The organism is Mycobacterium barrassiae (assembly GCF_025822765.1).
Lineage (GTDB): Bacteria > Actinomycetota > Actinomycetes > Mycobacteriales > Mycobacteriaceae > Mycobacterium > Mycobacterium barrassiae.
Genome location: NZ_JACKUK010000023.1, coordinates 112,863 through 222,239, shown reverse-complemented (window position 1 = coordinate 222,239; position 109,377 = coordinate 112,863). Strand labels below are relative to the sequence as shown.

122 protein-coding genes (2 of these 122 running past the window's edge) are annotated in these 109,377 nt (G+C 66.4%); 63 read left to right on the top strand and 59 right to left on the bottom strand.

Annotated features, from left to right (window positions below):
* Positions 1-278, bottom strand: partial view of a TetR/AcrR family transcriptional regulator gene (locus H7J93_RS11425; protein ID WP_267306398.1) — the 5' portion only. It extends 340 nt beyond the left edge of the window; the window shows 278 of its 618 coding nt (coding positions 1-278); it begins with the start codon at positions 276-278; its stop codon lies beyond the left edge, outside the window.
* A gap of 57 nt (positions 279-335) precedes the next feature.
* Here H7J93_RS11425 and H7J93_RS11420 point away from each other — a divergent pair, with 57 nt between their 5' ends.
* Together H7J93_RS11420 and H7J93_RS11415 are read left to right on the top strand one after the other, a co-directional pair.
* On the top strand, positions 336-1,469 hold the full coding sequence (locus H7J93_RS11420; RefSeq protein WP_267306397.1) for a sulfotransferase family protein: 1,134 nt from the start codon (positions 336-338) through the stop codon (positions 1,467-1,469).
* Positions 1,459-2,520 (top strand): DUF7064 domain-containing protein, encoded by a 1,062-nt coding sequence (locus H7J93_RS11415; protein ID WP_267306396.1) that lies wholly within the window; start codon positions 1,459-1,461, stop codon positions 2,518-2,520. Before H7J93_RS11420 ends, H7J93_RS11415 begins: the two co-directional genes overlap by 11 nt.
* Here H7J93_RS11415 and H7J93_RS11410 read toward each other — a convergent pair.
* Positions 2,510-3,103, bottom strand: a complete 594-nt coding sequence (locus H7J93_RS11410) for a DUF3558 domain-containing protein (protein WP_267306395.1) — start codon at positions 3,101-3,103, stop codon at positions 2,510-2,512. The genes H7J93_RS11415 and H7J93_RS11410 overlap by 11 nt on opposite strands.
* 155 nt (positions 3,104-3,258) lie before the next feature.
* Between H7J93_RS11410 and pptH the strand changes: the two genes are divergently transcribed.
* From pptH to truB, 3 genes are read left to right on the top strand one after another with little or no spacing between them, the layout of a single operon-like run.
* Positions 3,259-4,209, top strand: a complete 951-nt coding sequence (gene pptH / locus H7J93_RS11405; RefSeq protein ID WP_267306394.1) for an ACP phosphodiesterase PptH — start codon at positions 3,259-3,261, stop codon at positions 4,207-4,209.
* Positions 4,206-4,886 (top strand): 4'-phosphopantetheinyl transferase PptT, encoded by a 681-nt coding sequence (gene pptT / locus H7J93_RS11400; protein ID WP_267306393.1) that lies wholly within the window; start codon positions 4,206-4,208, stop codon positions 4,884-4,886. The genes pptH and pptT overlap by 4 nt, the downstream gene beginning before the upstream one ends.
* A gap of 11 nt (positions 4,887-4,897) precedes the next feature.
* Positions 4,898-5,824 (top strand): tRNA pseudouridine(55) synthase TruB, encoded by a 927-nt coding sequence (gene truB / locus H7J93_RS11395; protein ID WP_267306973.1) that lies wholly within the window; start codon positions 4,898-4,900, stop codon positions 5,822-5,824.
* A gap of 1 nt (position 5,825) precedes the next feature.
* Here truB and mntR read toward each other — a convergent pair whose 3' ends face one another.
* Positions 5,826-6,497 (bottom strand): manganese-binding transcriptional regulator MntR, encoded by a 672-nt coding sequence (gene mntR / locus H7J93_RS11390; RefSeq protein WP_179968047.1) that lies wholly within the window; start codon positions 6,495-6,497, stop codon positions 5,826-5,828.
* Positions 6,498-6,609: 112 nt separating this feature from the next.
* Between mntR and H7J93_RS11385 the strand changes: the two genes are divergently transcribed.
* From H7J93_RS11385 to H7J93_RS11355, 7 genes are all read left to right on the top strand, one after another.
* The gene (locus H7J93_RS11385) at positions 6,610-7,584 is read left to right on the top strand and encodes a bifunctional riboflavin kinase/FAD synthetase (protein ID WP_267306392.1); all 975 of its coding nucleotides are present in this window, start codon (positions 6,610-6,612) and stop codon (positions 7,582-7,584) included.
* A 198-nt stretch (positions 7,585-7,782) separates the two neighbouring features.
* Positions 7,783-8,052, top strand: coding sequence for a 30S ribosomal protein S15 (rpsO, locus tag H7J93_RS11380; protein WP_267306391.1), 270 nt, complete (start codon positions 7,783-7,785; stop codon positions 8,050-8,052).
* Between the two features lie 64 nt (positions 8,053-8,116).
* Complete coding sequence (lppU, locus tag H7J93_RS11375) at positions 8,117-8,566, top strand: LppU family putative lipoprotein (RefSeq protein WP_267306972.1); 450 nt, start codon at positions 8,117-8,119, stop codon at positions 8,564-8,566.
* A 303-nt stretch (positions 8,567-8,869) separates the two neighbouring features.
* On the top strand, positions 8,870-11,134 hold the full coding sequence (locus H7J93_RS11370; RefSeq protein WP_267306390.1) for a polyribonucleotide nucleotidyltransferase: 2,265 nt from the start codon (positions 8,870-8,872) through the stop codon (positions 11,132-11,134).
* Positions 11,112-12,458: a M16 family metallopeptidase gene (locus H7J93_RS11365; protein WP_267306971.1), complete on the top strand. Its 1,347-nt coding sequence runs from the start codon at positions 11,112-11,114 to the stop codon at positions 12,456-12,458. Before H7J93_RS11370 ends, H7J93_RS11365 begins: the two co-directional genes overlap by 23 nt.
* 18 nt (positions 12,459-12,476) lie before the next feature.
* Positions 12,477-13,364: a class A beta-lactamase gene (bla, locus tag H7J93_RS11360; protein WP_267306389.1), complete on the top strand. Its 888-nt coding sequence runs from the start codon at positions 12,477-12,479 to the stop codon at positions 13,362-13,364.
* Positions 13,365-13,372: 8 nt separating this feature from the next.
* On the top strand, positions 13,373-13,762 hold the full coding sequence (locus H7J93_RS11355; protein ID WP_267306388.1) for a YchJ family protein: 390 nt from the start codon (positions 13,373-13,375) through the stop codon (positions 13,760-13,762).
* On the opposite strand, the gene ald is transcribed toward H7J93_RS11355, so the two are convergent.
* Positions 13,763-14,878 carry an alanine dehydrogenase gene (ald, locus tag H7J93_RS11350; protein ID WP_267306387.1) on the bottom strand — a complete coding sequence of 372 codons (1,116 nt, stop codon included), beginning with the start codon at positions 14,876-14,878 and terminating at the stop codon, positions 13,763-13,765. It lies immediately after the preceding gene.
* Between the two features lie 91 nt (positions 14,879-14,969).
* On the opposite strand from ald, the gene aldR reads away from it, so the two are divergent.
* The 7 genes from aldR (at position 14,970) to H7J93_RS11315 (ending at position 19,378) form a co-directional block, all read left to right on the top strand.
* Positions 14,970-15,485 carry an HTH-type transcriptional regulator AldR gene (gene aldR / locus H7J93_RS11345; protein ID WP_267306386.1) on the top strand — a complete coding sequence of 172 codons (516 nt, stop codon included), beginning with the start codon at positions 14,970-14,972 and terminating at the stop codon, positions 15,483-15,485.
* Between the two features lie 188 nt (positions 15,486-15,673).
* Positions 15,674-16,408 (top strand): 4-hydroxy-tetrahydrodipicolinate reductase, encoded by a 735-nt coding sequence (dapB, locus tag H7J93_RS11340; RefSeq protein ID WP_267306385.1) that lies wholly within the window; start codon positions 15,674-15,676, stop codon positions 16,406-16,408.
* Complete coding sequence (locus H7J93_RS11335; protein WP_267306384.1) at positions 16,408-16,872, top strand: tetratricopeptide repeat protein; 465 nt, start codon at positions 16,408-16,410, stop codon at positions 16,870-16,872. Before dapB ends, H7J93_RS11335 begins: the two co-directional genes overlap by 1 nt.
* Positions 16,873-16,893: 21 nt before the next feature.
* Positions 16,894-17,640 carry an alpha/beta fold hydrolase gene (locus H7J93_RS11330; protein ID WP_267306383.1) on the top strand — a complete coding sequence of 249 codons (747 nt, stop codon included), beginning with the start codon at positions 16,894-16,896 and terminating at the stop codon, positions 17,638-17,640.
* 2 nt (positions 17,641-17,642) lie between these two features.
* A complete protein-coding gene (locus tag H7J93_RS11325) occupies positions 17,643-18,095 on the top strand; it encodes a flavodoxin family protein (protein WP_267306382.1) in 453 nt (150 codons plus the stop codon).
* Positions 18,096-18,159: 64 nt separating this feature from the next.
* Positions 18,160-18,900 carry an alpha/beta fold hydrolase gene (locus tag H7J93_RS11320; protein ID WP_267306381.1) on the top strand — a complete coding sequence of 247 codons (741 nt, stop codon included), beginning with the start codon at positions 18,160-18,162 and terminating at the stop codon, positions 18,898-18,900.
* A gap of 16 nt (positions 18,901-18,916) precedes the next feature.
* A complete protein-coding gene (locus tag H7J93_RS11315; RefSeq protein WP_267306380.1) occupies positions 18,917-19,378 on the top strand; it encodes a hypothetical protein in 462 nt (153 codons plus the stop codon).
* A 46-nt stretch (positions 19,379-19,424) separates the two neighbouring features.
* Here H7J93_RS11315 and H7J93_RS11310 read toward each other — a convergent pair whose 3' ends face one another.
* Genes H7J93_RS11310 through H7J93_RS11300 form a run of 3 tightly spaced genes read right to left on the bottom strand, consistent with a single transcriptional unit; the run spans position 19,425 to position 22,453 of the window.
* Positions 19,425-20,687, bottom strand: a complete 1,263-nt coding sequence (locus tag H7J93_RS11310; RefSeq protein WP_267306379.1) for an HNH endonuclease signature motif containing protein — start codon at positions 20,685-20,687, stop codon at positions 19,425-19,427.
* 55 nt (positions 20,688-20,742) lie between these two features.
* Positions 20,743-21,663, bottom strand: a complete 921-nt coding sequence (locus H7J93_RS11305; protein ID WP_267306378.1) for an HpcH/HpaI aldolase/citrate lyase family protein — start codon at positions 21,661-21,663, stop codon at positions 20,743-20,745.
* A gap of 43 nt (positions 21,664-21,706) precedes the next feature.
* Positions 21,707-22,453 (bottom strand): dienelactone hydrolase family protein, encoded by a 747-nt coding sequence (locus H7J93_RS11300; RefSeq protein WP_267306377.1) that lies wholly within the window; start codon positions 22,451-22,453, stop codon positions 21,707-21,709.
* A 60-nt stretch (positions 22,454-22,513) separates the two neighbouring features.
* On the opposite strand from H7J93_RS11300, the gene H7J93_RS11295 reads away from it, so the two are divergent.
* From H7J93_RS11295 to H7J93_RS11285, 3 genes are read left to right on the top strand one after another with little or no spacing between them, the layout of a single operon-like run.
* The gene (locus tag H7J93_RS11295; RefSeq protein ID WP_267306970.1) at positions 22,514-23,308 is read left to right on the top strand and encodes a thymidylate synthase; all 795 of its coding nucleotides are present in this window, start codon (positions 22,514-22,516) and stop codon (positions 23,306-23,308) included.
* A gap of 7 nt (positions 23,309-23,315) precedes the next feature.
* Positions 23,316-23,801, top strand: a complete 486-nt coding sequence (locus H7J93_RS11290; protein ID WP_267306376.1) for a dihydrofolate reductase — start codon at positions 23,316-23,318, stop codon at positions 23,799-23,801.
* Positions 23,798-25,009: a winged helix-turn-helix domain-containing protein gene (locus H7J93_RS11285; protein ID WP_267306375.1), complete on the top strand. Its 1,212-nt coding sequence runs from the start codon at positions 23,798-23,800 to the stop codon at positions 25,007-25,009. The genes H7J93_RS11290 and H7J93_RS11285 overlap by 4 nt, the downstream gene beginning before the upstream one ends.
* Here H7J93_RS11285 and H7J93_RS11280 read toward each other — a convergent pair.
* Positions 25,002-25,589, bottom strand: coding sequence for a nucleoside deaminase (locus H7J93_RS11280; protein ID WP_267306374.1), 588 nt, complete (start codon positions 25,587-25,589; stop codon positions 25,002-25,004). The two genes, H7J93_RS11285 and H7J93_RS11280, sit on opposite strands and share 8 nt — an antisense overlap.
* A 64-nt stretch (positions 25,590-25,653) precedes the next feature.
* On the bottom strand, positions 25,654-25,956 hold the full coding sequence (locus tag H7J93_RS11275; protein WP_267306373.1) for a DUF4193 domain-containing protein: 303 nt from the start codon (positions 25,954-25,956) through the stop codon (positions 25,654-25,656).
* 129 nt (positions 25,957-26,085) lie between these two features.
* On the opposite strand from H7J93_RS11275, the gene thyX reads away from it, so the two are divergent.
* Genes thyX through H7J93_RS11260 form a run of 3 tightly spaced genes read left to right on the top strand, consistent with a single transcriptional unit; the run spans position 26,086 to position 29,447 of the window.
* Entirely contained in the window at positions 26,086-26,838 is a 753-nt protein-coding gene (gene thyX, locus H7J93_RS11270) for an FAD-dependent thymidylate synthase (protein WP_267306372.1), read from the top strand.
* Between the two features lie 24 nt (positions 26,839-26,862).
* Positions 26,863-27,765 carry a 4-hydroxy-tetrahydrodipicolinate synthase gene (gene dapA / locus H7J93_RS11265; RefSeq protein ID WP_267306371.1) on the top strand — a complete coding sequence of 301 codons (903 nt, stop codon included), beginning with the start codon at positions 26,863-26,865 and terminating at the stop codon, positions 27,763-27,765.
* On the top strand, positions 27,765-29,447 hold the full coding sequence (locus tag H7J93_RS11260) for a ribonuclease J (protein WP_267306370.1): 1,683 nt from the start codon (positions 27,765-27,767) through the stop codon (positions 29,445-29,447). The genes dapA and H7J93_RS11260 overlap by 1 nt, the downstream gene beginning before the upstream one ends.
* On the opposite strand, the gene H7J93_RS11255 is transcribed toward H7J93_RS11260, so the two are convergent.
* The 3 genes from H7J93_RS11255 to H7J93_RS11245 form a co-directional block, all read right to left on the bottom strand.
* A complete protein-coding gene (locus H7J93_RS11255; protein WP_267306369.1) occupies positions 29,444-30,256 on the bottom strand; it encodes a mycofactocin-coupled SDR family oxidoreductase in 813 nt (270 codons plus the stop codon). The two genes, H7J93_RS11260 and H7J93_RS11255, sit on opposite strands and share 4 nt — an antisense overlap.
* On the bottom strand, positions 30,256-30,570 hold the full coding sequence (locus H7J93_RS11250) for a putative quinol monooxygenase (protein WP_264074784.1): 315 nt from the start codon (positions 30,568-30,570) through the stop codon (positions 30,256-30,258). The genes H7J93_RS11255 and H7J93_RS11250 overlap by 1 nt, the downstream gene beginning before the upstream one ends.
* An 83-nt stretch (positions 30,571-30,653) precedes the next feature.
* Positions 30,654-31,103: a DUF2834 domain-containing protein gene (locus tag H7J93_RS11245; protein ID WP_267306368.1), complete on the bottom strand. Its 450-nt coding sequence runs from the start codon at positions 31,101-31,103 to the stop codon at positions 30,654-30,656.
* Between the two features lie 98 nt (positions 31,104-31,201).
* On the opposite strand from H7J93_RS11245, the gene H7J93_RS11240 reads away from it, so the two are divergent.
* Complete coding sequence (locus H7J93_RS11240; RefSeq protein WP_267306367.1) at positions 31,202-33,685, top strand: FtsK/SpoIIIE family DNA translocase; 2,484 nt, start codon at positions 31,202-31,204, stop codon at positions 33,683-33,685.
* A gap of 51 nt (positions 33,686-33,736) precedes the next feature.
* Here the strand turns inward: H7J93_RS11240 and H7J93_RS11235 are convergent, their stop codons facing one another.
* A complete protein-coding gene (locus H7J93_RS11235) occupies positions 33,737-34,246 on the bottom strand; it encodes an amino-acid N-acetyltransferase (RefSeq protein WP_267306366.1) in 510 nt (169 codons plus the stop codon).
* A 41-nt stretch (positions 34,247-34,287) separates the two neighbouring features.
* Between H7J93_RS11235 and pgsA the strand changes: the two genes are divergently transcribed.
* The 4 genes from pgsA (at position 34,288) to pspM (ending at position 37,097) form a co-directional block, all read left to right on the top strand.
* A complete protein-coding gene (gene pgsA, locus H7J93_RS11230) occupies positions 34,288-34,884 on the top strand; it encodes a CDP-diacylglycerol--glycerol-3-phosphate 3-phosphatidyltransferase (RefSeq protein WP_267306365.1) in 597 nt (198 codons plus the stop codon).
* Positions 34,885-35,010: 126 nt separating this feature from the next.
* Positions 35,011-35,343 (top strand): transcriptional regulator ClgR, encoded by a 333-nt coding sequence (gene clgR / locus H7J93_RS11225; protein WP_267306364.1) that lies wholly within the window; start codon positions 35,011-35,013, stop codon positions 35,341-35,343.
* 104 nt (positions 35,344-35,447) lie between these two features.
* Positions 35,448-36,260 (top strand): phage shock protein PspA, encoded by an 813-nt coding sequence (gene pspA / locus H7J93_RS11220; protein WP_267306363.1) that lies wholly within the window; start codon positions 35,448-35,450, stop codon positions 36,258-36,260.
* A gap of 18 nt (positions 36,261-36,278) precedes the next feature.
* Complete coding sequence (gene pspM / locus H7J93_RS11215; RefSeq protein ID WP_267306362.1) at positions 36,279-37,097, top strand: phage shock envelope stress response protein PspM; 819 nt, start codon at positions 36,279-36,281, stop codon at positions 37,095-37,097.
* Here pspM and H7J93_RS11210 read toward each other — a convergent pair.
* Genes H7J93_RS11210 through H7J93_RS11200 form a run of 3 tightly spaced genes read right to left on the bottom strand, consistent with a single transcriptional unit; the run spans position 37,094 to position 38,622 of the window.
* Positions 37,094-37,696 (bottom strand): alpha/beta hydrolase, encoded by a 603-nt coding sequence (locus tag H7J93_RS11210; protein WP_267306361.1) that lies wholly within the window; start codon positions 37,694-37,696, stop codon positions 37,094-37,096. The genes pspM and H7J93_RS11210 overlap by 4 nt on opposite strands.
* A 38-nt stretch (positions 37,697-37,734) precedes the next feature.
* Positions 37,735-38,151 (bottom strand): DUF5313 domain-containing protein, encoded by a 417-nt coding sequence (locus H7J93_RS11205; protein WP_267306360.1) that lies wholly within the window; start codon positions 38,149-38,151, stop codon positions 37,735-37,737.
* Positions 38,152-38,181: 30 nt separating this feature from the next.
* Positions 38,182-38,622, bottom strand: coding sequence for a limonene-1,2-epoxide hydrolase family protein (locus H7J93_RS11200; protein WP_267306359.1), 441 nt, complete (start codon positions 38,620-38,622; stop codon positions 38,182-38,184).
* Between the two features lie 41 nt (positions 38,623-38,663).
* Here H7J93_RS11200 and H7J93_RS11195 point away from each other — a divergent pair, with 41 nt between their 5' ends.
* Together H7J93_RS11195 and H7J93_RS11190 are read left to right on the top strand one after the other, a co-directional pair.
* On the top strand, positions 38,664-39,836 hold the full coding sequence (locus H7J93_RS11195) for a glycosyltransferase (RefSeq protein ID WP_267306358.1): 1,173 nt from the start codon (positions 38,664-38,666) through the stop codon (positions 39,834-39,836).
* A gap of 9 nt (positions 39,837-39,845) precedes the next feature.
* On the top strand, positions 39,846-40,040 hold the full coding sequence (locus tag H7J93_RS11190) for a DUF3046 domain-containing protein (RefSeq protein WP_267306357.1): 195 nt from the start codon (positions 39,846-39,848) through the stop codon (positions 40,038-40,040).
* A 12-nt stretch (positions 40,041-40,052) separates the two neighbouring features.
* Here the strand turns inward: H7J93_RS11190 and H7J93_RS11185 are convergent, their stop codons facing one another.
* The 16 genes from H7J93_RS11185 to hypA all read right to left on the bottom strand — a co-directional run bounded on the left by H7J93_RS11185 (position 40,053) and on the right by hypA (position 54,292).
* Positions 40,053-40,754 (bottom strand): DUF6390 family protein, encoded by a 702-nt coding sequence (locus H7J93_RS11185; RefSeq protein ID WP_267306356.1) that lies wholly within the window; start codon positions 40,752-40,754, stop codon positions 40,053-40,055.
* A complete protein-coding gene (gene hypE / locus H7J93_RS11180; RefSeq protein WP_276021798.1) occupies positions 40,755-41,834 on the bottom strand; it encodes a hydrogenase expression/formation protein HypE in 1,080 nt (359 codons plus the stop codon).
* Positions 41,827-42,927, bottom strand: coding sequence for a hydrogenase formation protein HypD (gene hypD / locus H7J93_RS11175; RefSeq protein ID WP_267306355.1), 1,101 nt, complete (start codon positions 42,925-42,927; stop codon positions 41,827-41,829). Before hypD ends, hypE begins: the two co-directional genes overlap by 8 nt.
* Positions 42,924-43,241 carry a HypC/HybG/HupF family hydrogenase formation chaperone gene (locus H7J93_RS11170; RefSeq protein ID WP_267306354.1) on the bottom strand — a complete coding sequence of 106 codons (318 nt, stop codon included), beginning with the start codon at positions 43,239-43,241 and terminating at the stop codon, positions 42,924-42,926. The genes hypD and H7J93_RS11170 overlap by 4 nt, the downstream gene beginning before the upstream one ends.
* 16 nt (positions 43,242-43,257) lie before the next feature.
* A complete protein-coding gene (hypF, locus tag H7J93_RS11165; protein ID WP_267306353.1) occupies positions 43,258-45,567 on the bottom strand; it encodes a carbamoyltransferase HypF in 2,310 nt (769 codons plus the stop codon).
* Positions 45,564-45,839 (bottom strand): HypC/HybG/HupF family hydrogenase formation chaperone, encoded by a 276-nt coding sequence (locus tag H7J93_RS11160; RefSeq protein ID WP_267306352.1) that lies wholly within the window; start codon positions 45,837-45,839, stop codon positions 45,564-45,566. Before H7J93_RS11160 ends, hypF begins: the two co-directional genes overlap by 4 nt.
* 3 nt (positions 45,840-45,842) lie before the next feature.
* Positions 45,843-46,331: a hydrogenase maturation protease gene (locus H7J93_RS11155; RefSeq protein WP_267306351.1), complete on the bottom strand. Its 489-nt coding sequence runs from the start codon at positions 46,329-46,331 to the stop codon at positions 45,843-45,845.
* 19 nt (positions 46,332-46,350) lie between these two features.
* Entirely contained in the window at positions 46,351-46,470 is a 120-nt protein-coding gene (locus H7J93_RS29425; RefSeq protein ID WP_372507850.1) for a DUF6893 family small protein, read from the bottom strand.
* Entirely contained in the window at positions 46,470-47,858 is a 1,389-nt protein-coding gene (locus H7J93_RS11150; protein ID WP_267306350.1) for a hypothetical protein, read from the bottom strand. The genes H7J93_RS29425 and H7J93_RS11150 overlap by 1 nt, the downstream gene beginning before the upstream one ends.
* On the bottom strand, positions 47,855-48,523 hold the full coding sequence (locus H7J93_RS11145; RefSeq protein ID WP_267306349.1) for a DUF6084 family protein: 669 nt from the start codon (positions 48,521-48,523) through the stop codon (positions 47,855-47,857). The genes H7J93_RS11150 and H7J93_RS11145 overlap by 4 nt, the downstream gene beginning before the upstream one ends.
* Positions 48,520-49,176 (bottom strand): DUF5947 family protein, encoded by a 657-nt coding sequence (locus H7J93_RS11140; RefSeq protein ID WP_267306348.1) that lies wholly within the window; start codon positions 49,174-49,176, stop codon positions 48,520-48,522. The genes H7J93_RS11145 and H7J93_RS11140 overlap by 4 nt, the downstream gene beginning before the upstream one ends.
* On the bottom strand, positions 49,176-50,156 hold the full coding sequence (locus tag H7J93_RS11135; protein WP_267306347.1) for a NifU family protein: 981 nt from the start codon (positions 50,154-50,156) through the stop codon (positions 49,176-49,178). The genes H7J93_RS11140 and H7J93_RS11135 overlap by 1 nt, the downstream gene beginning before the upstream one ends.
* Before the next feature lie 3 nt (positions 50,157-50,159).
* Entirely contained in the window at positions 50,160-51,956 is a 1,797-nt protein-coding gene (locus H7J93_RS11130; RefSeq protein ID WP_267306346.1) for a nickel-dependent hydrogenase large subunit, read from the bottom strand.
* 30 nt (positions 51,957-51,986) lie between these two features.
* A complete protein-coding gene (locus H7J93_RS11125; protein WP_267306345.1) occupies positions 51,987-53,042 on the bottom strand; it encodes an NADH-quinone oxidoreductase subunit B family protein in 1,056 nt (351 codons plus the stop codon).
* A gap of 114 nt (positions 53,043-53,156) precedes the next feature.
* On the bottom strand, positions 53,157-53,960 hold the full coding sequence (gene hypB, locus H7J93_RS11120) for a hydrogenase nickel incorporation protein HypB (RefSeq protein ID WP_267306344.1): 804 nt from the start codon (positions 53,958-53,960) through the stop codon (positions 53,157-53,159).
* 2 nt (positions 53,961-53,962) lie between these two features.
* Positions 53,963-54,292, bottom strand: a complete 330-nt coding sequence (gene hypA / locus H7J93_RS11115; RefSeq protein ID WP_264074060.1) for a hydrogenase maturation nickel metallochaperone HypA — start codon at positions 54,290-54,292, stop codon at positions 53,963-53,965.
* A gap of 239 nt (positions 54,293-54,531) precedes the next feature.
* Here hypA and recA point away from each other — a divergent pair, with 239 nt between their 5' ends.
* Genes recA through H7J93_RS11100 form a run of 3 tightly spaced genes read left to right on the top strand, consistent with a single transcriptional unit; the run spans position 54,532 to position 58,033 of the window.
* Positions 54,532-56,685 (top strand): intein-containing recombinase RecA, encoded by a 2,154-nt coding sequence (gene recA / locus H7J93_RS11110; RefSeq protein ID WP_267306343.1) that lies wholly within the window; start codon positions 54,532-54,534, stop codon positions 56,683-56,685.
* Positions 56,654-57,175 (top strand): recombination regulator RecX, encoded by a 522-nt coding sequence (gene recX, locus H7J93_RS11105; RefSeq protein WP_267306342.1) that lies wholly within the window; start codon positions 56,654-56,656, stop codon positions 57,173-57,175. The genes recA and recX overlap by 32 nt, the downstream gene beginning before the upstream one ends.
* Positions 57,176-57,208: 33 nt before the next feature.
* Positions 57,209-58,033 (top strand): TIGR03560 family F420-dependent LLM class oxidoreductase, encoded by an 825-nt coding sequence (locus H7J93_RS11100; RefSeq protein WP_267306341.1) that lies wholly within the window; start codon positions 57,209-57,211, stop codon positions 58,031-58,033.
* Here the strand turns inward: H7J93_RS11100 and H7J93_RS11095 are convergent.
* The 4 genes from H7J93_RS11095 to H7J93_RS11080 are packed head-to-tail and all read right to left on the bottom strand — an operon-like array spanning position 58,030 to position 61,242.
* A complete protein-coding gene (locus H7J93_RS11095; protein WP_267306340.1) occupies positions 58,030-58,920 on the bottom strand; it encodes an amino acid ABC transporter permease in 891 nt (296 codons plus the stop codon). The two genes, H7J93_RS11100 and H7J93_RS11095, sit on opposite strands and share 4 nt — an antisense overlap.
* A gap of 28 nt (positions 58,921-58,948) precedes the next feature.
* A complete protein-coding gene (locus tag H7J93_RS11090; protein WP_267306339.1) occupies positions 58,949-59,629 on the bottom strand; it encodes an amino acid ABC transporter permease in 681 nt (226 codons plus the stop codon).
* 54 nt (positions 59,630-59,683) lie between these two features.
* Positions 59,684-60,496, bottom strand: a complete 813-nt coding sequence (locus tag H7J93_RS11085) for a glutamate ABC transporter substrate-binding protein (RefSeq protein WP_267306338.1) — start codon at positions 60,494-60,496, stop codon at positions 59,684-59,686.
* A 17-nt stretch (positions 60,497-60,513) separates the two neighbouring features.
* Positions 60,514-61,242: an amino acid ABC transporter ATP-binding protein gene (locus tag H7J93_RS11080; protein WP_267306968.1), complete on the bottom strand. Its 729-nt coding sequence runs from the start codon at positions 61,240-61,242 to the stop codon at positions 60,514-60,516.
* Between the two features lie 158 nt (positions 61,243-61,400).
* On the opposite strand from H7J93_RS11080, the gene miaB reads away from it, so the two are divergent.
* Entirely contained in the window at positions 61,401-62,954 is a 1,554-nt protein-coding gene (gene miaB / locus H7J93_RS11075) for a tRNA (N6-isopentenyl adenosine(37)-C2)-methylthiotransferase MiaB (RefSeq protein WP_267306967.1), read from the top strand.
* The gene (locus tag H7J93_RS11070; RefSeq protein ID WP_267306337.1) at positions 62,942-63,538 is read left to right on the top strand and encodes an Rv2732c family membrane protein; all 597 of its coding nucleotides are present in this window, start codon (positions 62,942-62,944) and stop codon (positions 63,536-63,538) included. Before miaB ends, H7J93_RS11070 begins: the two co-directional genes overlap by 13 nt.
* 6 nt (positions 63,539-63,544) lie before the next feature.
* On the opposite strand, the gene H7J93_RS11065 is transcribed toward H7J93_RS11070, so the two are convergent.
* The gene (locus tag H7J93_RS11065; RefSeq protein WP_267306336.1) at positions 63,545-64,867 is read right to left on the bottom strand and encodes a DUF349 domain-containing protein; all 1,323 of its coding nucleotides are present in this window, start codon (positions 64,865-64,867) and stop codon (positions 63,545-63,547) included.
* Positions 64,868-65,029: 162 nt separating this feature from the next.
* Here H7J93_RS11065 and H7J93_RS11060 point away from each other — a divergent pair, with 162 nt between their 5' ends.
* Genes H7J93_RS11060 through hflX form a run of 5 tightly spaced genes read left to right on the top strand, consistent with a single transcriptional unit; the run spans position 65,030 to position 69,856 of the window.
* Positions 65,030-65,917 carry a DMT family transporter gene (locus H7J93_RS11060; protein ID WP_267306335.1) on the top strand — a complete coding sequence of 296 codons (888 nt, stop codon included), beginning with the start codon at positions 65,030-65,032 and terminating at the stop codon, positions 65,915-65,917.
* Between the two features lie 9 nt (positions 65,918-65,926).
* Entirely contained in the window at positions 65,927-66,613 is a 687-nt protein-coding gene (locus tag H7J93_RS11055; protein ID WP_267306334.1) for a class III extradiol ring-cleavage dioxygenase family protein, read from the top strand.
* Positions 66,610-67,518, top strand: a complete 909-nt coding sequence (gene miaA / locus H7J93_RS11050; protein ID WP_267306333.1) for a tRNA (adenosine(37)-N6)-dimethylallyltransferase MiaA — start codon at positions 66,610-66,612, stop codon at positions 67,516-67,518. Before H7J93_RS11055 ends, miaA begins: the two co-directional genes overlap by 4 nt.
* A 4-nt stretch (positions 67,519-67,522) precedes the next feature.
* Positions 67,523-68,395 carry a diaminopimelate epimerase gene (dapF, locus tag H7J93_RS11045; RefSeq protein ID WP_267306332.1) on the top strand — a complete coding sequence of 291 codons (873 nt, stop codon included), beginning with the start codon at positions 67,523-67,525 and terminating at the stop codon, positions 68,393-68,395.
* 45 nt (positions 68,396-68,440) lie between these two features.
* Complete coding sequence (gene hflX / locus H7J93_RS11040) at positions 68,441-69,856, top strand: GTPase HflX (protein WP_267306331.1); 1,416 nt, start codon at positions 68,441-68,443, stop codon at positions 69,854-69,856.
* A gap of 122 nt (positions 69,857-69,978) precedes the next feature.
* Here hflX and mbp1 read toward each other — a convergent pair whose 3' ends face one another.
* Positions 69,979-70,218, bottom strand: a complete 240-nt coding sequence (mbp1, locus tag H7J93_RS11035; RefSeq protein WP_267306330.1) for a microaggregate-binding protein 1 — start codon at positions 70,216-70,218, stop codon at positions 69,979-69,981.
* 94 nt (positions 70,219-70,312) lie between these two features.
* On the bottom strand, positions 70,313-72,607 hold the full coding sequence (locus H7J93_RS11030) for a molybdopterin guanine dinucleotide-containing S/N-oxide reductase (protein WP_267306329.1): 2,295 nt from the start codon (positions 72,605-72,607) through the stop codon (positions 70,313-70,315).
* Between the two features lie 199 nt (positions 72,608-72,806).
* Between H7J93_RS11030 and H7J93_RS11025 the strand changes: the two genes are divergently transcribed.
* Entirely contained in the window at positions 72,807-74,828 is a 2,022-nt protein-coding gene (locus H7J93_RS11025; RefSeq protein WP_267306328.1) for an LGFP repeat-containing protein, read from the top strand.
* Here the strand turns inward: H7J93_RS11025 and lexA are convergent.
* The gene (gene lexA / locus H7J93_RS11020) at positions 74,825-75,526 is read right to left on the bottom strand and encodes a transcriptional repressor LexA (RefSeq protein WP_267306327.1); all 702 of its coding nucleotides are present in this window, start codon (positions 75,524-75,526) and stop codon (positions 74,825-74,827) included. The genes H7J93_RS11025 and lexA overlap by 4 nt on opposite strands.
* 208 nt (positions 75,527-75,734) lie before the next feature.
* On the opposite strand from lexA, the gene H7J93_RS11015 reads away from it, so the two are divergent.
* Together H7J93_RS11015 and nrdR are read left to right on the top strand one after the other, a co-directional pair.
* Entirely contained in the window at positions 75,735-76,184 is a 450-nt protein-coding gene (locus H7J93_RS11015; RefSeq protein WP_267306326.1) for a LysM peptidoglycan-binding domain-containing protein, read from the top strand.
* A gap of 162 nt (positions 76,185-76,346) precedes the next feature.
* Positions 76,347-76,817 (top strand): transcriptional regulator NrdR, encoded by a 471-nt coding sequence (nrdR, locus tag H7J93_RS11010; RefSeq protein ID WP_267306325.1) that lies wholly within the window; start codon positions 76,347-76,349, stop codon positions 76,815-76,817.
* A 9-nt stretch (positions 76,818-76,826) separates the two neighbouring features.
* Here the strand turns inward: nrdR and H7J93_RS11005 are convergent, their stop codons facing one another.
* The 4 genes from H7J93_RS11005 to sthA form a co-directional block, all read right to left on the bottom strand.
* Positions 76,827-77,513, bottom strand: a complete 687-nt coding sequence (locus tag H7J93_RS11005; RefSeq protein ID WP_267306324.1) for a PhzF family phenazine biosynthesis protein — start codon at positions 77,511-77,513, stop codon at positions 76,827-76,829.
* A 40-nt stretch (positions 77,514-77,553) separates the two neighbouring features.
* Positions 77,554-78,576, bottom strand: coding sequence for an alpha/beta fold hydrolase (locus tag H7J93_RS11000; protein WP_267306323.1), 1,023 nt, complete (start codon positions 78,574-78,576; stop codon positions 77,554-77,556).
* A gap of 42 nt (positions 78,577-78,618) precedes the next feature.
* On the bottom strand, positions 78,619-79,587 hold the full coding sequence (locus H7J93_RS10995; protein WP_267306322.1) for a proteasome assembly chaperone family protein: 969 nt from the start codon (positions 79,585-79,587) through the stop codon (positions 78,619-78,621).
* 124 nt (positions 79,588-79,711) lie between these two features.
* Positions 79,712-81,118, bottom strand: a complete 1,407-nt coding sequence (gene sthA, locus H7J93_RS10990) for a Si-specific NAD(P)(+) transhydrogenase (RefSeq protein ID WP_267306966.1) — start codon at positions 81,116-81,118, stop codon at positions 79,712-79,714.
* A 149-nt stretch (positions 81,119-81,267) separates the two neighbouring features.
* Here sthA and H7J93_RS10985 point away from each other — a divergent pair, with 149 nt between their 5' ends.
* Both H7J93_RS10985 and H7J93_RS10980 read left to right on the top strand, forming a co-directional pair.
* Positions 81,268-81,948, top strand: a complete 681-nt coding sequence (locus tag H7J93_RS10985; protein WP_267306321.1) for a hypothetical protein — start codon at positions 81,268-81,270, stop codon at positions 81,946-81,948.
* A 98-nt stretch (positions 81,949-82,046) separates the two neighbouring features.
* Positions 82,047-83,084 carry a DUF4192 domain-containing protein gene (locus tag H7J93_RS10980; RefSeq protein WP_267306320.1) on the top strand — a complete coding sequence of 346 codons (1,038 nt, stop codon included), beginning with the start codon at positions 82,047-82,049 and terminating at the stop codon, positions 83,082-83,084.
* A gap of 11 nt (positions 83,085-83,095) precedes the next feature.
* Here H7J93_RS10980 and H7J93_RS10975 read toward each other — a convergent pair whose 3' ends face one another.
* The 3 genes from H7J93_RS10975 to H7J93_RS10965 all read right to left on the bottom strand — a co-directional run bounded on the left by H7J93_RS10975 (position 83,096) and on the right by H7J93_RS10965 (position 85,418).
* Positions 83,096-83,788 (bottom strand): iron-dependent transcriptional repressor DtxR, encoded by a 693-nt coding sequence (locus H7J93_RS10975; RefSeq protein ID WP_267306319.1) that lies wholly within the window; start codon positions 83,786-83,788, stop codon positions 83,096-83,098.
* 121 nt (positions 83,789-83,909) lie between these two features.
* The gene (sigB, locus tag H7J93_RS10970; RefSeq protein WP_267306318.1) at positions 83,910-84,869 is read right to left on the bottom strand and encodes a sigma-70 family RNA polymerase sigma factor SigB; all 960 of its coding nucleotides are present in this window, start codon (positions 84,867-84,869) and stop codon (positions 83,910-83,912) included.
* Positions 84,870-85,016: 147 nt separating this feature from the next.
* Positions 85,017-85,418 carry a DUF3099 domain-containing protein gene (locus H7J93_RS10965; protein ID WP_267306317.1) on the bottom strand — a complete coding sequence of 134 codons (402 nt, stop codon included), beginning with the start codon at positions 85,416-85,418 and terminating at the stop codon, positions 85,017-85,019.
* A gap of 67 nt (positions 85,419-85,485) precedes the next feature.
* Between H7J93_RS10965 and H7J93_RS10960 the strand changes: the two genes are divergently transcribed.
* Entirely contained in the window at positions 85,486-85,722 is a 237-nt protein-coding gene (locus H7J93_RS10960; protein ID WP_267306316.1) for a DUF3039 domain-containing protein, read from the top strand.
* Here the strand turns inward: H7J93_RS10960 and H7J93_RS10955 are convergent.
* Positions 85,712-86,749 carry a YihY/virulence factor BrkB family protein gene (locus H7J93_RS10955; RefSeq protein ID WP_267306315.1) on the bottom strand — a complete coding sequence of 346 codons (1,038 nt, stop codon included), beginning with the start codon at positions 86,747-86,749 and terminating at the stop codon, positions 85,712-85,714. The two genes, H7J93_RS10960 and H7J93_RS10955, sit on opposite strands and share 11 nt — an antisense overlap.
* Positions 86,750-86,812: 63 nt before the next feature.
* Positions 86,813-87,004, bottom strand: a complete 192-nt coding sequence (locus tag H7J93_RS10950; RefSeq protein ID WP_267306314.1) for a DUF7455 domain-containing protein — start codon at positions 87,002-87,004, stop codon at positions 86,813-86,815.
* Between the two features lie 131 nt (positions 87,005-87,135).
* Between H7J93_RS10950 and H7J93_RS10945 the strand changes: the two genes are divergently transcribed.
* Positions 87,136-87,495 carry a DUF952 domain-containing protein gene (locus tag H7J93_RS10945; RefSeq protein ID WP_267306313.1) on the top strand — a complete coding sequence of 120 codons (360 nt, stop codon included), beginning with the start codon at positions 87,136-87,138 and terminating at the stop codon, positions 87,493-87,495.
* On the opposite strand, the gene H7J93_RS10940 is transcribed toward H7J93_RS10945, so the two are convergent.
* A complete protein-coding gene (locus H7J93_RS10940; RefSeq protein ID WP_267306312.1) occupies positions 87,492-87,872 on the bottom strand; it encodes a RidA family protein in 381 nt (126 codons plus the stop codon). The two genes, H7J93_RS10945 and H7J93_RS10940, sit on opposite strands and share 4 nt — an antisense overlap.
* Positions 87,873-87,952: 80 nt before the next feature.
* Between H7J93_RS10940 and H7J93_RS10935 the strand changes: the two genes are divergently transcribed.
* Positions 87,953-88,735: a hypothetical protein gene (locus H7J93_RS10935; protein ID WP_267306311.1), complete on the top strand. Its 783-nt coding sequence runs from the start codon at positions 87,953-87,955 to the stop codon at positions 88,733-88,735.
* Here H7J93_RS10935 and H7J93_RS10930 read toward each other — a convergent pair.
* The gene (locus H7J93_RS10930) at positions 88,732-89,829 is read right to left on the bottom strand and encodes a methyltransferase (protein ID WP_267306310.1); all 1,098 of its coding nucleotides are present in this window, start codon (positions 89,827-89,829) and stop codon (positions 88,732-88,734) included. The two genes, H7J93_RS10935 and H7J93_RS10930, sit on opposite strands and share 4 nt — an antisense overlap.
* 120 nt (positions 89,830-89,949) lie before the next feature.
* Here H7J93_RS10930 and H7J93_RS10925 point away from each other — a divergent pair, with 120 nt between their 5' ends.
* Both H7J93_RS10925 and modA read left to right on the top strand, forming a co-directional pair.
* Complete coding sequence (locus tag H7J93_RS10925) at positions 89,950-90,351, top strand: TOBE domain-containing protein (protein ID WP_267306309.1); 402 nt, start codon at positions 89,950-89,952, stop codon at positions 90,349-90,351.
* Between the two features lie 2 nt (positions 90,352-90,353).
* Complete coding sequence (gene modA, locus H7J93_RS10920; protein ID WP_372507849.1) at positions 90,354-91,109, top strand: molybdate ABC transporter substrate-binding protein; 756 nt, start codon at positions 90,354-90,356, stop codon at positions 91,107-91,109.
* A 132-nt stretch (positions 91,110-91,241) separates the two neighbouring features.
* On the opposite strand, the gene H7J93_RS10915 is transcribed toward modA, so the two are convergent.
* Together H7J93_RS10915 and ppgK are read right to left on the bottom strand one after the other, a co-directional pair.
* Complete coding sequence (locus H7J93_RS10915; protein ID WP_267306308.1) at positions 91,242-92,765, bottom strand: RNA polymerase sigma factor; 1,524 nt, start codon at positions 92,763-92,765, stop codon at positions 91,242-91,244.
* 229 nt (positions 92,766-92,994) lie between these two features.
* On the bottom strand, positions 92,995-93,798 hold the full coding sequence (gene ppgK / locus H7J93_RS10910) for a polyphosphate--glucose phosphotransferase (RefSeq protein ID WP_267306307.1): 804 nt from the start codon (positions 93,796-93,798) through the stop codon (positions 92,995-92,997).
* Positions 93,799-93,912: 114 nt separating this feature from the next.
* Here ppgK and H7J93_RS10905 point away from each other — a divergent pair, with 114 nt between their 5' ends.
* Complete coding sequence (locus tag H7J93_RS10905) at positions 93,913-94,752, top strand: inositol monophosphatase family protein (RefSeq protein ID WP_267306306.1); 840 nt, start codon at positions 93,913-93,915, stop codon at positions 94,750-94,752.
* A 36-nt stretch (positions 94,753-94,788) separates the two neighbouring features.
* On the opposite strand, the gene cei is transcribed toward H7J93_RS10905, so the two are convergent.
* Positions 94,789-95,445, bottom strand: coding sequence for an envelope integrity protein Cei (cei, locus tag H7J93_RS10900; RefSeq protein WP_267306305.1), 657 nt, complete (start codon positions 95,443-95,445; stop codon positions 94,789-94,791).
* 165 nt (positions 95,446-95,610) lie between these two features.
* Between cei and H7J93_RS10895 the strand changes: the two genes are divergently transcribed.
* Positions 95,611-95,913 (top strand): DUF4193 domain-containing protein, encoded by a 303-nt coding sequence (locus H7J93_RS10895; RefSeq protein ID WP_024445904.1) that lies wholly within the window; start codon positions 95,611-95,613, stop codon positions 95,911-95,913.
* Positions 95,914-95,927: 14 nt separating this feature from the next.
* Here H7J93_RS10895 and H7J93_RS10890 read toward each other — a convergent pair whose 3' ends face one another.
* The gene (locus tag H7J93_RS10890) at positions 95,928-96,413 is read right to left on the bottom strand and encodes a DUF3093 domain-containing protein (RefSeq protein ID WP_267306304.1); all 486 of its coding nucleotides are present in this window, start codon (positions 96,411-96,413) and stop codon (positions 95,928-95,930) included.
* A 25-nt stretch (positions 96,414-96,438) separates the two neighbouring features.
* Here H7J93_RS10890 and dut point away from each other — a divergent pair, with 25 nt between their 5' ends.
* Together dut and H7J93_RS10880 are read left to right on the top strand one after the other, a co-directional pair.
* A complete protein-coding gene (dut, locus tag H7J93_RS10885; protein ID WP_267306303.1) occupies positions 96,439-96,903 on the top strand; it encodes a dUTP diphosphatase in 465 nt (154 codons plus the stop codon).
* Positions 96,903-97,664 (top strand): DUF3710 domain-containing protein, encoded by a 762-nt coding sequence (locus tag H7J93_RS10880; protein WP_267306302.1) that lies wholly within the window; start codon positions 96,903-96,905, stop codon positions 97,662-97,664. Before dut ends, H7J93_RS10880 begins: the two co-directional genes overlap by 1 nt.
* A 48-nt stretch (positions 97,665-97,712) precedes the next feature.
* On the opposite strand, the gene H7J93_RS10875 is transcribed toward H7J93_RS10880, so the two are convergent.
* A complete protein-coding gene (locus tag H7J93_RS10875) occupies positions 97,713-98,411 on the bottom strand; it encodes an alpha/beta hydrolase (RefSeq protein ID WP_267306301.1) in 699 nt (232 codons plus the stop codon).
* A 135-nt stretch (positions 98,412-98,546) separates the two neighbouring features.
* Between H7J93_RS10875 and H7J93_RS10870 the strand changes: the two genes are divergently transcribed.
* The 3 genes from H7J93_RS10870 to H7J93_RS10860 are packed head-to-tail and all read left to right on the top strand — an operon-like array spanning position 98,547 to position 101,105.
* Positions 98,547-98,918, top strand: a complete 372-nt coding sequence (locus H7J93_RS10870) for an OB-fold nucleic acid binding domain-containing protein (protein WP_083156291.1) — start codon at positions 98,547-98,549, stop codon at positions 98,916-98,918.
* Positions 98,915-99,637: a DUF3159 domain-containing protein gene (locus H7J93_RS10865; RefSeq protein WP_267306300.1), complete on the top strand. Its 723-nt coding sequence runs from the start codon at positions 98,915-98,917 to the stop codon at positions 99,635-99,637. Before H7J93_RS10870 ends, H7J93_RS10865 begins: the two co-directional genes overlap by 4 nt.
* On the top strand, positions 99,627-101,105 hold the full coding sequence (locus tag H7J93_RS10860; protein ID WP_267306299.1) for an MFS transporter: 1,479 nt from the start codon (positions 99,627-99,629) through the stop codon (positions 101,103-101,105). The genes H7J93_RS10865 and H7J93_RS10860 overlap by 11 nt, the downstream gene beginning before the upstream one ends.
* A gap of 3 nt (positions 101,106-101,108) precedes the next feature.
* Here the strand turns inward: H7J93_RS10860 and H7J93_RS10855 are convergent, their stop codons facing one another.
* Both H7J93_RS10855 and H7J93_RS10850 read right to left on the bottom strand, forming a co-directional pair.
* Complete coding sequence (locus H7J93_RS10855) at positions 101,109-101,774, bottom strand: potassium channel family protein (protein WP_267306298.1); 666 nt, start codon at positions 101,772-101,774, stop codon at positions 101,109-101,111.
* On the bottom strand, positions 101,771-102,445 hold the full coding sequence (locus tag H7J93_RS10850; protein WP_267306297.1) for a potassium channel family protein: 675 nt from the start codon (positions 102,443-102,445) through the stop codon (positions 101,771-101,773). Before H7J93_RS10850 ends, H7J93_RS10855 begins: the two co-directional genes overlap by 4 nt.
* Positions 102,446-102,520: 75 nt before the next feature.
* Between H7J93_RS10850 and H7J93_RS10845 the strand changes: the two genes are divergently transcribed.
* Both H7J93_RS10845 and H7J93_RS10840 read left to right on the top strand, forming a co-directional pair.
* Positions 102,521-104,518 (top strand): APC family permease, encoded by a 1,998-nt coding sequence (locus H7J93_RS10845; protein ID WP_267306296.1) that lies wholly within the window; start codon positions 102,521-102,523, stop codon positions 104,516-104,518.
* Positions 104,515-105,735 carry a class I SAM-dependent RNA methyltransferase gene (locus tag H7J93_RS10840; protein ID WP_267306295.1) on the top strand — a complete coding sequence of 407 codons (1,221 nt, stop codon included), beginning with the start codon at positions 104,515-104,517 and terminating at the stop codon, positions 105,733-105,735. Before H7J93_RS10845 ends, H7J93_RS10840 begins: the two co-directional genes overlap by 4 nt.
* Positions 105,736-105,811: 76 nt before the next feature.
* Here H7J93_RS10840 and H7J93_RS10835 read toward each other — a convergent pair whose 3' ends face one another.
* Positions 105,812-106,090, bottom strand: coding sequence for a DUF4242 domain-containing protein (locus H7J93_RS10835; RefSeq protein WP_267306294.1), 279 nt, complete (start codon positions 106,088-106,090; stop codon positions 105,812-105,814).
* A gap of 159 nt (positions 106,091-106,249) precedes the next feature.
* On the opposite strand from H7J93_RS10835, the gene H7J93_RS29255 reads away from it, so the two are divergent.
* On the top strand, positions 106,250-108,832 hold the full coding sequence (locus tag H7J93_RS29255; RefSeq protein WP_267306293.1) for a helix-turn-helix transcriptional regulator: 2,583 nt from the start codon (positions 106,250-106,252) through the stop codon (positions 108,830-108,832).
* Positions 108,833-108,925: 93 nt separating this feature from the next.
* A protein-coding gene (locus H7J93_RS10825; RefSeq protein ID WP_267306292.1) for an MSMEG_6728 family protein crosses the window boundary here: on the top strand, positions 108,926-109,377 show its 5' portion. The gene runs 31 nt beyond the window's last position; the window shows 452 of its 483 coding nt (coding positions 1-452); its start codon is at positions 108,926-108,928; the stop codon falls past the right edge of the window.

Below are 109,377 nucleotides of genomic sequence, written 5' to 3'. Positions count from 1 at the left end.
TCGACGTCCTCATAGGAGACCCCGGCCTCGGACTCGAGCCGCTGCATCACCGCGTCGTGCAGGTGCCGTTCGGTGGGGAAGTGGCGGTACACGGTCCGCTCACCGACACCCGCGCGCTCCGCCACCGCCTTGAACGTGAGGTCCCGCCAGTTCCAGGAGTCGAAGGCGTGCACCAATTCACTGCCCGCCGTGACGATGCGTTCTCGGGTCTGGGCGGCCTTCTGCTGACGGGCCCGGTTGTCGTAGGTCCGCCGATTCGCTATTGACGCCTCGCCCATAATGGCGACAGTATACTGTCATCAATTTGGGAGCTCTCGACGATCGGGAGGTGCGGCGTGGCATCACCGGCCGAGTTGATGGCCGCCGCCGTCGAGCGCACCGGCCTCGACGACTTCGGCGACGATTCGTTCCGCGAGGGCCTGGAGATCCTGGTGCGCGCCCTGCAGGACGAAGCGCGACTGAACGCCAGGGGCGAGGCGTTCGTCTACGACCGCCTGGGGCTGCATCTGTGCCAGCGACTGCAGGTCGAGGACTGGTACCGCAGGCACCCCGAGATCGACGACGAGCCCATCGACGCGCCGCTGTTCGGCCTCGGCCTACCCCGCACCGGATCGACCGCGCTGTCGTTCCTGCTGGCCCGGGATCCGCACGGCCGTTACCTGCGCAGCTGGGAGTCCACTCGGCCGTGCCCGCCGCCGTCGACGGTCCGCGGCGAGGATCCGAGGATCCCGCCCGATCAGCGACCCGTCACCGTCGGTACCCGCCATCACGTGCCCAACGACGTTCAGGGGCCGATGGAATGCCTCGACCTGATGGCGCTCGACTTCAAATCCCAGATGTTTCAGGCCTTCGCGCAGATCCCGTCCTACTCCGACTGGCTGCTCGAGCGCGCCGACTTCACCTCCACCTACCGCTACGAGCGACGCGTGCTCAAGCTTCTGCAGTGGGGGGAGCCGAGACGGCCGTGGCGGCTGAAGTCGCCGGCCCACGTGATCTCGCTCGACTACCTCGACCGGGTGTTTCCCGATGCGAGATTCGTGATGACGCACCGCGACCCGACCGACGTGATGCTGTCGGTCGTCGACGTGTACACCGACATCGTCGGAGGATTCACTGACGAGGTCGACCATCGGTACCTCGGTGAGCTCAACGTCAAGCAATGGTCGACGGGCATGGACCGCGTGCTGAAGTTCCGGGCCGCGGGCGCCGATGATCGCTTCTACGACATCCACTTTCGCGCGATGCAGAACGACCCGGTAGGCGAGGTACGCCGGATGTACGACTGGCTCGGTGAGCCCGTGACCGACGAGTTCGAGGACGGCATGCGCACCTGGTGGGCCGAGAACGCCGAGAACCGGGAACCGCATCCGAAGGCTGATCCTGAGGTGTTCGGCTTGGACCTCAACGCAATTCGCCCGCTGTTCGCCACCTACGTCGACACCTACTTGGGAGCCTCGCATGCCGATTGATCTGACCGGTGGCATCGACCCGCTGCGCGAATACATGTTCGCCGAGCGACCGGACGACCCGGAGATGCGGGATTCGGTGAGCTTCTGGGTCCTCGACGATCGCGGTGAGGTCGGGCTGCCGCGCATCGGAATCGAGGCCGTCGCCGCGAATTGGGAGGCGCACGGCGTGCAGGTCAATGTCGCCTTCGCCGACGGCCGGGTGTACCGGCTGCGTGACGAGGGCAAGAGTCTGCCGTCGGCGGGTCCGGACGGGAGGCCGACGGTGCTGGGTGCTGGCCCGCTGGTGTTCAGGTGTGTCGAACCGTTCGACGTGTGGTCGATGACGTTCGACGGGCAGGCCGTTGCGACGTCGTCGACCGATCTGATCGCGGGGCGCAAGGACGGGCCTCGGGTCGATCTGCGCTTCGAGGTCGAGGCGAAGATGGCGGTCCCGCCGTGGGTGCAGGGCGCGTTGCAGGCCGACGCTGACGCGCAGCTGAAGACATCGATCGTGGGCGACCTGATGGGAGGGCCGCGCTACGAGCAGCTGTTCCGTGCGACGGGCGCGGTTCACGTGGCGGGGGAACAACACGACTTCAGCGGCACCGGCCTGCGAATCCGCCGCCAGGGCGTGCGCAGGCTGGAGGGCTTCTGGGGACACTGCTGGCAGTCGGCGCTGTTCCCGGACGGTAGGGCGTTCGGCTACATCGCCTATCCGCCGCGGCCCGACGGCGAGCCGGCGTTCAACGAGGGGTACGTCTATCTCGGCGAGGGGAAGCTGATTCCGGCCCGGGTCGTGGCAGCGCCGTGGCTGCGGCGGCTGCAGGCTCGCGGCGGGGACGTCTCGGTCGTGCTCGAAACCGAAAGCGGCACAGTGCGAATCGAGGGCGAGACGGTGGTGTCGACACACGACATCACCGATCCCAGCGAGGTCCCCGCGGAGATGCTGGAGAAGATGGCCAACTGGACGTTTCCGGCGCTTCAGCAGGCCGGCGTGCGCTACCGGTGGGACGGTGAAGAGGCCATCGGCATGCTCGAACGGTCGAGCCCGATGGACAAGATCACTGGCTAGTGTCGCCGTCGCCCTGGAACTTGTAATAGGGGATCAGGTCGTGGGCGCGCTGCAGGTTGGTCTGCATGCAGTCGGGGGCGGGGTTGGAGTAGATCGGTGAGTAGAACAGCGTCTGCTGGATCATGCCGTAGCTGGTGTCGAACGCCATCGCGCAGGTGATCCACCACCGGTTGTTCCAGTCGGTCGGCTTCATCACCCACCACTGCGCAGCGCGGTGACCGTCGATGTCGAGCTGGACGGCGTCGGCGGGCAAGGACTCCTCGAACTTCTTCCACACGAACGGCTCGATGGTCAACTGATAGTTGCCGGCGTCGTACTTGCACCGCAGCCCCTCCTCGGGGGACGGCGGCGTGAAGGCGAGGCCGAGCGCCGCGACGGCGTCGAGCGGAATGTCGCGGCACGGGCTGAACGGGTCCGGGTCGACGGTCTCGACGACCGGGTACTTGATGCTGGTTGTGACGTTGGTCATCGGAATGTCGGCGGCCCGGACCTGCAGAGGGCCGTCGGAATTGGACTGGCTCATTACGACGACCGCCGCGACCAGCGCACACAACGCTGCGAGAATGCGCAGCTTGGCGACCATTCCACCCCTTAGTGTCGTGGCGGCGCGGCCGCCGTCATCGGGACCGACCCTGCCCGGGAGTGTAGCGGCCGGGGCGGACCGGCCGAAGCGGAAACGAGAACCTGTTCTAGTTGGAGTGCGAGAGGTTTCGCTACCCGCACGTAGGCTGGAGGGCTGTGACACGTGACGGCCGGCAGCCCACTCTCTGGGCCATCAGCGACCTGCACACCGGTCACACGGGCAACAAGCCCGTCACCGAGTCGCTCTACCCGTCCACCCCCGACGACTGGCTGATCGTCGCGGGCGACGTCGGCGAGCGCACCGACGAGATCCACTGGGCGCTGGACCTGCTGCGGAAGCGCTTCGCCAAGGTGATCTGGGTGCCAGGCAACCACGAGCTGTGGACCACCAACCGCGATCCGATGCAGATCTTCGGCAAGGCCCGCTACGACTACCTCGTCAACATGTGCGACGAGATGGGCATCATCACCCCCGAGCACCCGTTCCCGGTGTGGACCGAAGAGGGTGGTCCGGCGACCATCGTGCCGATGTTCCTGCTGTACGACTACACGTTCTTGCCGCAGGGGGCCGCGACCAAGGCAGAGGGATTGGCCATCGCCCGCGAGCGCAATGTCGTCGGAACCGACGAGTTCCTGCTGTCATCCGAGCCCTACGCCACGCGTGATGCGTGGTGCCGCGACCGGGTGGCCTCCACCCGCAAGCGGCTCGAGGACCTCGACTGGATGACGCCGACCGTCTTGGTGAACCACTTCCCACTGGTCCGCGAACCCTGCGACGCGATGTTCTATCCCGAGTTCTCGCTGTGGTGTGGCACCACGGCCACCGCCGACTGGCACACCCGCTACAACGCGGTGTGTTCGGTGTACGGGCATCTGCACATCCCACGCACCACCTGGTACGACGGGGTGCGCCATGAAGAGGTCTCCGTCGGGTATCCGCGGGAATGGCGCCGCCGCAAGCCCTATCGCTGGCTTCGTCAGGTGCTCCCGGACCCGAAGTATGCGCCCGGCTATCTCAACGAGTTCGGCGGACACTTCGAGATCACCCAGGAGATGCGCGACCACGCCCAGAAGGTGCAGGAGCGGATCAAGGCCAGGCAGCCATGACGGTCATGGCCACCCTGCTCTCTGGCGTACTGCCCGGCGATGCGCAGGCGCTCGCCGCCGCCGAGATGTACACCGACCCACCGGAACTGAAGCCGCTGCCCGAAGAAGAGCCGCTGATCGCCAAGTCGGTGGCCAAGCGGCGCAACGAATTCATCACCGTGCGCTATTGCGCGCGCGAAGCGCTGTCCGAACTCGGTGTCGGACCCGTGCCGATTCTCAAGGGGGAGAAGGGCGAACCGTGTTGGCCCGACGGCATCGTCGGCAGCCTCACCCACTGCGAGGGCTTCCGCGGAGCCGCGGTGGGCCGGCACGGCGAGGTTCGTTCGGTGGGTATCGACGCCGAGCCGCACGGCGTCCTGCCGAATGGCGTCCTCGACGCCGTCAGCCTGCCGGGGGAGCGCGCCGAACTGCGTGCGCTGCCCGACGGACTGCACTGGGATCGAATCCTGTTCTGCGCCAAGGAAGCCACCTACAAGGCGTGGTTTCCGCTGACGAAACGCTGGCTGGGATTCGAGGATGCACACATCACGTTCGACGTCGACGACAGCGGCACCTCGGGTCAGTTCGAGTCACGGATCCTGATCGATCCGGCCGCACTGTCGGGTCCGCCGGTGGAGACGTTGTCGGGCCGGTGGTCCGTGCGTGACGGGTTGGCGCTGACGGCGATCGTGCTGTGAGTTCCGGCGGGCTGGGCCCACGGCCGCAGGCCAGGGGAGAGCGAAGCGACCGGGGAACTAGCACAGCCGGACTTGTCGTGGTGGACAAGCCGGCGGGCATGACCAGTCATGACGTCGTCGGCCGCTGCAGGCGCATCTTCGGCACCCGAAAGGTCGGGCACGCAGGCACTCTCGACCCGATGGCGACCGGAGTCCTGGTCGTCGGCATCGACCGGGCCACCAAGATCCTCGGCATGCTGACCGCCACCGACAAGTCCTACGCCGCGACCATCAGGCTGGGCCAGACCACGTCGACCGAGGACGCCGAAGGCGAAATGCTGCAGACGGTTTCGGCCGCCCATGTGACCGAGGCGCAGATCCAGACGGCGGTGGCCGCGCTGCGCGGTGACATCGACCAGATCCCTTCGGCCGTCAGTGCCATCAAGGTCGGCGGTCAACGGGCCTACAAGCTGACGCGCGAAGGGCAGACCGTCGAACTCGAGTCGCGCAGGGTCCGCATCGACCGCTTCGATGTGCTCGACGTACGAAGCGACGGCGACCTGCTCGACGTCGATGTCGAGGTCGACTGCTCCAGCGGCACGTACATCCGCGCCCTGGCACGGGACGTCGGCGAGGCGCTGGGCGTCGGTGGACATCTCACTGCGCTGCGACGGACCCGTGTCGGGCGCTTCGGGCTCGACCAGGCCGTACTTCTCGATGAGCTGGCCGAACGGCCGCGCCTTTCCTACTCGCTCGACGAGGCGTGTCTGCTCACCTTCCCGCGCCGTGACCTCACTGCCGAGGAGGCCGAGCACACCCGGCACGGCAGGGCACTGGAGCCGGCCGGCATCGACGGGACCTACGCCGCGACGTCGCCCGACGGGAAGGTGATCGCATTGCTGCGCGACGAAGCGGCGCGCACGCGGTCTGTCGTCGTGTTGCGCCCTGCCACGTTGTGAGCTAGCTGACCACCCAGATCGCTTCTGCGGCAGGGCTTCCCAACTCCACTGTGGTGCCCTTTTCGTGTTCACCCGAACCGGCGGGCTTGACGGCGACGGATATCATGCCCGCGAAGTCACGCCGGGCCAGCACCATCAGCCGCGAGTCCAGGCTGATGCCGACGCTGTCGAAGTACCGCAACATCTCCGGATCGGCGTCCGAGATCCGGGCGACGACTCCGGTGTCGCCGTCGCGGCAGATCGACAGCTGCCGCGCATCGGGGGTCGGCACATGGCCGTCCGCGGCGGGAATCGGATCGCCGTGCGGGTCGCGGGTGGGATGGCCGAGCTTGGCGTCGATGCGATCGAGCATCGTGTCGGACACGGCGTGCTCGAGCACCTCGGCCTCGTCGTGCACCTCGTCCCAGCTGTAGCCGAGCTCGCGGACGAGGAAGGTCTCCATCAACCGGTGCCGGCGCACCATCGCCAGCGCGGCCGCGCGGCCGGCGGCAGTCAGCGTCACGGCGCCGTATTTCTCGTGATCGACGAGTCCCTGATCGGCCAGCTTGCGGATGGACTCCGACGCGGTGCTCGCGGACACCCCGATCCGCTCGGCCAGCATCTTCGTGCTGACCTTCTCGTGCGACCACTCCTGGGCCGTCCAGATGACTTTGAGGTAATCCTGGGCGACCATCGTCAGGTCGCGCGGGTTACCGTTCGGATTCACAGGTCAAATTCTAGGCAGTTGTCGCCTGATGTGGTGATCTAGCCGGACCGTCGTGGCGGCCGCGCCGTAGGCTTGCGCTGTGCAGCGCTGGCGGGGACAAGACGAGATCCCGACGGACTGGGGCCGATGTGTCGTCACCATCGGCGTGTTCGACGGTGTTCACCGAGGCCATCAGGAGCTGATCAACCACGCGGTGAAGGCGGGTCGGTCGCGCGGCGTGCCGACGGTGTTGATGACCTTCGATCCGCATCCGATGGAGGTCGTCTTCCCCGGCAGCCATCCCGCCCAGCTGACGACGCTGGCACGGCGTGCTGAGCTCGTCGAGGAAATGGGCATCGACGTGTTCCTGGTCATGCCGTTCACGTCGGATTTCATGAAGCTGACGCCCGAGCGCTACATCCACGAACTGCTGGTCGAGCGCCTGCATGTCGTCGAGGTGGTCGTCGGGGAGAACTTCACGTTCGGCAAGAAGGCCGCGGGCAACGTCAGCCTGCTGCGCAAGGCGGGCGAGCGGTTCGGCTTCGCGGTAGAGAGCATGACGCTGGTGTCCGAGCACCACCGCGACGAGACCGTCACGTTCTCGTCGACCTACATCCGCTCGTGCGTCGACGCCGGCGATGTCGTCGCCGCCAGCGAGGCCCTTGGGCGCCCCCATCGCGTCGAGGGTGTGGTGGTCCGCGGCGATGGACGCGGCAAGGTGCTGGGCTTTCCGACCGCCAACGTGGCGCCGCCGATGTATTCGGCCATCCCTGCCGACGGCGTCTACGCGGCGTGGTTCACCGTGCTCGGCCACGGACCGATCGCCGGGACCGTCGTCCCAGGTGAGCGCTATCAGGCGGCGGTGTCGGTCGGTACCAACCCGACGTTCTCGGGGCGGACCCGCACGGTGGAGGCGTTCGTGCTCGACACGTCGGCAGACCTGTACGGCCAGCATGTCGCCGTCGATTTCGTCGCGCGCATCCGCGGGCAGGAGAAGTTCGCCAAGGTCGAGGACCTGGTCACCGCGATGGGCGTCGACACCGAACGCGCCCGCGCCATCCTGGCCGCCCACTGAACTCTGCGCCGAGTGCCACGCTTGTTGACACGAAAGCCCAGGACCGGGTGCTAACAAGCGTGCAGTCGGCGGATTTCGCAGCTCAGGGGCGGCGCTGCTAGACTCTCGCCCGACCGAGCGCGTGCTGCAGTTCGCGGTGGCTGCGCTTCTTACGGGGACACAAACCCCTTGTTCGCGGACCGATAGATGGAGTAATTCGTGGCGCTCACTGCCGAACAGAAGAAGACCATTCTCAGCGAGTACGGCCTGCACGACACCGATACCGGCTCGCCGGAGGCCCAGGTCGCGCTGCTGACCAGGCGCATCTCTGATCTCACCGAGCATCTCAAGCAGCACAAGCACGACCACCACTCGCGGCGCGGGCTGCTGCTGCTCGTCGGCCGCAGGCGTCGCCTGCTGAAGTACGTCGCCCAGGTCGACGTGGAGCGCTACCGCTCCTTGATCGACCGGCTCGGCCTGCGTCGCTGACCCGACGCACGTGCGGAACCTCTCCGCGATCGCCGCAGCGGCGATCGCGGGCCTGCTGGCTTCGATGGGGGCTTTGACCGGCTGTTCGTCCGGCTCCGCTGCGAACCTGGCGGTGGGCGACTGCCTCAAGACGGGCGGCACCCCGGAACGGCCCGAAGTGACCAAGGTCGACTGCGGTAGCCGGGATTCCAACTTCAAGGTGGCTGCCACCGTCGAGGACAGCGACCTCTGCCCCGCGGATGTCGACTCCTACTACTCGATGCGCGGCGCCTTCTCCGATGCCACCACGACGATCTGCATGGACATCGACTGGGTGGTGGGCGACTGCATGAGCATCGACCCCACCAACGACAAGGATCCGGTGCGGGTGGACTGCGACGACGCCTCGGTGCCCAACCGCCAGCGCGTCACCGAGATCCTGGAGAACGTCGCCGACGTGGACCAGTGCGCCACGGGTGTGGGCTATCCCTACGACGAGCGCAACTTCACCGTCTGCGTCGAGGACGTCGCCTGAGGCACGCGGGAGGCCCCTGGGATTTCGGTGCCGTACCTGCTGCAATGTAGGATGGATGAGTTCGACTGCCGGTTTCGGCTCGAACGTCTGGGTGCGGTGATCGCAGATCCGCGAGCACCGTTCCCGCGTCTCACGACAGGACCCGCCTGATCGCGCGGTCTTCGGTAGTGGTTGCCGGGTAGGACACCCGACAGCTTCGATCGATGGCCGTGGCCAAATCGAGGCCGGTGGTTCACACGCTGTGACGACGCGAAACAGCTGAACAGTGGAAACTGTGAATCCAGAGAGGCCATACGGACACCTATGTCTGTAGTTGAACTTGAAGACGGCGTATACGAGACCACCGCCGTCATCGACAACGGGAGCTTCGGCACCCGCACCATCCGTTTCGAGACCGGTCGGTTGGCCAAGCAGGCCGCCGGCTCCGTCGTCGCCTATCTCGACGACGACACCATGCTGTTGTCGGCCACCACGGCCAGCAAGAGCCCGAAGGACCACTTCGACTTCTTCCCCCTGACGATCGACGTCGAGGAGCGGATGTACGCCGCCGGGCGTATCCCCGGCTCGTTCTTCCGCCGCGAGGGCCGGCCGTCGACGGACGCGATCCTGACCTGCCGCCTGATCGACCGGCCGCTGCGTCCGACCTTCGTGTCGGGTCTGCGCAACGAGGTCCAGGTCGTCGTGACCGTGTTGAGCCTTGACCCCAAGGACCTCTACGACGTGCTGGCCATCAACGGCGCCTCGGCGTCGACCCAGCTGTCGGGTCTGCCGTTCTCCGGCCCGGTCGGCGGTGTGCGTGTCGCACTGATTGACGGCCAGTGGGTCGCCTTCCCGACCGTCGAGCAGCTCGAAGGAGCCGTCTTCGACATGGTGGTCGCGGGCCGCAAGGTAGCCGACGACAGTGACGATATAGCGATCATGATGGTCGAGGCCGAGGCGACCGAGAACGTCGTCGCGCTGATCGACGGTGGCGCGGGCGCCCCGACCGAAACCGTGGTCGCCGAGGGCCTCGAGGCCGCGAAGCCGTTCATCGCCGCGCTGTGCGCCGCGCAGCAGGAGCTGGCCGACGCGGCGGCCAAGCCGACCGCCGATTTCCCGGTGTTCCCGGAGTACCAGGACGATGTGTTCGACTCTGTCGCCGCTGTGGCCACCGAGGAGCTGTCCAAGGCGCTGACCATCGCAGGCAAGGAAGAGCGCAACGATCGCACCGATGAGATCAAGGTCGAGGTGCTGGAGCGGCTGGCCGAGCAGTTCGAAGGCCGCGAGAAGGAGATCGGCGCGGCATTCCGGTCGCTGACCAAAAAGCTTGTACGTCAGCGGATTCTGACCGACCACTTCCGCATCGACGGCCGCGGGATCACCGATATCCGCGCGCTGAGCGCCGAGGTGGCCGTGGTCCCGCGGGCACACGGCAGTGCGCTGTTCGAGCGCGGCGAGACCCAGATCATGGGTATCACCACCCTCGACATGGTCAAGATGGCGCAGCAGATCGACTCGCTGGGACCCGAGACCTCCAAGCGCTACATGCACCACTACAACTTCCCGCCGTATTCGACCGGTGAGACCGGTCGCGTCGGTTCGCCCAAGCGCCGCGAGATCGGCCACGGCGCACTGGCCGAGCGGGCCCTGGTGCCCGTGCTGCCTAGCGTCGAGGAGTTCCCGTACGCGATCCGCCAGGTGTCTGAGGCGCTGGGCTCCAACGGCTCGACGTCGATGGGCTCGGTGTGTGCGTCGACGCTGTCGCTGCTGAATGCCGGTGTGCCGCTGAAGGCTCCGGTTGCGGGCATCGCGATGGGTCTGGTGTCCGACGATGTCGAAACCGAAGGTGGCGGCACCGAGCGGCGCTTCGTCACGCTCACCGACATCCTCGGCGCCGAGGATGCGTTCGGCGACATGGACTTCAAGTGCGCGGGCACCAAGGACTTCGTCACCGCGCTGCAGCTGGACACCAAGCTCGACGGCATCCCGTCGCAGGTGCTGGCGGCAGCGCTGGCGCAGGCCAAGGACGCGCGACTGACCATCCTCGAGGTGATGGCCGAGGCCATCGACACGCCCGACGAGATGAGCCCGTACGCACCGCGCATCACCACGATCAAGGTGCCGGTCGACAAGATCGGTGAGGTCATCGGGCCCAAGGGCAAGATGATCAACTCGATCACCGAGGAGACCGGCGCGCAGATCTCGATCGAGGACGACGGCACCGTGTTCGTCGGCGCCTCCAACGGTGAGGCGGCGCAGGCCGCGATCGACAAGATCAACGCGATCGCCAACCCGCAGCTGCCCAAGGTCGGTGAGCGGTTCCTCGGAACCATCGTCAAGACAACCGATTTCGGCGCCTTTGTGTCATTGCTGCCCGGCCGGGACGGCTTGGTGCACATCTCCAAGCTGGGCCGTGGCAAGCGGATCGCCAAGGTGGAGGATGTCGTCAAGGTCGGCGACAAGCTGCGCGTGGAGATCGCCGATATCGACAACCGCGGGAAGATCTCGCTGGTTCTCGTCGCCGAAGACGATGCCGCAGATGCCCCATCGGAGACTGCACCAGCAGATGCCGCAACGGCGACGAGTTAGGGCGTTGCGCCGCGGCACAAGCAACGCGGAGTCATCTACACGGTCCCAGGTGCGTCGCACCGTATTGCCCGGTGGCCTGCGCGTGGTCACCGAGTACATCCCGTCGGTGCATTCGGCATCGGTCGGGGTCTGGGTCGACGTCGGCTCCCGTGACGAGGGACCCAGCGTTGCCGGTGCGGCGCACTTCCTGGAACACCTGCTGTTCAAGTCCACCCCGACGCGCACCGCGGTCGACATCGCGCAAGCCGTCGACGCGGTCGGGGGTGAGCTGAACGCGTTCACCACGCGCGAGCACACGTGCTACTACGCGCATGTGCTCGACACCGACCTCGAGTTGGCCGTCGACCTGGTGGCCGACGTGGTGTTGCGAGGGCGTTGTGCCGCAGAGGATGTCGAGATCGAGCGCGATGTCGTGCTCGAGGAGATCGCCATGCGTGACGACGATCCCGAAGACACCCTCGGCGACGTCTTCCTGTCGGCGATGTTCGGTTCGCACCCGGTCGGTCGGCCGGTGATCGGCAGCGCAAAGTCGATCGCGGCGATGACGCGGACGCAACTGCATTCGTTTCACATGCGTCGCTACACGCCGGAGCGGATGGTCGTCGCAGTCGCCGGAAACGTCGAGCATGACGAGGTCGTGACGTTGGTGCGCGAGCACTTCGGCCCGCGGCTGGTTCGCGGCCGCAAGCCGGTGCCGCCGCGCAAGGGCACCGGGCGCGTCACGGGCCGGCCCACCTTGGAGTTGGTCAACAGGGACGCCGAGCAGACCCATCTTTCGCTGGGCGTCCGGACCCCGGGCAGGCACTGGGAGCACCGCTGGGCGCTTTCGGTGCTCAACACCGCGCTGGGCGGCGGCCTGAGTTCCCGTCTGTTCCAACAGATCCGGGAAACCCGTGGGCTGGCGTACTCGGTCTACTCGACCGTGGACACCTTCGCCGACGGCGGGGCGCTGTCGATCTACGCGGCGTGCCTGCCTGAGCGCTTCCCCGAAGTCGTGCGGGTCACCGCCGACGTGCTCGAGGAAGTCGCCCGCGACGGCATCACCGAGACGGAATACCGCATCGCGAAGGGCTCACTGCGCGGGGGACTGGTGCTCGGTCTCGAGGACTCCGGCTCCCGAATGAACCGGATCGGCCGCAGCGAGCTGAACTACGGTACGCATCGCAGCATCGAAGACACCCTCGCCAAGATCGAGGCGGTGACGCTCGATGAGGTCAACGCAGTCGCACGCAAACTGCTGTCCCGCCAGTACGGTGGCGCTGTGCTCGGCCCGCAAACTTCGAAAAGGATGTTGCCGCAGCCGCTTCGGGCGATGACACGCTGATCGCCTAGTGTGGAGTCAATGACTCCACTTTCTCGGCGACACGTCCTGCTCGGCGGCTTGACACTCGCAGCGGTGGCCGCATCCTCGCACACGATCGCGTTGGCCGACCCCTCGTCGTCGGTGGACGCGTCGATCCAAGACCTCGAGCAGCGGAACAACGCGGCCATCGGCGTCTTCGCGGCGAACCTGGTGTCCGGCAAAACGGTGGCGCATAGTGCCCAAGATCCGTTCGCGATGTGCTCGACGTTCAAGGCCTACGCGTCGGGGCGGGTGTTGCAGATGGCCCAGCACGGCGAGCTGTCGCTGGACGACACGATGTTCGTCGACCCGGCGGGCATCTTACCGAATTCGCCCGTCACGCAATCGCGTGCCGGCGGTGACATGACGCTGGCCGAACTGTGCCAGGCCGCATTGCAACAGAGTGACAATGCCGCCGCCAACCTGCTGTTGACCAGGATCGGCGGCCCACAGGCGATCACCGCCTTCGCGCGCAGTATCGGCGACGAACGTACGCGGCTCGACCGCTGGGAGACCGAGCTGAACACGGCGATTCCCGGCGATCTGCGTGATACCAGTACGCCGGAGGCGCTCGGTGGGGGCTTCCGCGCGCTACTGACCGGCGATGTGCTCGCACCACCTCAGCGTCGGTTGCTCGAGGACTGGATGCGCGCCAATCAGACGTCGAGCATGCGGGCCGGGCTTCCGCCGGGCTGGACCACCGCCGACAAGACCGGCAGCGGCGACTACGGCAGTACGAACGACGTCGGCATCGCGTACGGCCCTGAGGGCGAACAACTCCTGCTCGCGATCATGACGCGGACGAAGGCCGACGACCCGAAGGCGGAGAACATGCGTCCGCTCGTCGGCGAGCTGACTGCACTGGTCTTTCCGACCCTCATCGCTTAACGGTCACGATGCGCCCGACCGAGCTGTGCCCGTGTGGGTCGGAGGAACCGTTCGGACGCTGTTGTCTACCACTACATCTCGGCGAGCGCCTTGCCGAGACCGCCGAGCAGCTGATGCGCTCGCGCTACAGCGCGTATGCGGTCGGCGACCTCGACTACATCTGGCAGACGTGGCATCCGCGGACGCGGCCGGAGACGTTGACGCCCGACACCGCGTTGACCTGGACCGGGCTGGAGATCATCGACACCGTCGACGGGCAGCCCGGTGATGCGACGGGTGAGGTCGAATTCCGCGCGCACTACCGGGAAGACAGACGAAGCGGGACGCTACATGAGCGGTCCCGCTTCGCCTTTCGAGCCCGTCGGTGGTTGTACGTGGACGGGGAGTTGTACCGGTGATCAGGCCAGCAGCGTGGCCGGATCCGTGAAGGGCAGATCCAGATCGGCGGCGACCTGCTGGGAGAGCAGCGACCCCTGGTGCGTCGACAGGCCCTTGGCCAGCGCCGGATCTGACTCGCAGGCGGCCTGCCAGCCCTTGTCCGCGAGCTTCAGGACGTACGGCATCGTCGCGTTGGTCAGCGCGTAGGTCGACGTGCGCGGCACCGCGCCCGGCATGTTCGCGACGCAGTAGAACACCGTGTCGTGCACCGCGAAGGTCGGATCGTCGTGGGTGGTGGGCCGCGAGTCCTCGAAGCACCCGCCCTGATCGATCGCGATGTCGACGAGCACCGCACCCGTCTTCATATGTGCGACAGTCGAATTCTTCACCAGCTTCGGAGCCTTGGCGCCCGGCACCAGGACCGCGCCGATCACCAGGTCCGCCTCCTTGACGGCGTCCTCGAGGTCGAGCATCGACGAGTAGCGGGTCTCGATGGCTCCGCTGTTCTCGTTGTCGATCTTGCGCAGCGTGTTGATGTTGACGTCGAACACGGACACGTGGGCGCCCATGCCCTTCGCGATGCGGGCGGCGTTGTAGCCGGCCACGCCGCCGCCGACGACGACGACCTCAGCCGGTGCGACGCCGGGCACGCCGCCCATGAGCACGCCGCGACCGCCGTGGCTGCGCATCAGGTGATATGCGCCGACCTGGGCGGCGAGCCTGCCCGCGACCTCGCTCATGGGGGCGAGCAGCGGCAGGGAGCCGTCGGCCAACTGCACGGTCTCGTAGGCGATCGACGTGGTGCCCGACGCGAGCAGTGCGTCGGTGCACGGCTTTGACGCCGCAAGGTGCAGGTAGGTGAACAAGGTCTGGCCCTCGCGCAGGCGCGAGTACTCGGCCTCGATCGGCTCCTTGACCTTGAGCAGCAAGTCGGCCTCTTCCCAGACCTCGTCGACGCTGTTGATCATCTGCGCGCCAGCGCGCTTGAAATCGTTGTCGGAGATCGCAGACCCCTCGCCTGCGCCCACCTGGATGAGTACCTCATGGCCTCGGTGGACCAGCTCGGCGACGCCGGCCGGGGTGATGGCGACGCGGTACTCGTTGTTCTTGATCTCGGTCGGGATGCCGACGCGCATGACCGCTCCTATAGTCGAAGTGCTGTGTAAAGTGTGAAGAATGTTCGATGTATTGGCAATAACCCTGTTGATACTTCGTTAGTATCACTGCATGGCCGAAGAACTGTCGAAACCGGCGGCGCGTCAAACACGTCCGCCGAAGGATGTTCAGGCCATCGAACTCGACGACGTGGATCGGCGGATCCTGCTGACCCTGCACGGCGACGCGCGCATCTCCAACAGCGCTCTGGCCGACGTCGTGGGCATCGCCCCGTCGACGTGTCACGCCAGGCTGCGGCGGCTCCAGGACCTGGGCGTCATCCGCGGCTTCTACACCGATATCGACCCTGCGGCCATCGGTCTGACTCTGCAGGCGATGATCTCGGTGAGTCTGCAATCCAACGCGCGCGGCAAGATCCGCAACTTCATTCAGCACATCCGCAGCAAGCCACAGGTGATGGACGTCTACTTCCTGGCAGGCGCCGAGGACTTCATCCTGCACGTCGCCGCGCGCGACACCGAGGACCTGAGGTCGTTCGTGGTGGAGAACCTCAACGCCGACGCCGACGTGGCAGGTACGCAGACGTCGCTGATATTCGAACACCTGCGGGGCGCATCCCCGCTGTAGCCGTTGACCCTGCGTCTACGCCGCAATTGCTCGCGCTTTCGCGGCGTGGGCGCAGAGTGAACGTGGAGCAGCGGATCGAGACTGCTGCCAGCGCGCGATTTTTCGCAGAACCGTTGCTCTGACAGCAGTCTCAACGGGCAGCTGGGGAAGTCAACGGGCGGTCCAGCGTCACCAACTAGGGTTGCCCCATGCGAGTCGGAGTACTGGGGGCAAAGGGCAAGGTCGGCGCGACCATGGTGGCGGCCGTCGAGGACGCCGAAGACCTGACGTTCACCGTCGGCGTCGACGCCGGTGATCCGCTGAGCCAGCTGGTCGACTCCAGCACCGAGGTCGTCATCGACTTCACCCATCCCGACGTCGTGATGGACAACCTCAAGTTTCTGATCGACAACGGGATCCACGCGGTTGTCGGCACCACCGGGTTCACCGACCAGCGGCTGGACCAGGTCCGGCAGTGGGTGGCCGCCAAGCCGGACGTCGCGGTGCTCATCGCGCCGAACTTCGCGATCGGCGCTGTGCTGTCGATGCATTTCGCGCAGCAGGCCGCCCGGTTCTTCGAATCGGTCGAGGTCATTGAGCTGCATCACCCGCACAAGGCCGACGCGCCGTCGGGCACGGCCGCGCGTACGGCGCGTCTGATCGCGGAGGCGCGAAAAGGACTTCCGCCCAACCCCGACGCGACCAGCACAGGCATCGACGGTGCCCGCGGTGCCGACGTCGACGGCATCCCCGTGCACTCGGTGCGGTTGGCCGGCCTCGTCGCACACCAAGAGGTGCTCTTCGGAACGCAAGGCGAGACGCTGACGATCCGGCATGACAGCCTCGATCGCACCTCCTTCGTCCCCGGCGTTCTGCTCGCGGTACGCAAGGTGGCCGAGCATCCCGGGCTCACCGTGGGTATCGAGCCGCTGCTCGATCTCTGATGAGCGAGCGATCGCAGGCCCTGCGCATCCAGCTGCTGATCGGCTTCATGTGCGTGGCGCTGATCGTGTATTTCATCCTGCTCGGCCGAATTGCGATGGCGTTCATCACTTCTGGCGAACCCGCAGCGATCGGTCTGGGTCTGGCGTTGATGATCATGCCCCTGATCGGCATGTGGGTCATGGTCAGCACGCTGCGGGCCGGGCTGACGCACCAGCGGCTGGGCAGGATCGTCAAGGACGAGGGCATGGAACTCGACGTCAGCTCGCTGCCGCGGATGCCGTCCGGACGTATTCAGCGCGACGCCGCCGACGCGCTGTTCGCGACCGTGCTCGCCGAATTGGAAGCCGATCCGGACAACTGGCGACGGTGGTATCGGCTCGCTCGTGCCTATGACTACGCGGGTGACCGCAGCCGCGCGCGCGAGGCCATGAAGAAAGCGGTCGAGATGGAGGAGCGGACCTGACGCGGTGCAAGGATGTTCAGCATGACTGTGGTTTTGGTGCACGGGAATCCGGAGACCGAAGCGATTTGGGGTCCGCTCGTCCAAGCTCTCGGACGCGACGATGTGGTGCGGCTGTCCCCGCCCGGATTCGGTGCACCCCTGCCTGACGCCTTCCCGGCGACCTACCTCGTATACCGCGACTGGCTGGAAGGCGAGCTCGAGAACATCGACGGTCCGTTGGATCTTGTCGGGCACGACTGGGGCGGGCTGCATGTGGTCAACGCGATGATGCATCAACCCGAGTTGGTTCGAAGCTGGGCCAGCGACGTCGTCGGAATTTTCGACCCCGACTACGTCTGGCACGACTTGGCTCAGGTGTGGCAGACGCCAGGTGAGGGCGAGCAACTCGTCGAAACGATGTTCGGCGGCGCGGTCGAGGATCGCGTCGCCCAGTGGGCCCCCTTCCTCCCGACGGACATCGCAACGGCGATCGCTGCAGCCCAAGGCCCGGACATGGGCAGGGCGGTTCTGTCGCTCTACCGCTCGGCGGCACAGCCGGGAGAAATGGCCGAGGCCGGCGGAGGCTTGCAACGATGTGCTGCCCGGCCGGGTCTTTCACTGCTGGCCACCGCGGACACGTTCGTCGGTTCAGAGGAAATCCGGCGTCGCGCAGCCGAACGAGCCGGTGCCCGCACAGAGGTGTTGGACGGGTTAGGGCACTGGTGGATGGTCGAAGACCCGACTCGCGGCGCGGACGCACTCACCCGCTTCTGGGGAACACTCGACTAGTTATGGCCCGATTGTTGATCGTGCACCACACGCCGTCCCCGCACACGCAGGAGATGTTCGAAGCCGTCGTCAAAGGTGCCACCGATCCGGAGATCGAAGGTGTCGAGGTCGTGCGTCGGCCTGCGTTGTCCGTCTCACCCGTTGACGTGCTGGAGGCCGACGGCTATGTGCTCGGAAGCCCGGCCAACCTCGGCTACATGAGCGGCGCCCTCAAGCATGCGTTCGACGTCTGCTACTACCCGTGCCTGGACGCCACGCGGGGGCGGCCATTCGGCCTGTACCTGCACGGCAACGAGGGCACCGAGGGAGCGGAGAACGGCGTCACCGCCATCACGACCGGCCTGGGTTGGACGAAAGCCGCCGAATACGTTGTGGTGTCGGGCAAGCCGAGCAAGAGCGACCTGGAGGCCTGTTGGGAGCTCGGCGCCACGGTCGCGGCACAGCTGATGGGGTAGCCGAAGAGACTCCGGCGTGCACCGTCGCGAACTACTATTGCGGGTCGATACAAGGACGGAAGCGATGGTGGCGGCGACGAACTTCGCCTTGCTGCACGGGGGCGGCCAGGGCAGCTGGGTCTGGGACGACGTGACTGGCCTGCTGTCGGCATTCGAAGGTATCGACTGCATCCCGCTCGACGTGCCCGGCTGCGGCACGAAGCGTGGGCGCGACGCTTCCGCAATGGAATTCGACGACATCGCCCGTGAACTCGTCAGCGATATCGAGGCGACGGGCATGCGCGATGTCGTGCTGGTGGGACATTCGCAGGCAGGTATGCAGATGCCGCGCATGGTCGAATTCGCGCCGACGCTCTTCCGCAAACTCGTCTACGTATCGTGTTCGGCGCCGCCTGCCGGAACCAACTTGCTGGAACTGATCGGCGAATGCCTGCACGGCGAGCACGAGGACAAGGTCGGCTATCCGCTCGATCCGGCAACGACGAGCTTCGAAGAACGCTTCGCGGTCATGTTCTGCAATGACATGTCGGCGCCCGACAGGGAGGCATTCCTTGCGAAGCTGGGACACGACATGTGGCCGATGAGCTCCTACACCTATCGCGACTGGCGTTATGACCATCTGGGATCTGTTGCGTCGACGTATGTGCTTTGTGAGCGGGACAAAAGCCTGCCGCCAGCGTGGCAGGAACGTTTCGCTGAGATGCTGCAGGTAGACCAACTGGTGCGGATCGACGCCGGCCATCAGGTGATGAACACCCAACCGCAGACGCTCGTCGATGCGTTGATCGCCGAGACGCAGAGCTGACAAACGAAGGAGAGACATGCCGGGTATCGCCGAACTTGCCTTGGGTGCAGCGCCGATCGCCGGTGGAGCCTTGTTGGGTGCCGCCGCGGGCAGCTTCAAGGGGCCTGACGTCCGCGCGATGATCGCCAAGGACATGGATCTGCTCGAACGGATTCCCGACGATCAGCCCGAACTCAGGGCCCGCCTGAAGGCAAGCATCAACGAGCGCATCGCTGATCTGGTCGAGGGCACAGAACGAACGCGCGCGATACGCGAGGCGGCGGTGTCCTACGCCGGAAACTGGCGCGACATCGTGGTGTTCATCTGCGCGGTGCTGTTCACGATCGTGTGGTGGAACGTCAGCCACAGCCGGTCGAACTGGCTGGTGATGTTCATCCTGATGATCATCGTGTCCGTGGTCGCCGCAATCTACGCGGGGCGCGGGATCGCGCGTGCCGTCGGCACATTCCTGCGCAGCAACAACAAACATCGTCAGTAGTGGAGCAACGGTATCGGCGGATTTCTCGTTGTCCCAACCTGATTGATCAGTTGTTGTGTGGTGGTCTGGGTTGGTAGGGGTCGTAGGCCCACCATTGGGCGCGTTCGCCGTGGGGTCCGGGGTTGGGTGGTACGTGGGGTGGGGGTTGGGTGGGTGGTCGGGCCAGTGATGCGGGGCTGAGTGCTCGGCCGATGGGGTCGGTGACGGTGAGGCGGTCGGGGTTGCCGGTGATGGTGATCTCGCCGCGGTGGTGTAGTCGGTGGTGATAGGGGCACAGCAGTACGAGGTTGTTGAGTTCGGTCGACCCGCCGTCTTCCCAATGTTTGAGGTGATGAGCGTGTAGGCCGCGGGTGGCTCCGCAGCCGGGCACGGCGCAGGTGGGGTGGCGGTGTTCTAGGGCGCGGCGTAGGCGGCGGTTGATCAGGCGGGTGGTGCGCCCGGCGCCGATGAGGTTGCCGTCGCGCTCGAACCAGACTTCGGCGGTGGCGTCACAGGTCAGGTATTGGCGATCGGCGTCAGAGAGCAGCGGGCCTAGGTGTAGGGAGGCCAGGCGTTCTTTGACGTCGAGGTGCACGAGCACGGTGGTGTGTTGGCCGTGGGGGCGGCGTGCGACGTCGGTGTCCCAGCCGGTCTGGACCAGTTGCAGGAAGGCGTCCAGGGTGGTGGGGAAGGGTGGGCGTGCGGGGGTGGTTTTGTCGCGGGGGTCGCGGTCATCAGTATCGGTGTCGTCGGCGATGTTGTGGTCGCGTTTGTATTCGGCGATCAGTGCGTCGTGATGGGATTTCAGCGCGGCGTCGAAGAGGGCGGCTTGGGGGTGGGCCAGGCGGATGCGCCAGTAGGTGAACTGCTCGTCGCTGGTTTTGGTGATCGCCGGTTGCGGTGCCCAGGGGTTGGGGTCGGGGTCGGGGCGTGGTTCGAGTTTGACCGCGGTGCGTAACTGGGTGACGGTGGAAACCGCGGCCAGGGGGGCGTAGTGGTCATCGGAGCCGTCGGCGGCGCGGGCGGCGATGACGCCGACCTGATCCAGTGACAGGCGGCCTTGGCGCATGCCGGCCGCGCAGCGGGGGAACTGTTCCAGGCGTGCGGCGATGGTGGCGACGGTGCCCGCGTTGGTTGGTGAGATCCCGGTTTTCCAGGCCACCAGCGCGGCCAGGGAGCGGGCGCCGGTCATGCCGATGAGCCGGTCACGTTCGAGCTCGGCGGCGATCTCGACGATGCGGGCATCGATGGCGTTGCGTTGACCGCTTAACTCGGCCAACTCGTCGAACAACACCTCAAGACGCTCCTTGGGTGCGATCGCCACTGACATGACCCCATCATCACAACAAGGTCCGACATTTAGCCTTGGTCTGAGTCGGCGAGCCTCAGTAGTGGTACGTGTCCGACGGCGCGGGGATGTGCGCGGGCTCGTCGACATCGTCGAACTCCGACACCTCGATGCCGTAGGCGCGCGCCAGATCCAGAATCTTGTTCGCCCGAGCGATGCGCGGCAGATCGGAGCCGTTGCGGATCTCCCCGCCGTCGCGTTCGTACTCCATGAAAAACTCTTTGGCCCAACTGATTTCCTCAGGCGAGGGGGACAGGCCCTCGTTCACCGTCGGGCACTGGTCAGGCGTCAGGCAGATCTTCCCGGTCATCCCGAACTCCGCCGACACCGCGGTCGCCTCGCTCAGTTTCAGCGCGCTGGAGCCGACGGTCGGACCGTCGATCGCGCTGGGCAGATGGGCCGCCTTGGCCGCGATCGTGAACCGTGAGCGGGCGTACGCCAGCGTCGTCGGGTTGTCCCCGAACCCCGTGTCGCGCCGGAAATCGCCGATGCCGAACGCCAACCGGAACGTCCCCTTGGTGGCGGCGATCTCGGTGATCCGCTCCAGTCCGCGGGCCGTCTCCACCAACGCCACGATCGGGACGTTCGGCAACCGCTTGGCCGTCTCGGTCACGTGGTCGACGGACTCCACCATCGCGAGCATCACCCCGCCCAGCGACGCCTTGCTCAGGGCCTCGAGATCGTCGGCCCACCACGGCGTGCCGAACCCGTTGACGCGGACCCAGTCGTTGTTGCCCTCGCCCAGCCACCGGATGACGTTCTCCCGCGCGGCGACCTTGTCCTTGGGCGCCACCGCATCCTCGATGTCGAGGACGACGATGTCGGCCCGCGAGGCCGCCGCGGGGGCGAAGCGGTCGTAGTGCGAGCCGTTGACCAACAGCCAACTGCGGGCGAGCACCGGATCCATCCGGGTGCCGTGGCCGGAGTCGGGCTGCTCTGCCGTCGCCTGGTCTTTCATTCGTTCATCGTGGCGCACCGGCCACCGCGGGCGCTACAGGGGGTCAGCCCAGGTGGGTGCCGAAGAACGACTCCATGGCATCCCAGTGGCGCTGCGCCGCCGCCGGGTCATAGGGAGCGTTGTCCGGGACGGCGAAGCCGTGTCCCGCCCCGTACCACTCGATCGTGTGCTCGACGCCGGCCGCGGTCAGCGCCTTGGCCAGCGTTTCAGCCGCCTCGGTCGTGAACGACGCATCGTTTTCGGCGCCGCCCACGTAGACGGCGGCCTTGATCCGATCGGCGAGCAGGTGCGGACTGCCGGGGTCGTCGGCCGCCAGCCCGCCTCCGTGAAACGACGTCGCCGCCGCGACCCGCTCCGGCACCCTGCCGGCGACGATCAGGGATGTCCGCCCGCCCATGCAGTAGCCGGTGGTGCCGAACGCCTCGCCCTTGACCTCGGGCCGCGCCGCCAGATAGTCGAAGAAGGCGACCGCGTCGGTGGCCATGATGTCCGGCGTCACCTTGTGAATCATCGAGAAGAGACGCTTACGCTCGGCCTCGTCGTTGAACACGTTCGCCATTTCGAACGGCGCCCAGTCGCCGTCGCGGTAGTACACGTCGGGCACCAGCACGGCATACCCGTAGGCGGCCAACTGGTCGCCCATCTCGCGAAACGTCTGGCGCGCTCCGCCGGCGTCGGGGTACATGACCACTCCCGGCCACGGGCCGTCTCCCTCCGGGGTGTGAAAGGTGACCGGGCAGGTCCCGTCGGCGGTGGTGATGGAGTCGGTAATCTCGCGTGTTCCGGGCATGCCATTCGTTCTACTCCTCCCATCTGGACGTAAGCTGGCCGAGTGCCGGTCACAGGGTCTATAAGCACGCCGTACGAGGACCTACTTCGCCTGGTGCTGGAGCGCGGTACCCCGAAATCGGATCGCACGGGCACCGGCACCCGGAGCCTGTTCGGCCACCAGATGCGCTACGACCTGACGGCGGGTTTCCCGCTGATCACCACGAAGAAGGTGCACACCAAGTCGATCGTCTACGAGCTGCTGTGGTTCCTCCGCGGCGACTCCAACGTGCGATGGCTGCAGGAGCGCGGGGTGACCATCTGGGACGAATGGGCTTCCGAGACAGGCGATCTCGGCCCGGTATACGGCGTCCAGTGGCGATCGTGGCCGACGCCGTCCGGTGAGCACATCGACCAGATCAGCGCGACGCTGGAACTGCTGAAGACGGACCCGGATTCTCGGCGCATCATCGTGTCGGCGTGGAACGTCGGCGAGATCCCGCAGATGGCGCTGCCTCCGTGCCATGCGTTCTTCCAGTTCTATGTCGCCGACGGCCGGCTCAGCTGCCAGCTGTATCAGCGCAGTGCCGACCTGTTTCTCGGCGTGCCGTTCAACATCGCCAGCTACGCGCTGTTGACGCACATGATGGCGGCGCAGGCCGGTCTCGAGGTGGGCGAGTTCATCTGGACCGGCGGTGACTGCCACATCTACGACAACCACGTCGAGCAGGTCACCGAGCAGCTCAGCCGCGAACCGCGACCGTATCCGGAACTCGTTCTCGCGCCGCGTAATTCGATCTTCGATTACACCTACGACGACATCGTGATCAAGAACTACGATCCACACCCGGCGATCAAAGCCCCCGTCGCCGTATGAGAGCGGTATGACGACTGTCGGACTGATCTGGGCGCAGTCGACCTCCGGCGTGATCGGCCGCGCCGGCGGCATCCCGTGGCGGCTGCCGGAGGACCAGGCCCGGTTCAAGGAACTCACCATGGGGCGCACCGTGGTGATGGGACGGCTGACCTGGGAGTCGTTGCCGGCAAAGGTGCGGCCGCTGCCGGGACGGAAAAATGTCGTACTGACGCGGCAAGCTGACTACATGGCCGATGGTGCGCACGTGGTTCCCCTTCTTCAGGACGCCCTGACCGACGACATCACCTGGGTGATCGGTGGTGAACAGATCTACAAGCTGGCGCTGCCACTGGCGACGCGGTGTGAAGTCACCGAGGTCGACATCGATCTGCCCCGCGACGACGGGGACGCGGTGGCGCCCACGCTGGATGAACACTGGGTAGGCACCCAAGGGGAGTGGTTGACCAGCTCCTCGGGTCTGCGTTACCGGTTCTTCAGCTACGTCCGGCCGTGAGCTCGCTGACCGCGGCGCAGGCCCGCTGGATCGCCGTCGCGGCCCAGGGCTTCGCGGAACCGCGCCCGGCCGGGTCCGTCACTCGTGCACATTTGCGACGGCTGGTGTCGCGGATCCAAGTGCTGCAACTGGATTCGGTGTCGGTGGCGGTGCGCGCCCACTACGCGCCGGTGTTCAGTCGGCTCGGCCCGTACGACCGCGACGTGCTGGATCGTGCGGCGTGGAGCCACAGCGCGCGGTCACCGCGGCTGCTCGTCGAGTACTGGGCGCACGAAGCCGCCCTGATGGCGGTCGACGACTGGCCCCTGCTGCGGTGGCGCATGCGGGAGTACACCCACGGCCGGTGGGGCAGGGAGATCGTCAAGAAGAACCCGAGGCTGGCCGACGACATCGTCGCCGCGGTCGCCGAACTCGGGCCGTCGACAGCCGGGCAGATCGAGGCCCACCTGGGCGCTGAACAGCGCGGCAGGAAAGGGCCCTGGTGGGACCGCAGCGACACCAAATGGGTGACGGAGGCGTTGTGGTCGTCGGGTGTGCTGACGACGGCCACCCGGATCGGTTTCGCCCGCCACTACGACCTGACCGAGCGGGTGCTTCCGCCCGAGGTGGTCGCGCGGGAGGTTGACGACGAGGAGGCGGTGCGGGAGTTGACGCTGCGTGCCGCCGGTGCGCTCGGCGTCGGGACTGAGGCTGATATCCGTGACTACTTCCGGCTCAGCCCGAAGCAGAGCAAGCCGGCAATCGCGAAGCTGGTGGCGGACGGCGAGTTGGAGACCGTCGAGGTCGACGGCTGGACGGCCCCGGCGTATATGCCTGCGGGCCAGAAGATTCCCCGCCGGGACCGCGGTACGGCGCTGCTGTGTCCGTTCGACCCGCTGATCTTCTTCCGGCCGCGGGTGGAAAGGCTCTGGAATTTTCACTACCGCATCGAGATTTACGTACCAGCGCCCAAGCGTCAGTTCGGTTACTACGTCTGGCCGTTCCTGCTCGACGGCAGGCTCGTCGGACGCGTCGACCTGAAGGCCGATCGCGCGAAGGGGGCGCTGAATGTCGTCGGCGCATTCGCCGAGCCGGGGGAGCAGCCGGCACGGGTCGCGGCGGCGCTGGCGCCCGAACTGCAGACGATGGCGACGTGGCTGGGGCTCGACGACGTGAAGGTCGGAAAGCGGGGCGACCTGGCGGCGCCGCTGGCACGTCAGCTCAGTTGAACGGAATGTCGTTGTTGGCCTTGGAGTCCTGGTACTTCTGCGACAGCCCCGCATAGACATCGCGAATCCGCCGATCCTGCTCACGCAGTTGGGTGCGCAGCGGTTCGGGTTGGGATTCGACGAGGTCGCGAATCGAATCGCAGGTCCAGAACGCGTTGCTACGGCGGTAGTTGCCGTCGCGCACGCCGAACACCTCCTCGAGGATCCTCAGGTCGTGGGGAATTCCGAAGGCGTCGCGGGAATCCTCATAGGTGAAGAAGTAGTAGAAGTTGTCGAACCCCGCCCAGGTGATGGCCGACAGACACAGTGGGCAGGGCTCATGGGTGGACAGGAACACCAGGTCGCGAGTCGCGGGGCGGTCGGGCAACTCGTAGAACTGGTTGAGCGTGCTGATCTCGCCGTGCAGCAGCGGGTTATCGGTCTCGCTGTTCGTCCCGGCGAGCACCAGCGACATATCGGACTTGCGCAACAGCGCCGCGCCGAACACCTTGTTGCCCGCCGCGACGCCTCGTTCGGTCATCGGCAGGACGTCGAACTCCATGACGTCGAGCAGGCGCGATGCCGCGATCGGGGCTGCCATGGCGTCACCCTAACGCCAACGGCGGCGCCAGGCCGTCTGCACGCAGCCGTCTACACGCAGCCGTCTACACGCAGTCGGCGCAGATCATCCGATCGCCGGACTGCAGTGCGAGCCGGTTGCGGTGCTGCACCAAGAAGCAACTCGAGCAGGTGAACTCGTAGGCCTGCTTCGGAACCACGCGAACGGTGAGCTCTTCACCGGTCAGATCGATGTCGGGCAAGTCGATCGCGTCAACGGCGTCTCCGTCGTCCACATCGAGTACTGCCACGTCGACCTTGTTGCGGCTTCGCGACGCCAGATCCTCCAGGGACTCGTCGCCGATGTCGTCGGCATTGCGGGCGCGGGGTGCGTCGTAATCAGTGGCCATGGGCCCCCTCCCTCCAAGATCGGTGTTGGGTTAAACGCCGACCGAGGACCGCATAATTCCCCGCCGATCCCGCGTCCAAACGCGTGCGTCAGTAACAACGCGACAGAGGCCCCCACGTTAGGGTGAGCCGTGGCCGAGATCGCGCCGCTGCGCGTACAGCTGATCGCCAAGACCGAGTTCCAGCCGCCGGCGGATGTGCCGTGGAGCACGGACGCCGACGGCGGTCCCGCACTGGTGGAGTTCGCCGGTCGGGCGTGCTATCAGAGCTGGTCAAAGCCTAATCCGCGGACCGCGACCAACGCTTCCTATCTGCGCCACATCATCGATGTCGGCCACTTTTCGGTACTCGAACACGCGTCGGTGTCGTTCTACATCACCGGGATCTCGCGCTCGTGCACCCACGAGTTGATCAGGCACCGTCATTTCTCCTACTCGCAGCTCTCCCAGCGCTACGTCCCCGAGCACGACTCCGAAGTCGTTCTGCCCCCGGGAATGGAGGACGATCCCGAGCTCGCGGAGATCTTCACCGCCGCCGCCGACACCAGCCGCGCGGCGTATACGGAGTTGCTGGGCAGGCTGGAAGCCAAATACGCCGACCAACCAAACTCCGTCCTGCGCCGTAAGCAGGCCAGACAGGCGGCACGGGCGGTGTTGCCGAACGCCACCGAGACCCGCATCGTCGTCACCGGCAACTACCGGGCCTGGCGGCATTTCATCGCGATGCGCGCCAGTGAGCAGGCCGACATCGAGATTCGCCGGCTGGCCATCGAGTGCTTGCGCCAGCTGATCGACGTCGCACCACAAGTGTTCTCCGACTTCGAGATTTACACGCTCGCGGACGGCACGGAGGTGGCAACCAGCCCGCTAGCCACAGAAGCGTGAGGCCTAGCGAGTAATCTGCTGTGCGTGAGCACCGGCGGAATCGACGTGACGGCCCAGTTGGGCACCGTACTGACCGCGATGGTCACGCCGTTCAAGCCCGACGGCACCCTCGACACCGAAACCGCCGCCCGATTGGCGACCCGGCTGGTCGATGCTGGCTGCGACGGGCTGGTGCTCTCGGGCACCACGGGTGAGTCGCCGACGACGACGGACGGCGAGAAGCTGACACTCCTGCGTGCGGTGCTGGAGGCGGTCGGCGACCGGGCCCGCATCATCGCCGGCGCGGGCACCTACGACACGGCGCACAGCATCGAGCTCGCGCGGGCGTGCGCGGGTGAGGGTGCGCACGGGCTGCTGGTGGTGACGCCGTACTACTCGCGTCCGCCGCAGTCCGGACTCATCGAGCACTTCACCGCCATCGCGGATGCCACGGCGCTACCTGTGGTGCTGTACGACATTCCGCCGCGGTCGGCCATTCCGATCGAGTGGGACACCATCCGCACGCTGTCCTCGCACCCCAACATCGTCGCGATCAAGGACGCCAAGGGCGACCTGCACGGCGGCGGGCAGATCATCGCCGAGACAGGGCTGGCCTACTACTCGGGTGACGACGCGCTGAACCTGCCATGGCTGGCGGTGGGCGCTGTCGGCTTCATCAGCGTGTGGGGACACATGGCCGCGAGTCAGCTGCGGGACATGTTGTCCGCGTTCAACTCCGGCGACATCGCCACGGCGCGCAAGATCAACGTCGCCCTCGGCCCGCTGGCGGCGGCGCAGGCCCGGCTGGGCGGTGTGACCTTGGCCAAGGAGGGCCTGCGGCTGCAGGGCTTCGAGGCCGGCGACCCGCGGTTGCCGCAGATGCCCGCCTCACCCGAACAGATCGAGGCGCTGGCCGCGGATATGCGGGCAGCCACGGTGCTGCGCTAGTGAACGAAGAACTCGCGCCACCGGGGCCACTGGCCCCAGGGGCCCTGCGGGTGACGGCGCTGGGTGGGATCAGCGAAATCGGCCGCAACATGACGGTTTTTGAGCATCTGGGCCGGCTGCTGATCGTGGACTGCGGGGTGCTGTTTCCCACGCACGACGAGCCTGGGGTCGACCTGATCCTGCCGGATCTGCGCCTGATCCAGGACCGCCTCGAGGATGTCGAGGCGCTCGTGCTCACCCACGCGCACGAGGACCACATCGGTGCGATCCCGTTCCTGCTCAAGCTGCGCGCAGACATCCCGGTTGTCGGTTCGAAGTTCACGCTGGCACTGGTCGCCGAGAAGTGCCGCGAACACCGCATCAAACCGGTGCTTCAGGAGGTGGACGCCGGGCAGAGCTCCACTCATGGCGTCTTCGAGTGCGAATACTTCACCGTCAACCATTCGATTCCCGGCTGCCTGGCCATCGCGATCCACACCGGGGCGGGCACGGTGCTGCACACCGGCGACATCAAGCTCGATCAGTCGCCGCCCGACGGCAAGCCGACCGATCTGCCCGGTATGTCGCGGCTCGGCGATGCCGGTGTGGACCTGTTCCTGTGCGACTCGACGAACGCGGAGATCCCTGGCGTCGGACCGTCGGAGAGTGAGATCGGCCCGAACATCCACAGGCTCATGCGCGGGGCACAGGGGCGGGTCATCGTGGCCTGCTTCGCATCGAATGTCGGTCGGGTGCAACAGATCATCGACGCGTCGGTCGCATTGGGGCGCAAGGTGGCGTTCGTCGGCCGGTCGATGGTCCGCAACATGGGGATCGCCAAGGAACTCGGCTATCTGACGCTTGCCAACGATGACGACATCATCGACATCGGCGCTGCGGAGATGATGCCTCCCGAGCGGGTTGTGTTGGTCACCACGGGAACCCAGGGCGAAACGATGGCCGCCCTGTCACGGATGTCGCGCGGTGAGCATCGCAGCATCACGCTGACGCCGGGCGACCTCATCATCATGTCGTCGTCGCAGATACCCGGTAACGAGGAAGCGATCTTCGGCGTCCTGGACGCGCTGGCGAAGATCGGCGCGCGAGTCGTGACGAATGCTCATGTCCGCGTGCATGTCTCGGGCCATGCGTACGCCGGCGAACTGCTCTTCCTCTACAACGGCGTGCGCCCGCGCAATGTTATGCCGGTGCACGGCACCTGGCGGATGCTGCGCGCGAACGCCGGGCTGGCGGCGCGCACGGGCGTGCCGGAGGAGAACATTGTGCTGGCCGAGAACGGCGTCAGCGTCGACCTGGTCGCAGGTAGGGCGTCGATCGCCGGGGCGGTGTCGACGGGCAAGATGTTCGTCGACGGGCTGATCAGCGGGGATGTCGGCGAGACGGTGGTCGGCGAACGCCTCACGCTGTCTTCGGGTTTCATCGGGATCACCGTGGTGGTACGCAGCGGCACGGGCAAGATGGCCGCCCCGCCGCACCTGCACTCGCGGGGCTTCTCCGAGGATCCGAAGTCGTTGGAGCCCGCCACTCGCAAGGTCGAGGAGGCACTCGAAGCTCTTGCCGCGGAACGTGTCACCGACGTGACCCGGATCGCCCAGGCCGCACGGCGGGCGGTCGGCAAATGGGTCGGCGAGACCTATCGCCGCCAGCCGATGATCGTGCCGACCGTCATCGAGATCTTCTAGCGCTTGTTGACCGACCCCGCATCGACCGGCAACGTCACGCCGGTGACGTAACGCGCCTGATCGGAGACCAGCCAGGCCACCGCGTTGGCGATGTCCTCGGGCTGCAGTACCTGTACAGGCAGTGCGTTGCCCATGTCCTGCGGTGTCTTCTCGGCGATGCTGCCAAGCCACTGCCGGGTGGCCTCGTTGTTGATCATCGGAGTGTCGACACCCGCGGGATGCACGGAATTGACCCGAATGCTGTGCTGTGCAAGCAGATTCGCGTACAGCCGCACCAGCCCGACGATGCCGTGTTTGGCCGCGACGTATCCGATGGCGCCGGGGTCGTGGCTTCCGACGCCGATCAGACCCGCCACCGAGCTGGTGAGCACGATCGCTCCGCCGTCGCCCTGCTCGATCAGCGTCGGGATCGCCACTTCGACGGTGTGATACGCGCCCGTGAGGTTGACATCGATGACGTCACGCCAGCCGTCGGCGTCGGACTGCATCGGCGCGATGCCGGCGTTGGCGATCACGATGTCCAACCGGCCGAGCTCGTCGAGCCCGGCCTGCAGAGCCTTCTGCAACGCCTGCTGATCGCGAACATCGGCCTGCTGCGCAACGATTCGCGCGCCGGTGTCCTCGACGAGCTTGACCGTGAGCGCGAGATCGTCAGGCGTCGCAAGGGGGTAGGGGACCGAGGCGATCTGGTCGCAGATGTCGACGGCGATGATGCTCGCGCCGTCGGCAGCCAGCCTGATCGCCTCGGCCCGCCCCTGACCACGGGCGGCCCCGGTGATGAATGCGACTTTGCCGTCGAGGGCACGCATTACGGGCGCAGCGCACCCTTCGCGGGATCACCGGCGACCACCGGCTGCAGCATTTTGATGTCGGGTGCGCCGTCGAGGAGTTCGCCGACGGTGCCGAAGAGTTCGGCGACGGCGGGCGCCTGGCTGTGTGCGGTGAGTGCATCGGCGTCGGCCCACTGCTCGACGAACACGAACGTCCCGTCCGACTCGTGCAGGGAATACAGATCGCATCCCGGCTCGGAATGCACCGCCTCGATGGCCTTCGTGCATGCGTCGCGGACGGCGTCCACGGATTCGGGCTTGGCTTTCATGGTGGCGACGACGGTGACGGGCATGGCGGTGTACTCCTCGGTGAGTGCCTGCTGGACGTCAGTCACCCTACTCAGCGAACCTAACTAAATTCCGGCTACCCGGCGCTTCAGCCCAGATCGACCCAGACGACGATCGCCGCCATCAACACCGCGACGATTCCCAGCCCGATTGCATCGCCGGTACGCAACTGGGTCGCGTCGATCTTGGCGATGCGCAGTTCTCGAGCGATCAGGAACAGTGGGAACGTGACGCTGATGGCGGTCACCGCACTGCCGATCAGGTACAGCCAGACAAATTTGACCCCGTGTTTTCGCCCCTCGGCCACCATCAGGATTGCGAGCGGAATGCCGAGCAGAAACAGATCCACCGTGATCGACCGCGATGCGGGGGTGATCTTGAGGTCGTTGCCAAACGCGAGCAGGAAGTTTTCACTGCCGATGTAGGCGAGATTCTGGCTCCAGGTGGCGATCAGCGCACCTACCGCGACCAGCGCGTAGACGGCGCAGAGCACCTTGCTCGAGGTTGGCAGGCCCGCTGCCTGGGCTTCTGTGGTCATTTCGGCACGCTACGACGGCCTCGGGCCGCAATTGATACCTTTCTGTGACCCGTGTGGCAGATGGTGATTGTGGGGCTATTGCGACTAGGCTTACAGACATGCCTAGTAAGACCGCCTCGCGCTCTGGCAGCCGTTCTAGCAGGTCAAAGGCTGGCACGAGGACCGGATCACGGACCACCCGGAAGCGGAAGCCTGCGCCGCGGCGGAACCACTCACCGATTTCGTCGGTAGGCGCCACCGTCGGCCGCGGTGTGCGCGCGGGCTGGCTGATGCTGGCCAAGGGTGCGGGTACGACGGCGCGGTCCGTCGGCCGGGCCCGCGATCTCGAACCCGGCCACCGCCGCGACGGCATCGCTCTGGCGTTGCTCGGTATCGCGGTGGTGATCGCCGCGAGTTCCTGGTTCGATGCGGCACGGCCCGTCGGCGCCTGGATCGACACCGGCCTCCGGGTGCTCATCGGTTCCACGGTCGCGCTGTTGCCGCTCGTGCTCGGCGTCATCGCCGTGCTGCTGATGCGCACCGAACCCGACCCCGAGGCGCGGCCGCGGCTGATTCTCGGCGTGTCGATGATCGTGCTGCCCGTGCTGGGGCTGTGGCATCTGGCGGCGGGCTCACCGGCGGACCCGGTCGCTCGCCAACACGCCGCCGGCTTCTTCGGGTTCGCGATCGGCGGTCCGCTCTCGGAAGGACTGACCGCGTGGATCGCGGCGCCGCTGCTGTTCATCGGCGCGCTGTTCGGTCTGCTTCTCCTGACGGGCACGACGATGCGCGAAGTGCCCGAGACCGTACGGACCTTGTTCTCCGCGCGCGCGTTCCGCGGCGACGACTACGACGACGAGTACTACTACGACGAGGACGACGCAGCCAACGGCGAAGCCGAAGACTTCTCCGACGGTTACTACGACGACCCGTCGGGGTACCGCGACGATGCGGCGCTGGCCTGGCCCGGAGCCGGGGGTCCCGGCGGCACGCCGATGGACAACTATCCGCTCGACGACGAGACGCCGACCATCCCTGAGCCGGCGGCCAGGACACGCAAGAAGAAGCCGGCCAAGCCCAAGGTCATCGACCGTGTCGTGGAGGGGCCGTACACGCTGCCGTCCCTGGACCTGTTGATTGCCGGTGATGCGCCGAAGCGGCGCAGCGCGGGCAACGACCGGATGATCGAAGCGATCACCGAGGTGCTCGAGCAGTTCAAGGTGAACGCCACGGTGACCGGCTGCACCCGCGGGCCGACCGTCACCCGCTACGAGGTCGAGCTGGGCCCTGGCGTCAAGGTCGAGAAAATCACTGCGCTACAACGCAATATCGCCTACGCCGTCGCCACCGAGAGCGTCCGGATGCTCGCGCCCATCCCGGGCAAGTCCGCGGTGGGCATCGAGGTACCCAACGTCGATCGCGAGATGGTCCGGCTGGCCGACGTGCTGACCGACCCGTCCACCCGTAACGATCACCACCCCTTGGTGATCGGCCTGGGTAAGGACATCGAGGGCGAATACATCTCGGCCAACCTGGCCAAGATGCCGCACCTGCTGGTGGCGGGTTCGACGGGGTCGGGTAAGTCGAGCTTCGTGAACTCGATGCTGGTGTCGCTGCTGGCGCGCGCAACGCCCGAAGAGGTCAGGATGATCCTGATCGACCCGAAGATGGTGGAACTGACGCCCTATGAAGGCATTCCGCATCTGATCACGCCGATCATCACGCAGCCGAAGAAGGCGGCGGCGGCGCTGGCGTGGCTGGTCGAGGAGATGGAGCAGCGCTACCAGGACATGCAGGCGTCGCGGGTGCGCCACATCGACGACTTCAACAAGAAGGTGCGGTCGGGGGAGATCACCGCACCGCTTGGAAGTCAGCGCGAGTACAAGCCGTACCCGTACATCGTCGCGATCGTCGACGAGCTCGCCGACCTGATGATGACCGCGCCTCGCGACGTCGAGGATGCGATCGTGCGCATCACGCAGAAGGCCCGCGCCGCAGGCATCCACCTGGTGCTGGCCACCCAGCGTCCGTCGGTCGACGTCGTCACCGGTCTGATCAAGACCAACGTGCCGTCGCGGTTGGCGTTCGCCACGTCGTCGCTGACGGACAGCCGCGTCATCCTCGACCAGCAGGGCGCCGAGAAGCTCATCGGTATGGGCGACGGCCTGTTCCTGCCGATGGGCGCGAACAAGCCGCTTCGTCTGCAGGGCGCGTTCATCACCGACGAGGAGATCCACGCCGTCGTCGACGCCACCAAGTCGCAGGCCGAGCCCGAGTACACCGAGGGCGTGACGACCGCCAAGCCCACCGGCGAGCGCACCGACGTCGATCCGGACATCGGTGACGACATGGACGTGTTCCTGCAGGCCGTCGAGCTGGTGGTGTCCAGTCAGTTCGGCTCGACGTCGATGCTGCAGCGCAAGCTGCGGGTGGGCTTCGCCAAGGCCGGCCGACTGATGGATCTCATGGAGACCCGCAACATCGTCGGCCCCAGCGAAGGCTCCAAGGCGCGCGAGGTGCTGGTCAAGCCGGACGAGCTCGCGGCGACGCTGATGATGATCCGCGGCGACTCGGGCGGCAGCGACGACGAGGACGACGAATAGCGATTTCGGCGTGCTGGGTCACTCTCAGCGAGACTAAGCACGCCGAAATCGCTAAAGAGTCAAGAGCATTCGGGTGTTGCCGAGGATGTTCGGTTTGACGTAGGACAGGTCGAGGAACTCGGCCACACCGGTGTCATACGAGCGGCACATCTCCTCGTACACCTCCGCGGTGACCGGGGTGCCGTCGATCTCCTTGAACCCGTGTCGACTGAAGAACTCGATCTCGAAGGTCAGCACGAAGATGCGTTGCAGGTGCAGTTCGCGCGCCACGTCCAGCAAGCGGTCGACGATTGCGTGCCCGACGCCGTGGCCCCTGACCTTTGGGTGCACCGCGACGGTGCGCACTTCGCCGAGGTCGGACCACAACACGTGCAGCGCGCCGCAGCCGATCAGCTCGCCGTCGATCTCGGCGACCCAGAACTCCTGGACTGCCTCATAGAGCGTCACCAGGTTCTTCTCCAGCAGGATCTTGCCGGAATAGATGTCGACCAGAGCCTTTATCGCTGGTACGTCTGACGTCCTGGCCCGCCGTACGGCCACCCGTGCGGGATCCACGCTCACACGTGGAGAGTATCGGTTTGAGCAACCGATATTCTGTTGCGGTGCCGGGCGAACCCACGACTGATCCAGTCGTTCCACGTGCCCGGGTGGCGAACATCGCCAACATGCTCACCGGAGTGCGACTGGCGCTGGTGCCGGTGTTCCTCGTGGTTCTCTTCGTCGGTGACGGCCACGAAACATTCTGGCGGATAGCCGCATTCATCGTGTTCACCGTGGCGGTGATCACGGACCGGTTCGACGGCGCGCTGGCGCGCAGCTACGGAATGGTCACCGAATTCGGCACACTCATCGATCCGATCGCCGACAAGGCCCTCATCGGCGCGGCGTTGATCGGCCTGTCGATGCTGGGCGAGCTGCCGTGGTGGGTGACCGTTGTGATCATGACGCGCGAGATCGGCATCACGGTCCTGCGCTTCGCGGTCCTCCGCCACGGCGTCATCCCGGCCAGTCGCGGCGGGAAGCTGAAAACGCTCGTCCAGGGCGTCGCCATCGGGCTGTTCATCCTGCCGCTGTCGGGCCCCTGGCTGATCGCGGCCTGGGTTGTGATGTGGGCGGCCGTGATTCTGACGGTCATCACCGGCGTGGACTACGTCGTCTCCGCTATTCGCGATTCGCGTGCCCGCCCCGCCGCCTGCTGAAGCCCTGAACTGCGTTTTCTGTCCCAACGGCAGCGATCTGCGCGATCCGGGAACCCGTCGCGTGGTTTCGGCGTTGCCCTATTACAGAGCCCACCCACCGAAGGACCTTCTTGGAAGGGGAGCACGATGACGGCATTGCTGCGCGAGGTGATCGGCGACGTTCTGCGCCGTGCCCGCACCGAGCAAGGCCGCACCCTGCGCGAGGTGTCCGATGCCGCACGGGTCAGCCTCGGCTACCTCTCGGAGGTCGAGCGTGGCCGCAAGGAGGCCTCCAGCGAGTTGCTCAGCGCCATTTGCACTGCGCTGGACGTGCCGCTGTCCCGGGTGCTCTCCGAAGCCGGTGACGAGATGGGCCGTGAGGAACTCGCCGCATTCGAACGCGAATCGGTCGGCGCGGCCAACATCGATGCCGCGACCAAGGTTGTCATTCCGCAGGTTGTGTCGATGGCGGTGGCCTGAGCGGTGTAGGTGCGGCAAGGGTCATCGACCCGATAGATTGGGCTGCACGGTAAGCCGGCGGCCCACGGCCGAGACAACGACAGACACGAAGGCGGAACGAACCGATGGCCAATCCGTTCACCAAGGCGTGGAAGTACCTCATGGCGCTGTTCAGCTCCAAGGTCGACGAGTATGCCGATCCGAAGGTGCAGATCCAGCAGGCCATTGAGGAGGCCCAGCGCCAGCACCAAGCATTGACGCAGCAGGCCGCGCAGGTCATCGGTAACCAGCGTCAGCTGGAGATGCGGCTCAACCGCCAGCTCGCCGATATCGAGAAGCTCCAGGTCAACGTCCGTCAGGCGCTCACGCTCGCCGATCAGGCGACCGCCGCAGGCGATGCCACCAAGGCCACCGAGTACACCAACGCCGCCGAGGCGTTCGCCGCGCAGCTGGTGACCTCTGAGCAGAGCGTCGAAGACCTCAAGACCCTTCACGATCAGGCGCTGCAGGCCGCAGCACAGGCCAAGAAGGCCGTCGAACAGAACGCCATGATGCTGCAGCAGAAGATCGCCGAGCGCACCAAGCTGCTCAGCCAGCTGGAGCAGGCCAAGATGCAGGAGCAGGTCAGCGCGTCGCTGCGGTCGATGAGTGAGCTGGCGGCACCCGGCAACACGCCGAGCCTCGACGAGGTGCGCGACAAGATCGAGCGGCGCTACGCCAACGCGATCGGATCGGCGGAGCTGGCGCAGAACTCGGTTCAGGGCCGCATGCTCGAGGTGCAGCAGGCCAGTGTGCAGATGGCGGGTCATTCGCGACTCGAGCAGATTCGCGCGTCCATGCGGGGCGAGCAGTTGCCCGCCGGAGGCTCGGCGGCCACCGCACCCGCAACGCCGGCAACCAACCCCCAGGCGACACCGGAAAACCCGCTGTCGCAATAACTTCCGTGAGGACGAGCAGTGAATTCGCGAGCGAGTAGACCGGAGGCTTGGCGCTCGTTGGCTCAGCGCGGTGTCGACACCGCAGCCGAGTGGTCGGATGTGCTGGCCGAAAAGCTCAACGCCGCAGCGGATCCACGTGCCAAGTTGTTGCGGAAACGCCGCTGGGCGCTGCGGCTGACCGTGTTCTTTGCGGTGTCGACGGTGTTCTGGATCGGTGTGACCGGACTGTTGTCGGCGTGGGAGACACCGTTCTGGGCGTTGTTCATCCCAGCCCCCATCGCGGTGGGCGCCGCATTCCTGGCGACGCTGTCGTTCCTGCGTTATCGCTGGCTGCGTCGTGAGCCGTTGCCGCCGCCACGCTCGAGGGCCGCGCGCCGCCTTCCGGCGTGGGGTTCGGCCGCCCGCCAGCCGATGGCCGCACTGGCGGCCTCTGAGCGGAGCCTGCACTCCCTGCTGGGTGTGATGGAGCGAGGCCGGATGCTGCCGTCCGAAGAGCTTCGGGAGCTGACCGAGGCGGCCAATCAGACCGCCGCGACGATGACCGCCACCGCCAACGAGGTGGTGTCCATGGAACGGGCGATCAGCTCCGCACCACAGTCGCGTGCGTATCTGGCCCCCACCATCGCGGCCTTCACCGCGCAGCTGGAGCACGGCAGCCGTCAGTACAACGAGATGGTGACAGCAGCAGCGCAATTGGTGTCGGCGGCCAACACCGGATCGATGTCGAGCTCACCTATGGTGCAGCAGCGCTACCGCAGCGAGCTGTCCAACGCCACGGACCGTCTCCTCGGCTGGGCGCAGGCCTTCGACGAGTTGGGACACCTGCGCCGGGCCTAGGCGCAGCGCACCCCCAGCTGCTCAGCGACGAATTCGGTCGTCAGGCGGTGCCACTTGTCGACGTCACGCAGCAGATAGTGACCCGCATCCGGAAGTCCCAACCACCGCGCGTCGACGCCGCGTTCACCAGCTCGCCGGGTCTGTGTTCGTGAGGAGCGCGGATCGGTCCAGCTGTCGGCGGTGCCGTGCAGTGTCAGCAGCTTGCTCCCGGCCGGCACCAGATCGGCGTCGTTGAGCGGCCACCAGGGTGCGAGCGCGACGATTCCGGCGACCTCACTTCGTGCCGCGAGATGCACTGCGACACGGGCGCCCATCGAATGGCCGACCAGCACCACGGGACGGGAATCGATATCGCGCTGCATGGTCTGTAGTGCGGTTTCCGCGTCGCGAAGGGCATCGAGGTCGGGACTGTTCCAGCCCCGCTTCCGATACTGCACCCGCCGCACCTTCACCGAACTCCCCAGGCTGCGCCGCAGCGACCAGGCCAGCCATTCCATCCGCTGATTGGCCAGCTGCCATACGCGTGCGGCCGAAGTGTCCCGAGGTTTGCCGCCCGGCAGCACCAGCACGCCGCCGAGCAGGTTGTCTTCACGTCCCACAATGGCTATTCGTCGCCATCGCCTTCGCGGATGGGTAGCTAGACGTCGTGTGAACTGGACGGCCCCGTCCGGGGTCCGTAGCGCTCGATGTACGCCTGATGGATGTGGGCGTTCTTCTTGCGGGAGAGTTCGTCGACCAGGCCCGGGTCCAGACCGTGCTTACGCAGCATGTGGCGGCGCCACACCTTGTTGAGCGCGTGCGAGAAGAACACGAACGGGATCAGGATCGGCAGCGTCATGGACAGGTGAACGTCCAGCGTGGTCGGGATGAACCAGAAGGGGAGCAGGATCACGAACGCCGGGATGAAGACGCGGGTCATCATGCGGACCGTCGCGCCCTTGCCTGCCAGGTCGTTACGCACCCAGTCGTGCATCGACGCCGGCAGGCGCCGGCCGTAGCAGTAGCCGATGTATTCGACCAGGTTGGGCCGGGTGCGGGCGGTTTCGGTGCTCATAACGAGCCCGAATAATATCAACCGCGCTGGTTACAGCGTCGCGCGCAGCGAGGGGAACACCGTCGCCGCGATACCCCGCACCGTCCCCTTGAGAAAGTCGAGCGTATCGAAATAGTCCCGCCACAGGGTGATTCGGCCGCCGTGTACCTCGAACACCCCGCACACCCAGAACTGAATGCGCAGCGGTCCGAACACCATGGCGTCGGTGCGCTCGGTCAGTACCGCGTTGCCCTCGGCCGCGATGCGGTGAATCTTCACCTCGAAGCCCATCCGGCCCTCTGCGCGTCGCATCAGGCCGACGATGCGTTCGCGGCCGCGGATGGTGGGGAAGCCGACGTTCTGCCACTCGATGTGGTCGGCCAGCGAGCGGTCCAGCGTGTCGAAGTCCTGGTCCTGGAGTGCGTAGAGAAACGTCTCGACCGTGCGGACGTTGTCGATGTCGGTTCTCACTTCGGAAGCCTGGTCGGTCATGTCCTCAGCCTATGGTGTGGCGCTGTGGCATGGTAGGCCGAATGCGCGTCGCGGTCGTTGCCGGACCCGATCCCGGGCACGCTTTTCCGGCCATTGCACTGTGTCTTCGCTTTCGGGCCAACGGGGATTCGCCGACGCTTGTCACCGGCACGCAGTGGCTGGCGACGGCGACAAAGGCCGGGATCGACGCGGTCGAGCTCCTCGGGTTGGACGCCACCGAGGAGGACGACGACGCCGACGCCGGGGCCAAGATCAACCGACGGGCCGCGCGGATGGCGGTGCTCAACAAGCCACAGCTGGCAGAGCTGGCGCCGGATCTGGTGGTGTCGGACGTGATCACCGTCGCAGGCGCGTTCGCCGCCGAGCTGCTCGGCCTGCCGTGGGTCGAGCTGAACCCGCAGCCGCTGTATCGGCCGTCGAAGGGCCTGCCGCCGATCGGCAGCGGGCTGGCGCCGGGCGTCGGCATCCGGGGCAAGATCCGCGATGCGGTGCTGCGTGCGCTGTCCGCCCGGTCGTGGCGCGAGGGGTTACGGCAGCGTGAGGAGGCGCGAGTCGAGATCGGTTTACCCGCCGTCGATCCCGGTCCGCGACGACGGCTGATCGCCACGTTGCCTGCGCTCGAGCTACCGCGACCGGACTGGCCGCCGGAGGCCGTGCTCGTCGGCCCACTGCACTTCGAACCGACCTCGTCGACGCTGGAGATTCCGGTCGGCTCAGGACCTGTGGTGGTTGTCGCGCCGTCCACCGCGAAGACGGGCACAAGCGGCCTTGCCGAGTTGGCGCTGGACACGCTGACACCGGGGGAGGTGCTCCCCGAGGGGTCGCGGGTGGTGGTGTCGCGGCTGGAGGGCCCCGATGGTCCGGTGCCGCCGTGGGCGGCGGTCGGGCTCGGCCGTCAGGACGAGCTGCTGTCGAAGGCCGACGTGGTGATCTGCGGCGGCGGGCACGGCATGGTGTCGAAGACGCTGCTGGCGGGCATCCCGCTGGTGGTGGTTCCCGGCGGGGGTGATCAGTGGGAGATCGCCAATCGCGTTGTGCGGCAGGGCAGTGCGCGCCTCGTCCGGCCACTGACCGCGGAGGCGTTGGCGTCAGCGGTGGCCGAGGTGCTGTCGTCCCCCCGCTACCGCGAGGCCGCACGCAGGGCTGCGGCGACCCTTGCCGATGTCGAAGATCCGGTACGGGTGTGCCATGAAGCACTCGCGGGTGAGGCGTAAATTGGCGCCGTGCGGTTGACGGAATTCAACGAACTTGTCGAGGCGCAGTTCGGTGCGGTGCGCGCGTCGTCGATGCTCGTCGACCACGTGCTGACGCGACTCGATGGGCGTACCGCCGCGCAGGCCATCGAGGACGGCGTGGATCCACGCGAGGTCTGGCGCGCGCTGTGCGCGGATTTCGACGTCCCGCGCGACCAGTGGTGACCCGGCGCCCGCTCAGGAGGCGGCGCTTCGGACGGTGTTGACCAGGTCGAGGGTCGTCTGCGTCGCGTTGGCGAGGGCATCGGTGTCCGTATGGCTCAACGCCCCGCACACCCAATCCCAGTGTGCCGACACGGTTTCCCCAGGGTTCGGCGGCGGGGCGAGCGACTGCCCGTCCTTGCGCCACCGCACTGTCTCGATGCGGGGCGCCCCGAGCGCCAGCGCGCCGTCGTCGAACGACAGTGGGCGAGAGACGATGTCGGTGTGATCTCCCGCGACGGAGTCGACAACCCCCCAGCGTATGCGGCAGTCCTGCATGACCCGCAACGGCGTGGCCGGGTCGCGATCCAGGAACCGGATCCACGGGTAGACGACGAAGACGTGAAAACTGTGGTGGGCCAACACGTGTGCGCGGTCGGGCAGATCAGCGAGCAGTCCGGTGATCTGGCCGGTGAAGGCGCGACGCAGGCGGGACAACAGTTCGGCGGGATCGACCTTGTCCAGCAGCGGTCCGCCGACCCAATAGCTGCGTACGACGTCGTCGTCGAGCGGATCCGACACGCCTGCGGCCTCCGCGATGGCCTTCAGGTACGGCCACGCACCGTCGAACTCGTGGGCATGGGTGGCGAGGTCGGGGTGGGCGACCTCGGCGGGGCCGCAATACCCCAATTCGTTTGGTGGATAGGCGTAGCAGGCAAAGGTTTCGGGCCCGCTCATTCAGCAGATCCGCGGTAGTTGTTCACCGATGGGCAGGTCGACGACGCGGGTGCCGCCCAGCGCCGTCCTGGCGGACACCATTCCGGGATGCTCGGCGACACAGCGACCGATCACCGTCGCGTGAGCGCCGAGCGGATGCGCCCGCATGGCGTCCAGCACACCATCGGCATCATCGGCTGCGACGAATGCGAGCAGCTTGCCCTCGTTGGCCACATACAGCGGATCGAGGCCCAGCAGCCCGCAGGCGTCGCGGACTTCGGCGGGGATCGGGAACGCCCGCTCGTCCAACGAGATTCCGACGCCGGCGGTCCTGGCGATCTCGTTGAGTGTCGCCGCGACTCCGCCCCTGGTGGGGTCGCGCATCGTGTGAATGTCGGCACCCGTGTCGATCATCGCGGCGACGAGCCCGTGCAGCGGTGCGGTGTCACTCGCCACGGTGGTGCCGAACTCCAACCCCTCGCGGCAGCTCATCACCGCGACGCCATGGGTGCCGATATCGCCGCTGACGATGACCACGTCACCCTCGGTGGTGCGCTGCGGACGGATGTCGGCGCGTTCGTCGACAAGGCCGATCCCGGTGGTGTTGATGTACACGCCGTCGCCGTGGCCGGCGTCGACCACCTTCGTGTCGCCGGTCACCAACTTCACGCCGGCCGCCATCGCCGCCGTTCCCACAGCGTGTGCGACGTGGGCGAGTTCATCGAGCGGCGTGCCCTCCTCCAGGATGAACGCCGTCGACAGCACCACCGGCTGCGCCCCCGCCATCGCGAGATCGTTGACGGTTCCGTTCACCGCCAGATCGCCGATCGTCCCGCCGGGGAAAACCAGTGGTTTGACCACGAAGGAATCGGTCGAGAAGGCAAGCCGCACATCGCCGATCGGTAGCACCGCGGAATCACCCATACCCGCGTCGGCGGCCGAACCGAAGGCGGGCAGAAACAGGTGCTCGATGAGTTCGGCCGACATCGCCCCGCCGCCGCCATGCCCCATCACGATGTTCGGTGCATTGCGCAGGGGGGCAGGACAGACCCAGGCCTCCATGTCGATGGTGGCGCCGGGCTCGGTGGGGAAGTCAGGCATTCGACACCTCCAGCCGCCGGTACAGGTAGTAGGCGGCGCACGCGCCCTCCGACGAAACCATCGTGGCGCCAAGAGGATTACGCGGTGTGCACAGTGTGCCGAACGCCCCGCACTGGTGCGGTTTGATCAGGCCTTGAAGGACCTCACCTGATCGGCACACGTGCGATTCCTCGGTGTGGATGTGGGTGACGGAGAATCGGTGCTCGGCGTCGTAGTCGCGGTAGGCGTATGAGAGCCGCCAACCGCTGCTCGGGATCATGCCGATCCCGCGCCACGACCGGTCGGTCACCTCGAAGACATCCAGCAGCATGGCCTTGGCCGCGGAATTCCCCTCGGCCTGTACCGCCCGCGGATACGCGTTTTCCAGTTCGTGGCGACCGGATTCCAGCTGAAGCACCGTGCGCCGAATGCCTTCGAGGATGTCCAGCGGCTCGAATCCGGTGACGACGATCGGTACGCCGTACTTGTCGCACAGCGGCGGATACTCCTCGGTCCCCATCACGGTGCAGACGTGACCGGCCGCGAGGAAGGCCTGCACGCGGCACGTGGGTGATTCCATGATCGCCGAGATCGCGGGCGGCACGAGGACGTGGGAGACCAGCAGTGAGAAGTTCTCGATGCCGTTGCGTTTGGCTTGATAGACGGTCATCGCGTTGGCGGGTGCGGTGGTCTCGAAGCCGATTCCGAAGAACACCACCTGCTTGGCGGGGTTCTCCTTGGCGATCTTCAACGCATCGAGGGGCGAGTACACGACCCGTACGTCGCCGCCCCGGCTCTTGACGCCGAACAGGTCCGTCTCGCTGCCGGGAACCCGCAGCATGTCGCCGAAGGAGCAGAAGATCACGTCGGGACGGGCCGCGATCTCGAGGGCCTTGTCGATGATCTCCAGCGGCGTCACGCAGACGGGGCAACCGGGCCCGTGAATCATCTCGATGGTGTCCGGCAGCAGCTGGTCGATGCCGTGGCGAATGATTGAATGAGTCTGTCCACCACAAACTTCCATGATCGACCACCGCTGACTGGTCGCGGCCTTGATCTCGTCGACGAGACGGCCCGCGAGTTGGGGGTCGCTGAATTCGTCCAGGTACTTCATGGCTTCACCTCGGTATTTCCGTTAGTGGTCGGGTTGTCGAGACCGGCCTGCCTGGCGGCCAGCTCGAAACCATCGGTGAACTCCTCCTTCAGCACGCCGAGGTGTTCGAACTCCGCGAGTGTCCGCATCGCCGATTCCTCGTCGAGCCGCTGAAGGGCGAAACCGACATGGACGACGACGTATTGGCCGACCTCCGCGTCGGGTATGTACTCCAGGCAGACGTCCTTCTTGATTCCGCCGAAATCGACGACCGACATCAAGGTGCCGTCACGGTCGTCGATACTGACGATCTTCCCCGGTACCGCCAAGCACATCAGCGGCCTCCCTTCCTCATGAGGAATTCCCCACCAACAGTTGGCCCAGCGCGATCCCACCGTCGTTCGGTGGCACCGAGCGGTGCGTGATCACGTCGAATCCGTTGTCCCGCAACCCACGCATGGTCAGGCGCAGCAGGAGAGCGTTCTGGAACACTCCGCCCGACAGTGCGACGGTGGGCGTATCGGTGACCACTGAGGTGGCCAGTCGAACGATCAGCTCCGCAACCGCGCGGTGGAACCGGGCGCCCACCACACCGGCGGACACGCCCGCCCGGGTGTCGGCGACCACAGCGGCGATCACGGGTGCCGGATCGATCACCACCGGCATGCGGTCGGGGTCGACGGCGAACTGGTAAGCGGCTGTGCCGCAATCGGCGACGCGGGACAACCCCTCCAGTTCGATGGCGGCCTGGGCTTCGTAGGCGACCACCTGGCGGACATCGCACAACGCCGCGACGGCGTCGAACAGCCGTCCCATGCTCGATGTTGGAGCGCTACCCAAACCGGTCTCGAGCTGGTGTGCCAGGACGCGCTGCTCATCCTGCGGGCACGCCCGCACCGGCGCCAGGTCACGATCCCAGCCCAAACCGGCGGCCCACAGGTGCGCCAGCGCCATCCGATACGGCCGCAGCACGCTGATGTCCCCACCGGGTAACGGCACGTACTTGAGGTGCGCCAGCCGCCGGTAGCTCTTGTAGTCGGCGAGCAGCACCTCACCACCCCATACGGCGTTGTCGGGTCCATAGCCGGTTCCGTCGAAGGCGAACCCGAGAACCTGCCGCGATCCGTCCATACCGTGCTCGGCCATGACAGCAGCGATATGTGCGTGGTGGTGCTGCACGGTCCGGACCGGACGGCCCGCGGCATTGCGGTGCGCCCAGGCGGTCGACCGGTACAGCGGATGGGCGTCGGCGACAAGCACGTTCGGTGTCACCCCGGTGAGTTCCTGCAGGTGTTGCCGCGCGGAGTCGAACGCCGACAGCGTTGCGAGATCGTCCATGTCGCCGATGTGCTGGCTGAGCCAGGCGTATTTACCCTCGGCGACCGCCAGCGTGTTCTTGAGGTCGGCGCCGACGGCGAGCGTCGGCGGTACGGCCGCAGGCAGCGCGACGGGCAGCGGTGCGTATCCGCGCGAGCGCCTCATGGGCAGTTCGCAGTACTGGTCATCGGCGTCGTCGATGCGGACCATCCGCAGGACGGAGTCATCGCAGGGGACCAGGATCTCCCGGTCGTGCATCAGCCACGCATCGGCCAGCTGCGAAAGCCGTTCCAGCGCATCGGTGTCGGCGAAGCAGATCGGCTCGCCGCCGAGGTTGCCCGAGGTCATCACCAGCGTTACCGGGCCGGGTTCGTCACCGGGCAGCCCGAACAGCAGCGCATGCAACGGCGTGTAGGCAAGCATGACGCCGAGGTCGGGATTGTGTGGGGCCACCGATGCCGCCACCGGCGCGGCCTCCCGGCGCGGTACCAATACGATCGGCCGTTGGGGACTCGACAGCAGCCGTGCCGAGCCGGCATCGACATCGGCGAGGTCATACGCCGACTCCAGGTCTGCCACCATGACTGCGAAAGGCTTGTCGCCGCGCCGCTTTCGTCTGCGCAGCTCGGCCACGGCGCGCTCGTTGGCGGCGTCGCAGGCGAGATGGTATCCACCGATGCCCTTGACCGCGACGATCCCGCCGTCGGTCAGCAGCCGCCGTGTCTGTCGCAGCGCTGCCTCGGATTCGGCCACGCGGCCGTCGCCGTCTTGATAGCGCAAGGTGGGGCCACACTGCGGACAGCACACCGGTTGGGCGTGGAAACGCCGATCGGCCGGGTCGTGGTATTCGGCGGCGCAGTCATCGCACATGGGGAACGGCGCCATCGTCGTCGATGCGCGGTCATAGGGGAGCGACGCGATGATCGTGAACCGCGGTCCGCAGTTGGTGCAGTTCACGAAGGCGTGTCGATAGCGGTGATTCCCCGGATCACGCTGCTCGGCAGCGCATTCGGCACACATCGCGATGTCGGGAGAGGCCAGCGTGCAGCCCTCGGTCGATCGTGAGGTGTCCGCGATCGTGAACCCGGTACCGCCGACAACCGGAATATCTCGAGTCTCGATCGATTCGACGACGGCCAACGGTGGCGGCCGGTCGTGAAGGCGGTCGAGGAAATCGGCGATCTGGGCAGTGTCACCCTCGACCTCGATCACCGCGCCCGAGCTGTCGTTGCGTACCGATCCCGACAGGCCGAATGCCGCCGCGCACGCGTAGACGAACGGTCGGAAACCCACCCCCTGAACGACGCCGTGCACGCAGACGCGGAGCCTGTGCCTGCCGGTCATCGCGAGACCTTGGGAATCTCACCGGGATTTCCGATTTCGGGACCGCTACCCATCATCTTCAGCCCGGCGAGCGCGGCGTCGGCACCGGCCTTGTCGGTCTTCTCGACGACGAACCCCATGTGGATGATCACCCAGTCGCCGGTATCGAACGTCTCCTCGGGCAGCATGCCGACGTTGACTTTTCGGTTCTCGCCAGCGACGTTGACCAGGGCGAGCTGGTCACCGTAGCCCTCCAGCATCCTGACGACCTGCCCCGGGATTCCCAGACACATCGGTCAGCCCTCCGCGGGGGCCGCTGCACGGGCAGAAAGTTCGGCCAGTACGTCGTTGATGGCCGCGACAGCCGCAGGCACTGCCGCGGCGACCGGTTCCGACAGCCCCATACCGTCCTCGATGCTCTCGACTTCGCAGCCGACGACGATCGTCCGCGGCGCCGCACCACCTAGCGTGTTGAGGGTGGCGAACACGGCCGACGGGTCCATGCTGTGCGCTTCGAGACCAGCAGTCGGGGAAAGGGTCTCGTGATCCGCCTCGAATACGTGCAAGGTGCCCGGTGTGCCGCGACTGGGCAGCGCGTCGACAAGGACGAGTGCGTGCCACTCGTCGAGGAGGTCGTAGGCCAGGTGCATGCCCCTGATTCCGTAGTCCACTACACGCACGTCGGCGCCGAGCGAGTGCCCGGCGACATGGCGCAGCACCTCGGGTCCGAAACCGTCATCCCCGAGGAAGATGTTGCCGATCCCGGCGACCAGGATGCGGTTCATCTGGTTGACGAACTCCCAACTACATGTTGCGCATCTTCATGTACCGCCGTACATCTGGGAGGGAGCGGAGCCCGACCACCACTCCACCGACGATGACCGCGGCGATGACACCGGTTGCGACCCAACCAATTGCCTCCATCATGAACTCCTATCTGGGCTGACTACTCTTGTTTCGATCGGTTCGACTTCGTCCGGCATGAAGTACAGGTAACGGCCGTAAGAGTCGGGCATTTCGACGTCGGGATCGTCCTCGACGATGACGCCCACGTACTGCTGGCCGTCGACATCCTCGTGCACTGAAGTGACTCGGGCGCTCTTTCCCGCGAAGAAGATGTCCTGCGCATCGGCGCGCCGTGACGGCCGCAGGCGAACTCGGCAACCTGCCGACACACGCACACCGTTGACCAGTACGGCGTCGAGGTCGGGGCGAACGGCGGTGTCGGCCACCGGATCCCACCAATCGACACCTTCCGGGACTTCCGGGATCAGGCCGGCTGACCTCATCTGCTCATCCAAGGCGTCGAGTCGCGGGTCGTGTCCGGGTTCTGGGCCGTGGGGGTTGCGCAGGACGCCATGCAGCTGCGCGAGTGCGTCGGGTGACATCGAGTCGCACCGGTCGATGATCGCCGCCGCGAGCGGGTCGGTGGCCCGTGCCTGAGCCTTCTCCTCGTCGGTCATCGTCATCACGCGAAGGGTGAGCAGTTCGTCGATCTCCGTGGAGTCGTACAGCGCACCCTCGCTCTGTTCGGCGATCTCCGGGTGGTCGTAGAGGATGATCGGCGAGATCAGCAACAGGTCGTGTTCGCCCCGCCGCCCGGCGAGCACCGGGAAGCAGCGGTGCTGGTGGAGTCGCGACACCGCTTCCACAGCGGATTCTGGCGGCTCCAGCAGTGAGATGAACTCCCCGCCAACCACTTCCGCGATGACGTGGGTGCCGATCAGCGATGTGGCGATGGCCCTGTCCTTGTCGGTTGCCTCCGGGCCGGTATTCCGAATCGCCATGCTGACCCGGAAGAGGTCGTCGACGCGTTCGGCGGCAACCATCAGTTCGGCGTTGACGGCGGCTCTGGTGCGGACCAGCCGACCGCCGTCGATGCTCTCGGCGTCGCTGCCGTCAGCAGCCTCCACCCGCAGACTGAGCGGCCGCGGGAGATCGTTGAGATCGAAGGGGCCGAAAGACAGTTCGCGCTCCACTGCCTCGTCCCACGTGACCCATGACTGCGAGCCGCTGATCAGTTCGTCGACCGGCTCGAAAGTGCCGCCACCGATGTCGCGTTCGGCGCGGCGGTGCTGCAGCTGCAGAAAGCGCACGACGAGTGTCAGCTCGCCGGCGCCGTCGACCAGGAACTGCGCCGACAGGCTGTCGTTCTCGCCGATGCCGGCATCCGATGCGCCGGGTGGTCCGAGCACCCCGAACTGCCAACGGGATTGGTTCTTGGCCGACGTCGCGCGATAGGGGTAGAGCAGGTAGCCCTCGTAGAGCACGGCGTCGGCGATGGCGCGCGCTCGCTCCCAGCCGCGCCTCACCGGACCTCCTCGGGCGCAGGGGTGGGTGGCGTCAGTTGCGGGGCCTCGGCGAGCAATGTGGTGATCGCATCTTCGAAGTCGAGCATTCCACGTGCCGACTTGTAGGCAGCCAGCGCGGACACGGTGCCATGCCCCAGACGCACCCATCCGGTGTTGGGGTAGTGGATCCGAACGAGGTCGGTCCACACCGACGCCGGCATGTCGTGCCGGGCTTCGCATTCCCACGGCACCTGGCGAACCGAGAAGCCGCGGTCGCCCGGCATGAACACCGTTCCGCTGAACAGGAACAGCAGGGGAACGGCGCCGTCGCGCAAGGCGTGCAGATACTTCGATGCCGTGACCTCGTAGTCGTAGGTGCACTCCAGCGGCAGCGAAACCTCGGTGGCACCCGTGAAGCCTTGGACCATGGCGGTGCTGTGCTGCCACAGGAACGTGCGTTGGGTGTTGGCCCAGCGCTCGCGCGGCCCGAACAGGTCGAGCAGGCCAGCGGCCTCGTCGTCGGAGTAGGGCCGCCGCAGTGGTTGGATACGGATCTGACAACGCAGGGCGATCGCCTGAATCGGCTCGTCGTCACCGGCTGTGATGGCGACGCGCGCGAGCAGTCGCGGCGTGACCGAAAACTGCTCTGCGGCCACGTCGACGACGGTGAACGTCAGACTGCTCACCCCGACGCCACCTTGCTGCGCGCCCTGATCCACTCGAAGAACTCGTCGACGAACTCCCGGACTTCGTGGCCGCCGTCGAAGCCGCGCCACAACATTCGCAGCCTGCCCACGAACTCGTAGCACGCGTCGATGGGGACCAGATAGCACTCGGCCGGTGCGTCCTGTTCGGGATCCGCATGGTCGCCGTCGGGGACTCGTACGAGCAGGGCCTCGACATCGTCGGCCAGCATGGCAAGTCGGTTGTCGGCGCCGCTGATCGAACTCCACGCGTCGAGGTTCAGTTCGGACTCGGTGGCACCGGCCGGGCCCGGATAGAAGGCGACTGTCTTGTCCATCTCGGAATTGTGGAAAAAGAACGCCAGCCCGACCGGTATCTGGAGCGCTTCCCAGGCCCGACGATCCAACACGAAATCGGAGAAGGTGAGATATCGATCCGGCACCGCCCGGTAGCGGAGCTTGGCGTGTGGATCGGTGAACAGCAGATAGCAGGCGCGGCATGTGCACATCAGTTGGCGCGCCGACACATTGACGACGTGCTGGTGCTCGTCGGCGATCGGCTCGGCGCACATCTCGCAGCGTTCACCGGCCGGCTGCACGGGCGGCCTGTTGGCCCGGATTCGGGACAGGACGTCGAAGGCGGTTGCATCGGCCATCACGTCACCCCGGTCGCCTCGACGTGCACCGCGACCGAAAGAACCCCGTCGCGACGGAGCAGGGGGATCGGGTCGAGGTGCGGGTGAGCGGTCGTATCGACGGTGCCGTTCACTCGTGTGCCGTTTACCGAGGCGCCTGCGTGCACGACGTCGAAATGTGCGTGGCAGTGCGGACAACGCAGGACCGCCTGGCCGACGGGTGCGCCCATCGGTCGGTGCAACGCGGCGCCGGCCATCGAGTCGTGGCATTGGCCGCACCGATCGTGGTAGGCGTACAGCTCGTCGCCGACCCGGCAGGCCAGGATCGGTACTCCGGCGATCAGGAATCCGCCGACCTCGCCGTGGCGAAGACCCTCGATCTCGGGAAGTGGATGCCACGCGCCGCTGTGCATGGTTCCCGCGGCGTGTACACGGCTCAGCAGAGAGTCGGCCGAGATCAGACCGGACGTGCTGGCCGAATCCGCGGCGACGACCTCGATCGCCGCGATCTCGGGTGCGGCGGCACGCACAGCGTCTTCGACGGCGAACTCGAGCGTGACCGCCGACGACGGACAGCTCTTGCAGCTGCCCGCGAACTGCAGACGAACCACCGGGCCGTCCTCGCCATCGACCACGTCGAGCAGGGCGACGTCGCCGCCGTGGGAACCGAGATACGGCCGGACGCTGTCGAGGGCGTCCTCGATCCTGCGCTCCACACCATGGGGGTGAAGTCCGTGGACGAGCATGAGACTCGCGACGAGTTCGTCGGCCGCGAATCGATCGACGAGGTCCGGTTCCGCTTCGGCGGTGATGGCGACGACCCGAGCGAGCGCCGCCCCGTAGAGGTCCGTCAGTTCGAGCGCGAGCAGTTGGGTCCGCTCGTGCACGACCGTCCCGCTGCTCGCACTGGCGTCCAGCAGGGTCTGAATCCGGTCACCTGCTGAACGCCACCGTGTTTCGTCGTCGAGTGCCTCCGGGTCTTGATGTCCAGTCGAGGCCATGTACTACTCCCCAGTGACGGACTGGGTCGGTGAGTGCAGCTTCTCGAGTGTCTTGCCCTCGCCGAGATACATGTGCACGCCGCACGGCAGGCATGGGTCGAAGCTGCGCACCGTGCGCATGATGTCGATGCCCTTGAAGTTGTCCCGATCGTTCTCCTCGAAAATCGGCTGCCCCTGCACGGCGTCCTCATACGGTCCGGGAGTTCCGTAGCTGTCGCGTGGGTTGGCGTTCCACGGTGTGGGCGGATACGGATGGTAGTTCGCGATCTTGCCGTCGCGGATCACCATGTGGTGGCTGAGCACACCGCGTACCGCCTCAGTGAAGCCGCAACCGATCGCCTCGTCGGGCACCGTGAACTTCTCCCAGGTCTTGGTGCGCCCCGCCCTGATCTCCGCCAGAGCCTTCTCGGAGAAGTGCAGCGCACAGGCCGCCGCGTAGGCCTGGAAGTATGTCCGCGCCCGGTTGCGCTCGATGGTGTTGCTCCCGTGCTTCGGGATCTTCCATTCCAGCGAGACCGGGCCCTTGAGCGCGGTTTTCGGCAGATTGATCTGCACGCTGCTGCCGGTCGACTTGACGTAACCGATGTCGACGAGCCCGGCCAGCGCGGTGCTCCACAGCCGCGCGAGCGGACCGCCGCCGGTGTCCAGCGCCAGGTGATCCGTGCCGTCGAACCAGCGCGGCGACATGACCCAGCTGTACTTGTCGTCCATATCGCGTTTCTGCGGCCGGGGATTGGTGTGCTGGTTCCAGGGATGGCGCCGATCGACCGGATTGCCCAGCGGATCGGTCTTGACGAACATCTCCTGGTCGGTCCAGTCGTCGTAATACGAACTGCCCAACAGGATCCGGATGCCGAGATTGATGTCCACCAGGGAGTGGGTGACCAGCTTGCCGTCGACGACGACACCCGGCGTGACGAACATCGCGTCACCCCAACGCTCCATGTCCCGGTAGGCGAAGTTGCACACCTCCGGATCCTGGAACGAACCCCAGCACCCCAGCAGCGTGCGGCGCAGGCCGACCTGCTCGTAGCCAGGGAGGGCGTCGTAGAAGAAGTCGAACAGGTCGTCGTGCATCGGCACGACCTTCTTCATGAACTCGACGTAGCGCATCAACCGGCTCATGTAGTCGGTCATCAGCTGGATGGTGGCCACCGTGCCCACGCCACCGGGATACAGCGTGGAGGGGTGAACGTGCCTGCCCTCCATGAGGCAGAACATCTCTCGCGTCCAGCGGCTGACGACGAGGGCCTCACGATAGAACTCGCCCGTGAACGGGTTCAGCGCGCGCATGATGTCGGCGATGGTGCGGTAGCCGTGGGCGTCGGAGTTCGGCGCCAACGTGTTCTCGGCCTTGGCCAGCACCCCGGGATTGGTCTCGGAGACCATCTTCTCGCAGTAGTCGACGCCTACCAGGTTCTCCTGAAAGATGTTGTGGTCGAACATGTATTCCGCGGCTTCGCCGAGGTTCATGATCCATTCGCCGATATGCGGCGGCTTGACGCCGTACGCCATGTTCTGCGCGTAGCACGAGCACGTGGCGTGGTTGTCACCGCAGATGCCACAGATGCGGCTCGTGATGAAGTGTGCGTCGCGAGGGTCCTTGCCCTTCATGAAGATGGAGTAACCACGGAAGATCGACGAGGTGCTGTGGCACTCGACGACCTCGCGATTCTCGAAATCGATCTTGGTGTAGATGCCGAGACTTCCGACGATTCGGGTGATCGGATCCCACGACATCTCGACGAGCGTGCTCGGGTCCCTGTTGGTGTGCTGGGGTCCGGGAACTGTGGTTGTCATTGAGTTTTGCCTTTCGCCTGCGACGCGCAACTACCAGGTGCGCTTCGCTCCTGTCGTCAGTTCCTTGCCCCGATGCCGCCACCTCGGCTCCTTGTCGACGGTCTGCCCGGTGATGTGGCGCAGATTGCGAATCACCGAGCCGTACAGGCCGGAGGCGGCTGTGGAGATCTTTCCGCCCGGCGGTTCGTCCATGAAGGGCATGAACTTGTCAGGGAAGCCCGGCATCGTGCATCCGATGCAGATGCCGCCGACGTTCGGGCAGCCGCCGACACCGTTGATCCAGCCGCGCTTCGGCACGTTGCACTTGACCACAGGACCCCAGCACCCAAGTTTCACAATGCATTTGGGTGAGCCGTACTCGGTTGCGAAGTCACCTTGCTCGTAATAGCCAGCGCGGTCGCACCCCTCGTGCACCGTGTTGCCAAAGAGCCATTGAGGTCGCAGCGCGTCGTCCAGCGGGATCATCGGCGCCTGACCGGTAGCCATGTACAGCAGGTAGGTCAACGTCTCGGAGAGGTTGTCGCCCTGGATGGGGCAGCCCGGCACGCACACGATGGGAATGCCGGCCTTGCTCTTCCAATCCCAGCCGAGGTAGTCCGGCACGCCCATCGCGCCGGTCGGATTGCCCGCCATCGCGTGGATTCCGCCGTACGTCGCGCACGTTCCCACGGCCACGATCGCGGTCGCCTTCGGCGCCAGCCGGTCGAGCCACTCGCTGGTGGTGATCGGCTGGTCGGTCGACGGGTCGTTGCCGAACCCGCACCAATACCCCTCCTGATGCAGGTCCTCGTTGGGAATGGACCCCTCGACGACCAGCACGAACGGTTCCAACTCCCCGCGGTCGGCCTTGAAGAACCATTCGAGGAAATCGTCCGCGCCGCCCGTGGGTCCGCATTCGAAGTCGATCAACGGCCAGTGCACCGCGATTTGAGGCAAACCGGGAAGTGCTCCGAGCGCGATCTCCTCGATGGTTGGTTGGGTGGCGCCTGTCAATGCCACGGAATCGCCGTCACAACTGAGACCGGCGTTGATCCACAGAACGTGGATCAGGGTTTGTTCCGCTTTTTGGGCAGCTTCTGTCGGCATGCTTGCGGCTTTCCGGGACCCCGGGCTGGGAGTCCCTGGCGGCGCAGGAGTCGACTTTCGGCCCACTTGCGCGTCGCTAAACCTGGGTTTACTCCCGTCAAAGTGTGTTGTCAATCACACTTTTGTGGGAGACGGCTGAAGGTCGGTTGCACGCGCGTCGATCCATCGGTACCAGCCATCCATACCGTCTCCGGTGGTGGCCGAGACGGGGACGATCTCGACGTCGGGATTGACCGAACGGGCATGGCGCGCACAGAGATCGAGGTCGAAATCGACATACGGCAGCAGGTCTGTCTTGTTGATGAGCACCAGGCCCGCCGCGGCGAACATGTGCGGGTACTTCAACGGCTTGTCGGTTCCTTCGGTCACCGAGATGACGACGACCTTGCTGTGCTCACCGAGATCGAACAGGGCCGGGCAGACGAGGTTTCCCACATTTTCGATGAAGAGCAACGAGCCCCTGCCCGGGTCCAGGGTGTGCAGCGCTCGCGCGATCATCTCGGCGTCGAGGTGGCAACCCGCTCCGGTATTGACCTGCACTGCGCGCGCTCCAGCGGCGGTGATCCGGTCAGCGTCGAGCAATGTCTCCTGGTCGCCTTCGATCACCCCTACGTCGCGCTGTGCCCTGAGGCGGCGAATGGTGCGCTCGAGCAGCGTGGTCTTGCCTGCACCAGGTGAACTCGTGATGTTGAACGCGAGGATCCCGCGCTCGGCCAGCCATTGCCGGTTCTGCTCGGCCAGCAGATCGTTCTTGGCGAGCACCCGCTGTTCCAGCGAGACGGTCTCGGTGTGCGGGTGATCATGGGGATGGTCATGAGGATGGACGTGGGGGTGGGGGTGATCATGGGAGTGCCCGGACTGCGCTCCAGGCATGGCGATGGTCGCGCTCTCGTCGCCGCAGCCACATGTTGCGCACATGCTCAGCTCACCTCCATCGAGAGGATCTTCAGGTCCCGGCCGGCGATCACATCGACATCGGCACTGCCGCAAGGGCATAACAAGATCAGGTCGTTCAGCTCGAAGCTGGTGCCGCAGCTGCGACAGCGCGCCTCGCCGGGACGCATGTCGACCTCGAGGCTGGCGCCGGCGGCGACGGTGCCCTCGGTCGCGAGTTCGAAACAGAACGTCATCGCATCGGGGACGACGGCACACAGCGCCCCGACTTCGAGCCGCACGCTGTGCACCCGCCGGCCTGCGGCGTGTTCGCACACCGCATCGACAACACTCTGCGTCAGCGCCATCTCGTGCACGTCTGCCCCAATCTGGGCCGGATGACCCCACCATATGCCGGGGATCTTTTTCCGGCGAGCACTCTTTTCATGGCGAGCCGGACCCGTCGGCGTGTCAGCTTGAATCGAACAGGTGTTCGTCTACTGTGGGAACAGCGCGGGATGCTGGTCACGCCGACTTGTCGGTACCGACCTCTAGCGTCACGGCCAACCGATCGAGAACCGATCGCCCGAACACCAAAAGGGACGGAGACGAACCCATGACGCAGGCCCCTGACCGCGAGAAAGCCCTCGAGCTGGCGCTCGCACAGATCGACAAGAGCTTCGGTAAAGGCTCGGTGATGCGCCTCGGCGAAGAGGTCCGCCAGCCCATCTCCGTCATCCCCACCGGTTCGATCGCTCTCGATGTGGCGCTCGGGATCGGGGGCCTGCCGCGCGGGCGGGTCATCGAGATCTACGGCCCGGAGTCGTCGGGTAAGACCACCGTCGCCCTGCACGCGGTCGCCAATGCGCAGGCCGCGGGCGGCATCGCGGCGTTCATCGACGCCGAGCACGCGCTGGACCCGGACTACGCCCAGAAGTTGGGTGTCGACACCGACTCGCTGCTGGTGTCGCAGCCCGACACCGGTGAGCAGGCGCTGGAGATCGCCGACATGCTGATCCGCTCCGGCGCGCTCGACATCCTGGTCATCGACTCGGTGGCCGCGCTGGTGCCGCGGGCGGAGATCGAAGGTGAGATGGGGGACAGCCACGTCGGCCTGCAGGCCCGGTTGATGAGCCAGGCACTGCGGAAAATGACTGGCGCCCTGAATAACTCGGGCACCACCGCGATCTTCATCAACCAGCTCCGCGAGAAGATCGGCGTGATGTTCGGGTGCTTCAACTACAGCACGCGGGTCCAGTTGGCTGACGGCACCACCGAGAAGATCGGCAAGATCGTCAACCAGAAGATGGACGTGGAGGTCCTTTCCTACGACCCCGATACCGACCGGGTCGTACCTCGCAAGGTGGTGAACTGGTTCAACAACGGTCCCGCCGAGCAGTTCCTCCAGTTCACCGTCGAGAAGTCGAGCGGCAATGGAAAGTCCCAGTTTGCGGCAACCCCGAATCACCTGATCCGTACACCCGGCGGCTGGCGGGAGGCGGGCGATCTCATCGTCGGCGATCGGGTGATGGCAGCAGAGCCGCACCGTCTCAGTGATCAGCAGTTCCAGGTCGTGCTCGGCTCGTTGATGGGTGATGGCAACCTGTCGCCCAATCGGCGAGACCGTAACGGCATGCGGTTCCGCATGGGACACGGTGCCAAGCAAGTTGATTACTTGCAGTGGAAGACAGAACTGCTGGGCAATATCGCGCACTCCACCCGGGTCAATGACAAGGGCGCGACGTTTGTCGACTTCACGCCATTGCCCGAGCTGGCTGAGTTGCAGCGCGCGGTTTACCTGGGTGATGGCAAGAAGTTCTTCTCAGAGGAGTACCTCAAGGCGCTCACACCGTTGGCGCTGGCGATTTGGTACATGGATGATGGCTCGTTCACTCTCCGGTCGAAGGGCTTGCAGGAGCGCACCGCCGGCGGCAGCGGCCGCATCGAGATCTGCGTCGAGGCGATGACCGAGGGCACCCGTACACACCTGCGCGATTACCTGCGCGACGTCCACGGCCTGGACGTGCGGTTGCGACGGGCTGGTGCGGCTGGAAAGGCCGTGCTCGTGTTCTCCACCGCCGCGACCGCGAAGTTCCAGGAACTGGTAGCGCCGTACATGGCCCCGTCGATGGAGTACAAGCTGCTTCCTCGCTTCCGCGGCAAGGGGAGCGTCGCGCCACAGTTTGTCGAACCCACGCAGAGACTGGTGCCCGCGCGGATCCTCGACGTCCATGTCAAGCCGCACACTCGATCGATGAATCGTTACGACATCGAGGTCGAGGGCAACCACAACTATTTCGTCGACGGCGTTATGGTGCATAATTCGCCCGAAACGACGACGGGCGGAAAGGCGTTGAAGTTCTACGCCTCGGTCCGGTTGGACGTCAGGCGAATCGAGACCCTCAAGGACGGCACCGACGCGGTGGGCAACCGCACCCGGGTGAAGGTCGTCAAGAACAAGGTGTCGCCGCCGTTCAAGCAGGCGGAGTTCGACATCCTCTACGGCAAGGGCATCAGCAAGGAAGGCTCGCTCATCGACATGGGTGTCGAGCAGGGCTTCATCCGTAAGTCCGGGTCCTGGTTCACCTACGAGGGCGAACAGCTGGGCCAGGGCAAGGAGAACGCCCGCAACTTCCTGCTGGAGAACGTCGACGTGGCCAACGAGATCGAGAAGAAGATCAAGGAAAAGCTCGGTATCGGTGCCGTGGTGACCGCTGACTTGTCCGATGGCTCGATAGATGACGTACTGCCCGCCCCGGTCGACTTCTGAGGCATCTCGCGAGGAGCAGGCGCGGGCGTTGTGTCTGCGTCTGCTCACCGCGAGGGCACGCACCCGCGCCGAACTGGAGGCGCAGCTGGCCAAGCGGGGTTACCCCGACGATGTCAGCACCAGAGTGCTCGACCGGTTGGCGCATGTCGGGTTGGTTGATGACGCGGACTTCGCCGAACAGTGGGTTCGCTCGCGGCGCCTCAACGCGGGGAAAGGCAAGCGCGCCTTGGCCGCCGAGTTGCGCAACAAGGGCGTCGACGACGAGGTGATCAGCGCGGCGCTGGCCGGGATCGACGCGGGCGCCGAACGTCAGCGCGCCGAGCAGTTGGTCCGCGACAAGCTGCGCCGCGAAACGCTCGCCGGCGACGACGACGCCAAGGTGATGCGCAGGCTCGTCGGGATGTTGGCCCGCCGGGGCTACCACCAGTCGATGGCGTTCGATGTCGTCAGCGTCGAGTTGGCCAGTGAACGGGAGCGCCGCTCGGTGTGACGGCGGAGGGCGGGCGCGAGGTAGGTTGCGCAGATGCTGCTTTCGGCCAAGATCGCCCCGACGTTCGACTACCCGGTGCTGCACGAGTTCTGGTCGAGGGCCGACGAGCTCGGGTTTCACTCGATCGCGAATTACGACCACTTCTACGGGTTGGCAGACCTGTCGGATCCGACCTACGAGGGGTGGACATCGTTGGCGGCCATGGCCAGCGTGGTGTCTCGTGCCCGGGTCGGCTGCATGGTCACCGGCGTCACATACCGCAACCCGGCGGTGCTGGCGAAGATGGCGGTGACGGTCGACCACATCAGCGGTGGGCGACTGGATTTCGGACTGGGCGCCGGCTGGCACGAGGAGGAGCACCGCGGCTACGGCCTCGAGTTCCCGAGCGCGGGGGTGCGGGTGGAGATGCTCGACGAGGCGCTCACCATCATCCGGCGATTGTGGACCGAGGACACCGTCACTTTCGAAGGTCGTCACTATCAGTTGCGCGAGGCGCTCGCCAACCCGAAGCCGCTCCAGAAGCCGCATCCGCCGATCGTCGTCGGCGGCGAGAAGCCAAAGATGTTGCGCGTCATTGCCCGTCACGCCGACGAATCGAATGTCCCGAGTCACGGCGACGTCGCGGCGTGGACGAAGACCAGCGCCCTACTCGACGAAGCGTGTGCCGAAGTCGGCCGCGATCCGGCAGAGATCCGGCGCTCGATACAGCTGTTCATCCAACCCGCCGTGGAGGGGCACCTCGACGAGCAACTCGCCCGCCTGCCCGAGCTCAAAAGCGTCGGCTGCGAACACGCGGTGCTGTCGTTCTATCAGCCGCCCACGGCTGAACAGTTGGAGCGGTGCGCCGCCTTGATCTAGATGGTGCCGCCGGCGCCGGCCCCGAAGGCGCCTTGATTGACGGGTTCATCGGCGTGCATCGGCGCCGGACCGCGGCGCGAGCGTCGTAGTCGTCCCTCGAGCCAGGTCGCGAAGTATCCGAGACTGAAGTTGACCGCGATCATCAGGATGGCGATGACGATCAGCGCGGGGATGTAGTTCCCGTAGGCGGCGCCGACCTGGGTACCTTGGCGCACCATCTCCAGGAAGGTGATCTGGTAGCCGATCGCGGTGTCCTTCAGCACGACGACCAGCTGCGAGATGAGCACCGGCAGCATCGACGTGATCGCCTGCGGCAGCAGGATCGAGCGCATCGTCTGGCCCCACCGCAATCCGAGTGCCGATGCTGCTTCGGACTGTCCGCGTGGCAGCGCATTGACCCCGGCCCGGACGATCTCGGCGATGACCGCGCCGTTGTAGAGCGTCAGACCGGTGATGACGCCCGCCAGTGCCAGTTGTCTGGACGGGAACACGTCGTACATCGCGTACAGGAAGTACGCGAAGATCATCATCACCAGCACGGGCACCGCACGGAAGAACTCCACGAATACCGCAGCCGGCCACCGGATCGCCGGGTGCGTGGACATCCGTCCCACACCCAATGCGAAGCCCAGCACCAACGCCAGCACGATCGACACTGCGGCGGCCGTCAGCGTGCCCTCCACGCCGGGAAGGATGTACGTCTTCCACAGATTCGCCGTCAGGAACGGCTCCCACTTCGCCGCGGTGAGCTGTCCTCGTGCCTGCAGTCGCGAGTACACCACCCAGGCGATGAGTAGCAGGGCCACCAGGGTGACCACCGTGACGATCCGGTTGCGTACCCGCGCACGGGGGCCGGGCGCGTCGAAGAGCACCGATGCCGAACTCATGGCTGCCCGTTCTTCTCGTTGGCTCCGGTCACCGTGCCACCGCCATTCGCTTGCCCAGCCACCCGAAGAACAGACCCGTCGGCAGCGTGAGGATGACGAATCCCGCCGCGAAGATGACACCAATCGTCATCAGCGCCGCGGTGTTCTCGATCATCTCCTTCATCAACAGGGCGGCTTCGGCCACGCCGATCGCCGAGGCGATGGTGGTGTTCTTCGTCAGCGCGATCAGCACCGAACCCAGCGGGATGATCACCGAGCGAAACGCCTGCGGCAGCAGGATGATCCGCAGATTCTGGCCGAACGTCAGGCCCAGCGAGCGGGCCGCCTCGGCTTGGCCCAGCGGCACGGTGTTGACGCCCGACCGCACCGTTTCACACACGAAAGCCGCGGTGTAGACCGTGAACCCGAGCACCGCGAGCCGAAAGTTGCTGTCGTCGATGGAGGTCGGCGAGTTCCGGTCGACCAGCGTGATCCCCAATGTCTGCGACAACCCGAACGAACAGAACAGGATGATCAGCGTCAGCGGGGTGTTTCGGACCACGTTGACGTACGCCGTGCCGACCCAGTTCAGCATCGGTACCGGCGACAGCCGCATCGCCGCCAGCAACGTGCCGAGAATCAAGGCGCCGATGGCGGAGAAGACCGTCAGCTGGATCGTGGTCCAGAATGCCTCGAAAATCTGGGCGCGGTACTCGGTGAAGACCTCCACTGAATCTTCCTAGGTTCTCTCGGGCTCTTCAGGCTCCCTTGGGTTTTCGCCCGTCTAGGTCTGGTCGATCTTCGGCGGCTGAGGAGCCGGGATGCCTGCGGGACCGAGGTTGTCGTCCCACGCCTTCTTCCAGGCGCCGTCGTTCTCCATCTTCACGATGGCGTCGTTGATCTTCTTCTGTAGTTCGGTGTCGCCCTTCTTCAGGCCGATGCCGTAGCGCTCCTCGGAGAACGTCCCGCCGACGAGCTTGAAGACGCCGGGTGTCTGCGCGGCGTAGCCGGCGAGGATGACCTCGTCGGTGGTGACGGCGTCCACCGCGCCGTTCTTGAGGGCCTCGATGCACGCCGAATAGGTGTCGTACTGCTGCAGCTGCACACCGGGGTACTTGTCCTTGATGCGTTGCGCCGGAGTCGAACCCGACACCGAGCACAGCTTCTTGTTGTTCTGCAGCGAGGCCTCACCCGTGATGTCGGTGTTGTCTTCGCGCACCAGCAGGCTCTGGCCGGTGATCAGATATGGCCCGGCGAACGACACCTTCTCCTTGCGGGAGTCGGTGATCGAGTAGGTCGCGACGATGAACTCCACCTGGCCGTTCTGGATGAGTGTCTCGCGTTGCGCCGACGGCGCTTCCTTCCACTCGATCTTGTCTTCGCTATAGCCGAGTTCCTTGGCGACGAACTTAGCGACGTCCACGTCGAAGCCGCTCATGGTGCCGTCGGGATTCTTCAGTCCGAGACCCGGCTGGTCGAACTTCGTTCCGATGACGATCGTGTCGCCGCTGTCGCCGCCGCCGCATGCGGTTGCCGCAAAGGGCAGTGCGATAGCAAGTGCTATCGCGCCCAAGACGCGCTTCGAAATGGATTGCATAGATGGTTCCTTTCGAATCAGTGCTTGAGAATCTTGGAGAGAAAATCTTTGGCGCGGTCGGTCTGTGGGTTGGTGAAGAACTCGGTCGGTTCAGCGGATTCGACGATCGCGCCGTCAGCCATGAACACAACGCGGTTGGCCGCCCCGCGCGCGAAACCCATCTCGTGGGTCACGACGACCATCGTCATGCCCTCCTTCGCGAGGGAGGTCATGACGTTGAGGACTTCGTTGATCATCTCGGGGTCCAACGCGCTGGTGGGCTCGTCGAACAGCATCACCTTGGGATTCATCGCCAGCGACCGTGCGATGGCCACCCGCTGCTGTTGACCGCCCGACAACTGCGCCGGGTACTTGTCGGCCTGATTGGCGACCCCGACCCGTTCCAGCAATGACATCGCCGTTTCGCGGGCCTTGTCCTTGGACACCTTGCGCACCTTCATCGGCGCCAGCGTCACGTTCTCGAGGATTGTCTTGTGCGCGAACAGGTTGAACGACTGGAACACCATGCCGACGTCGGACCGCAGTTGCGCCAGCTTCTTGCCCTCGGCCGGCAGCACCTCACCGTCGATCGCGATCGTGCCCGAATCGATGGTCTCCAGACGATTGATGGTGCGGCACAGCGTCGACTTTCCCGACCCGGACGGACCAAGCACGACGATGACCTGCCCACGGTCCACCTTCAGGTTGATGTCCTTGAGCACATGAAGGCTGCCGAAGTGCTTGTTGACACCCTCCATCGAGACCATCGGTACGGACCCCGGAGTCGGATCGACCTCTTTCACTTCCGACCCGCCTGCCTCCATGGGTGCAGACCTTACCCAGGTAGAGCCCACCGTGCCTGGAACTCGTGAATCCGCACAGATCACCGTTCTGACCTGTCCGTACCATGGTGGCCGTGACATCGATGGTGACGCGAGAGGCGACCGCGGGCAGCGGTGTTCGCCAGACCGACGCTGTCGCCTGCCCGCCTGAGGGCTCGTCGGTGCGTACCTATCAGGTCCGCACCTACGGCTGCCAGATGAACGTCCACGACTCTGAGCGGCTGGCGGGGTTGCTGGAAGCCGCCGGATACCGCAAGGCCGACGACGATGCCGACGCGGACGTCGTCGTGTTCAACACCTGTGCGGTGCGCGAGAACGCCGACAACAAGCTCTACGGCAACCTGAGCCATCTGGCGCCGCGCAAGCATGCCGACCCCGATATGCAGATCGCCGTCGGAGGGTGCCTGGCGCAGAAGGACCGCGACACCGTTCTCAAGCGCGCCCCGTGGGTCGATGTCGTGTTCGGCACCCACAACATCGGGTCGCTGCCGACACTGCTCGAGCGCGCCCGCCACAACAGGGCCGCCGAGGTCGAGATCGTCGAGGCGCTGCAGGAGTTCCCCTCCGCTCTGCCCGCCACCCGCGAGTCCGCCTATGCCGCATGGGTGTCGGTGTCCGTCGGCTGCAACAACACCTGCACGTTCTGCATCGTGCCGGCGTTGCGCGGCAAGGAGGTCGACCGCAGGCCCGGCGATGTGCTCGCCGAGGTGACCTCGTTGGTCGAGCAGGGCGTGCTGGAGATCACCCTGCTGGGCCAGAACGTCAACGCCTACGGCGTGTCCTTCGCCGATCCGGAACTGCCGCGCGATCGGGGAGCGTTCGCCAAGCTGCTTCGTGCGTGCGGCCGCATCGACGGGCTGGAACGGGTGCGTTTCACCTCGCCGCACCCCGCCGAGTTCACCGACGATGTGATCGACGCGATGGCCGAGACGCCGAATGTCTGCCCCACACTGCACATGCCGCTGCAGTCGGGTTCCGACCGGATTCTGCGGGCGATGCGACGGTCCTACCGTGCCGAGCGTTACCTCGGCATCATCGACCGGGTTCGCGCGGCGATCCCGCACGCCGCGATCACCACCGACATCATCGTCGGCTTCCCCGGCGAGACCGAGGAGGACTTCCAGGCCACCCTCGACGTCGTCGACCGCGCACGGTTCGCCAGCGCATTCACATTCCAGTACTCCAAGCGTCCCGGCACCCCTGCCGCCGAGTTGGACGATCAGGTGCCCAAAGACGTTGTCGCCGAGCGGTATCAGCGACTGATCGAACTTCAGGAGCGCATCTCGCTGGAGGAGAACACGGCGCTGATCGGGCGCACGGTCGAGCTGCTGGTCGCCACCGGCGAGGGTCGCAAGGACGCCGCGACGGCGCGGATGTCCGGCCGGGCCCGCGACGGCCGACTCGTGCACTTCAATCCTGACGGCCGCCAGATCCGGCCCGGTGACATCGTCACCACGACGATCACCGGTGCCGCACCTCATCACCTGATCGCCGACTCCGCGATCGATTCGCACCGCCGTACCCGCGCCGGTGACGCCCACGCCGCGGGGGAGCGTCCACGCACGGGCGTCGGGCTCGGCATGCCCGGCATCGGCGCCCCCGCCGAACCGCAGACATCCACCGGGTGCGGCCGGTGAACAAGCCAGAGAACGGCGACTTCGAGAGTTTCAAGGGCGACATCGAGGCGGCGGAACGCCGCGTCGCACGCGAAATCGACCCCGGTCCACGCGCATTGGTCATCGCCATCGGTGTGTTCGTGCTGCTGCTGTCATTCGTGCTGCCGCACACCGGCGGCGCCAAGGGCATCGATGTGCTCACCGGCGGCGAGATGGCTGCCCGGGAAGGCATCACCCTGCCGTTGAGGGTGTTCGCCTGGCTGGCACTGGTGTTCAGCGTCGGCTTCTCGATGCTGGCGCTGCTGACGCGGCGCTGGGCGCTGGCGTGGATCGCGCTGGCCGGGTCGACGGTGGCCTCGCTGCTCGGCGTGCTTGCGGTGTGGTCGCGACAGACCGCGCCGGGAAGCTATCCCGGCCCCGGCATCGGGCTGATCGTCGCCTGGCTCGCGGTGATGGTGATCACGTATCACTGGGCGCGGGCGGTGTGGGTGCGCACCGCCATTCAGCTCGCGGCAGAGGAGGAGCGCCGCCGCCGCGTCGCCGAAGAGCAGCGCAAAGGCCTACTCGACGACATCAACGACGAGAAGGACAAGCCCGAAGACTGACCGGCCTCAGCGCTTGCCGAGGGCTTCGGCTGCGGCGTCGGCCCACTGCCGCCACTGCTCGGCGTTGGCGCGGGCCTCGGCGGCATCCTTCTCCCGCCCGGCGGCCGCGGCCTTCTCGGCCTGACGCTCGTATTGTTCTGCGCGAGCGCGGAATTGATCTGCCCGCGCCTGCGCCTCCGGATCCACGCCACCGGTCGGGGCGTCGCGAATCTTCTTCTCCACCGCGCGCAGCCGACGTTCCAGCTCGGCAGCACGCTCGCGCGGCACCTTGCCGATCGCATCCCACTTGTCGCCGATCACCCGCAGCGCGGCCCTGGCCGCGTCGAGGTCGCTGGTGTCGAGCTTCTCGGCCTCCGCGAGCAGCTTTTCCTTCGCCTCGGCGTTGGCGCGGAACTCGCTGTCACGTTCGGCGGTCGCCGCGTTGCGGGCCGAAAAGAACTTGTCCTGGGCCGCTTTGAGCCGTTGCCACAGCGCGTCGTCGACGTCCTTGGCCGCCCGGCCGGCAGCCTTCCACTCGGCCAGCAAGTCACGGAACGCCGCGCCCGTCGGCCCCCAGTCGGTGGAGTCGGCCAACGCCTCCGCACGTTCGCAGATCGCTTCCTTGGCCTGCCGGGCGCCGGCACGTTCGCGGTCGAGTTCGGCGAAATGCGAACCGCGCCTGCGATTGAACGCTTCCCGGGCCGCCGAGTACCGCTTCCACAGCGCGTCATCGGTCTTACGGTCCAGGCCGGTGATGGTGCGCCACTCGTCGAGGATCTCGCGCAGGCGGTCACCGGCGGCTTTCCACTGGGTCGAGTTGGCGGCCAGCTCCTCGGCCTCGGCGGCCAACGCCTCCTTGCGGGCCAGCTGCGCGGCGCGGTGTTCCTCGCGCTTGGCCTTGTCGGCCTGCGCGGTCTCGTCGGCGTGTTCGACGATCGTGGCCAGCCGCGCGGCGAGGGCATCGACGTCGCCGAGCACATGGGCATCCGCGAGGGTTTCGGCGAGCGTCGCCGCCGCAGCTTTGATCTTGCGGGCGTCGCCGGTGCCGGACTCGAGACGGCTCTCCATCAGCGCCACTTCGGTGGCCAGGTCATCGAAACGCCGACCGAAATGCGCGAACGCGGCTTCGGTGTCGCCCGCCTGCCAGGAACCGATGTTGCGTTCACCCGAGCTGGTGATCAGCCACACCGTGCCGTCGGGGTCGACTCGGCCGAACCGGTGGGGATCACTCGAGGGGGGCGCCGCAATCGTCGCCGCCGGCCTGCCGGGTCGTGGGACGGGACGCGGTGGCCCTGGCCGGGGAGCGGGTTTTGGCGAGGAGGTCTGCCCTCCTGGCTCGCTGATCGTCATTTCGTCTCGTACCCTCCACGCGGTGATCCGCGCACCTGCCGCGCGACGCGGCGCCTGACTGCTCGCTTTCGCACGCTATTCAAACAGGTTGGCGCGCGGCGTGCGCACGGCTTTACCGATGCGTCTGCCTAGGCTCTGTCCGACGACCACGGAAGGATCTCGATGAGCACCCTGGACCAGCACGCGGATATCGCCGCCCTGCTTGCCCTCGGCGCCGCCTTCTTCGTCGCGATCGGCGACGTCATGCATCAACGCCAGGCGCACGAGGTCACCGACGAACCGGTCGGCCACGCCGAGCTGTTCCTGCAGCTGCTCAAGGACCGCCAGTGGTGGCTGGGCAGCCTCGTCGCCGGTATCGGATTCGGCCTGCAGGCCGCGGCGCTGGGACTGGGTTCGGTGCTGCTGGTCCAGGCGATTCTGGTGACCTCGCTGTTGTTCGCGCTGCCGATCCACGCCCGGATGTCACACCGCAGGGTGACCCTGTGGGAATGGGCGTGGGCGGTGCTGCTCGCGGCGTCGGTCGTCGTGATCGTCACCGTCGGTAACCCGACAGCGGGGCACGCCCGCGCGTCGTTCGAAACGTGGGCCGCGGTCGTCGCCGTCCTAGGACCCCTGCTGGTGCTCTGCGTGATCGGCGGCAGCATGGTGAAGGGCCCGCTCAGCGCCGTGCTGTTGGCGGTGGTGTCCGGTGCGCTGTGGGGTGTGTTCGCGGTGTTGACGAAGGGCGTGGTGGATCGCCTAGACGACGGCGTCATCGCGCTGCTGCGCACACCGGAGCTGTACGTCTGGGCGGCCATCGCAGTCGCGGGCACCGCGTGGCAGCAGTTCTCCTTCCGGGCGGGGGCGATCACCGCGTCGCTGCCGACCATGACCGTCACCGAACCCGTGGTGGCGTCGGTGCTCGGGATCGTCGTCCTCGGTGAGACGCTGCGCCCCGGCGACGCGGGCTGGCTGATCCTGATCGTCGCCGTTGCGATGATGATCGTCTCGACCGGAGCGCTTGCGCGCGGCGAAGCGGTCACCTCAGGTGACCGTGCGACGCGGCATTAGCGTGGTCACGTGCTCAGTGCCATCGCGATCATCCCGTCGGCGCCCGTCATGGTGCCCGAACTGGCCTCTGGCGCCGCGGCCGAGCTGACCGACCTCAGGGACGCGGTATTCGCCGCCGCGGGGTCGCTGCTCGGCCGATGGGTCGCCGTCGGAGTGGGGCGGACCGATGCCGTGGTGGGGCCCAGCCAGACCGGCACCTTCGCCGGCTACGGCGTCGACGTGCCGATTGCGCTGGCGCCCGGTCGCAACGACGGGCCAACGGAGCTGCCGCTGTGCGCGCTGGTCACCGGCTGGCTGCGCGGCCGCGTCGCACCCGATGCGCATGCCGAGGTGCGGGTTCTTGCCGACGACCACGACGCCGATGCAGCCCTCGAGCAGGGGAGACGGCTGCGCCGCGAGATCGACGAGGCCGCGGATCCGGTCGGGGTGCTTGTCGTCGCGGACGGCGCAAACACGCTCACCCAGCCCGCGCCGGGTGGTTACGACCCCGACTCGATACCGGTCCAGGCCGCGCTGGACGACGCGCTGGCGGCGGGGGATGCGGCTGCGCTCACACGGCTGCCGGAAACGATCGTCGGCCGGGTGGCCTACCAGGTGCTGGCCGGCCTGACCGGCCCTGGACCCCGGTCGGCGAAGGAGCTGTACCGCGGCGCCCCCTATGGCGTCGGCTATTTCGTCGGCGTCTGGCAGCCATGACACGACCGATCGCGATCGTCGGCCCGACCGGGACCGGGAAGTCGGCGCTGGCGCTCGCGGTGGCCGAACGCGTCGGCGGCGAGATCGTGAACGCCGACGCGATGCAGCTCTACCGCAGTATGGACATCGGGACCGCGAAGCTGACCGTGGCCGAGCGACGAGGCATCCCGCACCACCAGCTCGACGTGCTCGACGTCACCGAAACCGCCAGCGTGGCCCGCTACCAGCAGGCCGCTGCCGCCGACGTCGAGGCCATCGGCGGTCGCGGTGCGGTGCCGATCGTGGTCGGCGGGTCGATGATGTACATCCAGTCACTGCTCGACGAATGGACCTTCCCGGCGACGGACCCCGCGGTGCGGGCCAAATACGAACAGCTACTCGCCGAGGTGGGCGTCGCCGCGCTGCATCGTGAACTCGCCCGCGTCGACGCTGATGCCGCGGCGTCGATCCTGCCGACCGACGGGCGGCGCATCGTGCGCGCACTGGAGGTCGTCGAACTGACCGGGCAACCGTTCGCCGCGTCCTTCCCGGCGATCGGTGCCCCCCGATGGGACACCGCGATCATCGGACTTGACTGGGAGACAACACTTCTCGATGAGCGGCTGACCCAGCGGACCGAGAAGATGTTCAGCGACGGGCTGGTCGATGAAGTCCGCGCGCTGCTGGATCGCGGCCTGCGCGAGGGCGTGACAGCCTCCCGCGCCCTCGGCTACGCCCAGGTGATCGCCGACCTCGACAGCGGCGGCGACGGATCGGCGGCGCAGGAGCCGACATTCTTCGGAACCCGCCGCTACGTGCGCAGACAGCGGTCGTGGTTCCGTCGTGACCACCGCATCACGTGGCTCGACGGCGCGGCGGCCGACACTGTCGAGGAAACTCTGCGCGTCTGGCGCGACGTATCCTGAACAGGTGAAGTTCGCCAAAGGGCACGGCACCCAGAACGACTTCGTGGTGTTGCCAGACCCGGAAGGCAGGCTGACACTCACGCCCGCCGCGGTGACTGCGGTCTGCGACCGCCGCAGGGGGCTGGGCGCCGACGGTGTGCTGCGCGTGACCAGGGCGGCGGCCGCGCAGGCAGCAGGCGTTTTCGAGCGGATTCCCGAGGGCGTGGCCCCTGACGACTGGTACATGGACTACCGCAACGCCGACGGGTCGATCGCGCAGATGTGCGGCAACGGGGTCCGGGTCTTCGCTCACTACCTGCGGGCGTCCGGGTTGGAGAGCCGCGACGAGTTCGTGGTCGGGTCCCTGGCCGGTCCGCGGCCGGTGGTGCTGCACGACTGGGACGCCACCGGCGCCGACGTGACCGTCGAGATGGGCAAGGCCAATCAATTGGGCACCGGTGAGGCGATCGTCGGAGGCCGGCCGTTCGCGGGCCTGGCGATCGACGTGGGTAACCCCCACCTCGCCTGTGTCGATCCGGTCATGACGTTCGATGACCTGGCCGTGCTTGATGTCGCCGCACCGGTGTCGTTCGACCGTGCGCAGTTTCCGGAAGGCGTCAACATCGAGGTGTTGACGGCACCCGTGGATGGGGCGGTATCGATGCGGGTACATGAACGGGGTGTCGGCGAAACGCGGTCCTGCGGTACCGGAACCGTCGCCGCCGCCGTGGCGGCGCTGGCCTACGGCGGTGCGACCACCGGCACCTTGGGGGTGCGCATCCCCGGCGGAGAGGTCACCGTCACCGTCACCGACGCGAGTAGCTACCTGCGCGGCCCGTCCGTATTGGTGGCTCACGGCGAGTTGTCCGAGGAATGGTGGCGTGCTGCCCAACGTTAATTCAGGTGCATGTGGCGTGATGACCATGCAACCCTCTATTCGCTTATGACATATCCGAAATTCCCTGTGAACGAGACACCCAGCGCGGGTGAACTCGCCCTAGAAGACCGTACGGCGCTGCGCCGTGTGGCCGGTTTGTCGACCGAGTTGGCCGACGTCTCCGAGGTCGAATACCGCCAGCTGCGCCTCGAACGCGTTGTGTTGGTGGGCGTGTGGACCGAGGGCAGCGCGGCCGACGCCGACGCGAGCCTCGCCGAGCTTGCCGCCCTTGCCGAAACCGCCGGCTCCGAGGTGCTCGAGGGGCTGATCCAGCGCCGCGACAAGCCCGATCCCGCGACGTACATCGGTTCGGGTAAGGCGCAGGAGTTGCGCGAAGTCGTGCTGGCCACCGGCGCGGACACCGTGATCTGCGACGGCGAGCTGAGCCCCGCGCAGCTCACCGCGCTGGAGAAGGCGGTCAAGGTCAAGGTGATCGACCGCACGGCGTTGATCCTCGACATCTTCGCCCAGCACGCCACCAGCCGCGAAGGCAAGGCTCAGGTCACGCTCGCGCAGATGGAGTACATGCTGCCCCGGCTGCGCGGCTGGGGCGAGTCGATGTCGCGGCAGGCCGGTGGCCGTGCGGGTGGCAGCGGCGGCGGTGTGGGCCTGCGTGGTCCCGGCGAGACGAAGATCGAAACCGACCGTCGGCGGATCCGCGAGCGAATGGCCAAGCTGCGCCGCGAAATCAAGGACATGAAGACGATCCGCGACACTCAGCGCAGCCGCCGGCTGGCGAGCGACGTGGCGTCGATCGCGATCGTCGGCTACACCAACGCGGGTAAGTCCAGCTTGCTCAACGCGCTGACCGGTGCCGGCGTGCTGGTGGAGAACGCGTTGTTCGCGACCCTCGAACCGACAACGCGCCGTGGGGAATTCGCGGACGGCAGGCCATTCGTGTTGACCGACACGGTTGGATTCGTACGGCACCTGCCGACCCAGTTGGTGGAGGCGTTCCGATCCACACTCGAGGAGGTCGTCGACGCCGACCTGCTGGTGCACGTCGTCGACGGCTCCGATGTCAACCCTTTGGCGCAGATCAACGCCGTGCGTAAAGTCGTCAACGAAGTGGTCGTCGACCACGAGCGCAAGCCGGCGCCAGAACTGGTGGTGGTCAACAAGATTGACGCCGCGAGCGACCTCGCGCTGGCTCAGCTGCGGCGGGCACTGCCCGATGCGGTGTTCGTCTCCGCGCACACCGGCGAAGGTCTGACGCGGTTGCAGCAGCGGATGGCCGAAATGATTGCGCCGACAGACGCGGTCGTGGATGTGACGATTCCGTACGACCGCGGCGATCTGGTCAACAAGGTGCATGCCGACGGCAGGGTGGATGCCACCGAGCACACCGCCGACGGCACGAGGATCAAGGCTCGCGTGCCGATTCCGTTGGCGGCCAGCTTGAGCGAATACTCAACGTTCTGATCAGTGACCGCGAAGTCACGACCGGCCGGTCGACGAGATACTCAACGCACTGGCCTGATGACAGCGAAAGGTCCCCGAATCAACAAGATTCGGGAACCTTCCGTCGATTGAGTTAGATCGAGCTAGTGCTGCTCTGCCTCTTGGCGCTTCTCGGCCGTCTTGGCGGCGCCGCGGGCAGCCTCGGCCTCGGCTTCCTTCTTGGCGGCATCGCGCTGAGCGTCGGCCTTGTCCTGCTGGGCCTGGCCCTCGCGGTAGAGGTCATCTCGGCCGGCAACCGCGCCCGCAACCTCTTTGACCTTGCCCTTGACGCCTTCGACGACGCCCTTGATGGCTTCTTCCGGGCCGCTGTTCTTCTCCGACATGGGGTTTTCCTCCTTGTTGTGTCGTGAGGTGCTCAGGTATTTCCCCGAACGGAGGAGTTGCTAAACCCGCGGTGGGCTATGTCACGAAGTCAGTTCACGGCCGGTGCGCGAGAATCACCGCGGGTTCATGCGCCTTGACAGGTGGCAGCTCGCCCTTGAACTTCTCGACCTCGACGAGTACGTGCGCACCGGTACATCCGTGGGCCAGCGATGAGGTACCCACATCGTCGGTGAGCACGTTGGGATTTCCATGGACGCACATGGCGTCGGGATCGGATGGGTCCTGCGGGTCGAACCACGCACCGGTCGACAGCTGCACGACGTGCGGGCGCAGCCGGTCGTCGATCACCACGCCCGCCAGACACGCACCGCGGTCGTTGAAAACCCGCACGACATCGCCGTCGCACAACGCGCGGTGTTCGGCGTCGATCGGGTGCATTCGGATCGGCTCGCGCTGCTGCACTTTCGACGCTTGACTGACGGCACCGCCGTCGAGCTGGCCGTGCAACCGGGCTGCCGGCTGATTGGCCAGCAGATGCAGGGGATAGGTCGCTGCCCGGCGGCCGCCGAGCCACTCCGACGGCTCGTACCACTTGGGGTGACCGGCGCAGTCGTCGTAGCCGAAACCGTCGATCGTCTCGGAGAAGATCTCGATACGCCCGCTCGGAGTGCCCAGCCGGTGTGCGACCGGATCGGCGCGAAAGTCGTCCAGCAGCGTGATTCCGGTCTCTGTCGGTAACCGCAGCCGGCCGACCCGCCAGAATTCCTCGAAGGTCGGCACCGCGAAATCGAGTCCCGCGGCCCACTTCTCGTAGAGATGTGCCAGCCACTGCCTCGCCGTGCGCCCCTCGGTGAACTGCTCGGCGAACCCGAGCTTCTCGGCCAGTGCCGCGAATGTCGTGTAGTCGTCGCGGGATTCTGCGTAGGGCTCGGTGAGCGCGGGCATCGCCATGAACAACGGATCGTTGCGCGAACCCGAATAGTCGTCGCGTTCATAGGCGGTGGTCGACGGCACCACGATGTCGGCATGTTTGGCCATCGCGGTCCAATACGGTTCGTGCACCACCAATGTGTCCACGCGGCCCAATGCCCGGCGCAGTCGCGGAATGTTCTGGTGATGGTGAAAGGGATTGCCGCCCGCCCAGTACACGAGCTTGATGTGGGGGTAGGTCAAACGCCTGCCGTTGTAGTCGAATTGCTCACCCGGATGCAGCAGCATGTCGCTGATCGCGGCGACGGGGATGAACGTCTGGACAGGGTTGAGGCCCTGCGGCAGTGCCGGCAGTCGGCAGCGCAGCGGTGGTAGTCCGGGTTCGTTCATCGACCCGTAGCCGTGGCCGAAACCGCCTCCCGGAATTCCGATCTGACCGAGCATCGCCGCCAGCGTCAGTCCCATCCACGGCGCTTGCTCGCCGTGTCTGGTTCTCTGCAGCGACCAGCTGACGGTGACCATCGTCCGACACGAGGCCATCCTTCGGGCCAGCGCAACGAGCATTTCGGCAGGAAGGCCGCAGATCTCCGAGGCCCATTCCGGCGACTTCGGCACCCCATCGTCGACGCCCAGCAGGTACCGCTCGAAGCGTTCGTATCCGGTGCAGTAGTCCCTCAGAAAGTCCCGATCGGCCAGGGATTCGGTGGCCAGCACATGTGCCAGCGCCAGCATGATGGCCACATCGGTGCCCGGTACCGGCGCCAACCATTCACAGTCGCCGTCGACGTCGTCGCGTAGCGGTGACACCGACACGATGCGGCCGCCCTTGTCCCGGAAGCGTCGCAGCGCGTCGCGCGCCGGATGTCCCGTGGTGCCACCGTGATTGATTCCGGTGTTCTTAAGGGCCAGCCCGCCGAAGCACACGAGAAGGTCGGTGTGCTCGACGATGACTTCCCACTCGGTGGATCGCTTGAACAGATCGTCGTGGGTGCCCACCACCCGAGGCATGATCACACCCGTCGCGCCCAGGCTGTAAGAGTGTCGCGAAAAGGTGTACCCGCCAAGAAATTTCAGAAAGCGGTGCACCTGGCTCTGCGCGTGGTGAAACCGACCCGCGCTGGCCCATCCGTATGAGCCGCCGTATATCGCTTCGTTGCCGTGAATATCGACGACGCGGCGAAGTTCTTCGGCGAGTAACTCGGTCAGTTCCTCCCATGACACGCGGACGAATTCGTCGGCGCCGCGCGCGCTGGTGGCGCCGGGACCGTCCCGCAGCCAACCTCGCCGCACCGCCGGTGCGGCGACCCGGGAGCGGTGGCGAATCGAGCCGGGCAGGTTCCCCAATAACGGGGACGGATCGATATCGCCGTCAAACGGCGTGACGGAGGCGATTTCGCCGGAATCGACGCTCGCGTTGAATGCACCCCAGTGCGCGAGGCTGGTTCTGACTGGGGGCATGAATCCCGAGTTTAGGACCGCGTGCGACGTGTCGCGCAACGCGATTCGGCGCCTCGCAGCGCAAGATCCAAAGCTTTTCGGTATTGCCGGGGTATTTTTTCCCAAGAATGGGCGTGTTCCTTGGTTATTTACTGCATCTAAAGGACAGTTGACGAGCGCGATGCTTTTCATTGAATTTCCGCCGATTGCAGGAGGGTGAATGAGCGGGCAGGGGAGTCGGCGCCGCACGATGATCAATCGAGTGATCGTCGGTTTGCTGGCGGTGCCGATGGCTGTGCTGCTGGCACCGGTGGTGTCGGCGCAGCCGGAAGCCGACGCGAATGCTGCGATAACGGCGGCGTGGGAAGCCAGCGGAGGCGACGGCGGGCCGCTGGGCCCGAGGAACGGCGACGTCTATCCCATCGGTGAGGGTTTCGGCCAGAACTTCGCCGGCGGCAAGATCTTCTTCACCCCCGCGACCGGTGCGCATTTCATGCGCGGCGCGATCCTTGAGAAGTACGAGTCGCTGGGTGGTCCCGCCGACAGCGATCTGGGTTTCCCCACTATCGACGAGGGCCCGGGACGGGCGCCGGACAGCCTCAACAGCACGTTCAGCGCCTCAGACAACCCGGTGATCTTCTTTACCCCCGCGACCGGCGCACGAGTCGTCCGCGGTCCGATCAACGCGGCGTGGGACAAGCTAGGTGGCTCGGCGGGAGCTCTCGGTGTGCCCGCCGAGGACGAGGTCTACCGCGACAACGTCGTCTCGCAGAAGTTCACCAACGGCGAGCTGTCATATGACCTGAGGAAGAAGACTTTCACGACAGTTCCGCCGGATCTGGCCGCGCAGCTCGCCGACCTGCAGATCGCCGATGATCCCGCCGCTGCAATCAATGCCGCCCGGCGCGCGGCCGGTGGCGCGCTGGGCCCGCTGGGCGCCGCGGAAGGCGAACCCGTTCCCGTGGGCAAGGACGGGCAGCGGCAGAACTTCGCCGGTGGCGCGATCTTCTACACGCCTGCCACCGGTGCGAATGTCATGACCAAGCAGGTGCTCGCGAAGTACGAGAGCGTGGGCGGGCCCGAGGGCGATCTCGGCTGGCCGGTGACGAACGAGGTCGACGGCGGCTTCACCACCGAAAGCCGCATGGTCACCTTCGGCGCCGAGGACAACCCGGTCATCTTCTGGACACCCGAATACGGCGCTGTGATCGTGCGCGGTGCGATGGCAGCGGCCTGGGACAAACTGGACGGCGCGAAGGGCGCGCTGGGCGCGCCGATGGCCGACCAGACCGAGTCCGGCAACGTCATCACCCAGCGATTCAGCGGCGGCGTGATCAACTGGGACCGTTCGACGAACAAGTTCAGCACCGAACCGGCCAATCTGGCCTCGGAGCTGTCCGGCCTCGAAATACCGGGGCAGCCCGCACCCGGTACGCCGGGCACCTCACAGGCGTCGGATTCCGACGGCAGCAAGGGGTTCAAATTCAGCCGGTGGTGGCTGTTGGCCCTGGTGCCGTTGCTGATCCTCGTCGCCGCGGTGCTGGTGGCGGTGCTGTTGCGGCGGCGCAAAGGTGAGGACCCGTTCGCCGCGGACGGCTCTTTCGTCGGCCAGGACGCACGTTTCGGGGGCGAACCCGACCACGCCTACGGCACCGGCGGCGCCTCTGAGCGGATGACGCCTGACGACGAGTACGCCGTGGCGATGTTCGGTGACCGCTATGCCAGCGGGGGATTGGGGACGGCGCCGGCCGGCGAGGACTTGACGCCGGACGCGCCACACGAGGACGACCTGTCGCACGAAGACGACCTGCCGCATGACGACGATGCACACGCGGACTACGACCCGTGGGGTGCACCGTCGCACGTCGAGGACGAGGAGTCGCACGACCACGCCGATGAGACCGACGAATCCGGTGACGATGAGGATCCGGACGCGGTCGACACCGCACCGACGCGCGTGATCAGCGTTGCGCCCCCGGTGGTCAAGCGCGATCCCCTCACCGACACCGGGCGCCACGCCCGGATCGAGATCGACGATGAACCCGAGCCCAAGATGGCATTCCATCTTCCGCTCGACGATCCGGGCGAGGTGCCTGAGGGCTTCCCGGTCAAGGCGAACACCAAATTGGGTGTGTACTGGGCGCCTGACAGTCCGCTCTATGACGACGCTGATGCCGAAATCTGGTTCGTGAGTGAGGAACTCGCGATCATCAACGGCTTCGCGCCCGCCGAAGACCGTTAGATTTTGCGGATCACCGTCACGACCTTGCCGAGCACGGCAGCGTCGTTGCCGGGAATCGGGTCGAAGGCCGGATTGTGCGGCATCAGCCAGACCTGACCGCGCGTGCGTTTGAACGTCTTCACCGTCGCTTCGCCGTCGATCATCGCGGCGACGATATCTCCGTTGTCGGCGACGTTCTGCTGACGGACGACCACCCAGTCGCCATCGCAGATCGCTGCGTCGACCATCGAATCGCCGACGACCTTGAGCAGGAACAGCGACCCCTCGCCGACCAGTTCACGCGGTAGGGGAAAGACGTCCTCGACGGCCTCCTCGGCCAGGATCGGGCCACCGGCGGCGATACGGCCGAGTACCGGCACGAACGTCGGTTCCGGCAGCGCATCGGACCCCGCGACCTCGGTGGGGACGATCGAGGGCGGACTGTCCGCGCCACGGACGTCCACAGCGCGCGGGCGGTTGGGATCGCGCCGCAGATAGCCCTTGCGTTCCAACGTGCGCAGTTGGTGGGCCACCGATGACGTCGACGTCAGCCCGACCGCGTCGCCGATCTCCCTGATGCTCGGCGGATAGCCGCGGCTGGTCACCGAGGCGCGGATGACGTCGAGGATGGTGCGTTGACGCTCGGTCAGACCCGTATCGAGCCCGCCTCGCCCGCCGGTGCTGTCTGTGCCGCCCGGGGTATCGCTGCTGGAGTCCATGGCGCGAATGTAGCCTCCGGCGGCCGATTAATCAAACATGTGTTCGACGCGTGTCGTCTGTCCCGGTGGGCGAGATCAAGGCGCCGAAACTTGTCGGTGGCCCGCGATATCGTTTGGCAACAGTTCGATCACATGTTCTATTAATCGAACACGTGAGCGAGTATGTTCGAACACAAGAGCGAACGATCTCGGACCGGAAGGCAGGAAGATGACCATTCTCGACACGCGGGAAATCCAGGCGACACCGGTGGTCAGGCAGGGAATCCGGCCTGCCGGTGCACGGCGGCGGCCGGCCTCGCGACGCCCGGGCGGTGCCCCGATGAAATACCGCAGCTCCGGCGTCGCCGTTTCGTGCGTCGCCCACCGGCGGCGGCCGATCACCCCGGTCACCACGGTCCTGTTGGCCATGGTCGCCGCTGGGATCACCGTGTGGCTCGGGCTGGTGGCGCAGTTCGGTGGTGTCGTCGGTGAATCCGCCGCCGTACCCGATCGCCTCGCGGTGGTTCAGGTGCAAACGGGGGAGACGCTGCAGCAGGTCGCGGGCCGAGTCGCGCCCGATGCCCCGGTGGGCCGGGTCATCGACCGGATCCGCGAACTCAACCAGCTCGACTCCGTGGCGGTCCACGCCGGCCAGACGCTTATCGCCCCGATCGCCTGACGGTGTGTCGTGAGCGGTGAAAATCCAGGCCGCACAAGGATATTCGGAACCGCAACGAGCAAATATGTGCCAATCAACACGAATCTGGGCTGGCAGACCCCCGCGCAGGTACGCTCGAAGGCGTTCGGGTTAGTCGTTTGTTGGCGCGGCGAAGGAGCGGTGATGCACTGTCCGTTCTGCCGTCATCCCGATTCCCGCGTGGTCGATTCGCGCGAAACCGACGAGGGCCAGGCGATTCGACGTCGCAGGTCGTGTCCGGAATGCGGGCGTCGCTTCACCACCGTGGAGACCGCGGTGCTCGCTGTGGTCAAGCGCAGCGGTGTCACCGAACCGTTCAGCCGGGAGAAGGTCGTCAAGGGCGTGCGCCGCGCGTGCCAGGGGCGACAGGTCGACGACGACGCGCTGAACCTGCTCGCTCAGCAGGTGGAGGATGCGGTGCGCGCCACCGGTTCGCCGGAGGTGCCCAGCCACGAGGTGGGGCTGGCCATCCTCGGTCCGCTGCGGGAACTCGACGAGGTCGCCTATCTGCGGTTCGCCTCGGTCTACCGCGGCTTCACCTCCGCCGAGGATTTCGAGCGCGAGATTCAGGCGCTGCGCGAGCACCGGAAGTCGCCGCAGCCGGCCCAGAGCTGATCCTGCCGGTCAATCGATCTGCTTTGTCCCGTCGCTGACGACGCGGCCTGCGACGCGCACCCAGCCCTCGGGGCTCCACTGGGTGTGGATCACCGAACCCTTGCCCTGCACGATCTCCAGGTCGCGACTGAGGTAATCGGTGATACGGACCGCGGCGGCGCCGGTGGCCTCGTCCTCGGGGACGCCGAGGTGGCTGGCGAACATGCGCGAGCGGATCTTTCCGGCCGGTTCGTCGAGCCAGGTCCACAGGTAGTGCTCGACGTCATCGGAGTAGTCGGAGGGATCTGCCGCCATCAGGTCGTCGACGGAGGCGAGGTCGTAGATCGCGAAGTCCGGAGCCCACTCCGCGCGTGCGCTCACTGCCGCCAGTTCGTCGTCGTAGGTGACCTGCACGATGCCGGCGGGCACCTGCAGCGTCTTGATGGGATGTCCCTGGTCGCGCAGCCACCACGATGCGCCAACGGTTGGATGACCGGCGAAGGGCAGTTCGACTGCCGGTGTGAAGATCCGGGCGTGCGCGGTGCTGGCTCCGGCTTGCGGCAGATCGATGAAAATCGTTTCGCTGTAACCCAATTGAGTGGCGATGCGTTGGCGATCGGTGGGTGTGACGGTGCTGTTCTCGACAACACCCAGCGGATTCCCGTAGTTCCCGTCGGGGTCGGTGAACACCCGCAGCACTGTCACATCGATGGCCATGGCCCGATGCTACTTCTTAGCGGGGTTGCGCTGGAGGCCCTTAGGTCGCGCTGCGTTCGTCGTGGTCCATCGCGTCGAGGACGGCGACCCGGGTATCGATGGAACCGGAGATCTCATCCGTCTTGCGGCCGTCGCGCAGCAGTCCGCGGAGGTAGTCCTGGTCATAGGTGGCGGGCTCGGTGGAACTGATGAACTGCTCCACCACTTCGACGAACCGGTCGGGATCGTCGTGGAACGGGAAATGTCCGGACCCTTCGAAGATCTCCAACCGTGAACCGGGCATGGCGGCGTGGGCCATGCGGGCGTGGCTCACCGGTATCACCGAGTCGCGGGATCCCCAGATCAATTGCACGGGAACGGATTGGGTCAGATAACAGCGGTCGAGCATCGTGACAACCTGGCCCCGCCAGTCCACTACGGCACGAAGGGTGCGCGCGAAGGCCGACGACGCGGTCGGCTCGGGCAGGTCGGCCAGAATCCGGAGCACGTCGGGGATGTCGCGGCCCAGCCCGGTCGACCCGAATACCGCACCGGCCACCCGCCCCACGACCTGCAACGCGGGCAGCACCATCGGCAGGCGCAGAAGCGCCAGTGCTTCGCTGCCCATCGGCAGCGAGGCGGCCCGCAACGCGATGTTGACGTCCTGGGTCACCCCGCCTGCACCCACGAGGATCAGCCGTTCGACCAATTGCGGGAACTGGTAGGCAAACTGCATCGCCACGCCGCCGCCGAGTGAATGCCCGACCACCGTCACCTTGTCGACGTCGAGCACGCTGAGCAGGTCGCGCATGCCATTGGCGTAGGCGGCCACCGAGTAGTCGGCGCGGGGCTTGTCCGATCTGCCGTGGCCCAGCAGATCAGGCGCGATCACGGTGAACCGCTGCGCCAACTTCGACTGGATGGTTTCCCAGGTGGTGGAGTTGTCGCCGATGCCGTGAATCAGCAGGATCGCTGGTCCGGAGCCCGCCGTACGGTACGCGCGTCGGTAGCCGTGGATGGTGCGGAACTCCAGTTCGGGTGTGAGTTCCCGGACGGGGCGCAGCTTGGTCGTTCGGGCGGCCATTGCGACAACTTAGCTGCCCTCATGGACTCGCGCTATCTGGCGCTACCTGGCGTCGTCGTCCTTGCCCTTGTCCCGTTGCCGCAGGAACCTCTCGAACTCCGCCCCGAGCTCCTCGCCGCTCGGCAGGTTCTCGTCGTTGGCAAGCAGTGACCGGTTCTCCTGGGCGGCGGCGAAGGCGTCGTACTGACGTTCAAGGGCCGTAACCACCTGAGCCACTTCGGCGCTGGCCTCGACCTGTTCGTTGATCTTCGTCAGGATCTCTGCGCCCGCGGCGTCCAGCGCCTCAAGCGGAATCTGCAGGGACGCGCTCTTGGCGACCTCGGCCAGCAGTACCTCCGCGGCGGCGGGGTAATCCGTCTGGGCGAGGTAGTGCGGCACGTGGACGGTGAAGCCGACGACTTCGTACCCGTGCTGGGACATCCGGAACTCCAGCAGGTTCGACACGCTGCCCGGCACCTGCACCTCACCCACCCACGGCTGATGTTCGGCGATGAGCTCCTTGTCGTTGGAGTGCGCCGTCAGCGTGATGGGCCGGGTGTGCGGGACGGCCATCGGGATCGCCCCGAGACCGATCACCCGGCGCACGCCGAGCCGTTCGGCCAGCAGGCGCACGGCGGTGAGGAACCGCTCCCAGCGCAGGTCCGGCTCCAGGCCCGCAAGCAGCAGAAACGGTGTGCCGACGCTGTCACGCAACGCGTAGAGACTGAGCTCCGGATCCTCGTAGTGGGTGAAATGGTCGGTCTTGAAGGTCATCAGCGGGCGCCGCGACCGGTAGTCGAGCAACTCGTCGATGGCGAACGACGCGACCAACTCGGTGTCCAGCGTGTTCTTGAGGTGCTGCGCGGCCAGCCGGATGGCGTGCCCGGCATCGGAGAAGCCCTCGAGCGCGTGGATCATCACCGGTCCCCGCCCATCCGGCGAGGTCAGCTGCGGCGCGGGAAACTCGAGCTCGTACATGCCGGTCTGATCGGGCTGGTAATGCTGCTCGGGCTGATCCGCTTGGTCCGCCATAGTTCTCGCCTCCTCCACGGTCTGTCGATGAACACCTTCTCATCGTCATAACCAGTGTGGCTCATGTTGCGTTCCCGCTCGCGTCCCACCCATGCATCTGTCAGGGACGCCAGCAAGCCCGACGCTAGGTGCGGAACTGATTCAGCGCGCGCAGCTTGTTCATCACATCGAGCGCCGCGACTTTGTAGGCCTCGGAGAAGGTGGGGTAGTTGAACACGGCGTCGACGAGGTACTCGATGGTCCCGCCGCAGCCCATCACGGCCTGGCCGATGTGGACCATCTCGGTCGCGCTCGTGCCGAAGATGTGCACGCCGAGCAGCTTCAGGTCGTCCGTCGACACCAGCAGTTTGAGCATGCCGTAGGAATCGCCGGCGATCTGGCCCCTGGCCAGCTCGCGATACCGCGACACCCCGACCTCGTAGGGGATCGCGTTGCGCGTCAACTCCACCTCCGTGGAGCCGACGTAGGACACCTCGGGGATGGAGTAGATGCCGATCGGCTGAAGGTCGGTCATGCCCTTGGCGGGTTCGCCGAACGCGTGGTAGGCGGCCAGCCGGCCCTGATCCATCGACGTCGCCGCCAGCGCCGGGAAACCGATCACGTCGCCGACGGCGTAGATGTGGTCGACCGAGGTCACGAAGTTGCTGTCGACCGTGATGCGGCCACGCGCATCGGTCTCCAGGCCCGCGTTGACCAGGTCGAGGTGCTCGGTCTGGCCCTGCCTGCCCGCGGAGTACATCACCGTCTCGGCCGGAATCTGCTTGCCGCTGGCCAACGTGGTCACCGTGCCAGCGGCGCCGACGTCGACCGCCGTCACCTCCTCGCCGAAGCGGAACGTGACCGCGAGGTCGCGCAGATGAAACTTCAATGCCTCGACGATTTCGGGATCGCAGAAGTCGAGCATGTTGTCCCGCTTTTCCACCACGGTCACCTTGGTGCCGAGTGCGGCGAACATGGATGCGTACTCGATGCCGATCACGCCCGCACCCACCACGACCATCGTGGCCGGTAGCGACTTCAGGTCGAGAATGCCGTCGGAGTCCAGCACGCGGTCTTCGTCGAACTCGACACCGGCCGGGCGGGCCGGTTTGGTGCCGGTGGCGATGACGATGTATTCGCCGCTGACCGTTGTGCGTTCGCCGCGAGTGGGCTCCTCGACCAGCACGGTGTGCGCGTCGATGAACCTCCCGTGCCCCTGGATGAGGTCGATGCGGTTGCGCATGAGCTGCGACCGCACCACGTCCTGCTCCTTGCCGATCACGTGAGACGTGCGGGCGAGCAGGTCGGCGGGGGTGATCTTCTCCTTCACGCGATAGCTCGCGCCGTACAGCTCTCGCTGGCTCATGCCCGTGAGGTACACGACGGCCTCGCGTAGCGTCTTCGACGGGATGGTTCCGGTGTTCACACAGACGCCGCCGAGCATCCTGCCGCGTTCGACCACCGCCACCGTCTTGCCGAGCTTCGCCGCGGCGATCGCGGCCTTCTGGCCACCAGGACCTGAACCGATGACGACGAGGTCGTATTCGAGCATCGAACCCATGGACAAGGTGTACGCCGGTTGCGCAGAACTTGCACGCCGACAAGCGTCAACAGCGCGTGAAATCAATCGGCCGTTCGCAACTTCCGCCCGGTATGCGCGCCTGACCGGCGTCCAGCCCGTCCGGTGAGACGATGGCGCCGATGGTCAACACGCTGTCGCGATGCCTGCGCGGATGCGCGCTGGTGATGGTGGCCGTGTTGCTGGGCGCATGCAGCCGGGTCATCGCCGGGACGGTGCAGCCCGTCGGCTCGGTGGCCGATAAGCCCCCGGTCCCGATCGCGGACTTGGTCGTCGAACCCGACCAGTTCCCACCCCGGTATCCGGCCGCCGTGCTCGACGACGCCGCGCTGGACCGCGCCGTGGCTGACATCGACGCAGTGCCGGCCGGCGCCGTGGTGACACCTGCCGACTGCACGCCCCCGGTGCTGTGGCACAGCGAAACGGCGGGGGTCGAGGGTGTCGACAGCGACACTGCGAGCCGGCTGGTCGTCGTCGTGACCCGGCCGGCGCCGCCGTTGAGCGAACGGCTGGATCAGCTGCGCCGGTGCTCCTCGTTCACCGTGGGCGGGGGCGAGGAGGAATCGATGGTCAGCCTGACGGTGCTGCCGGCCCCGCCCGTCGATGCTGACGACGCCTACGCCGTCGAGCAGATGGTCACCACACCGGAATCCGAGCGCACGGTCCTCACGTTCGCCGCCCAGATCGGTGAGACCCGGGTGAGTGCGAGCTGGTTACAGGACCCGGCGGTCGACGAGCCGGACACGGCGGCGCTGGACAGGCTTTTCAGCGACGCGGTGGTGAAGCTGCGCCGCGACGGCTGAGACCGGGCTCCATCCCCAACCGCTGATTCATCCACAGGAACGTCCGCCACGGCGTTCTGGCGGGCGGGGAAGTGGGTCGCTCCAACGACGGTGGGAGCATGACATCGCAATCACCCGACTTCCACCTGAACCGCCCCGGCGTACTGATCGCCGCGCTGCCCGCTGTTCTGGGCTTCGTGCCCGAGAAATCCCTCGTCCTGGTGACCGTCGTCCGCGGCGAGATGGGATGCGTTATGCGCGTTGACCTTTCCGACGAGGTGGCTGCCTCCGTCGACCACATCGCGGAGGTGGCCGCAAGCGCGGAACCCGATGCGGCGATCGCCGTCATCGTCGACGAGGCGGGCGCAAGCTGCCGGATGTGCAACGACGAATACCGCCGGCTGGCGGACTCGCTGGCCTCGACGTTGGCCGACTGCGGTATCGAACTGCTCGCCGCGCACGTCGTTGACCGGGTGGCTGCAGGCGGTCGCTGGCATTGTGCGGACGGCTGCGGCCTCGCGGGCACTGTCGAGGATCCGGCCGCGTCACCACTGGCCGTGGCCGCTGTCCTCGACGGGCGCAGGCTCTATGCGCGGCGCGCAGAGCTGCAAGAGGTCATCGCCGTCACCGACCAGGCCCGCACCGACGCCCTGGCGGCCGCGATCGGCAGCTGGGACGTGGACCGGCCGGACGCCGAGGCGCGTCGTGACGTGGAAGCGGCAATCGCTGCGGCCGCGGACATGGCGGACGGCCGGGCGCTGACCGATGACACCGCTGCAAGGCTCGCGTGCGCGCTGACGGATCCGCTTGTGCGCGACACTCTTTACGCGTTGGCGGTCGGGGAGAACGCCGGGCAGGCAGAGTCGCTGTGGGCCGAGCTGGCCCGGATGCTTCCGGAGCCGTGGCGAGTGGAAGCGCTTGTCCTGCTGGCATTCTCGGCATACGCGCGTGGGGACGGGCCGCTGGCCGGTGTGTCGTTGGAGGCCGCGCTACGGTGCGATGCCACCCATCGGATGGCGGGCATGCTCGATACAGCGCTGCAATCCGGGATGCGGCCGGAGCGGATTCGCGATCTGGCGGCCACCGGGTACCGGTTGGCCAGCCGCCTCGGCGTGCAGCTGCCACCTCGGCGCGTGTTCGGGCGCCGGGCCGGGTGATCTGAGGCGGGTTAGACCTTCTCGACCTTCACGGCGTGTGCCATGTGGTGGGGCAGTTCGACCTGCTCGTGTCCGGGGATGACGATCATGACGCCGCCGTGGTCGTTGGCTTCGACGGTCACGCGGGCATTGGGCACCACGCCGGCGTCCTTGAGGCGTCCGATCAGCTCGACGTCGCCCTGGACGTGCTCGGTCAGCTGGCGCACCACGACAGCGACGGGCATGCCGGCCGGCAGCTCGGTGAGCCGAACCAGGTTGAGCTTGTCGGTGCCCGAGGAGTCGGCGAGACCGAGCTCAGCCAGGCCGGGAATCGGGTTGCCGAAGGGCGAGGTGGTGGGGTTGTCGAGAACCCGGACCAAGCGGCGCTCGACGTCCTCGCTCATCACGTGCTCCCAGCGGCAGGCCTCGGCGTGCACTTCCTCCCACGGCAGCCCGATCACATCGACCAGCAGCCGCTCGGCGAGGCGATGCTTGCGCATCACGGCGATGGCGAGGTTGCGGCCCTTCTCGGTGAGCTGAAGGTGCCGGTCACCCGCGACGTGCAGCAGGCCGTCGCGCTCCATCCGGGAAACGGTCTGGCTGACGGTGGGGCCGCTTTGGTCGAGACGTTCGGCGATGCGCGCACGCAGCGGCACTACGCCCTCTTCCTCGAGGTCGTAGATGGTCCGCAGATACATCTCGGTGGTATCGACCAGATCGTTCATTTCACAACCCTCCGTCAAGCAGAGTCTACCGGCCAACCGGCCTGAACTGCGGCGCTACGCTCGCCGACACGGACCAGTAAGAATGCCCGCCGGCGTACCGGCGGGCATTCAGGGAGACGCTTTAGCTGGCGTACGACCGTAACCGATCGGCACGCTCGCCGTTGCGGAGCTTGGCCATGACCTCGCGCTCGATCTGGCGGACGCGTTCGCGGGAGAGTCCGAACAGCTTGCCGATCTGGTCCAGAGTGCGCGGCTGGCCGTCGTCCAGGCCGAACCGCAGCCGGATCACCTGCTGTTCGCGCTCGTCGAGCGTGGCCAGCACGTGGCGGATGTCGGTGTGCAGCAGCTCGGAGATGACCGCGTTCTCCGCCGACATCGCCTCGGCGTCCTCGATGAAGTCGCCCAGCGGGGCTTCCTCGTCGCTGCCGACCGGCATGTCCAGGCTTACCGGGTCGCGGCTGTGCTCGAGCAGATCGGTGATCTTCTCCACCGGGATGCCCGACTCGGCGGCCAGTTCCTCATCGGTGGCCTCGCGGCCCAGGTTCTGGTGCATCTCGCGCTTGATCCGCGCCAGCTTGTTGACCTGCTCGACGAGGTGGACCGGCAGCCGGATGGTGCGGCTCTGGTCGGCCATGCCGCGCGTGATCGCCTGGCGGATCCACCACGTGGCGTACGTCGAGAACTTGAATCCCTTGCTGTAGTCGAACTTTTCCATCGCGCGGATCAGGCCGAGGTTGCCCTCCTGGATCAGGTCGAGCAGCGGCATGCCGCGGCCGGTGTAGCGCTTCGCCAACGACACCACGAGGCGAAGGTTGGCTTCGAGTAGATGCCGGCGTGCGGCCTCGCCGTCGCGCACCACGGCCTGAAGATCTCGCTTGCGGTTCTCGCCCAACCGCTTCCGGGTGTCGAGCAGATGCTGCGCGTAAAGGCCAGCCTCGATGCGCTTTGCGAGCTCAACCTCGTCGGCGGCGTTGAGCAAAGCCGTTTTGCCAATGCCGTTCAAATACACGCGTACGAGATCCGCGGCTGGACTCTGAGCGTCCAAGTCACTGTCGACGCGGCTAATGGTGGCATTTGCCATGACGGCCTCCTGATCGGGTCGAACTGTCATGAGCTATAACGCCCACGTGCCCCTAAGAGTTCCCGTCCATCGGCTGGTTCACACGTTCTGATCTGCGGTTATTGGTGCTCGACCTGAGAATGTGCTGAGAATAGCGCTAGAAACTCCTCAGCCTGCGGCATTGCCGGGCGAATCCGCGTCGTGAGATTGCCGCCACGACTCTGCCCGCTCTTCGAGCGCCGGCCGTTCGGCCGTCGGAAAAAGTGGAATCCGCCGGGTGTCCCGATAGCGACGCGGCTCCTCGGCGCGCCGCGGCGGACGATCGTTTGCGATGAGCACCGCCATCCACGGCAACGGGATCGATATCACCAGGATCGCGAGGGAGATGAGTCCGTTCTCCCAGATGCCGTACGCCACCGCGGCCAGGATGAGCGCGGGAACACGCCAGAACATCAGCGTCAGGTACTTGCGAACCCGTTGACGGTGCTGGACTTCGTAGGAGGGCGCGGCGCGGGTGATCAGAACCGGCCGACCGTCGTCATCGAAACTCAGCTCTTGGCCGTGTTTCATAACCTCCACTGTTTCACACTTGTCGTCGGCTGTACGGACCGGATTCGGGCCAGGCAAAATGGGCGGCATGCAAACCCAGACGATCGAACGCACCGACACCGACGAACGCGTCGACGACGGGACCGGCAGCGACACCCCGAAGTACTTCCACTACGTCAAGAAGGACAAGATCGCCGAGAGCGCGGTGATGGGCACCCACGTCGTCGCGCTGTGCGGCGAGGTCTTCCCGGTCACCAAGGCCGCGAAACCCGGGTCGCCGGTCTGCCCCGACTGCAAGCGGATCTACGACCAGCTCAAGAAGTAGCGGCGTCAGTTTCCCTTCCCGTTATCGCATCCGCGGGGTCGGCGTCCGCAGGGTCGTCCGGCCTGTCGTCCGCCTGCGCTGCGGGTCCACCGCCGCCGTTGCGTGACTCGGCCTTCCTCTTGAGCCACAACCGGACCCGCTTGGCGTGCGTCGGAGCCGCCGGCCACTCCTCTTGAATCGCGGCGTTCAGTTCGGCGCCCAGCATGATCGCGAAGCCGAGGAAAAACGCGAAAAGCAGGAACGCGATCGGTGTCGCCAACGCGCCGTAGGTGTACCCGGTGCTCGTGATCCACGTCAGGTAGAACCGCAGGCCCAACGTCGCAATCAGGAACACGATCGTCGCCAACAACGAGCCGAGCACAAGGCGGTGCGACGGCAGCGGCTCGGGTAGCGACACCCGATAGAGGATGTTCACCCCGACCAGCAGCGTGACGAACAGCAGCGGGTAGTAGCCGAAGGCCAGCGCGTTGTCCCAGCTCTCTGGGAGGTGCTCGGCGATCTTGCGCGGCCCGAGCGCGACGAACGGCGCCGAGGCGATCGCGATGACCAGCATTACGACGTACAGACCGAGCGCGAAGAAGCGCTGGCGTACGGGGTGACGCAGGGGAGTCTGGTCGTGGGCGTCGACGACGGAGTCGACGAACGAGGAGATCGCCGACGAGCCCGCCCACAGCGAGATCACGAAGCCGATCGACACCACCTCGCCCCTGGCGCCCCTGACGATGTCGCGCACCGTCGGCTCGATGATCTCGTCCACGACATTGGACGAGAAGAACCGTTCAGCCGTGCTGATCAGCTGGTCCTGAATCGCCGGAAGGGTCTCAGGGCCGAACAGCGGCGCGATGTAGGCCAGGCTGCCGAGCATCCCCAGCAGCAGCGGGGGCAGCGACAGTGCGCACCAGAACGCCGCCTGCGCAGACTCCGAGAAGATGGAATCGTCCCAGCTCTTCGAGAGTGTGCGCCGAACGATATGCCTGATGTGATGACCCGAGGGCGGCCTCGGTAAAGGCAGGGGCTGGTCGCTCATGACCAGTCCAGCATTACTGACGACTATCCGTTCCGCCCACCCGGGCGGCGGCCGTGTCGGCTGTTAGGCCTCCACCGGGCTCACTTGGAGAACGGCGGCGAGCTCCACCAACTTGGCTTCGTGCTCGTTGGCGTGATGCTGGCAGAACAGAAGTTCGCCGCCCGACGGAAGCGTTGCCCGCACGCGAGCCGCGGCCCCGCAGCGATCGCAGCGGTCAGCCTTGGTCAGTTCCGGGCTGGTGAGCGTTGCGGTCATGGCACCTCCATCGATTGCTCGCGTATCTCTACTGTCTCAGACGCTTTCGGTTTCGGCCTTGTTCCCAAAGGGTTTACCGGTGTGTCGTGTCTCACCGTTACACCGAGTTGCCGACGAGGAAGGCTGGCGGTATGCAACCGTTGCCCGCTGTGCTTGTCCACCTCTGCGGAGCCGAAGACTGGCGGTCTGCGCAGGTGAACGGGGAGCTTCGGCCCGAGTCGCTGGCTTCGAGCGGGTTCGTGCATCTATCGACGCCTGAGCAGGTGCATCTGCCGGCGAACCGGCTGTACGCCGGCCGTACGGATCTGGTGCTGCTGCGCATCGATCCCGCACTGTTGTCCTCTCCGGTCCGGTGGGAACCAGGTGTCGCCACTGATCCCGCTGCGATGGTGTTCCCACATCTGTATGGGCCATTACCTGTCGAAGCTGTGATTAGCGTCACTCCCTACCTGCCGCAAGCGGACGGCAGCTTCGCGCCGCTCTCCGTCTAGCGCTCGGCCCGGGAGTCGACGACGTAGGCATCGACTTCGATCTCGACCAACAGCTCCGGCGCGATCAGCGCTGTCACCTCGACCATCGTGGCCACCGGCCGGATCTCGCCGAACACCTCGGCGTGCACCTTGCCGACCTCGCCCCACAGCGAGATGTCTGTGACGAACATTCGAGTGCGGACCACATCGGACAGCGACGCGCCCACCTCCTGCAACGCAATATCTATGCGCCGCAGTGCATCTCGTGCCTGAGAAGCGACGTCATCGCCTGCTCCGGTGGTGCCGGCCACGGCGATGTGAGGCCCGATCCGCACGGCCCGCGAGTACCCGACCGTCGACTCGAACTCCGAGCCCGAGGACACGTTCTGTCGCAGCATCAGTACAACCTATTCGCGGCCTTCGCCGCCGCAACAGGTTTACAGTCGGGCCATTGACTGACAACCTAAACTGACCCACCGTGGGAATTCTGTTTGGCTTCGCGCCGTGGATCGTCTACTGGGTCCTGGTCGGCAATGTCCCGTTCGTCGCCGCGGTACTGGTGGCGCTGGCGGTGGCCGTCGCTTCACTCGTCATCGGCCGGATCAGGAGAGCGGCGGGCCGAACGCTCGAAATCGGGGCTGTCGTAACGTTTTTGGTTCTGACGGTGCTGACGTTCACGCTGAGCCAGTCATTCATGGAGCAGTGGTTACAGCCGCTGAGCACCGCGGGGATCTTCCTGGCGGCGTTGGGCAGCGTGCTGTTCGGCAAGCCGTTCGTCCGTGAATTCGCCGAGGTCGGCCAGCCGAAAGAAATCATCGAGACCGATCTGTTCAAGAAGATCACCAACGTCTTGACGTGGATCTGGGTGGCCGCGTTCGCCGGGATGACGGTGTCGTCGGCGATACCGCCCATCGTGTACGGCGAGGCGACGATCCTGGACACGAGGACGCCGCTGTCGTTCGTCTGCTACTGGGTGATCCCGTTCTCGTTGCTCGGCCTTGCGGCGCTGGCGTCGCGGATCCTGCCCGAGCGGATGGCACCGCCGGAGGACGAGATCGTGCGCAAGACCACGTTCGTGGCGTTCGCCGAGGCGGAGATCGACCAATTGATGTACCTCGCCACCGAACACGCCAACCGCGAGGTCGGTCCCGGCAAGGAGGCCTTCGACATCAGGATCGGAAGCAAGGGTGTTCCGCTCGTCGGTGATGAGACCCGCGAGTCGTGGCCGTCGACCTACAAGGTTCGCGACAAGAAGCGCTAGACGGGCACGGCTTCCACGATCGACATCATCGGCGTGGCGGTGTCGACGACGCGCGTGAGCCGGAACCCGGATCGCTCCAAGAGGCCGGCGAACTCGGCGCGGGTGCGTTCGCGGCCGCCGGGGGAGACCAGCATCTCCATGTCGAGTACGGCGCCCCAGTTCGCCGTTGCCCGCTCAGGCAGCACGATCTCGAGCAGGAGCAGTCGCCCGTTCGGGGCGATCGCGGTGCGGACGTTGCGCAGGATCTTCTCGGAGATGTCGTCGTCCCAGTCGTGGATGATCGACTTCAGAACGTAGGCGTCGGCGCCGTCGGGCACCGAATCCATGAAGGAGCCGCCTTCGACGGCGCATCGGCTGCTGACGCCTGCGGCGTCGAGTACCGGTCCGGCACCCGCGACGACCGACGGCAAGTCGAAAAGGACGCCGCGCGCGGTCGGAGCGGACGCCAGGATGGCGCTCAACAGGCGGCCGTGCCCGCCGCCCACATCGGCGATCAGCTTGAACTGTGAAAAGTCGTAGGCGGGGATCACCAGGTCGTTGGCCATCGCCGCCATGGTCGACATGGCATCGTTGAAGATCGCCGCCTGCTCGGGCGCATCGTCGAGGTGGTCGAAATACGACTTGCCATAAAGCTTTTCGGGGGCAGGCCGACCCGTTTGCACGGAGTACAGGAGTTCGCCCCACTCGGCCCAATGCTCGGGGGAGCCGATGAACAGGACCATCGATCGCATCGAACCCGGGACGTCGGCGCGCAGGGCCTGACCCATCGCGGCGAGGTCGAACCTGCCGTCGGCGCGATGATTGAACACCGACCTGCCCGCCAGCATGCGCATCAGCCGGAACACAGAATCGGGATGTGCGCCGACCTTGGCGGCGACCTCCTCGGCCGTCTTGGGTCCATCGGCGAGTTCGTCGGCGATGCCGAGTTTGGCTGCGACGTAGAGGGCTTGGCTCACCCAGGCGCCCTGCGCCGTCTCGAGGAGAGCGATGTTGCCGGGGACCATCGCCCGGGTCACCGTGTGCAGCGCCGTGCGCGCGGAGTCGATGAGGCGGACCAGGCGGGCGGGTGGAACTTTCGCGGGCTTCGAAGACACGGGGCGTTACCCTACCGCTAGCTAGGGTAACTTCATTGCTCTCCGTACACGCGGAGCAATTCGACTATTTGCGCCGTAGATACGGTTGTTTCGGGGCATCGAGGTCGATACGCTTCCGCAATGCCGGAAATACGCATTCGTGAGGCCGCCGAACTGCTCGGCGTCAGTGACGACACCGTGCGCCGCTGGGTCGACGACGGCGCCCTGGACGCACACCTCGATGCATCGGGCCGCAAGGCGATCGACGGCGCCGCACTGGCGGCGTTCGCCCGCGCCAATGCCGGCAGCGCGCCCAAAGACCCGTTGGCGGTAGCCAGTTCGGCACGCAACCGCTTCGCCGGACTCGTGACGAAGGTGGTCACCGACACGGTTATGGCACAGGTCGAGATGCAATGCGGACCATTCACCGTCGTCTCCCTGATGAGCGCTGACGCCGTGCGCGAGTTGCAGCTCGAACCGGGCAGTGTGGCCGTGGCCGTTGTCAAGGCCACCACGGTGATAGTGGAGACGCCCGGGGGCTAATCATGAAGCGGTACAAGCTGTTTGCGGTTGTGATGGCTCTGGCGTGCACGCTGTCTGCGTGCGGCTCCAGCGACAAGCCGGGTGGTGAGCACCTCATGGTGTTCGCGGCGGCGTCGCTGAAGTCGACGTTCAGCGAGATCGGTGAGCAGTTCACCGCCGACAACCCCGGCGTCTCAGTGGAATTCAACTTCGCGGGCTCGTCGGACCTTGTTGCGCAGTTGACACAGGGCGCGGAGGCGGACGTCTTCGCGTCCGCGGACACCAAGAACATGGACAAGGCCGCCAAGGCCGACCTTCTGGTCGCTGACCCGGTGAACTTCGCCTCGAATACGTTGACGATCGCGGTGGCCCCCGGAAACCCTAAGCAGATCAACTCATTTCGGGATCTGACGAAACCCGGACTCGCGGTGGTCGTGTGCGCCCCGCAGGTGCCATGCGGGTCGGCGACGCAGAAGGTGGAGGATGCCGCCGGGGTGACGCTCGCGCCCGTCAGCGAAGAATCGTCGGTCACCGACGTGCTGAACAAGGTGACGTCGGGACAGGCCGACGCCGGACTGGTCTATGTCACCGACGCGATGTCTGCCGGCGACAAGGTCACTGCGGTGCCGTTCCCCGAATCCGCGGACGCGGTGAACGTCTATCCGATCGCCGCGCTCGAGTCGTCCGCACACCAGGAATTGGCGCGCAAGTTCATCGACGCGGTCACGGGAGAAGCGGGCCAGAAGACGCTGAGCGCGGCCGGCTTCGCCAAGCCCTGATCGTGCGCTCCCGTCCGCGAAATAGCTTTCCGGGCGGCGATTTCGGCGAACCTACGACCCGAAATGCTATTTCGGCGCAGGAAAGCCCTGACTAGAACCAAAGCCCGTCAACGCCACGCTGATCGACTCCCATTAGTCGAGGTAGTCGCGCAACACCTGCGAACGGCTGGGGTGGCGCAGCTTCGACATCGTCTTGGACTCGATCTGGCGGATGCGCTCACGCGTCACGCCGTAGACCTGACCGATCTCGTCGAGGGTGCGCGGCTGACCGTCGGTCAGGCCGAACCGCAACCGCACCACGCCGGCCTCACGCTCGGAGAGCGTCTCCAGCACCGACTGCAGCTGATCCTGCAGCAGCGTGAAGCTCACCGCGTCGACGGCGACTACCGCCTCGGAATCCTCGATGAAGTCGCCGAGCTGCGAGTCGCCCTCGTCGCCGATGGTCTGGTCCAGCGAGATGGGCTCACGCGCGTACTGCTGGATCTCCAGCACCTTCTCCGGCGTGATGTCCATCTCTTTGGCCAGCTCTTCGGGCGTGGGCTCGCGACCCAGGTCCTGCAGCAGCTCGCGCTGGATGCGGCCGAGCTTGTTGATCACCTCGACCATGTGCACCGGGATACGGATGGTGCGCGCCTGGTCGGCCATCGCGCGGGTGATCGCCTGGCGGATCCACCACGTCGCATAGGTGGAAAACTTGTAACCCTTTGTGTAGTCGAACTTCTCGACTGCGCGGATCAAACCGAGGTTGCCCTCCTGGATGAGGTCCAGGAACGCCATGCCGCGGCCCGTGTAGCGCTTGGCCAGCGACACAACGAGTCGCAGGTTCGCCTCCAGCAGATGGTTTTTCGCGCGATCGCCGTCACGGCAGATCCATGCCATGTCCCGGCGCTGCGCGGCGGGCAGCTTCTCACCCTTCTCGGCCAGTTCGGCCATCAGCTGGGTGGCGTAAAGGCCTGCTTCAATGCGCTTGGCGAGCTCGACCTCTTCCTCGGCATTGAGCAGTGCGACCTTGCCGATCTGCTTCAGGTACGCGCGTACCGAGTCGGCCGAGGCCGTGAGCTCGGCGTCCTTGCGGGCCTGCCGCAGCGCCTCGGATTCTTCTTCGTCCCAGACGAAATCCCCGGACGCCTTGTCCTTCTCGCTCGGCTCGGCGATCTCGTCGTCCTCGACCGGTGCCGCCGTGGCGACCTTCGGGGAGGGCTTCTCGGCGGTGTCGTCCTCGTCGACCTCGAGATCGCTCAGGTCGATATCGGCCTCGTCGACCTCGATGTCGCCGTCGGGCTCACCGTCGAGCTCGTCGGTCTCGACTCCCTCGGCCTCGACGTCGGTGGTGGTGGCATCGGGCTCGGGTGAGGTGGCCTTCTTGGACCGGCTCTTGGTGGCGGGCGCAGCGTCACCGGCCTTGGCCTTCTCGGCTCGTTTGGCCGGCGCGGCCTTCGCCGCCTTGGCGGGCTTGGTCCCCTTGGTGGCCTTGGTCGGGGTCGCGGACGTGGCCTTGGTCGCCTTCGTCGCGGTCGACTTGGCGGCCCGCTTGGCAGGTGCCGAACCGTTGGCGGACTTGGCCGCCGGGGCCTTCTTGGCCGGGGTCTTGGTAGCGGTGCGCTTCACCGGCTGATCGGTTGCCGGGCTTGCCGCCTTGGTCGCTGCCACGTACACCCTTTCGTCTTGCTTTGTTCCGGTGGGCAGTGGGGACCCCACCGCAGGTTGAGGTCGTGCGCCATCGAAAAATGTCGGCTGTCGAATATCGGCGGTTTGATTCGCCTCTATCCGGGCTGCGGCCGCCGACGACCATTGTAACGACAGTGTGTGCCACCGCCGTGTTCAGCGGCAAATTTGGGCCCGCGGCGAGCCGCGGAACTCGGGGCGGCCGGTGCGTTGGTTCCGTCTACCCGGTCGCCGTGACGTCGACCTCGGCGGCCATGGCCGCTCCGACGATGCCCGCGGTGTTCTGCAGCGCCGCGGCGACCACCGGCGTCCGATTCTTCAGCAGCGGGATCCACTTATCGGCCTTGCGGCTGATGCCGCCGCCGGCGATGAACAGGTCCGGCCAGATCGCGTTCTCGATCGCCACCAGCACCTTCGTCACTTCCTGGGTCCAGCGGGCGTAGCTCCAGTCCTTCTTTTCCTTGACCGAGGACGCCGCGCGGTGCTCGGCTTCCTTGCCGCCGACCTCGAGGTGACCGAACTCGGTGTTGGGCAGCAGCACGCCGTTGTGAATCACGGCCGAACCTATGCCGGTGCCGAAGGTCAGCAGAACGATGACGCCTGTGTTGTCCCGGCCTGCGCCGAATCTCTCCTCGGCGAGTCCGGCGGCGTCGGCGTCGTTGAGGACGGTCACCGGCTGGCCGTCGAGCGCCTTGCTGTAGAACTCGGCGGCGTTGCAGCCGATCCAGCCTTTGTCGACGTTGGCGGCGGTGCGCACGATGCCGTCGGTCACCACGCCGGGGTAGGTGACGCCGACCTTCTCGGTCCAGCCGAACTCGCGGACCACGGCGGCGACGGTCTTGCTGACCGCCTCGGGCGTCGCCGGCTGCGGGGTCTCGAGCTTGAAGCGGTCGCCGATCAGCAGACCGGTGTCGAGGTCGACGATTCCGCCTTTGACGCCGCTTCCACCGACATCGATGCCGAAGCCGCGGCGCTGGCCCGCACCGGTGTCCGGCGCGGCAGAGGGTGAATCGGTGGCTGTCATCGGCGTTCCTCCACATCAGCCCGGCAGTGCGACGCGCCACACACCTTAGTGGCTCGGCAAAACTCATGTGCGACTGTCGTGCAACCGGTTAGCGGACTGTGTTGCGATAGGCGCGTGGTATCAACCGATCCCGTGCTGCTGCGCTCAGTTGCCGAGCAACTGGCCAACGAGGCGGCCGCATTCGTGCGAGCTCGCCGTGCCGAGGTCTTCGGCGACTCGCCGACTGTCGGGGAAGCGCCGTCGCCAGTGCGTTCCAAGAGCACACCGACCGATCCCGTCACCGTCGTCGACACCGAGACCGAGGCGCTGTTGCGCGACCGGCTGGCCGTCCTGCGCCCCGGAGAACCCGTGCTCGGCGAGGAACAGGGTGGGGCGGCAGATGCCCGCGACGGTCGTCTCACCTGGGTGCTCGACCCCATCGACGGCACGGTGAACTTCGTCTACGGCATCGAGAACTACGCGGTGTCGGTCGCCGTACAGCGCGATGGCGCATCGGTGGCAGGAGCTGTCGCGAACGTACCCACCGGGGCGGTGTACTCCGCCGCGGTCGGCCACGGTGCGCACGTACAGCGTGGGGGAGTGACGACCCGGTTGCGGGCCAGCAGCCCCACGGAGCTGTCAATGTCGTTGGTGGGCACCGGCTTTTCCTACTCCGCCGAAAAGCGGACCCGACAAGCTCAGGTACTCATGGCGGTCCTGCCTTCGGTCCGCGATATCCGTCGCATCGGCTCGTGTGCACTCGATCTGTGCATGGTGGCGGCCGGTGCCCTGGACGCCTACTACGAGGACGGTGTGCACGTGTGGGACTGGGCCGCGGGTGCGTTGATCGCCGCCGAGGCGGGCGCGGTACTCCGGCTGCCGGCGCCGGACAAGTCGCCGGGGTTCATCGTCGCGTCGGCGCCGGGAATCGCCGACGCGTTCGACGCCGTGCTGACCAACGCCGGCGCCCCGTAGCACGCGGAAACCGTTGCACGTCAGCGCTATACGCGCCTAGCAGGTCGAGGAGTGGATCTTCTTTAGTAGCGCCGGCTCAGCGCTCTGCGTCGCGTCGGGGCGCAGGCTGGCGAGTACCGCGTCGATGTCGTCGCTGCTGCTCAACTCGGAGAACTCGGTGCCGATCGCCAGATCGACGGTGTCGTCGCTGCGCTCGTCCTGAAACAGCTCGTTGCACGGCGCGACCAGCCAGACCGCGGCCGCGGCCGCGCGCCCCGACGGGCCGAACCGGATCTGGCCCTGGCACGCCAGCCGCGCCGTCGCGTAGACCGTGTCGTTGGCCGCACTGGGCTCGGCGAAACCCAGGTCGCGAAGCGCGCCGGCGACCTCGGCGGCCTGACCGCCCTGCCCGCTCGCATTGAGCACCCGGATCGTGGTGTCGGCGAGCTTGGCCGGAATCACGTCGATCATGTCGCTGCGGGTCACCTGCTGGCCGAGCGGCGTCGGCGGGGTGTTGGGGTCGGCGGGTGGCGGCGGAGGGTTGCAGGCGGCGGTCTCCGCCACGTCCACCCGCTGATTCAGGGCGATGACCCACACCGTCAACGTGACGACCGCGAGGGCGACGAGGACCAGGATGCCCGGCAGGTAATTGCGACGACGAAATGGGCGTCCGTGCTTGTCGAATGCCGTACCCTCGGTGATTTGCGCGACCACGAGAGCACTCTAGAGGCCGCGTTGTAGGGGGCTTGTGGTGGCATGGGGGAGAATGTGATGTAAATCACAGTGCAACGTGTTCCAATCCGGGCACGAATCATTTGGTGGATGCGTTCGACGCTGGTACAAAGCTCTGCTGCAAGGTCTGATGGAGGGGACGACACAATGGCTACCGATTACGACGCCCCGCGGCGTACCGAAACAGATGATGTTTCGGAGGATTCGCTGGAGGAGCTGAAGGCGCGGCGTAACGAGGCCCAGTCCGCGGTCGTCGACGTTGACGAGTCTGAATCCGCTGAGTCTTTTGAACTGCCTGGTGCAGACCTTTCCGGGGAGGAACTTTCGGTTCGGGTCATCCCGAAACAGGCCGACGAGTTCACCTGCTCGAGTTGCTTCCTGGTGCACCACCGCAGCCGCCTCGCCAGCGAGAAGAACGGCGTGATGATCTGCACGGACTGCGCCGCCTGAGACGGCGAGGCGTCCTACTGCTGAGGTTCGCGTAGAGCTGACAGCACTCGCTCGGGTCGGCGGCAACTGATCAGCCAATACGGCGTCGGGTCATCCGGATCGTCGAGAACCAGAAGAACCATGGGGCCCACCCATGCCTTGTGTACGACGTAGGCGGCTGGATCCAGCTGACGGCCCAGTGCTGCCGACTTGGCGCTGCGCGGCACCTCCGCCGACCGGGACACCACACCGACCGGCAGGTGGGCGTTGCCCACCCACAACTCGGTTTCGCCGGTTCCGCCGACCACCCGCACCTGCGTGTTGCCCAGTAACACCAGTGCGACGCCCGCGACCGGCATCAACAAGGCGTAAGGCAGCCAGACGGGCAGCGCGGGCACGCCCTGGTTCACCTCGAAGGCGATCAGCGCGGCCAACCCGAGCCCGAGCAGCCACCACCACCACGGCACCGTCAGCCGTTCGCGGTAGCGCACGGTTTGGGACGTGGCGCGCGTATCGGACACGCGGCCAAGAGTAATCTCTGTCGTCGTGTCCACCACTCTCGCGGTCGTGCGCCTGGACCCTGATCTCCCCATGCCGAGTCGCGCCCATGACGGTGACGCTGGAGTCGATCTCTACAGCGCCGTCGACGTCCAACTGGCGCCCGGTGAGCGCGCGCTGGTGCCGACCGGCATCGCGGTCGCCATTCCGCACGGAATGGTCGGGCTGGTCCATCCCCGTTCGGGTTTGGCTGCGCGCGTGGGACTTTCGATCGTCAACAGTCCCGGCACGATCGACGCCGGATACCGTGGCGAGGTAAAGGTGGCACTGATCAACCTCGACCCGCGTGAGCCGATTGTCGTGAACCGGGGAGACCGGGTCGCACAACTTCTGGTTCAGCGGGTCGAGCTGCCCGAGCTGGTCGAAGTGACATCGTTCGACGAGGCCGGCCTGGCAGAAACCTCCCGTGGCGACGGCGGTCACGGTTCCTCCGGCGGACATGCGAGTTTGTGATGGCATTCAGTAAGCAGAAAGACGATGCGGGCGGCGACAAGGGCGATGAGGTCGTGTCGGCATCAGAGATCCAGGACCTCCAGGAAGACGACGACCTTGACGGCCCGTTCGACATCGAGGACTTCGACGACCCGGCGACCGCGACCGTCGGACGCCTCGACCTGGGCTCGGTGCTGATCCCGCTACCCGAGGCCGGACAGGTTCAGGTGGAGCTCACCCAGCAGGGTGTGCCAAGCGCGGTGTGGGTCGTCACGCCCAACGGACGGTTCACCATCGCCGCCTACGCCGCGCCCAAGTCCGCGGGCCTGTGGCGCGAGGTGGCCACCGAACTGGCGGAGTCGCTGCGTAAAGACGTCGGCCAGGTGTCGATCAAGGACGGCCGGTGGGGCCGCGAGGTCGTCGGCGCGGCGCCCGGCCCACAAGGTCAGGGTTTGGTCCGCTTCATCGGCGTCGACGGCTATCGCTGGATGATCCGCTGCGTCGTCAACGGCCCCGAGGACAAGGCCGACGCGCTGGCGAAAGAGGCGCGAGATGCGTTGGCCGACACGGTCGTTCGCCGTGGTGATACCCCGCTGCCGGTGCGCACCCCGCTACCGGTCGAGCTGCCCGAAGCGATGGCCAACCAGCTGCGAGCCGCCGCCGAACAGGCCGCCAATCAGCAGGCGCAGCAGTCGGGTGAAGCGCCACCGCCGACGCCCGCCGCGCGCCGCAGCGAGCAGGGGTCGGCGATGCAACAGCTGCGGACCATCACCGGCGGCTAGCGGTTTGTGTGCGTTCGCGAGCGCTCAGCGCAACCGAACGCACACAACTCACAATTCTGCGAGCGCGGCGACACACGCGGCGCCCAGCACCGCCGGATCGGCGCCCAACTCGTCGAGCGTGATCGTGCGCAATGACGCGCGCGGCGCCGCCGTCATCCACTCGATGCCGACCTCGACGGGGTGCACCGGATCGTCGGTCGCCGCGGCGATCCCCATCGGAGCCTCGAGCCGCTCGAGCTCGATGCACGTCGGTGCGACGTAGACGGCCGCGGCTTCCATCGCATCGGGCAGCGACGGCCACTGTCCCGCCCACGACCGCGCCAACTCATCACCCAGCCAGCGTGGGCTGTTCGCCCGCATCTGCGCGGCGGCGGAGGCCAACCCTTCGTTTCGCAGCACACTCGCCGAGTGGCGGGCAGCTATCGCCGCGGGCGCGTTGTCCGGCTCGCCCGTCCACGCCGGCAGCGCCGCGAGAACCGCGACGGCGCGGTCCGGATGAGCAATCGCCCATGCGGTGGCCACCGCCGCGCCGATGGACACCCCGCCGACGGCGATCGGCGCCGTGCGGGCCGCGTTGTCCAGCGCCTCGCGGTAACTGTCGACCAGACGCTCCGGGTAGGGCTTCGGGGTGACGACCACCGCTCCTTCGCCGTGCAGGGCGTCGGAAAACGCCCGGTAGACGTAGTCATCGTCGGAGCCGGTGCCGGGCAGCAGCACCGTCGTGACACCCTGCAGATTGACCGCCATCACATGATGGTGCCCTGCTCACAGATCGTTCGGCGCGTCGACCCCACCCCACGTGGCAGAACGGAACCAAGAGGTCTAACGTGGCGTTGTTCGGGGTATAGATCAACGATTGATCTGCGACGGTCAGGAGAGGCCATGGGTACGGCCGAAGGATATTTGCGCCGGCTGACACGAAGGCTGACGGAAGCCCCAGAACAGCTCGATGTCGAAGAACTCAGCGACGAAGCCGCCAACACCGGCGCCTCGAAGGCGATCGATTGCCAGCGCGGCCAGGAGGTGACCATGGTCGGCACCCTGCGCAGCGTCGAGTGCAACGGCAAGGGCTGCGCGGGCGGCGTCAAGGCCGAATTGTTCGACGGCACCGACACGGTGATGCTGGTGTGGCTCGGCCAGCGCCGCATCCCGGGCATCGAATCGGGTCGCACCCTCAAGGTGCACGGCCGGGTCGGCAAACTGGACAACGGCTCGAAGGCGATCTACAACCCGCACTACGAGATTCAAAAGTGAGTGACCCCGGAGCTGACCCGGGGAAGCGTTCCAGCAAGGCACACGCCGTCCTCGAGCAAATGGGCGGCATCAGCGGTCTGATCTATTCGTCGCTGCCGGTGGTGGCGTTCGTTCCGGCATCGCAGTTGTTCGGGCTCACTGCGGCGGTCGCCGCGGCACTGGGCGTCGCTGCCGTCATCCTGGTCTGGCGGCTGGTGCGCCGCGAATCCACCCAGCCGGCCATCTCGGGCTTCATCGGCGTCGGAGTATGTGCACTGATCGCCTATTTCATGGGCGAATCCAAGGGTTACTTCCTGCTGGGCATCTGGTCGTCGTTGGTGTGGGCGTCGGTGTTCACGCTTTCGGTGCTGATCCGCCGCCCGATCGTCGGCTACATCTGGGGCTGGGTCAACGACCACGACCGCGACTGGCGCACGGTGCGCAAGGCGGTGCTGGCGTTCGACATCGCGACCCTGGTGTGGGTGCTCGTCTTCGCCTCCCGGTTCGTCGTGCAGCACCATCTCTACGACGCCGACCAGACGGGCTGGCTTGGTGTGGCCCGCATTTCGATGGGCTGGCCGCTCACGGCGGCGGCCGCGCTGGTGACCTATCTGGCCATCCGGTCGGCGCAGCGCGCGATCCACGGGGATCACCACGGAAAAGACGCCGAGGAGGGCGAGGCTCTCGCGGATGACGCACCGCGTGAGAATCCGGGCGTGACGCAGCCCGATGCCCGCTGACAACGACGACCCAAACTCTCGTCGCGCCCGCGGCACCGACACCACGCTCGTCGCGGTCGCCGTGCTGGCCTCGTTCGTCGCGTTCCTCGACGGATCAGTGGTCAACTTGGCGTTACCCGCCATCGGGCGAGACTTCGCGCACCAGGGACTCGCCGGCCTGGCGCTACAACAGTGGGTGGTGGACGGCTATCTCCTCACCCTCGGCGCGCTGATCCTCGTCGCGGGCGCCATCTCCGACCAGTTCGGCCGGCTCGCGGTGCTGCGCATGGGGCTGGCCGTTTTCGCGGTGTCGTCGGTGTTGTGCGCGATCGCGCCGACGGGTTGGGTGCTCGTCGCCGCACGTTGTCTGCAGGGCGTCGGTGCAGCGTTCCTGGTGCCCAGTTCGCTTGCGATGATCAACGCCCGCTTCTCCGGCGCCGCGCAGGCCCGCGCGATCGGGACCTGGACCGCTTGGACTGGAACGGCTTTCGTGGTCGGCCCACTGCTGGGCGGGGTTCTGGTCGACGCGCTGAATTGGCGGTGGATCTTCGCGGTCAACCTCGTCCCGCTGGCGATCACGCTCTACCTCACCACGAGGCTGCCCGCGGGTGAGTTCGCCATCGCGGGTCGGCCCGCCCGCGTCGACGTGGTGGGGGCGGCGTTGAACGCCGTCGGCCTCACCGGTGTGGTCTACGCCCTGATCGAAAGTCAGCGCCTTGGCTTTGCGCATCCAGCGGTGGTGGTTGGTCTCGCGGTCGGCACCGCGTGCCTGATCGCGTTCCCGTTGTGGGAGTGGCGCAGCCCCGAGCCGATGATGCCGTTGCGGATCTTCGCGGCCCGCAATTTCGCCGTCGGGAACCTGTCGACGGTGTTCCTCTACGCCGGGGTGTCACTCGGCATGCTCGTGGTGGGGCTGTTCCTCCAGGAGACGGCCGGATTGTCGGCGACGGAGGCGGGGCTGGCCAGCCTGCCGGTCCCGGTGTTGTCGTTCCTGCTGGCCCGCCGGTTCGGCGTGCTGGCGGGTGCGCACGGTCCTCGACTGTTCATGGCGGCCGGGCCGCTGATCGCGGCGGTGGGGTACCTGCTGATGGCCGGGGCGGCCGAACCGTTCGACTTCTGGACGCAGATGCTGCCCGGGCTGGTGATATTCGGTCTGGGGCTGACGGTGACGGTGTCGCCGCTCACCGCGGCGATCCTTGCGGCGGTGGAGCCCGCGCAGAGCGGAGTCGGTTCGGCGGTCAACAACGCGCTGTCACGGATCGCGGGTCTGATCGCGATCGCATTCACCGGCGTAATCATCGGTGGCACAGTGGATTTCGACGGCTTCAGACAGGCCATGCTGGTGACGGCGGGGCTGTTCGCGGTCGCCGGGGTGATCTCGGCGGTGGGCATCCGCAACCAGCAATACGAAGTCGGGCGCGTCTCCGTGGAGTCGACGGCGCAGTGTCACGACCGGGCCACGCCGCCGCCGGTCTACACCCAGCGTTGAGTGTCAGCGCGCCTCGGGGTTGAGCAGCAGTTGCTGCAGACGTTCCTCGACCTCGGTGACCGCCACGAAGAGCAGCTCGTCGCCGCCCTCGAGCGGTTCGTCGCCCTCGGGCACGATCACCCGTGGGCCACGCAGAATCGTCACCAGCGTCGCGTCGCGGGGGAGATCGAGGCGTTTGACGGGCTTACCGCCCCACGGCGTGTCGTCGGGAAGCGTGATCTCCACCAGATTCGCCTGGCCCTTGCGGAACTCCATCAGCCGCACCAGATCGCCGACGGCGACGGCTTCCTCGACCAGTGAGGCCAGCATGCGCGGGGTGGACACGGCCACGTCGACACCCCAGTTCTCGTCGAACAGCCATTCGTTGCGGGGGTCGTTGACGCGGGCCACCACGCGCGGGACGGCGAACTCGGTCTTGGCCAGCAGGCTGACCACCACGTTGACCTTGTCGTCGCCCGTCGCGGCGATCACGACGTCGAACTCCTCGAGCTTCACCGACTCCAGCATGGTGAGCTCACACGCGTCGCCGAGGCGCCACTGCGCGGCAGGGATCGCGTCGACGTCGATGTGGTCGGGATTGCGTTCGAGCAGCGTCACCTCATGGCTTTCGACGAGCTCGCGGGCGATGGAGCGGCCAACCGCGCCGGCCCCGGCGATGGCGACCCTCATTGCGCTTCGATGTCCTCGCTCGGTGGCAGCGCCGCGATGGCCAGCGCCTCGGCGATATGCCCGGCGATCGCTGCCATGTACACCTGATCACTGGCCTGGATCACGGTTTTCGCGTCGGGCAGCAGGCCCGCGCCGAACCGGATCAGGAACGCCACCCGGCCACCGGTCGCGGTCTCCAGCTCGGTGAGCCGACGGCCGACCCAGCCCTCATGCAGGGCCAATTCGGTGACCCCGACATTTCCCGTCGGGTCGCGCCACTTGGTGGTCTCGGTCTCGCGGGTCAGCACGTTGAGCAGGCGGTCGGTGGTCCACGGCACGGTGGCCACGGTCGGGATGCCCAGCCGTTCGTAGACCGCGGCGCGTTTGGCGTCGTAGATACGGGCCACCACCCGCTCGACGCCGAACGTCTCCCGCGCTACCCGGGCCGAGATGATGTTGGAGTTGTCGCCAGAGGACACCGCCGCGAACGCGCCCGCCTCTTCGATTCCCGCCCGCAGCAGCACGTCGCGGTCGAAGCCCATGCCGAGTACCCGCTCGCCGGGAAACTCGGGTGACAGGCGGTGAAATGCGGTGCTGTCCCGGTCGATGACCGCGACGTCGTGGCCGATGCGGGCCAGACTGTCCGACAGCGACGCGCCGACACGGCCGCATCCCATCACCACTACTCGCACCTGAAGGTCCTTTCCGTCGACCCTGCGCACACGGAACGCTACAACCATTCTCCGCTGGGCTTACTCTTGGCACTCGTGTCCAAGCTTTCGACCGTCACGCGGCGGTTGGTTCTCGGCAGGCCGTTCCGCAGCGACAGGCTGTCGCACACCCTTCTGCCCAAGCGGATCGCGCTCCCGGTGTTCGCCTCCGACGCCTTGTCCTCGGTGGCCTACGCGCCGGAGGAGATCTTCCTGGTGCTGTCGGTGGCGGGGCTGAGCGCCTATGCGATGACGCCGTGGATCGGGCTGGCTGTCGCGGGGGTCATGCTGGTGGTGATCGCCAGCTACCGGCAGAACGTGCACGCGTACCCGTCGGGCGGCGGCGACTACGAGGTGGTCACCACTAACCTCGGCCCGACCGCGGGACTGACGGTCGCGAGCGCGCTGCTGGTCGACTACGTGTTGACCGTCGCGGTGTCGATGTCCTCGGCGATGTCGAACATCGGATCGGCGGTGCCGTTCATCAACCAGCACAAAGTGTTGTTCGCCGTCATCGCGATCATGATCCTGGCGTCGATCAACCTCCGCGGAATTCGCGAGTCCGGAACGGCATTCGCCATTCCCACCTATGCGTTCATGATCGGCATCTTCGTCATGCTCGGCTGGGGCTTCTTCCAGATCGTGGTTCTCGGCAACGAACTGAGGGCCGAGTCGGCCGATTTCGAGATGCACCCCGACCACGGCGAAATCCTGGGGTTCGCGTTGGTATTCCTTGTCGCGCGGGCCTTCTCGTCCGGCAGTGCGGCGCTGACCGGGGTCGAGGCCATCAGCAACGGTGTGCCCGCGTTCCGGAAACCGAAGTCGCGCAACGCGGCGACGACGCTGGCCCTGCTTGGCGCGATCTCGGTGACGTTGTTCATGGGAATCATCATGCTGGCCAAGGAGACCGGCGTGCAGATCGTCGAGCATCCAGCGACGCAGTTGTCCGGTGCTCCGCCTGATTACCACCAGAAGACCCTGATCGCCCAGCTTGCCGACGCGGTCTTCCATGACTTTCCGATCGGTCTCTATCTGATCGCCGGCGTCACGGCCCTGATCCTGATACTCGCCGCCAACACGGCCTTCAACGGGTTCCCCGTGCTGGCATCGATTCTGGCGCAGGACCGCTACCTGCCGCGGCAGCTGCACACGCGCGGCGACCGGTTGGCGTTCTCCAACGGCATCCTGTTCCTGGCGCTGGCCGCCGTCGCCTTCGTCATGGCGTTCCGCGCGGAGGTGACCGCGCTGATCCAGCTGTACATCGTCGGGGTTTTCGTGTCGTTCACGCTGAGCCAGATCGGCATGGTTCGGCACTGGACACGACTGTTGCGCACCGAGACCGAGCCCGCCGTGCGCGCCAAGATGCAGCGCTCCCGGGTGATCAACACCGTCGGATTCCTCTGCACCGGAACCGTTTTGATCATCGTGGTGGTGACGAAGTTCGTAGTCGGTGCATGGATCGCGATCCTGGCGATGGTCGCCCTCTTCGTCATCATGAAGTTGATCCAGAAGCACTACGACACCGTGGCGCGCGAACTGGAGGAGCAGGCCGCCGCCGAAGTCGACGGCATGGTGCTGCCGAGCCGCAACCACGCGATCGTGCTGGTGTCGAAGTTGCACCTGCCGACGATGCGGGCATTGGCTTACGCCAGGGCGACCAGGCCGGACGTGCTGGAGGCGATCACGGTCAGCGTCGATGACGCGGAAACCCGCGCGCTCGTGCACAAATGGGAGAACAGCGACATCAGTGTGCCGCTGAAGGTGATCGCCTCGCCCTACCGGGAGATCACGCGCCCCGTGCTCGATTACGTCAAACGTGTCACCAAGGAGTCGCCGCGCACCGTCGTGACCGTGTTCATTCCCGAATACGTCGTCGGTCACTGGTGGGAGCAGGTGCTGCACAACCAGAGCGCGCTTCGGCTCAAGGGCAGGCTGCTGTTCGAGCCGAATGTGATGGTGACATCGGTGCCGTGGCAGTTGAGTTCGTCGGAGCGTCTCAAGACGCTGCAGCCACAGTCCGCTCCCGGCGACGCGCGCAGGGGCTTTCTGGATTGACCGTCGACGGGACGACCGACGAACCATCGGAACTCACCCTGACCGTGGGACCGCCTGCGAACGGCGGCAGCTGTGTCGCGCGCCATGACGGTCGGGTGGTGTTCGTTCGGTATGCGTTGCCCGGCGAGACGGTCCGTGCCCGCGTGGTGTCCGATCACGGGTCATACCGGCACGCCGACGTGGTCGAGGTCATCGAGCCGTCCGCGGACCGCGTCGACTCGATCTGCCCGATCGCCGGTGTGGACGGCGCGGGCTGCTGCGATCTGGCGTTCGCCGAGCCGGCGGCGGCGCGGCGGCTGAAGGGTGCGGTGGTCGCCAACCAGCTGGTCCGGCTGGGCGGCTACGAATGGCGAGCCGAGGAGGACGCGACGGCCGAACCGGTCGGCGATGGCGGGGTCACCGGTTGGCGGACCCGCGTGCGGCTGGACACCTCGCCGCAGGGGCGTGCGGGATTCCATCGCTATCACAGCGCTGAGCTGGTCACCGATCTCGGCTGCGCGCAGCTGCCGTCCGGCATGCTCGACGGCATCCACGACTGGGTCTGGCCGCACGGCGCCCACGTCCACGTCGCGATCGACGACGACGGCGAACGGCATGTCGTGCAGGCGGGGCCCCGGGTGGGCCGCAAAACCACCACGCATGTGATCGAGGGGGAGTACGAGGCGGTGCAGCGCGTCGGCGATCGGGTGTGGCGGGTGCCGGTGACGGCGTTCTGGCAGGCGCACCGCGACGCCCCGCAGATGTACAGCGATCTGGTGGCCGACTGGGCGCAGCTGCAGCCAGGGATGACCGCATGGGATTTGTACGGTGGTGCAGGAGTTTTCGCCGCGGTGCTGGCGCAGGCCGTCGGTGAGACGGGGAAGGTCGTCACGGTCGACACGTCACGCGGCGCGTCGCGGTCGGCGCGCACGGCACTGGCGGACCTGGGCTGGGTGTCGGTGGTCACCGATTCCGTGCGACGGGCGCTGAGCGCGCAGCGGCACCGGCCCAACGTCGCGGTGCTGGATCCGCCGCGGACCGGCGCAGGCCGCGAGGTGATCGACCTGCTGGCGGACGCCGAGGTGCCGCGGGTGATTCACATCGGTTGTGAGGCAGCGTCGTTCGCCCGTGATGTCGGGCTGTACCGAGGCCACGGGTATGCGGTCGAGGAGCTGCGCGTGTTCGACTCGTTTCCGTTGACGCACCATGTCGAGTGCGTCGCCGTACTGACCCGCTGAGCTCGCCGACGTTGATTCTGCGCTCACGCCGTCATAGCGCGCGAAATCCCGGCCTGAGCGCAGAGTCAACGCGTCCTCAGCCCGTGACGACGCCGCGCGGGCCGAACTCGTTGGCGATGACCGCGACGGAGTTGGCGGGAAAGCCGCCGCGCCGCGCGTGCTCGCGGATCGCGTCCTCGTCGTCGGCCTCGTGGATGCAGTAGATCTTGTCGCCGGCGACGTAGCTGGTGATCCACCGGTACGGCACTCCCAGCGACTCGACCACACCGTTGGACTTGCCGACGATTTCGGCCAACTCGTCCTGGGTCAGTTCGCTCGCGCCGGGGATCTCGCGTTCGATCACATACCGCTTCATCGTCATCTCCTGTCTGGTAGACGTTCCGCGGCGGGGTGCCGCGGCTGAAGACAACGTTCGGTCAACCGGGTCGTACGGACATCGGGGGAAGTTACCCATCTTGCGTGACGCGCGATATTCGCTGCTCAGGGGGTTCATCGCGCACTAGTATCGGTCGCTGTGACGCTCATCGAGCGGTCCGAGCAACTCGGCCGGCTCCGCGACCGCGCCGACAAGGCGCGCGCTGGACGCGGCGGGATGCTGATCGTCAGCGGTGAGTCGGGAGCGGGCAAGACCTCGTTCGTCGAATCTTTCGTCGAGGAGTGGGTGCGCGACGAGCGGCTGCTGTGGGGCGTCTGCGATCCGCTACCGACACCGCGGCCACTGGGGCCGATCCGCGACCTCGCACCGCGGCTGGCGCCCGGCAGCCGCGAGTTACTCGAACACAGCGACGTGCCGTACGACATCTTCACCGCTGTGCACGACGACTTATGCGCTGCACCTTCGGTTTTCGTGCTCGACGATCTGCAGTGGGCCGACCAGGGCACCATCGATCTGCTGCGTTTCGTCCTGCGGAGGATCTCGCAGACCCGGTCGCTGATCATCGGGATCATCCGCGACGACGAGGTGGGCGCCAACCACCGAATCCGTGAACTGCTCGGCGATGTGGCGCGATCGCCGCGCGCCGAATCCCTTTCGATACCGCCGCTGAGTGTGGCTGCGGTCGAGACGCTGGTCGGTGAGCGCTCCGTCGACCCTGGATGGCTGCACGAGGTCACCGGGGGCAACGCGTTCTTCGTCTGCGAGATGTTGGACCACGACGGCGAGGATCTCCCGACGACCGTGCGGAATGCGGTGCTGGGCCGCACATCCGGACTAGATCCCGCCGCATGGGATCTGTTGAACCTGTTGACCTGCTCGCCCGGCGTGATCCCCGACTACCTGCTCGCCGACCTCGGCGTGACGTTGCCCGCGTCGCGTGCGCTCGCGGAGGCTGGACTGATCCGGCGCAGCGCCCGCGGCGTCGCCTTCCGCCATGATCTGTGCCGACTCGCAGTGCGAAGCGTGATCCCGCCTGGGGCAGAACCACGCCTGCACCGTCGACTCATCGACGCCTACGAGGCGTGCGGCCAGGTCGACCCGGCCGTGCTGACGCACCATGCGCAGGGCGCGGGCGACGTCGAGCGGGTCCGCCGCTACGCCCGCGAGGCCGGTATCGCCGCCGCCCACTCGGGTGCGCACACGCAAGCCACCCAGTTCTTCACCATCGCTCTGCAGGAGGGCGGAACGCTGGATCAGGCCGACGAGGCCGACCTGCTCGAGCAGATGGCGTGGGAGTTCTACCTGACGGACCAGTTGACCGACGCCATCGCGGCATGCCGACGCGCCATGCGTATCCGGCAGGCGCTGGGCCAGCCCGCCGCCGTCAGCGCGAACCATCACTCGCTGTCGGTCTACCAGTGGTACAACGCCGACCGCGGACAAGCCGAAAGTCATGCGGCCCATGCGATGTCGGTACTCGACGCGGAGGCGGGCGATACCGATCAGTTCGTCCAGCTCGGTCATGCGTTCGCCATGCAGGCATATCTCGCCGTCCAGGCGACCGACTTCGACCGCGCCACGCCGTTGATCGCCCGCGCCAGGGAGATCGCCGAGAAGAGTGGCGATTCCGATCTGATGATCCGCGTTCGCCTGATCGAGAACTACAGTGTCGTGCTCAACGGTGACGACGCCGGGCGTGACGAGATTCTCGCGATCCTCAACTCGGGGCCCGAGCACATCAACGAGCTGTATTCCGGCGGGTGGAGCAACATCACCTACTTCGACGTCGAACAGCGCAGGCTCGATGGCGCCGCCGAGTTGCTCGACGTCAGCATCCCGCTCATGCACGAACACGACCTCCCGATCTGCCGGGTGTGGCAGATGGGTTCGCGCGCGAGGCTTCAGTTGATGGTCGGCGAGTGGGACGACGCAGTCGCCGACGCGGACCGCCTGCTGGAGATGCCGACAGCGCCGTTGGCCAGGACGTGGCCGTCGCTGATCGGCGCCGTCGTGGAGATGCGCAAACAGGGCAAGGCAAGCACCCGCCTCGACGATGCCTGGAAGCTGGCCCGCCAGTTCGGCGAGCCGATCCGCATGCTGCCCGTCGCCGCAGCGATCGTCGAATTATCCTGGATCACAGGTGAACTCGACGCTCGGCTAGCCGAATGCCGGGCATTGTTGGACGGCGGTCTCATCGCTGGATTGGAGTGGTCGCGCGGGGAGTTGGCGGTCTGGCTGCGTCGGCTCGGTGAGAGTGTCGACGCGGTGGGTGTGGCCGAGCCGTATCGGTTGATGCTCGACGGCGCGTACGAGGCCGCCGCTGACGACTTCCATTGCCGGTCGATGCCGTATGACGCGGCGCTCGCGCTCGTCGACAGCGGCGACGCCGCACACGTGGCCCGCGGCCTCGACATCCTCGATCGGCTCGGCGCGGACGCCGTCGCCACCAAGGTGCGGCGTGACCTGCGATCCCACGGCCAGTCGGTCGTACCCGCACGCCGACGCGCGGCGACGTTGGCCAACCCGGCGGGTCTGACCGCACGCCAGGTCGAGGTGCTGCGCCTGCTCGACGACGGCCTCACCAACGTGGAACTGGCGGACCGGCTGTACCTCTCGGTGAAGACCGTCGATCATCACGTCTCGGCGATCCTGGGGAAGCTGGACGTCAGCAAGCGTCGCGATGCGGTGCGCAAGGCACGCGAGTTGGGCCTGCTGACGTAGCGGCGCCCGTTGATTCTGCGCTCGCGCCGTCATAGCGCGCGAATCCCGGCCTGGGCGCAGTGTCAACGGGCCGGACGCGGGTATCCCGCCGCGATGCAGACTTTCCTGCCCTACGCCGACTTCACGCGAACGGCCGACATGCTGGATGCTCGTCGCCTCGGTAAGCAGCGCGTCGAGACCATTCAGGTTCTGCGCGCGCTCACGGTCCCCGGATACGGCTGGCGTCATCACCCAGCCGCCGCGATGTGGGCAGGATACGAGGAGGCGCTGGTGCGCTACGGCCTGGACATCTGCGCGGCGTGGTGTGCCTCCGGCAGGGCGGACACCTGCGCGGGCACGCTCGTCGCGGACCTGACGTCGCACACCGGGCTGGGCACACCGCGCCGACAGGACGAACTGGACAAAGCGGGGGAGTTGCCGTCGTGGCTGGGCGATGAGCAGTTCCACCGCAGCCATCAGTCGGCGCTGTTGCGAAAGGATCCGGAGCACTACCGCCGCCACTTTCGCGGTGTGCCCGACGATCTGCCCTACATCTGGCCCGCTTC

What these genes read in the sequence shown, in the direction of transcription:
- H7J93_RS11415 (WP_267306396.1), top strand. Translation starts at nt 1,459, where the DNA reads ATGCCGATTGATCTGACCGGTGGCATCGACCCGCTGCGCGAATACATG.
- H7J93_RS11410 (WP_267306395.1), bottom strand. Translation starts at nt 3,103, where the DNA reads ATGGTCGCCAAGCTGCGCATTCTCGCAGCGTTGTGTGCGCTGGTCGCG.
- pptT (WP_267306393.1), top strand. Translation starts at nt 4,206, where the DNA reads ATGACGGTCATGGCCACCCTGCTCTCTGGCGTACTGCCCGGCGATGCG.
- mntR (WP_179968047.1), bottom strand. Translation starts at nt 6,497, where the DNA reads ATGGTCGCCCAGGATTACCTCAAAGTCATCTGGACGGCCCAGGAGTGG.
- lppU (WP_267306972.1), top strand. Translation starts at nt 8,117, where the DNA reads ATGGGGGCTTTGACCGGCTGTTCGTCCGGCTCCGCTGCGAACCTGGCG.
- H7J93_RS11370 (WP_267306390.1), top strand. Translation starts at nt 8,870, where the DNA reads ATGTCTGTAGTTGAACTTGAAGACGGCGTATACGAGACCACCGCCGTC.
- H7J93_RS11365 (WP_267306971.1), top strand. Translation starts at nt 11,112, where the DNA reads ATGCCGCAACGGCGACGAGTTAGGGCGTTGCGCCGCGGCACAAGCAAC.
- bla (WP_267306389.1), top strand. Translation starts at nt 12,477, where the DNA reads ATGACTCCACTTTCTCGGCGACACGTCCTGCTCGGCGGCTTGACACTC.
- H7J93_RS11355 (WP_267306388.1), top strand. Translation starts at nt 13,373, where the DNA reads ATGCGCCCGACCGAGCTGTGCCCGTGTGGGTCGGAGGAACCGTTCGGA.
- ald (WP_267306387.1), bottom strand. Translation starts at nt 14,878, where the DNA reads ATGCGCGTCGGCATCCCGACCGAGATCAAGAACAACGAGTACCGCGTC.
- aldR (WP_267306386.1), top strand. Translation starts at nt 14,970, where the DNA reads ATGGCCGAAGAACTGTCGAAACCGGCGGCGCGTCAAACACGTCCGCCG.
- dapB (WP_267306385.1), top strand. Translation starts at nt 15,674, where the DNA reads ATGCGAGTCGGAGTACTGGGGGCAAAGGGCAAGGTCGGCGCGACCATG.
- H7J93_RS11335 (WP_267306384.1), top strand. Translation starts at nt 16,408, where the DNA reads ATGAGCGAGCGATCGCAGGCCCTGCGCATCCAGCTGCTGATCGGCTTC.
- H7J93_RS11330 (WP_267306383.1), top strand. Translation starts at nt 16,894, where the DNA reads ATGACTGTGGTTTTGGTGCACGGGAATCCGGAGACCGAAGCGATTTGG.
- H7J93_RS11325 (WP_267306382.1), top strand. Translation starts at nt 17,643, where the DNA reads ATGGCCCGATTGTTGATCGTGCACCACACGCCGTCCCCGCACACGCAG.
- H7J93_RS11320 (WP_267306381.1), top strand. Translation starts at nt 18,160, where the DNA reads ATGGTGGCGGCGACGAACTTCGCCTTGCTGCACGGGGGCGGCCAGGGC.
- H7J93_RS11315 (WP_267306380.1), top strand. Translation starts at nt 18,917, where the DNA reads ATGCCGGGTATCGCCGAACTTGCCTTGGGTGCAGCGCCGATCGCCGGT.
- H7J93_RS11310 (WP_267306379.1), bottom strand. Translation starts at nt 20,687, where the DNA reads ATGTCAGTGGCGATCGCACCCAAGGAGCGTCTTGAGGTGTTGTTCGAC.
- H7J93_RS11305 (WP_267306378.1), bottom strand. Translation starts at nt 21,663, where the DNA reads ATGAAAGACCAGGCGACGGCAGAGCAGCCCGACTCCGGCCACGGCACC.
- H7J93_RS11300 (WP_267306377.1), bottom strand. Translation starts at nt 22,453, where the DNA reads ATGCCCGGAACACGCGAGATTACCGACTCCATCACCACCGCCGACGGG.
- H7J93_RS11290 (WP_267306376.1), top strand. Translation starts at nt 23,316, where the DNA reads ATGACGACTGTCGGACTGATCTGGGCGCAGTCGACCTCCGGCGTGATC.
- H7J93_RS11280 (WP_267306374.1), bottom strand. Translation starts at nt 25,589, where the DNA reads ATGGCAGCCCCGATCGCGGCATCGCGCCTGCTCGACGTCATGGAGTTC.
- H7J93_RS11275 (WP_267306373.1), bottom strand. Translation starts at nt 25,956, where the DNA reads ATGGCCACTGATTACGACGCACCCCGCGCCCGCAATGCCGACGACATC.
- H7J93_RS11255 (WP_267306369.1), bottom strand. Translation starts at nt 30,256, where the DNA reads ATGCGTGCCCTCGACGGCAAAGTCGCATTCATCACCGGGGCCGCCCGT.
- H7J93_RS11250 (WP_264074784.1), bottom strand. Translation starts at nt 30,570, where the DNA reads ATGCCCGTCACCGTCGTCGCCACCATGAAAGCCAAGCCCGAATCCGTG.
- H7J93_RS11245 (WP_267306368.1), bottom strand. Translation starts at nt 31,103, where the DNA reads ATGACCACAGAAGCCCAGGCAGCGGGCCTGCCAACCTCGAGCAAGGTG.
- H7J93_RS11240 (WP_267306367.1), top strand. Translation starts at nt 31,202, where the DNA reads ATGCCTAGTAAGACCGCCTCGCGCTCTGGCAGCCGTTCTAGCAGGTCA.
- clgR (WP_267306364.1), top strand. Translation starts at nt 35,011, where the DNA reads ATGACGGCATTGCTGCGCGAGGTGATCGGCGACGTTCTGCGCCGTGCC.
- pspA (WP_267306363.1), top strand. Translation starts at nt 35,448, where the DNA reads ATGGCCAATCCGTTCACCAAGGCGTGGAAGTACCTCATGGCGCTGTTC.
- H7J93_RS11205 (WP_267306360.1), bottom strand. Translation starts at nt 38,151, where the DNA reads ATGAGCACCGAAACCGCCCGCACCCGGCCCAACCTGGTCGAATACATC.
- H7J93_RS11200 (WP_267306359.1), bottom strand. Translation starts at nt 38,622, where the DNA reads ATGACCGACCAGGCTTCCGAAGTGAGAACCGACATCGACAACGTCCGC.
- H7J93_RS11195 (WP_267306358.1), top strand. Translation starts at nt 38,664, where the DNA reads ATGCGCGTCGCGGTCGTTGCCGGACCCGATCCCGGGCACGCTTTTCCG.
- H7J93_RS11185 (WP_267306356.1), bottom strand. Translation starts at nt 40,754, where the DNA reads ATGAGCGGGCCCGAAACCTTTGCCTGCTACGCCTATCCACCAAACGAA.
- hypE (WP_276021798.1), bottom strand. Translation starts at nt 41,834, where the DNA reads ATGCCTGACTTCCCCACCGAGCCCGGCGCCACCATCGACATGGAGGCC.
- hypD (WP_267306355.1), bottom strand. Translation starts at nt 42,927, where the DNA reads ATGAAGTACCTGGACGAATTCAGCGACCCCCAACTCGCGGGCCGTCTC.
- H7J93_RS11170 (WP_267306354.1), bottom strand. Translation starts at nt 43,241, where the DNA reads ATGTGCTTGGCGGTACCGGGGAAGATCGTCAGTATCGACGACCGTGAC.
- hypF (WP_267306353.1), bottom strand. Translation starts at nt 45,567, where the DNA reads ATGACCGGCAGGCACAGGCTCCGCGTCTGCGTGCACGGCGTCGTTCAG.
- H7J93_RS11160 (WP_267306352.1), bottom strand. Translation starts at nt 45,839, where the DNA reads ATGTGTCTGGGAATCCCGGGGCAGGTCGTCAGGATGCTGGAGGGCTAC.
- H7J93_RS11155 (WP_267306351.1), bottom strand. Translation starts at nt 46,331, where the DNA reads ATGAACCGCATCCTGGTCGCCGGGATCGGCAACATCTTCCTCGGGGAT.
- H7J93_RS29425 (WP_372507850.1), bottom strand. Translation starts at nt 46,470, where the DNA reads ATGGAGGCAATTGGTTGGGTCGCAACCGGTGTCATCGCCGCGGTCATC.
- H7J93_RS11140 (WP_267306348.1), bottom strand. Translation starts at nt 49,176, where the DNA reads ATGGCCGATGCAACCGCCTTCGACGTCCTGTCCCGAATCCGGGCCAAC.
- H7J93_RS11135 (WP_267306347.1), bottom strand. Translation starts at nt 50,156, where the DNA reads ATGGCCTCGACTGGACATCAAGACCCGGAGGCACTCGACGACGAAACA.
- H7J93_RS11130 (WP_267306346.1), bottom strand. Translation starts at nt 51,956, where the DNA reads ATGACAACCACAGTTCCCGGACCCCAGCACACCAACAGGGACCCGAGC.
- H7J93_RS11125 (WP_267306345.1), bottom strand. Translation starts at nt 53,042, where the DNA reads ATGCCGACAGAAGCTGCCCAAAAAGCGGAACAAACCCTGATCCACGTT.
- hypB (WP_267306344.1), bottom strand. Translation starts at nt 53,960, where the DNA reads ATGTGCGCAACATGTGGCTGCGGCGACGAGAGCGCGACCATCGCCATG.
- recA (WP_267306343.1), top strand. Translation starts at nt 54,532, where the DNA reads ATGACGCAGGCCCCTGACCGCGAGAAAGCCCTCGAGCTGGCGCTCGCA.
- recX (WP_267306342.1), top strand. Translation starts at nt 56,654, where the DNA reads ATGACGTACTGCCCGCCCCGGTCGACTTCTGAGGCATCTCGCGAGGAG.
- H7J93_RS11100 (WP_267306341.1), top strand. Translation starts at nt 57,209, where the DNA reads ATGCTGCTTTCGGCCAAGATCGCCCCGACGTTCGACTACCCGGTGCTG.
- H7J93_RS11095 (WP_267306340.1), bottom strand. Translation starts at nt 58,920, where the DNA reads ATGAGTTCGGCATCGGTGCTCTTCGACGCGCCCGGCCCCCGTGCGCGG.
- H7J93_RS11085 (WP_267306338.1), bottom strand. Translation starts at nt 60,496, where the DNA reads ATGCAATCCATTTCGAAGCGCGTCTTGGGCGCGATAGCACTTGCTATC.
- H7J93_RS11080 (WP_267306968.1), bottom strand. Translation starts at nt 61,242, where the DNA reads ATGGTCTCGATGGAGGGTGTCAACAAGCACTTCGGCAGCCTTCATGTG.
- miaB (WP_267306967.1), top strand. Translation starts at nt 61,401, where the DNA reads ATGGTGACGCGAGAGGCGACCGCGGGCAGCGGTGTTCGCCAGACCGAC.
- H7J93_RS11065 (WP_267306336.1), bottom strand. Translation starts at nt 64,867, where the DNA reads ATGACGATCAGCGAGCCAGGAGGGCAGACCTCCTCGCCAAAACCCGCT.
- H7J93_RS11060 (WP_267306335.1), top strand. Translation starts at nt 65,030, where the DNA reads ATGAGCACCCTGGACCAGCACGCGGATATCGCCGCCCTGCTTGCCCTC.
- miaA (WP_267306333.1), top strand. Translation starts at nt 66,610, where the DNA reads ATGACACGACCGATCGCGATCGTCGGCCCGACCGGGACCGGGAAGTCG.
- hflX (WP_267306331.1), top strand. Translation starts at nt 68,441, where the DNA reads ATGACATATCCGAAATTCCCTGTGAACGAGACACCCAGCGCGGGTGAA.
- mbp1 (WP_267306330.1), bottom strand. Translation starts at nt 70,218, where the DNA reads ATGTCGGAGAAGAACAGCGGCCCGGAAGAAGCCATCAAGGGCGTCGTC.
- H7J93_RS11030 (WP_267306329.1), bottom strand. Translation starts at nt 72,607, where the DNA reads ATGCCCCCAGTCAGAACCAGCCTCGCGCACTGGGGTGCATTCAACGCG.
- H7J93_RS11025 (WP_267306328.1), top strand. Translation starts at nt 72,807, where the DNA reads ATGAGCGGGCAGGGGAGTCGGCGCCGCACGATGATCAATCGAGTGATC.
- lexA (WP_267306327.1), bottom strand. Translation starts at nt 75,526, where the DNA reads ATGGACTCCAGCAGCGATACCCCGGGCGGCACAGACAGCACCGGCGGG.
- H7J93_RS11015 (WP_267306326.1), top strand. Translation starts at nt 75,735, where the DNA reads ATGACCATTCTCGACACGCGGGAAATCCAGGCGACACCGGTGGTCAGG.
- nrdR (WP_267306325.1), top strand. Translation starts at nt 76,347, where the DNA reads ATGCACTGTCCGTTCTGCCGTCATCCCGATTCCCGCGTGGTCGATTCG.
- H7J93_RS11005 (WP_267306324.1), bottom strand. Translation starts at nt 77,513, where the DNA reads ATGGCCATCGATGTGACAGTGCTGCGGGTGTTCACCGACCCCGACGGG.
- H7J93_RS11000 (WP_267306323.1), bottom strand. Translation starts at nt 78,576, where the DNA reads ATGGCCGCCCGAACGACCAAGCTGCGCCCCGTCCGGGAACTCACACCC.
- H7J93_RS10995 (WP_267306322.1), bottom strand. Translation starts at nt 79,587, where the DNA reads ATGGCGGACCAAGCGGATCAGCCCGAGCAGCATTACCAGCCCGATCAG.
- sthA (WP_267306966.1), bottom strand. Translation starts at nt 81,118, where the DNA reads ATGCTCGAATACGACCTCGTCGTCATCGGTTCAGGTCCTGGTGGCCAG.
- H7J93_RS10985 (WP_267306321.1), top strand. Translation starts at nt 81,268, where the DNA reads ATGGTCAACACGCTGTCGCGATGCCTGCGCGGATGCGCGCTGGTGATG.
- H7J93_RS10980 (WP_267306320.1), top strand. Translation starts at nt 82,047, where the DNA reads ATGACATCGCAATCACCCGACTTCCACCTGAACCGCCCCGGCGTACTG.
- H7J93_RS10975 (WP_267306319.1), bottom strand. Translation starts at nt 83,788, where the DNA reads ATGAACGATCTGGTCGATACCACCGAGATGTATCTGCGGACCATCTAC.
- sigB (WP_267306318.1), bottom strand. Translation starts at nt 84,869, where the DNA reads ATGGCAAATGCCACCATTAGCCGCGTCGACAGTGACTTGGACGCTCAG.
- H7J93_RS10965 (WP_267306317.1), bottom strand. Translation starts at nt 85,418, where the DNA reads ATGAAACACGGCCAAGAGCTGAGTTTCGATGACGACGGTCGGCCGGTT.
- H7J93_RS10960 (WP_267306316.1), top strand. Translation starts at nt 85,486, where the DNA reads ATGCAAACCCAGACGATCGAACGCACCGACACCGACGAACGCGTCGAC.
- H7J93_RS10955 (WP_267306315.1), bottom strand. Translation starts at nt 86,749, where the DNA reads ATGAGCGACCAGCCCCTGCCTTTACCGAGGCCGCCCTCGGGTCATCAC.
- H7J93_RS10950 (WP_267306314.1), bottom strand. Translation starts at nt 87,004, where the DNA reads ATGACCGCAACGCTCACCAGCCCGGAACTGACCAAGGCTGACCGCTGC.
- H7J93_RS10945 (WP_267306313.1), top strand. Translation starts at nt 87,136, where the DNA reads ATGCAACCGTTGCCCGCTGTGCTTGTCCACCTCTGCGGAGCCGAAGAC.
- H7J93_RS10940 (WP_267306312.1), bottom strand. Translation starts at nt 87,872, where the DNA reads ATGCTGCGACAGAACGTGTCCTCGGGCTCGGAGTTCGAGTCGACGGTC.
- H7J93_RS10925 (WP_267306309.1), top strand. Translation starts at nt 89,950, where the DNA reads ATGCCGGAAATACGCATTCGTGAGGCCGCCGAACTGCTCGGCGTCAGT.
- modA (WP_372507849.1), top strand. Translation starts at nt 90,354, where the DNA reads ATGAAGCGGTACAAGCTGTTTGCGGTTGTGATGGCTCTGGCGTGCACG.
- ppgK (WP_267306307.1), bottom strand. Translation starts at nt 93,798, where the DNA reads ATGACAGCCACCGATTCACCCTCTGCCGCGCCGGACACCGGTGCGGGC.
- H7J93_RS10895 (WP_024445904.1), top strand. Translation starts at nt 95,611, where the DNA reads ATGGCTACCGATTACGACGCCCCGCGGCGTACCGAAACAGATGATGTT.
- H7J93_RS10880 (WP_267306302.1), top strand. Translation starts at nt 96,903, where the DNA reads ATGGCATTCAGTAAGCAGAAAGACGATGCGGGCGGCGACAAGGGCGAT.
- H7J93_RS10875 (WP_267306301.1), bottom strand. Translation starts at nt 98,411, where the DNA reads ATGGCGGTCAATCTGCAGGGTGTCACGACGGTGCTGCTGCCCGGCACC.
- H7J93_RS10870 (WP_083156291.1), top strand. Translation starts at nt 98,547, where the DNA reads ATGGGTACGGCCGAAGGATATTTGCGCCGGCTGACACGAAGGCTGACG.
- H7J93_RS10860 (WP_267306299.1), top strand. Translation starts at nt 99,627, where the DNA reads ATGCCCGCTGACAACGACGACCCAAACTCTCGTCGCGCCCGCGGCACC.
- H7J93_RS10855 (WP_267306298.1), bottom strand. Translation starts at nt 101,774, where the DNA reads ATGAGGGTCGCCATCGCCGGGGCCGGCGCGGTTGGCCGCTCCATCGCC.
- H7J93_RS10835 (WP_267306294.1), bottom strand. Translation starts at nt 106,090, where the DNA reads ATGAAGCGGTATGTGATCGAACGCGAGATCCCCGGCGCGAGCGAACTG.